At 64.3% G+C, this 115,343-nt stretch carries 95 protein-coding genes and 1 riboswitch (2 of these 96 running past the window's edge); of the genes, 40 read left to right on the top strand and 55 right to left on the bottom strand.

Annotated elements, in window-relative coordinates; genetic code table 11:
- From O3303_RS06235 to O3303_RS06215, 5 genes are all read left to right on the top strand, one after another.
- Positions 1 to 122 carry the 3' portion of a M15 family metallopeptidase gene (locus O3303_RS06235; RefSeq protein ID WP_269561202.1) on the top strand. Its footprint begins 388 nt before the window's first position, so the window shows 122 of its 510 coding nt (coding positions 389-510); its start codon lies beyond the left edge, outside the window; the stop codon is at positions 120 to 122.
- Positions 123 to 176: 54 nt separating this feature from the next.
- Positions 177 to 620 carry a terminase small subunit-like protein gene (locus O3303_RS06230; RefSeq protein WP_269561201.1) on the top strand — a complete coding sequence of 148 codons (444 nt, stop codon included), beginning with the start codon at positions 177 to 179 and terminating at the stop codon, positions 618 to 620.
- Positions 621 to 710: 90 nt separating this feature from the next.
- Positions 711 to 2,093: a hypothetical protein gene (locus tag O3303_RS06225; RefSeq protein WP_269561200.1), complete on the top strand. Its 1,383-nt coding sequence runs from the start codon at positions 711 to 713 to the stop codon at positions 2,091 to 2,093.
- Positions 2,094 to 2,136: 43 nt separating this feature from the next.
- Positions 2,137 to 3,390, top strand: a complete 1,254-nt coding sequence (locus tag O3303_RS06220) for a phage portal protein (protein WP_269561199.1) — start codon at positions 2,137 to 2,139, stop codon at positions 3,388 to 3,390.
- 8 nt (positions 3,391 to 3,398) lie between these two features.
- Complete coding sequence (locus O3303_RS06215) at positions 3,399 to 4,139, top strand: phage minor head protein (RefSeq protein WP_269561198.1); 741 nt, start codon at positions 3,399 to 3,401, stop codon at positions 4,137 to 4,139.
- Between the two features lie 471 nt (positions 4,140 to 4,610).
- On the opposite strand, the gene O3303_RS06210 is transcribed toward O3303_RS06215, so the two are convergent.
- Together O3303_RS06210 and O3303_RS06205 are read right to left on the bottom strand one after the other, a co-directional pair.
- Positions 4,611 to 5,411 carry a DNA-processing protein DprA gene (locus O3303_RS06210; protein WP_269561197.1) on the bottom strand — a complete coding sequence of 267 codons (801 nt, stop codon included), beginning with the start codon at positions 5,409 to 5,411 and terminating at the stop codon, positions 4,611 to 4,613.
- 172 nt (positions 5,412 to 5,583) lie between these two features.
- Positions 5,584 to 5,955: a MerR family transcriptional regulator gene (locus O3303_RS06205; protein ID WP_269561196.1), complete on the bottom strand. Its 372-nt coding sequence runs from the start codon at positions 5,953 to 5,955 to the stop codon at positions 5,584 to 5,586.
- 240 nt (positions 5,956 to 6,195) lie between these two features.
- Between O3303_RS06205 and alaS the strand changes: the two genes are divergently transcribed.
- The 3 genes from alaS (at position 6,196) to O3303_RS21940 (ending at position 9,821) form a co-directional block, all read left to right on the top strand.
- Positions 6,196 to 8,880, top strand: coding sequence for an alanine--tRNA ligase (gene alaS, locus O3303_RS06200; protein ID WP_269561195.1), 2,685 nt, complete (start codon positions 6,196 to 6,198; stop codon positions 8,878 to 8,880).
- A 156-nt stretch (positions 8,881 to 9,036) separates the two neighbouring features.
- On the top strand, positions 9,037 to 9,402 hold the full coding sequence (locus tag O3303_RS06195; RefSeq protein ID WP_269561194.1) for a hypothetical protein: 366 nt from the start codon (positions 9,037 to 9,039) through the stop codon (positions 9,400 to 9,402).
- A gap of 194 nt (positions 9,403 to 9,596) precedes the next feature.
- On the top strand, positions 9,597 to 9,821 hold the full coding sequence (locus tag O3303_RS21940; protein WP_350356616.1) for an energy transducer TonB: 225 nt from the start codon (positions 9,597 to 9,599) through the stop codon (positions 9,819 to 9,821).
- Between the two features lie 71 nt (positions 9,822 to 9,892).
- Here the strand turns inward: O3303_RS21940 and O3303_RS21935 are convergent, their stop codons facing one another.
- From O3303_RS21935 to O3303_RS06145, 11 genes are all read right to left on the bottom strand, one after another.
- Positions 9,893 to 10,198 carry a GNAT family N-acetyltransferase gene (locus O3303_RS21935; RefSeq protein ID WP_350356611.1) on the bottom strand — a complete coding sequence of 102 codons (306 nt, stop codon included), beginning with the start codon at positions 10,196 to 10,198 and terminating at the stop codon, positions 9,893 to 9,895.
- Positions 10,150 to 10,377 carry a GNAT family N-acetyltransferase gene (locus O3303_RS21930; protein ID WP_350356610.1) on the bottom strand — a complete coding sequence of 76 codons (228 nt, stop codon included), beginning with the start codon at positions 10,375 to 10,377 and terminating at the stop codon, positions 10,150 to 10,152. The genes O3303_RS21935 and O3303_RS21930 overlap by 49 nt, the downstream gene beginning before the upstream one ends.
- A gap of 188 nt (positions 10,378 to 10,565) precedes the next feature.
- Positions 10,566 to 10,907: a rhodanese-like domain-containing protein gene (locus tag O3303_RS06185; RefSeq protein WP_269561193.1), complete on the bottom strand. Its 342-nt coding sequence runs from the start codon at positions 10,905 to 10,907 to the stop codon at positions 10,566 to 10,568.
- A 566-nt stretch (positions 10,908 to 11,473) separates the two neighbouring features.
- A complete protein-coding gene (locus O3303_RS06180) occupies positions 11,474 to 12,784 on the bottom strand; it encodes a DUF3570 domain-containing protein (RefSeq protein WP_269561192.1) in 1,311 nt (436 codons plus the stop codon).
- Positions 12,785 to 12,837: 53 nt separating this feature from the next.
- Positions 12,838 to 13,083 (bottom strand): DUF4266 domain-containing protein, encoded by a 246-nt coding sequence (locus tag O3303_RS06175; RefSeq protein WP_269561191.1) that lies wholly within the window; start codon positions 13,081 to 13,083, stop codon positions 12,838 to 12,840.
- Positions 13,080 to 14,141, bottom strand: a complete 1,062-nt coding sequence (locus tag O3303_RS06170) for an FAD:protein FMN transferase (protein ID WP_269561883.1) — start codon at positions 14,139 to 14,141, stop codon at positions 13,080 to 13,082. Before O3303_RS06170 ends, O3303_RS06175 begins: the two co-directional genes overlap by 4 nt.
- Positions 14,142 to 14,200: 59 nt before the next feature.
- A complete protein-coding gene (locus tag O3303_RS06165; protein WP_052381666.1) occupies positions 14,201 to 14,662 on the bottom strand; it encodes a thioredoxin family protein in 462 nt (153 codons plus the stop codon).
- Between the two features lie 111 nt (positions 14,663 to 14,773).
- Positions 14,774 to 15,205 (bottom strand): QcrA and Rieske domain-containing protein, encoded by a 432-nt coding sequence (locus O3303_RS06160; protein WP_269561190.1) that lies wholly within the window; start codon positions 15,203 to 15,205, stop codon positions 14,774 to 14,776.
- A gap of 295 nt (positions 15,206 to 15,500) precedes the next feature.
- Positions 15,501 to 16,706 (bottom strand): efflux RND transporter periplasmic adaptor subunit, encoded by a 1,206-nt coding sequence (locus tag O3303_RS06155; RefSeq protein ID WP_269561189.1) that lies wholly within the window; start codon positions 16,704 to 16,706, stop codon positions 15,501 to 15,503.
- Positions 16,707 to 16,768: 62 nt separating this feature from the next.
- Positions 16,769 to 21,220: a CusA/CzcA family heavy metal efflux RND transporter gene (locus O3303_RS06150; RefSeq protein WP_269561188.1), complete on the bottom strand. Its 4,452-nt coding sequence runs from the start codon at positions 21,218 to 21,220 to the stop codon at positions 16,769 to 16,771.
- Positions 21,221 to 21,446: 226 nt separating this feature from the next.
- Positions 21,447 to 21,845, bottom strand: coding sequence for a hypothetical protein (locus tag O3303_RS06145; RefSeq protein ID WP_269561187.1), 399 nt, complete (start codon positions 21,843 to 21,845; stop codon positions 21,447 to 21,449).
- Positions 21,846 to 22,052: 207 nt separating this feature from the next.
- On the opposite strand from O3303_RS06145, the gene O3303_RS06140 reads away from it, so the two are divergent.
- From O3303_RS06140 to O3303_RS06110, 7 genes are all read left to right on the top strand, one after another.
- Positions 22,053 to 22,727, top strand: coding sequence for a response regulator transcription factor (locus O3303_RS06140; RefSeq protein WP_269561186.1), 675 nt, complete (start codon positions 22,053 to 22,055; stop codon positions 22,725 to 22,727).
- Positions 22,728 to 22,892: 165 nt separating this feature from the next.
- Complete coding sequence (locus O3303_RS06135; protein ID WP_269561185.1) at positions 22,893 to 24,275, top strand: sensor histidine kinase; 1,383 nt, start codon at positions 22,893 to 22,895, stop codon at positions 24,273 to 24,275.
- A 128-nt stretch (positions 24,276 to 24,403) separates the two neighbouring features.
- Entirely contained in the window at positions 24,404 to 25,159 is a 756-nt protein-coding gene (locus O3303_RS06130; RefSeq protein WP_269561184.1) for an energy transducer TonB, read from the top strand.
- Between the two features lie 33 nt (positions 25,160 to 25,192).
- Positions 25,193 to 26,158, top strand: coding sequence for an LIC11966 family surface protein (locus O3303_RS06125; protein ID WP_269561183.1), 966 nt, complete (start codon positions 25,193 to 25,195; stop codon positions 26,156 to 26,158).
- Positions 26,159 to 26,332: 174 nt separating this feature from the next.
- Complete coding sequence (gene gatB / locus O3303_RS06120; RefSeq protein WP_269561182.1) at positions 26,333 to 27,790, top strand: Asp-tRNA(Asn)/Glu-tRNA(Gln) amidotransferase subunit GatB; 1,458 nt, start codon at positions 26,333 to 26,335, stop codon at positions 27,788 to 27,790.
- Between the two features lie 95 nt (positions 27,791 to 27,885).
- Positions 27,886 to 29,013, top strand: a complete 1,128-nt coding sequence (locus tag O3303_RS06115) for a TlpA disulfide reductase family protein (RefSeq protein WP_269561181.1) — start codon at positions 27,886 to 27,888, stop codon at positions 29,011 to 29,013.
- Between the two features lie 227 nt (positions 29,014 to 29,240).
- Positions 29,241 to 30,383 carry a TlpA disulfide reductase family protein gene (locus tag O3303_RS06110; RefSeq protein WP_269561180.1) on the top strand — a complete coding sequence of 381 codons (1,143 nt, stop codon included), beginning with the start codon at positions 29,241 to 29,243 and terminating at the stop codon, positions 30,381 to 30,383.
- A 164-nt stretch (positions 30,384 to 30,547) separates the two neighbouring features.
- On the opposite strand, the gene O3303_RS06105 is transcribed toward O3303_RS06110, so the two are convergent.
- A complete protein-coding gene (locus O3303_RS06105; RefSeq protein ID WP_269561179.1) occupies positions 30,548 to 32,092 on the bottom strand; it encodes a tetratricopeptide repeat protein in 1,545 nt (514 codons plus the stop codon).
- A gap of 166 nt (positions 32,093 to 32,258) precedes the next feature.
- Between O3303_RS06105 and O3303_RS06100 the strand changes: the two genes are divergently transcribed.
- From O3303_RS06100 to leuB, 4 genes are all read left to right on the top strand, one after another.
- Positions 32,259 to 33,425 carry a 2-isopropylmalate synthase gene (locus O3303_RS06100; RefSeq protein ID WP_269561178.1) on the top strand — a complete coding sequence of 389 codons (1,167 nt, stop codon included), beginning with the start codon at positions 32,259 to 32,261 and terminating at the stop codon, positions 33,423 to 33,425.
- A gap of 154 nt (positions 33,426 to 33,579) precedes the next feature.
- Positions 33,580 to 34,974: a 3-isopropylmalate dehydratase large subunit gene (gene leuC / locus O3303_RS06095; protein WP_269561177.1), complete on the top strand. Its 1,395-nt coding sequence runs from the start codon at positions 33,580 to 33,582 to the stop codon at positions 34,972 to 34,974.
- 130 nt (positions 34,975 to 35,104) lie between these two features.
- Positions 35,105 to 35,701, top strand: a complete 597-nt coding sequence (gene leuD / locus O3303_RS06090) for a 3-isopropylmalate dehydratase small subunit (protein ID WP_269561176.1) — start codon at positions 35,105 to 35,107, stop codon at positions 35,699 to 35,701.
- A 12-nt stretch (positions 35,702 to 35,713) separates the two neighbouring features.
- Positions 35,714 to 36,832, top strand: coding sequence for a 3-isopropylmalate dehydrogenase (gene leuB, locus O3303_RS06085; RefSeq protein ID WP_269561175.1), 1,119 nt, complete (start codon positions 35,714 to 35,716; stop codon positions 36,830 to 36,832).
- A gap of 139 nt (positions 36,833 to 36,971) precedes the next feature.
- Here the strand turns inward: leuB and O3303_RS06080 are convergent, their stop codons facing one another.
- The 6 genes from O3303_RS06080 to O3303_RS06055 form a co-directional block, all read right to left on the bottom strand.
- The gene (locus O3303_RS06080) at positions 36,972 to 38,441 is read right to left on the bottom strand and encodes a glutamate synthase subunit beta (RefSeq protein ID WP_269561174.1); all 1,470 of its coding nucleotides are present in this window, start codon (positions 38,439 to 38,441) and stop codon (positions 36,972 to 36,974) included.
- Positions 38,442 to 38,670: 229 nt separating this feature from the next.
- Positions 38,671 to 43,191: a glutamate synthase large subunit gene (gltB, locus tag O3303_RS06075; RefSeq protein WP_269561173.1), complete on the bottom strand. Its 4,521-nt coding sequence runs from the start codon at positions 43,189 to 43,191 to the stop codon at positions 38,671 to 38,673.
- 250 nt (positions 43,192 to 43,441) lie between these two features.
- Positions 43,442 to 44,290: a hypothetical protein gene (locus O3303_RS06070; protein WP_269561172.1), complete on the bottom strand. Its 849-nt coding sequence runs from the start codon at positions 44,288 to 44,290 to the stop codon at positions 43,442 to 43,444.
- Positions 44,291 to 44,359: 69 nt separating this feature from the next.
- On the bottom strand, positions 44,360 to 44,878 hold the full coding sequence (locus tag O3303_RS06065) for an acyl-CoA thioesterase (RefSeq protein ID WP_269561882.1): 519 nt from the start codon (positions 44,876 to 44,878) through the stop codon (positions 44,360 to 44,362).
- A 148-nt stretch (positions 44,879 to 45,026) separates the two neighbouring features.
- Positions 45,027 to 47,243, bottom strand: coding sequence for a M43 family zinc metalloprotease (locus tag O3303_RS06060; protein ID WP_269561171.1), 2,217 nt, complete (start codon positions 47,241 to 47,243; stop codon positions 45,027 to 45,029).
- 261 nt (positions 47,244 to 47,504) lie between these two features.
- A complete protein-coding gene (locus O3303_RS06055) occupies positions 47,505 to 48,158 on the bottom strand; it encodes a protein-L-isoaspartate(D-aspartate) O-methyltransferase (RefSeq protein WP_269561170.1) in 654 nt (217 codons plus the stop codon).
- A gap of 219 nt (positions 48,159 to 48,377) precedes the next feature.
- Between O3303_RS06055 and O3303_RS06050 the strand changes: the two genes are divergently transcribed.
- The 5 genes from O3303_RS06050 to O3303_RS06030 all read left to right on the top strand — a co-directional run bounded on the left by O3303_RS06050 (position 48,378) and on the right by O3303_RS06030 (position 52,584).
- On the top strand, positions 48,378 to 49,799 hold the full coding sequence (locus tag O3303_RS06050; protein ID WP_269561169.1) for a sugar transferase: 1,422 nt from the start codon (positions 48,378 to 48,380) through the stop codon (positions 49,797 to 49,799).
- Between the two features lie 146 nt (positions 49,800 to 49,945).
- Positions 49,946 to 50,332, top strand: a complete 387-nt coding sequence (locus O3303_RS06045; RefSeq protein WP_269561168.1) for a GxxExxY protein — start codon at positions 49,946 to 49,948, stop codon at positions 50,330 to 50,332.
- A gap of 126 nt (positions 50,333 to 50,458) precedes the next feature.
- Positions 50,459 to 51,049 (top strand): riboflavin synthase, encoded by a 591-nt coding sequence (locus O3303_RS06040; protein WP_269561167.1) that lies wholly within the window; start codon positions 50,459 to 50,461, stop codon positions 51,047 to 51,049.
- Between the two features lie 69 nt (positions 51,050 to 51,118).
- On the top strand, positions 51,119 to 51,766 hold the full coding sequence (locus tag O3303_RS06035) for a VOC family protein (RefSeq protein ID WP_269561166.1): 648 nt from the start codon (positions 51,119 to 51,121) through the stop codon (positions 51,764 to 51,766).
- Positions 51,767 to 51,891: 125 nt separating this feature from the next.
- Complete coding sequence (locus O3303_RS06030) at positions 51,892 to 52,584, top strand: phosphodiester glycosidase family protein (protein WP_269561165.1); 693 nt, start codon at positions 51,892 to 51,894, stop codon at positions 52,582 to 52,584.
- Between the two features lie 25 nt (positions 52,585 to 52,609).
- On the opposite strand, the gene O3303_RS06025 is transcribed toward O3303_RS06030, so the two are convergent.
- Together O3303_RS06025 and hemF are read right to left on the bottom strand one after the other, a co-directional pair.
- Entirely contained in the window at positions 52,610 to 53,233 is a 624-nt protein-coding gene (locus tag O3303_RS06025) for a phosphatase PAP2 family protein (RefSeq protein WP_269561164.1), read from the bottom strand.
- Positions 53,230 to 54,195, bottom strand: a complete 966-nt coding sequence (gene hemF / locus O3303_RS06020) for an oxygen-dependent coproporphyrinogen oxidase (protein WP_269561881.1) — start codon at positions 54,193 to 54,195, stop codon at positions 53,230 to 53,232. Before hemF ends, O3303_RS06025 begins: the two co-directional genes overlap by 4 nt.
- A 270-nt stretch (positions 54,196 to 54,465) precedes the next feature.
- Between hemF and O3303_RS06015 the strand changes: the two genes are divergently transcribed.
- Positions 54,466 to 55,506 carry an MBL fold metallo-hydrolase gene (locus O3303_RS06015; RefSeq protein ID WP_269561163.1) on the top strand — a complete coding sequence of 347 codons (1,041 nt, stop codon included), beginning with the start codon at positions 54,466 to 54,468 and terminating at the stop codon, positions 55,504 to 55,506.
- Between the two features lie 39 nt (positions 55,507 to 55,545).
- On the opposite strand, the gene O3303_RS06010 is transcribed toward O3303_RS06015, so the two are convergent.
- Positions 55,546 to 56,067, bottom strand: coding sequence for a GNAT family N-acetyltransferase (locus tag O3303_RS06010; RefSeq protein ID WP_269561162.1), 522 nt, complete (start codon positions 56,065 to 56,067; stop codon positions 55,546 to 55,548).
- A gap of 96 nt (positions 56,068 to 56,163) precedes the next feature.
- Here O3303_RS06010 and O3303_RS06005 point away from each other — a divergent pair, with 96 nt between their 5' ends.
- A complete protein-coding gene (locus O3303_RS06005; RefSeq protein WP_269561161.1) occupies positions 56,164 to 58,341 on the top strand; it encodes an alpha-ketoacid dehydrogenase subunit alpha/beta in 2,178 nt (725 codons plus the stop codon).
- Between the two features lie 78 nt (positions 58,342 to 58,419).
- On the opposite strand, the gene tamL is transcribed toward O3303_RS06005, so the two are convergent.
- Positions 58,420 to 60,945 (bottom strand): translocation and assembly module lipoprotein TamL, encoded by a 2,526-nt coding sequence (gene tamL, locus O3303_RS06000; protein ID WP_269561160.1) that lies wholly within the window; start codon positions 60,943 to 60,945, stop codon positions 58,420 to 58,422.
- A gap of 50 nt (positions 60,946 to 60,995) precedes the next feature.
- On the opposite strand from tamL, the gene O3303_RS05995 reads away from it, so the two are divergent.
- Positions 60,996 to 61,727 (top strand): RNA methyltransferase, encoded by a 732-nt coding sequence (locus O3303_RS05995; protein WP_269561159.1) that lies wholly within the window; start codon positions 60,996 to 60,998, stop codon positions 61,725 to 61,727.
- A 198-nt stretch (positions 61,728 to 61,925) separates the two neighbouring features.
- Here the strand turns inward: O3303_RS05995 and O3303_RS05990 are convergent, their stop codons facing one another.
- The 9 genes from O3303_RS05990 to O3303_RS05950 all read right to left on the bottom strand — a co-directional run bounded on the left by O3303_RS05990 (position 61,926) and on the right by O3303_RS05950 (position 70,424).
- A complete protein-coding gene (locus O3303_RS05990) occupies positions 61,926 to 63,362 on the bottom strand; it encodes a Gfo/Idh/MocA family protein (RefSeq protein WP_269561158.1) in 1,437 nt (478 codons plus the stop codon).
- Between the two features lie 213 nt (positions 63,363 to 63,575).
- A complete protein-coding gene (locus O3303_RS05985; protein ID WP_269561157.1) occupies positions 63,576 to 64,721 on the bottom strand; it encodes a porin family protein in 1,146 nt (381 codons plus the stop codon).
- Between the two features lie 17 nt (positions 64,722 to 64,738).
- Entirely contained in the window at positions 64,739 to 65,572 is an 834-nt protein-coding gene (locus O3303_RS05980) for a hypothetical protein (RefSeq protein WP_269561156.1), read from the bottom strand.
- Positions 65,553 to 66,137 (bottom strand): RNA polymerase sigma factor, encoded by a 585-nt coding sequence (locus tag O3303_RS05975; RefSeq protein WP_269561155.1) that lies wholly within the window; start codon positions 66,135 to 66,137, stop codon positions 65,553 to 65,555. Before O3303_RS05975 ends, O3303_RS05980 begins: the two co-directional genes overlap by 20 nt.
- Before the next feature lie 345 nt (positions 66,138 to 66,482).
- Entirely contained in the window at positions 66,483 to 67,247 is a 765-nt protein-coding gene (gene map, locus O3303_RS05970) for a type I methionyl aminopeptidase (protein WP_269561154.1), read from the bottom strand.
- Positions 67,248 to 67,328: 81 nt separating this feature from the next.
- Positions 67,329 to 67,688: a CoA-binding protein gene (locus O3303_RS05965; protein WP_269561153.1), complete on the bottom strand. Its 360-nt coding sequence runs from the start codon at positions 67,686 to 67,688 to the stop codon at positions 67,329 to 67,331.
- A 113-nt stretch (positions 67,689 to 67,801) separates the two neighbouring features.
- The gene (locus O3303_RS05960; RefSeq protein WP_269561152.1) at positions 67,802 to 69,382 is read right to left on the bottom strand and encodes an NAD(P)/FAD-dependent oxidoreductase; all 1,581 of its coding nucleotides are present in this window, start codon (positions 69,380 to 69,382) and stop codon (positions 67,802 to 67,804) included.
- 164 nt (positions 69,383 to 69,546) lie between these two features.
- Positions 69,547 to 69,867, bottom strand: a complete 321-nt coding sequence (locus tag O3303_RS05955) for a hypothetical protein (RefSeq protein WP_269561151.1) — start codon at positions 69,865 to 69,867, stop codon at positions 69,547 to 69,549.
- A gap of 161 nt (positions 69,868 to 70,028) precedes the next feature.
- The gene (locus O3303_RS05950; RefSeq protein ID WP_269561150.1) at positions 70,029 to 70,424 is read right to left on the bottom strand and encodes an acyl-CoA thioesterase; all 396 of its coding nucleotides are present in this window, start codon (positions 70,422 to 70,424) and stop codon (positions 70,029 to 70,031) included.
- A 183-nt stretch (positions 70,425 to 70,607) separates the two neighbouring features.
- Positions 70,608 to 70,801, bottom strand: a riboswitch (cobalamin riboswitch).
- A 152-nt stretch (positions 70,802 to 70,953) separates the two neighbouring features.
- Here O3303_RS05950 and O3303_RS05945 point away from each other — a divergent pair.
- Positions 70,954 to 72,597, top strand: a complete 1,644-nt coding sequence (locus O3303_RS05945) for an MFS transporter (RefSeq protein ID WP_269561149.1) — start codon at positions 70,954 to 70,956, stop codon at positions 72,595 to 72,597.
- The gene (locus tag O3303_RS05940) at positions 72,509 to 72,889 is read left to right on the top strand and encodes a DUF2911 domain-containing protein (protein ID WP_269561880.1); all 381 of its coding nucleotides are present in this window, start codon (positions 72,509 to 72,511) and stop codon (positions 72,887 to 72,889) included. The genes O3303_RS05945 and O3303_RS05940 overlap by 89 nt, the downstream gene beginning before the upstream one ends.
- A 98-nt stretch (positions 72,890 to 72,987) precedes the next feature.
- Here the strand turns inward: O3303_RS05940 and O3303_RS05935 are convergent, their stop codons facing one another.
- Complete coding sequence (locus tag O3303_RS05935; protein WP_269561148.1) at positions 72,988 to 73,731, bottom strand: energy transducer TonB; 744 nt, start codon at positions 73,729 to 73,731, stop codon at positions 72,988 to 72,990.
- 333 nt (positions 73,732 to 74,064) lie between these two features.
- On the bottom strand, positions 74,065 to 75,045 hold the full coding sequence (locus O3303_RS05930; RefSeq protein WP_269561147.1) for a tryptophan 2,3-dioxygenase family protein: 981 nt from the start codon (positions 75,043 to 75,045) through the stop codon (positions 74,065 to 74,067).
- Between the two features lie 303 nt (positions 75,046 to 75,348).
- On the opposite strand from O3303_RS05930, the gene sdaAB reads away from it, so the two are divergent.
- The 6 genes from sdaAB to O3303_RS05900 all read left to right on the top strand — a co-directional run bounded on the left by sdaAB (position 75,349) and on the right by O3303_RS05900 (position 81,295).
- Entirely contained in the window at positions 75,349 to 76,029 is a 681-nt protein-coding gene (gene sdaAB / locus O3303_RS05925; protein WP_269561146.1) for an L-serine ammonia-lyase, iron-sulfur-dependent subunit beta, read from the top strand.
- 102 nt (positions 76,030 to 76,131) lie between these two features.
- Positions 76,132 to 77,673: a TolC family protein gene (locus O3303_RS05920; protein WP_269561145.1), complete on the top strand. Its 1,542-nt coding sequence runs from the start codon at positions 76,132 to 76,134 to the stop codon at positions 77,671 to 77,673.
- 45 nt (positions 77,674 to 77,718) lie between these two features.
- Positions 77,719 to 79,146 carry an efflux RND transporter periplasmic adaptor subunit gene (locus O3303_RS05915; RefSeq protein ID WP_269561144.1) on the top strand — a complete coding sequence of 476 codons (1,428 nt, stop codon included), beginning with the start codon at positions 77,719 to 77,721 and terminating at the stop codon, positions 79,144 to 79,146.
- A 234-nt stretch (positions 79,147 to 79,380) separates the two neighbouring features.
- Positions 79,381 to 80,370: an NAD(P)H-dependent glycerol-3-phosphate dehydrogenase gene (locus O3303_RS05910; protein ID WP_269561143.1), complete on the top strand. Its 990-nt coding sequence runs from the start codon at positions 79,381 to 79,383 to the stop codon at positions 80,368 to 80,370.
- A 55-nt stretch (positions 80,371 to 80,425) separates the two neighbouring features.
- A complete protein-coding gene (locus O3303_RS05905) occupies positions 80,426 to 80,854 on the top strand; it encodes a DUF4259 domain-containing protein (protein WP_269561142.1) in 429 nt (142 codons plus the stop codon).
- A 6-nt stretch (positions 80,855 to 80,860) separates the two neighbouring features.
- Positions 80,861 to 81,295, top strand: coding sequence for an EamA family transporter (locus O3303_RS05900; protein WP_269561141.1), 435 nt, complete (start codon positions 80,861 to 80,863; stop codon positions 81,293 to 81,295).
- 90 nt (positions 81,296 to 81,385) lie between these two features.
- Here the strand turns inward: O3303_RS05900 and O3303_RS05895 are convergent, their stop codons facing one another.
- From O3303_RS05895 to pdxH, 4 genes are all read right to left on the bottom strand, one after another.
- Positions 81,386 to 83,137 carry a hypothetical protein gene (locus O3303_RS05895; protein WP_269561140.1) on the bottom strand — a complete coding sequence of 584 codons (1,752 nt, stop codon included), beginning with the start codon at positions 83,135 to 83,137 and terminating at the stop codon, positions 81,386 to 81,388.
- Between the two features lie 41 nt (positions 83,138 to 83,178).
- A complete protein-coding gene (locus tag O3303_RS05890; RefSeq protein ID WP_269561139.1) occupies positions 83,179 to 83,763 on the bottom strand; it encodes a Maf family nucleotide pyrophosphatase in 585 nt (194 codons plus the stop codon).
- Positions 83,764 to 85,089 carry a DUF1015 domain-containing protein gene (locus tag O3303_RS05885; RefSeq protein ID WP_269561138.1) on the bottom strand — a complete coding sequence of 442 codons (1,326 nt, stop codon included), beginning with the start codon at positions 85,087 to 85,089 and terminating at the stop codon, positions 83,764 to 83,766.
- Positions 85,090 to 85,216: 127 nt separating this feature from the next.
- Positions 85,217 to 85,867, bottom strand: a complete 651-nt coding sequence (gene pdxH / locus O3303_RS05880) for a pyridoxamine 5'-phosphate oxidase (protein ID WP_269561137.1) — start codon at positions 85,865 to 85,867, stop codon at positions 85,217 to 85,219.
- A 206-nt stretch (positions 85,868 to 86,073) separates the two neighbouring features.
- On the opposite strand from pdxH, the gene O3303_RS05875 reads away from it, so the two are divergent.
- Together O3303_RS05875 and O3303_RS05870 are read left to right on the top strand one after the other, a co-directional pair.
- Positions 86,074 to 86,643 (top strand): YqgE/AlgH family protein, encoded by a 570-nt coding sequence (locus tag O3303_RS05875; RefSeq protein WP_269561136.1) that lies wholly within the window; start codon positions 86,074 to 86,076, stop codon positions 86,641 to 86,643.
- A gap of 68 nt (positions 86,644 to 86,711) precedes the next feature.
- Positions 86,712 to 89,114 (top strand): DUF349 domain-containing protein, encoded by a 2,403-nt coding sequence (locus O3303_RS05870; protein ID WP_269561135.1) that lies wholly within the window; start codon positions 86,712 to 86,714, stop codon positions 89,112 to 89,114.
- 355 nt (positions 89,115 to 89,469) lie between these two features.
- Here the strand turns inward: O3303_RS05870 and O3303_RS05865 are convergent, their stop codons facing one another.
- The 4 genes from O3303_RS05865 to O3303_RS21925 form a co-directional block, all read right to left on the bottom strand.
- A complete protein-coding gene (locus tag O3303_RS05865; RefSeq protein ID WP_269561134.1) occupies positions 89,470 to 89,727 on the bottom strand; it encodes a hypothetical protein in 258 nt (85 codons plus the stop codon).
- Between the two features lie 399 nt (positions 89,728 to 90,126).
- The gene (locus tag O3303_RS05860) at positions 90,127 to 92,385 is read right to left on the bottom strand and encodes a xanthine dehydrogenase family protein molybdopterin-binding subunit (protein ID WP_269561133.1); all 2,259 of its coding nucleotides are present in this window, start codon (positions 92,383 to 92,385) and stop codon (positions 90,127 to 90,129) included.
- A gap of 15 nt (positions 92,386 to 92,400) precedes the next feature.
- On the bottom strand, positions 92,401 to 93,453 hold the full coding sequence (locus O3303_RS05855; RefSeq protein ID WP_269561132.1) for an FAD binding domain-containing protein: 1,053 nt from the start codon (positions 93,451 to 93,453) through the stop codon (positions 92,401 to 92,403).
- Between the two features lie 9 nt (positions 93,454 to 93,462).
- Entirely contained in the window at positions 93,463 to 94,485 is a 1,023-nt protein-coding gene (locus tag O3303_RS21925; protein ID WP_350356609.1) for a 2Fe-2S iron-sulfur cluster-binding protein, read from the bottom strand.
- 167 nt (positions 94,486 to 94,652) lie between these two features.
- Here O3303_RS21925 and O3303_RS05845 point away from each other — a divergent pair, with 167 nt between their 5' ends.
- Together O3303_RS05845 and O3303_RS05840 are read left to right on the top strand one after the other, a co-directional pair.
- Positions 94,653 to 95,531 carry a DNA/RNA non-specific endonuclease gene (locus tag O3303_RS05845; protein WP_269561131.1) on the top strand — a complete coding sequence of 293 codons (879 nt, stop codon included), beginning with the start codon at positions 94,653 to 94,655 and terminating at the stop codon, positions 95,529 to 95,531.
- A 42-nt stretch (positions 95,532 to 95,573) separates the two neighbouring features.
- Entirely contained in the window at positions 95,574 to 96,083 is a 510-nt protein-coding gene (locus O3303_RS05840) for a hypothetical protein (protein WP_269561130.1), read from the top strand.
- A 103-nt stretch (positions 96,084 to 96,186) separates the two neighbouring features.
- On the opposite strand, the gene O3303_RS05835 is transcribed toward O3303_RS05840, so the two are convergent.
- Positions 96,187 to 100,029: a cadherin-like domain-containing protein gene (locus tag O3303_RS05835; RefSeq protein WP_269561129.1), complete on the bottom strand. Its 3,843-nt coding sequence runs from the start codon at positions 100,027 to 100,029 to the stop codon at positions 96,187 to 96,189.
- Positions 100,030 to 100,590: 561 nt separating this feature from the next.
- On the opposite strand from O3303_RS05835, the gene O3303_RS05830 reads away from it, so the two are divergent.
- Complete coding sequence (locus O3303_RS05830; RefSeq protein WP_269561878.1) at positions 100,591 to 103,152, top strand: PAS domain-containing hybrid sensor histidine kinase/response regulator; 2,562 nt, start codon at positions 100,591 to 100,593, stop codon at positions 103,150 to 103,152.
- A 92-nt stretch (positions 103,153 to 103,244) separates the two neighbouring features.
- On the opposite strand, the gene O3303_RS05825 is transcribed toward O3303_RS05830, so the two are convergent.
- The 11 genes from O3303_RS05825 to O3303_RS05775 form a co-directional block, all read right to left on the bottom strand.
- The gene (locus tag O3303_RS05825) at positions 103,245 to 104,234 is read right to left on the bottom strand and encodes a hypothetical protein (RefSeq protein WP_269561128.1); all 990 of its coding nucleotides are present in this window, start codon (positions 104,232 to 104,234) and stop codon (positions 103,245 to 103,247) included.
- 48 nt (positions 104,235 to 104,282) lie between these two features.
- Positions 104,283 to 105,023 (bottom strand): DUF4184 family protein, encoded by a 741-nt coding sequence (locus O3303_RS05820; RefSeq protein ID WP_269561127.1) that lies wholly within the window; start codon positions 105,021 to 105,023, stop codon positions 104,283 to 104,285.
- 21 nt (positions 105,024 to 105,044) lie between these two features.
- Entirely contained in the window at positions 105,045 to 105,944 is a 900-nt protein-coding gene (locus tag O3303_RS05815) for a beta-1,6-N-acetylglucosaminyltransferase (protein ID WP_269561126.1), read from the bottom strand.
- Between the two features lie 36 nt (positions 105,945 to 105,980).
- Complete coding sequence (locus O3303_RS05810; RefSeq protein ID WP_269561125.1) at positions 105,981 to 107,333, bottom strand: lipopolysaccharide biosynthesis protein; 1,353 nt, start codon at positions 107,331 to 107,333, stop codon at positions 105,981 to 105,983.
- A gap of 54 nt (positions 107,334 to 107,387) precedes the next feature.
- Positions 107,388 to 108,551, bottom strand: coding sequence for a glycosyltransferase family 2 protein (locus O3303_RS05805; protein ID WP_269561124.1), 1,164 nt, complete (start codon positions 108,549 to 108,551; stop codon positions 107,388 to 107,390).
- A gap of 132 nt (positions 108,552 to 108,683) precedes the next feature.
- Entirely contained in the window at positions 108,684 to 109,352 is a 669-nt protein-coding gene (locus tag O3303_RS05800; protein WP_269561123.1) for an acyltransferase, read from the bottom strand.
- A 157-nt stretch (positions 109,353 to 109,509) separates the two neighbouring features.
- Positions 109,510 to 110,787: a glycosyltransferase gene (locus O3303_RS05795; RefSeq protein WP_269561122.1), complete on the bottom strand. Its 1,278-nt coding sequence runs from the start codon at positions 110,785 to 110,787 to the stop codon at positions 109,510 to 109,512.
- Positions 110,784 to 111,488: an acyltransferase gene (locus tag O3303_RS05790; protein WP_269561121.1), complete on the bottom strand. Its 705-nt coding sequence runs from the start codon at positions 111,486 to 111,488 to the stop codon at positions 110,784 to 110,786. Before O3303_RS05790 ends, O3303_RS05795 begins: the two co-directional genes overlap by 4 nt.
- A gap of 41 nt (positions 111,489 to 111,529) precedes the next feature.
- Positions 111,530 to 112,468 (bottom strand): glycosyltransferase family 2 protein, encoded by a 939-nt coding sequence (locus O3303_RS05785; RefSeq protein WP_269561120.1) that lies wholly within the window; start codon positions 112,466 to 112,468, stop codon positions 111,530 to 111,532.
- Positions 112,469 to 112,516: 48 nt separating this feature from the next.
- The gene (locus tag O3303_RS05780) at positions 112,517 to 114,004 is read right to left on the bottom strand and encodes an O-antigen ligase family protein (RefSeq protein ID WP_269561119.1); all 1,488 of its coding nucleotides are present in this window, start codon (positions 114,002 to 114,004) and stop codon (positions 112,517 to 112,519) included.
- A 47-nt stretch (positions 114,005 to 114,051) separates the two neighbouring features.
- Positions 114,052 to 115,343: the 3' portion of a Wzz/FepE/Etk N-terminal domain-containing protein gene (locus O3303_RS05775; protein WP_269561118.1), read on the bottom strand. 862 nt of this gene lie beyond the right edge of the window; the window shows 1,292 of its 2,154 coding nt (coding positions 863-2,154); the start codon falls outside the window, past its right edge; the stop codon is at positions 114,052 to 114,054.

The raw sequence follows: 115,343 nt of genomic DNA, 5'->3' as shown, positions 1-115,343 counted from the left end.
GCGACTTCAAAAGCATCGTTGACAAACCCCACGTCGAGAAGACCTTTGGCTATAGTGTCAAACAGCTGTACGAGCTGCACAAAGCCGGTAAGGTAGATGCCAAAGGATATGTGCTGATTTAGAAAAAGGGCTTTGGTTGATTCCAGAGCCCTTTTTCATTGCGTGATATATAGCGTATGCGCAATAGAGCAAGGAAAGAGCCGGTATACACGGCAATGGTCGCTGAGGAAATCTGCGATCTGGTAGCGGACGGCGTTTCGATCAAGAAGATCGGAGCGATGGAGGGAATGCCCTCGCGGGTTTCAATCGCCCGCTGGATGAACAAGTACCCTGATTTCCGAGAGAAATTTCTGATCGCTTATGAGATTCAGATGCTGTTGGTATTCGATGAAATGCTGGATCTAGTGGACGAGGCAGAGGTCGATGAAATGCCCAAGGTGAAGGAGCAGATTTCGTATCGCAAATGGCTGTTGAAGGTGAGCCAACCGAAGAAATTCGGTGACAAGCCAGAGCAGGAGGAGGTGAAACCAGTGGAGGAAAGCAAGCAGAATTGGGATTTGCTCTCCCTTGAGGAAAGGCAACAGATGCTCACACTCACCTACAAGGCGATGGGAGGATAGATATGAGTGAAGAGTATAAGTCTCAAGGCATTATTGGGTTCTCTATGCAGGGACTCGTTTTATGAATTCTATAAAGCGCTGTGGCCGGAGATGGAGAAATCCGCAGCTCTGGTCGATGAGCCGCATATCAAGTATGTCTGCGACTGGATGCAGGCCATCCTAGAGAGGGTAGAGCAGGACGAGCCGCAGCCGTTGGCATTAGGAAACATCCCACCGGGCAGCGGCAAGTCCACGATGGCAACGGCGCTCTGCGCGTGGGCTTTCGTGCGCAACAAGGGCTTCAAGATCCTCTACTGTTCCCACAACTCTGATCTGGCGAAGAAGAACTCGATGATCGTCAGAGACATCCTGAAAAGCGACACGTTTCGTGAGCTGTACCCGGATGCGTTTAGGTTCAGGCGTGATGCGGACGGGGTCATGTCCTTCAAGGCGGAGAACGGTTCGCTGTTCAAGATTGCCTCGACTCAGAAGTCGCCTATCGGTAATCACTTCAACCTTATTGTAGTCGATGATCCGGTTGACCCGGCGGATGCGCTGAGCAAAGCCAAGAGTACAACAGCGGCCAACTTCGTCAACCAAGCCCTGCCATCGAGAGGGCTAGGCAATTTCGCCACGCTCATGATCATGCAGCGCCTTTCGGATATCGATCCGGCAGGAACATGGCTTGAATTACACGGCGAGGATAAGCTGAATTGGCTCTGTTTGCCCGCCGAGAAGAGTGCGCGTATCCGTCCTGTTGAAGCGGAAAGGATCTACTCGGCGGATGGGCTGTTAGCGCCGATAAGGCTCAATCAGGACAAGCTCCTGAAGATGCGCCGGTCACTGGTTAACTCGTATTCCGGGCAGTATGAACAGCATCCAACACCTGTCGAGGGCGGACTGCTGAAACGCGCATGGTTCTCGGTCATCACGCAGCAAGAGTTCAACACGCTCACGGCAGGTCAGCACGTCGTTTTCAATTTCGACATCGACACCGCCTACACCGCAGATGCTAAGAATGACCCTTCGGCGCTGTTGTGCTCTGCTTTCGTCGAGGATGTACTCTACATCAAGGACGTGCGAGAAGAGTGGTTGGAGGCGCCACAACTCATGAAGCTCATCGAAGCTTTCGTCGCGGAGAACCTGGAAGGCGTTGCGACTCGTGCTGAGTCAATGGCCTATGTGGAGCCGAAAGCAAGCGGAAAAACGATTGTGCAGATGATGCGCAAGGAAACCACGATCAAGATATGCGAAGCAGTTGCTCCGACAAGAGAGAAGGTTGTGCGAGTCAACGGCATCTCGTCCTTCTGTGCTAATCGGCAGGTGGTGCTGATTTCGGATGTCCTGCAGCGCAATAAGTGGAATCAGAAATTCCTGGAACAGATCACCACCGTTCCCTATGCGTCACACTGGGATATGACCGACGTGCTGGTGCAGGCAGTCGAAAGAGCGCTGACTCCGGTGGTCAAGAAAAAGGGCTTCAGGTTGTACTAATTTTCAATAGGGCCTTCAGAATGTACAGCGTTACATAAGAAGTATGCCAATCCTATCATCAATAAAGAACTTCTTCTATGCACCGGAAGCCCCTGCAGTAGCCACTGAAACCAAAGTAATCACGGGTGTCGATGCGATTGGCCGCGTTACGCCATTCTATAGCAGCTCATTCGGTGGAGACAGTTTTACCGCACGAACCGATGTCAATGCCGTCTTCTACACGATTCTGAACGCTATTCAAACGGCTGCTAAGAAGGTACAGTGGAGCGTGTACAAGCTTGAAAAGGACGAGAACGCAGCGAAGATCCCGCAGCACCCTTTAGCAGAGGTCATCTATCGCCCGAACCCTAATCAGAGCTGGACCCAATTCGTGGAAACCTTCATCGGTCGATACCTCACGCGAGGCAATGTCTTCATCTATGCGTTGCGTGCTGAGAGTGGGCTTAACAAGGGGCATATCCAACGACTCTACATCATGCCCGATACTGTCGAGATCGTCGCTGAGAACGGTTGGCTAGGCGGTATCATTTCCTATAGGGTTCCTAATGGTAGCGGCTACACTGAATTTGCTCCTGAAGACGTGCTCCATGTGAAGAAGTTCTCGTCCTGTGATGGGCTTTACGGGCTTTCACCGATCAGCGCAATGGCCTTGCCACTGAAAGGCATTGAGCAATCGTTGAAACAGAAGATTCGCATCCTGGGGCAGGGTGGACCTGCTACCGTCTATTGGACTGAATCCTCAGACAATGAGAATGTTGAGCCGTTAACGCTCGAACAGGAAATGCAGCTTAACAGCAGGATAGTCGGCGGAAAAAGCAGCTATGTTACTCAGAAGCTCGATTCTACCACCATAGGGCTGTCGCCGGCTGATCTGGAGATACTGGAGAACATCGCCGCGGATGGTGGAATGGTGGCGGATGCGCTTGCCTATCCTTCATTGCTGCTTTCAGGGTCTAAATCCAACACCTACAGCAACTACTCAGAAGCCCAGCGTGCCCTTTATGAAAACTGCGTAATCCCACTGCTGAACGAGCTACGAGATGGTCTGAACCAGAAATGGGGAAGCGCCTACAAGGACAAAGCATACATTGACTTTACGACTGAAAAGGTCGCCGTGCTACAGCCGAACACAGCAGAGTTGATCAAATCAGCGCAGTCGGCGGACTTCCTCACTGTCAATGAAAAGAGAAAGCTTTCGGGTTTCGAAAGGCTGGAATTGAATGGGGATGTGTTCCTGCTTAGTGCTGCCGTGCAGGTGAATGAGAAGCTGGAAGCGGATGAACCAATAGGCGGATAGATGCTTGTATGGCAATAGTTACCCCATTCATACAGGAAAGACTGGCACGCCTTGACGCTTCTCAAGCGAAATGGGAGGTGCGTATTTTCAAAGCGTTGCTAAAGGACTTCGAACTCGTTGCTGCGACCTACTCCTTAACCGGCGATGCTGAGTTAGCAGCGGCTGTACTACCGCAAAAGCATCTTATAGAAGCGTTGGATGCGTTGTATCAGAACATCATCCTGCAGGAAGCTGATTACGAATACGAGTACCTCATAGCGCGTGAGGCGAAGGCAATCAAACCTCTGGCATCTTGGCTTTCCTCTGCTCGAAGCTTTATCATGACCAGGGGAGCAGCGTCGATTAGAGCCATCACTGAGAGCACACGCAAAGAAATCAGAAGAGTGTTAAGCACGGCATTGGGTGAAGGATCCTCGATAGCTGCCGTTACGCGTACCCTACGAACTCAGATTACTGACTTTTCTAGACTCAGGGCGACGACTATTGCACGAACTGAGTTGATAGGCGCTGCTAACTATGGCTCGCTTACTGGCGCTATCAGCACTGGTCTGAACCTGCAAAAGGAATGGTTATCGACTACTGACTCCCGCACCAGGGTTTCACACGTGCTTGCCAGTGGTCAGCAAGTCCCAATAAATGAAATGTTTATAGTAGGAGGGGAGCGTTGCGAGTTTCCTGGTGATCCTATTCTATCGGCTGGTGAACGGATTAGATGTCGCTGCACAGTGGTGTATGTGAGGACGGGTTAGAAGACCCAATGACATTTTGAAAGGCTTGATAAAGATGGTGTATCAGTACCGATCAATACTATCAAAAAACTTGTTGGCAACAATAGTAATGAGGGCAAAACCAGTGAAACCAATCACACAAGCCACTATTTTCCCAATAATTGACTCTGCTTGATTGTATATGCCTTTGGCGAATTTCAAGGTAAACAGCACTCCGAAGAGCCATCCAAATCCGAATATAAGTCTGAGTAATTCCATTAGTTCGCTATGGTTTCGTCTGATAAAGTTAAATGAATCAACCAATGAGCCGGTAAGCAATATTGATTAGTGCAGTAACACAAAGGTGGCATAGTCTACTTGTGATGGATCATTCAATACTGTCTTATGATGATACACTTGCGCTGTTGATTCAAGCCCTACTTTATAGGCAATACTATCTTATGATGATACACTTGCTAATTGGTCACTATCACTCTGAAGATATGGAGACATCTAGACCGATGAAGAGCCTAATGTAACTTTGGAACCCCTCCTGCTGCCCTTGGGACGCTGTATCAAACTTGTAGCAATTTCGTGAGTCTTCGCAAGGTAACGAATTGACTTGGTGAGCTTTGTGGTAGGGGTGTAAGTAATCGAAGGAAAATTGTACTTGTCGGGTTGGGTGCCGAAGGGGAATTCGGTGAGCAGCCCGCCCTGGGTGAGCATCTTCTCGGCGGTTTTGCGGTGCACGGCCGGGTAGAGCACGTCCAGGCCGGTGGCCATCACGCCCACGGTATCCAGGCCTTCCTGCAGTGCGGCGCGGTGAGCCGCAATGTCGATGCCGTAGGCCAGGCCGCTGACGATGAGTGGCTTGTGCGAGGCCACGCCTTTGATGAGCCGCTCGGTTTGCTCGCGGCCGTAGTCGGTGGCCTGGCGGGTGCCCACGATGGCCAGGGTTTTGGGCTGGTTGAGGTCGGCGGTGCCCTGATAGTAGAGCAGGGCGGGGGCGTCGGGAATCTGCTTGAGGCGGGCCGGAAACTGCTTGCTGGTATAGAACAGCAGCTGCACGCCGTCCTTCTCCGCCCGGCGCAGACTGGCCTCGGCCTGCCGCAACGCGTTGCCGCGCTCCGCCCCGGTCAGTATGGCGGCCGTGGCTGGCCCCACGCCCGGAATCTTCAGCAGCTTGCCCGGCGGCAGGTGCAGCACGTTCCGGGCCGAGCCCCCGTAGCTCATCAGCTGCCGTGTCAACTGCGGCCCGATGTTGGGGAAAAGCGTCAGGGCGACTTCGTGGAGCAGGGTATCCGTCTCGTTCATATAATGCAATGGAACTCACGTTCGCCTCACCCCCTAGCCCCCTCTCCGGTAGAGAGGGGTAACTAGCTTGTAGTTGCTAGAACCGGTTCGCTGGATTAGGCGACTAAAGATTAAAATACTACAACTAGAGCCCCTCTCCCTTTGGAGAGGGGTTGGGGTGAGGCGACTATAGCTAGGAAGCTGCTCCGCTGGAAGCCTTCCCAATAGCGTCCAACTCCTTCTTCATCGTCACCATGAACTTGCGGACTTTCTCCAGGCTCTGGATGACGTCGATTTTTTCCTTGAGCTGGGGGCCTTTCTGTTTGAGCATGTCGCGGGCGCCGGGGATGGTGTAGCCGCGCTCCTTTACCAGGTGGTAAATCGTGCGGAAAATGTCCACGTCCTGGGGCGTGTAGAGGCGGTTGCCCTTCTTGCTTTTGCGCGGCCGCAGCTCCTCAAACTCCGTCTCCCAGAACCGGATCAGCGAGGGGGCCACGTTGAACTGGGCCGCCACCTCGCCGATGGTGAAGTACTGCTTCTCGATTTCGCGGTCTTTGTAGGGCATTATTTCAGAAGGGAGAAGATTAGAGCTGAGACGTGAGAAGGAACTCGGGAAGGCAGAAAAGCGGGCGGAACGAGCTATACGGCCGCTTCGCTCTCACTTCTCATTTCTCACTTCTGTAAGATGGGCTACCTTTGCCGGCAGCGCAATTCCTGTTACTTGCGAAAAGTAGCCAAAATACCGGCTGCGGCCAATTTCTACGAACCCAACCACTCGCCAAGCTGGAGCTTAGCGTTACAGTCCATGTCACTTCCTACCGCCTCCCACGTCCGCCAGCAGTTCCTGGACTTCTTCGCCTCCAAAGGCCACCACATCGTGCCCTCGGCCCCCATTGTGGTGAAAGACGACCCCACGCTGCTGTTCATCAACTCGGGCATGGCCCCGTTCAAGGACTATTTCCTGGGCAACAAGCCCGCGCCCTTCAAGCGCATTGCCGACACCCAGAAGTGCCTGCGCGTGAGCGGCAAGCACAACGACTTGGAAGAGGTGGGCTACGACACCTACCACCACACCATGTTCGAGATGCTCGGCAACTGGTCGTTTGGGGATTACTTCAAGAAAGACGCCATTGCCTGGGCCTGGGAGCTGCTCACCGACGTGTTCAAGCTGGAAAAGGACCGCCTCTACGTGACCTATTTCGAGGGCGACAAGGCCGACGGCACCGCCGCCGATACTGAAACCCAGGACCTCTGGCGCCAGTACACCACCGACGACCGGATTCTGCCCGGCAACAAGAAGGACAACTTCTGGGAGATGGGCGATACGGGCCCCTGCGGCCCCTGCACCGAAATTCACATCGATTTGCGCTCCGAAGAGGAGCGGGCCGCCACCCCCGGCCGCGAGCTGGTGAATGCCGACCACCCGCAGGTGGTGGAAATCTGGAACAACGTGTTCATGGAGTTCCAGCGCCTGGCCGATAAGAGCCTCATCAAGCTGCCCGAGCAGAGCGTGGATACCGGCATGGGCTTCGAGCGCCTGATGATGGCCGTGTCGGGCGTGAAGTCCAACTACGACACCGACGTATTCCAACCGCTTATCAAGTTCATTGCCAATGAGGTAGGCCTGGAGTACCACGGCACCGCCCCGGCCACCGTGAACGACCAGCCGGCCACCGAAAACGAGAAAACCGACATTGCCATCCGCGTCATTGCCGACCACATTCGCACCATCAGCTTCGCTATTTCTGATGGGCAGCTGCCGAGCAACGTGAAGGCCGGCTACGTGATTCGGCGGATTCTGCGTCGGGCCGTGCGCTACGCGTTTTCGTCGCTGGGCCAGAAGCAGCCCTTCCTCTACAAGATTGTGCCCGTGCTGGCCGACCAGATGGCCGGTATCTTCCCCGAGCTGAAGCAGCAGCAGCAGTTTGTGCAGCGCGTGGTGGAAGAAGAGGAAATTGCCTTCCTCAAAACCCTCGAAAACGGTCTGCGCCGCCTGGAAACCCTGGAAGAAGGCTTCCGCCAGAACGGCAGCCGCATCGACGGTAAAACCGCCTTCGAGCTGTCCGATACCTTCGGCTTTCCGCTCGACCTCACCGCCCTCATTGCCCGCGAAAAGGGCCTGAGCGTGGACGAGGAAGGCTTCAAGAAGGAGCTGGAGCAGCAGAAAAGCCGCAGCCGCAACGCTCAGGAAACCGAGCAGAGCGACTGGACCGTGGTGCGCGAATCAGAAGAGCAGCCCGCCTTCGTGGGCTACGACCAGGAGCAGGCCCCGGCCCGCATCCTGCGCTACCGCCGCACCGACCGCAAAGGCAAAACCGAGTACCAGGTGGTGCTCGACCAGACGCCGTTCTACGCCGAATCGGGCGGGCAGATTGGCGACACCGGCTACCTGGAGTCGCCGCTGAGCAAGGTGCGCGTGCTCGATACAAAAAAGGAAAACGACCTCATCGTGCACACCGTGCTGGAGCTGCCCCAGGACCTCGACGCCGAGTTCACGGCCCGCTACGACCACGCCCGCCGCGCCCAAATTCAGCGCAACCACACCGCCACCCACCTGCTGCAGGCTGCCTTGCGCGAGGTGGTGGGCAGCCACGTAGCCCAGAAAGGCTCCCTCGTGAACGAGAAGCTGCTGCGCTTCGACTTCTCCCACTTCACTAAAGTCACCGACGACCAGTTGCGCCAGGTGGAAACGTTGGTCAACGCCCGCATCCGGCAGCAGATTCCGCTGGATGAGCGCCGCAACGTACCCATCCACGACGCCAAAGCCCTCGGGGCCACGGCTTTGTTCGGCGAGAAGTACGGCGAGTTCGTGCGCGTCATCACCTTCGACCGGGACTTCTCGGTGGAGCTGTGCGGCGGCTGCCACGTGCGCACCACCGGCGACATCGGCTTCTTCAAAATCACGAGTGAAAGCGCCGTGGGCGCGGGCGTACGCCGCATCGAGGCCGTGACGGCCGAGGCCGCCGAAACCTTCGTGAACCAGCAGCTGGATTTGCTGGCCCAGGTGCGCGAGGCCCTCGGCAATCCCCAGCACCTGCTGCCCGGCATCGAGAAGCAGACCGAGGAAATTGCTACCCTGCGCAAGCAGATCGAGCAGTTTGCCCAGCAGAGCATCAACCAGCAGAAAGACCAGTTGGTGGGGCAGGTGAAAGCGCTGCACGGCGTGAACTTCCTGGCCGCCCAGGTGCAGGCCACCTCGGCCGACGGCCTCAAAACCCTGGCCTTCAACCTGCGCCAGGCCGTGCCCAACCTCGTAGCCGTGCTCGGCGCCGAAATCGACGGCAAGCCCCAGTTGGCCGTGATGCTCGACGACGAGCTGGTGAAGGGCGGCAAGCTCAACGCCACCACGCTGGTGCGCGAGTTGGCCAAGGAAATCCAGGGCGGCGGCGGCGGCCAGCCGTTCTTCGCCACGGCCGGCGGCAAGAACGTGGCCGGTTTGACGGCGGCTATTGCCAAGGCCGAAGGCCTGATTGGCGGGTTGCTGGCTTAAGAGTTGTATAAACAGTGCTTGGTAGGTAGCGGGGCTCATTCCTGCCCTTCAGTACTCGATATGGTGATTCATCGGGTACTGAAGGGCAGGAATGAGCCCCGTTTCTTGCGGTTCTTTAGAAAAGAAAATCACTATAAAATTGATTATCAGAAAATAATGAAAACTCTCTTCTCTATAGCTTTTTCGATGGTGCTGGTTTGGGCTAAGCCGATTTCAGCCCAGCAAGTAGTTCCACCACTCAAACGAGAGTTTCTCGACTCAAACTTTGTAGCTGTTGCTTCCGTTGCTGATGCCCGTTACCGCCGCGAAACAGAATACAAAGACAGTGTGGGTGGGGAACTACGGGACTATTTTTTGAGTGGCAGGCTGCAAAGCAGTTTAACCTATGAGCATTTCAAAAAAATATTGCTCATGGTACTTTTCAGAGCTGGTACGAAAGCGGCCAACCAGAATGGCACCAGGAATTTGCGCACGGGCAGCAAATCGGCGAAGCACTTCACTATTACCGCACCGGTCAGGTGAAACGCCGGGAATCGTATGTGGCGGGTAAGCGGATTGCAGGAAAATGCTACAATGTCCAAGGTCAGGAAGTACCTTACTTTGAGTACCAGGTGCTACCGACTTTTCCGGGCGGTGTTGATGCCTTGATACAATTACTTGGACGGTCAACTATCTACCCTAGAGAGGCAATCAAGCGTAATCTGCAGGGCAAGGTAATGGTGCAATTTGTTGTGGATACGGTTGGCATAGTGCGGAATCCCAGTATCATGCAAAGCGTTGATCTGTTGTTGGATGCAGAGGCAGTGCGCGTGGTACTGTCCTTGCCGAGATTCACCCCGGGGCGGCTCGATGGACGTGTGGTACCCGTATCCTACACAGTACCCATCACCTTTGTGCTCAAAGAACCGCTGCTCATGAGGCGGCGGAGGGTGGATGAGTGAAGGGTTGAGTGGTGCAGTAATCTTGCTGCTTTTTTTCTTCAGTAGCAGTAGGTGAGTTTGGGTGGTCCCGTTCAGGAAAGGCCCACTAGGCTACTGCGGCGCTCCAGCAGCAGCGTGTCGCGCCAGTGGCCGTGCAGCTGCCCGATTCGCTCGCGCCGGCCTACCACCCGAAACCCGGTGGCTTCGTGCAGGCGCACGCTTGCCGTGTTTTCGGGGAAGATGCCGGCCTGCAGCGTCCACATGCCGTGGGCTTCGGCCTCGGCCACCAGCGCGGCCAGCAGCAGCCGGCCCACGCCCTGGCCGCGGGCCTCGGCGGCCACGTACACGCTCACCTCACCCACGCCCCCGTACACGCACCGCCCCGAAACCGGCGACAAAGCCGCCCATGGCCGGTGTCGCTCAGGGCCACCAGGCGGCTGTGGGGCAGGTGGCCCCGGTCCCAGTCGTCCCAGGTGGGGGCTTCGGTGGCGAACGTGGCCTGGCCGGTGGCAATACCGGCGTCGTAGATGGCCCGAGCTTCGGGCCAGTGAGCAGCAGTGAAGGGTTGGAGCAGCATGGTCTGAAAATACAGAATATCCCGCTGCCATCTCCCGTTGCAGGCTTACCGCCGAATCTGTCTTTGGCAAGCGCGCCGACACAATAAAAAGCCCACGGGCGGCCAATGACTGGCCGCCCGTGGGCTTTTTACAGAAAGATGTAGCCGGGAAGCTGCCCGCGTAGGCAAGGAGCGCCCCCGGGCCGCAACTAGCGCACCAGCGGACTGGCCCAGTCGAGAATACCGCCGGCCAGGTTGTGTACCTGGCCGAAGCCGGCCTCGCTGAGCTGGGACGCGGCCTTGGCCGAGCGGGCTCCGCTACGGCAGTACACGTAGGTGGGGCGGTTCGGATTGAGTGTGGTGATGCGCCGGGCAAAATCGAGGCTGGTCACGTCGATGTTGAGCGCGCCGGGCAGGTGGCCGGCGCCAAACTCATCGGAGCGGCGCACATCCACGAGCACCGTGCCGGACTGGCGGATACCGGCCGCGAACTGGTCGGCGGGCAGGTCCCGGTAAGCAGCAGTCTTCGTTGACTTTAAAATGTCAGACATGATAAACGGAAAAAGGATGAGGAAAGAATTCGGAGAAAGCAACGGCCACTCTGGCCGCGCACGCCAATTCCGGCAATGCAGAATAGGTATACGGGCCCGGGCGGATAAATGAAATCGGATGCCTGCAAAAGCCGGCTGGGAAACCTGGGCAGGTCCTTGGAAAACGGCCTGCAAGGGGTGTGCTGGTATTGTGCGGGTGACAGACCCAAACCAATATTAGCCGAAAGCGCAGAGCTGTTGTTGAGCAGCTTGCCATCAGTAGGCTGCCGCAACGCTGCAAGGCAAATCCGGCGGATAGGCCGGCGGAGCGTGAAGGAAATTAGAGTAAATATATGAACATATTTTCATGTATTTAAGTTGCTGGCATTCCTGTTTCTTAACTTAATACCTGCTTTCGCAACGGCCAAACGCTGTTGAAACGCACGCTTGCGGCTAAGTTGCTAGTAGTTAGTTGCCACGGGCTTTCGTGCTGACATTCGGCAACACGCAAAGACCGGCAAAAAAACGCCCGACCCGGGTTCCGGGTCGGGCGCATCGGCGGCGGAGGGCGTGGGCCGGCGGGCCGGCTACGGCAGCGTAAACGAGAGGTCGGCGCTGATGAGGTTGGCGGTCAGGCCGGTGCTCTGGCGGTAGTAGGCGTAGCGGATGTCGAGGGCCTTGAACTTGGCCACCCGGCCCTTGAAAGGCGTCTTGAAGCGGCTGATGCCGTACACCGGCGAGTAGCGCAGCCCCAGCCCGAACTTGTTGGCCGAGAAATCGGCCAAGTCGTAGTCGGAGGTGTAATACTCGTTGGTGACGGAGTGCGCCAGGTAGGGCGCGAAGTAGTCGGCGGCGGTTTGGGTGTGGTAGCGGTAGAAGGGGTAGAGCACGAAGAAAGGCGTCACCTTCACCGGCGCTTCCAGCTCAAACGTGTGGGCCGTGATGCCGAAGTTGTCGTTGTAGAAGCGGTAGTAGCCGCGCAGCTGCACCAGGTCGGTGGCGTAGTAGTTCAGGCGCAAACCCACCGGGTATTTCAGGCGCTGGCGGGGCAGCAGCTCGGTTTTGGCGGTACCATAGCCGCTGCCGGTTTCGCGGAAGTACACCCGATGGAAAGGTGTGCTCAGCAGTCCGCGCTGGGCCACCAGCTCGGTGCTCACGGCCACCTGCAGGCGCTGGCTCAGCACCTGCGAGTACACGATGTTGAGGTTGTAGCTCTGGCGCGTGGTGCCGCCGGTTGGGTCCGGCGTGTTGCGCAGCTCCACGGGCCGGATAACCGTCACCTGATCCAAAAACACCTGGCCGGCCACGCTCAGCTCGCGGTTGCCGTCGGCGGAGGCGCGGGCCCAGGAGCCCGATACGTTAAAGGACAGGTAGTCGTACTCAGCCGAGAAGCCGGCCCCGACGCCCACAATCGTACGCTTATCGGCCAGCTGGCGCGCCAAACCCAGGTCCAGGTGAATGCGCGTATCGCTGGAAGAAGGCGACGAATTCACCTGGTCGATCCGGTCGGTGGAGGCCGAGGAGTAGTAGTCCATGCCCAGGTTGGCCGAGAGGCGCGTCACCGAGTCCAGCGGCACGTTCAGGATGATGGTGGGCGTGAGGTCGGTGAGCTGCTGGGTGCCGATGCCGCCTTCCACGGCGCCGCGGTTGCCATCCTGCGAATAGTAGCTGGTGAGGATGTTGACCTCAGTTTCGCCGTGGTTGCTGGGGTTGGGCGGGCTGGGAGCCGTGGTATTGGGCGTGCCGTAGCCGTCAATGCGGTTGGGCGTAGGCGTGGCCTGGGCCCAGGCCAGCGCGGGCAGCAGCGCCAGCAGCAGGGCCGCGGCGCCGCGTAACACAAAGGGAGAAGAAGTGTGGGGCATGTAGAGGGGCTTAATCAGGGAGGAAGGAGCAGGCATGCGGGAGCCGCTGCGCGGCGTGGGGCCCGGCTCAGGGCCGGTGGCCCGTCGGATCAGTTGCAGCCGCAGCCGCCGCCCACTTTGCCGCCGTTGGCCCCGCCGGCGCCTTCGCGGTAGCTCTGGAAGTTGGTTTCGTACACCTCAATGCGCTTATTGCTCAGCTTCATGTCCTCGTCGTTGAGGTACACTTTCTGGTAAGCAGCTACCGAAACGCAGCTGCTCAGGCCGCTGCCGCCGGCCAGCAGCAGGCCGCCCAGCGTCAGCCGGGCAAGGTTGGGAAGAGTCATGGAATTGGTCATGGCGTTGGAGTAGCGGCTTTGGTGGGCTGCGTGGAGTAGTAGTTGAGGGCCATGCCCTTGGATGCCAGGGTGCGGCCGTCGTTGGTGATGAGCGTGCAGTCCACCCCTTTGAGCTTGTTGATGAAGGCCAGGCCGGCTTCGGGGCCTTTCACGAACACTACTTCGTCGAGGCCGTCGGCCAGCTCCACATCGGGGCAGATGATGGTGACTGAGCGCAGGCCGGTGGCCGGATAGCCGGTTTTGGGGTCGATGATGTGGCCGTAGTACTGGCCTTTCACCGTGAAATACTGCTCGTAGTTGCCGGCCGTCACCACGGCCACGTCGGTCACCGTCAGCCACGACGACACCGATTGCGGGTAGGCCGGGTCGCCGATGGCAATGCGCCACAGCGAGCCGTCGGCCTGCCGCCCCCAGCACGACACGTCGCCGGAGCCGTTGATAAGGCCGCCCCGAATGCCCATCTGCCGCATCAGGGCCTGGGCGCGGCGCACCCCGTAGCCCTGCAGGATGCCGGCTAGGTTCAGGCGCATGCCCTTGTCCTGCAGCATCACGGAGTGCGTGGCCGGGTCGAGCAGCACCTTGCGGTAGTCGATGCGGCGCACGGAGGCCTGCACCACGGCGGGCGCCGGCAAAGCGGCGTGCTCCTGCTTATCAAACTTATAGATCTTCTCGCCGCCGGCGAAGGTGATATCAAACGCGCCGTCGCTGAGGGCGGAGAGCTTGAGCGTGCGCTGAATCAGGTCGTACACTTCCTGGTCGACCACCACCGGCCGCAGCCCCGCCGCGCGGTTGATCTGGGTGATCTGCGAGGTGGAATCCCAGTAGGAGCACAGCCGGTCGATGCGCTGCCCCTCCCGGATGCCGGCCCGCACCGCCCGCCACGCCAGCGAGTCGTCGTCGGAGACGGCCGTGAACGTGAAGTGCGAGCCCATCAGGCGGGCCGAGCGGGTGAAGTTGCGCGCCTTGGCCGGCGTGCTTGTGGCCGGCACCTTCCCCGCCGCCGACGTTTGCGCGTGAGTTGGGCAGGCGCCGGCCAGCAGGCTGCCGAGGGCCAACACCAACGGCGCTTTCCGCGGAAGGAAAGCGCCGGACCATGTGAGAAGAGTGCGCACCGGAATTATTTTTTAGCCAGCAGTTGCGAGAGGTAGGCGTCGTAGGCAGTGGCGCCGCCGGGGCGGTAGCCGGTTTTGGCCAGCACCTTGCCCTCGGGCGAGAGCAGCACCACCAGCGGAAATGCGCCTTCCTTGTTGAGTTGAGCCGCGGCCTGCTCGTTGATTTTGGTCTGGGTGGCGGGCAGCTTGTTTTTCTTGCTGCGCGGGAAATCGAAGCGGGCCAGCACGAATTTGTCTTTGGCAAACTGCTCGAACTCCGGCTTATCGAACACTTCCTGCTTAAGCATGATGCAGGGCTTGCACCAGTCGGAGCCCGAAAAAACGGCCAGCACGGGCTTGTTGGTGGCTTTGGCCTGCTGCATGGCGGCCGTCAGATCGGTGTTCCAGGAAGCGGGAGCCGTCTGGGCCTGGGCCCGGGCACCAACGGTGATCAGCAGAGCGGAGAGGCAAAGGGCAGGGAAGCGCATGGGCGGAAACAGGTCAGGTGAAGAATTAAAATCAAATTAAAACATAAACCGTGCTACCCGTACGATCCCCGCCCCGGATTGGTGCAATCTTAAGTTGATTTTAAGGCAGCGCTAGCCCGTGATGCGCAGGGACGTGCCGGTCTGCACCACGGTGTACTGCTTGAGGCCCTGCGATACCGGCCCGCTCACCACGGCGCCCCCCACCGTAAACACGGCGTTGTGGTTGGGGCAGATGAAGCGGCTCTGGCTTTGGTTGAAGTACACGCTGGTGCCTTGGTGGGGGCAGGGCGCCTGGAAGGCAACGTAGGCGCCGGCCGTGGTCTTGGCCACTATCACGTCGCGGTTGGGGCCGTAGATGTAACCTTTGGCGTCGTCGTTGAGGTCGGCGCTGCTGCTGGCCGCCAGGTCCACGGTGAAGTCGACGTTGGTGGCCGGAGTGGGGGCCGGGTCGCTGCTTTTGCTGCCGCAGCCGCCCAGGCACGCCGAAGCCACCAGGGCCGTGGCGCCCATGCCAAAAAGCTGCAGGAATTCTTTGCGGTCCATTGCTGAAGGAGTTGCCATGAGGAGCCTAAGGCTGGGAATGAAAAGCTAAAACAAAAACGAGGAAAGCCGCCTGCGCGGATTGCCTCGGTAGCTAGGCGTCTGCCGCACCGGCCGGCCGGCGTCGGCTGCCAGCCGGTACGGCGGTCCGGGCAAGCCGCGGAAGCGCAGCCGGCTGGCAATCAGGGAGTGCGGATGGAAGCTGCAGGAAATGGAATCAGGCGAATAACGAGGTTGTGGGTGAAATTCAGGTGAGTCAGACCTTAATATTCACTTAAAAAACGAGGTTTGGTGTCCGCTATTCGTCGCCTTGGCCCTTGCCCTGCTCGGCGGCCAGAAAGTAGGCGCCGTGTTGCACCACCCGCAGCGTGTCGCGCAGGGTCTGCAGCGGCGTCACCGCCACGTCGCCGTGGGCCGTGGTGCCGGGCTTGAGCCTGAAGCGCCGGAAGGTGGCGGTGCTGTCGGTGGCGGCGGTCTGCACATAGGCGTAGCTCACCTCCCCGGCCTGAATGATGGCATCTTCGGGCAGGGTGCGCACGCGCTGGCCGGCCGTCTGGATGCGGGCGGCCACGTACTGGCCCGGCAGCAGGTTGTCGGCGTCGTTGCCTTCGAGATGGGCGTGCACGGCCACGGTGCGGGCGTTGTCGTCGAAGGCCTTGCCCACCAGGAAAATGCGCGCCCGCAGCACCGGGCCGGTAGCCCCGCGGGCCGGCACCGTAAACAGAATGGGCTGGCCCAGCTGCACGCGGGCAATGTCGCGCTCAAACACCTTCAGCTGCAGGTGCAGGTCGGAGCGGTCCACCACCTCCACCAGCACGTCCTGGGGGTTCACGAACTGGCCGGGGTTGATGCCCACGGTTTTCACGTAGCCGCCCAGCGGCGTGGTGAGCGTGACGGTGGGCTGAATCTGGCCGGAGGCAGCCAGGCGGCTGGCCGAGATGTTGAGCTGGGCCAGCTGGGCGGCCAGGCTGCGTTGGCTGGCCTGCTCGGTGGCGTAGTCGGCCTGGGCCTGCTGCAGCTTGCGCTTGGCCCCCACGTCTTCCACATCCAGAATGCGCTGGCGCTCCAGGTCCTGGCTCAGAAAGCGGGAGCGGGCCCGGCTCTGCAGGTAGTCCTGCTGCAGCTTGATATAGTCGGGGTGGCGCAGCACGGCCACTACCGCGCCTTTTTTCACGAACTGGCCGGGCAGCACCTTCACCTGCTGCACATAGCCGCCCAGCACCGCCGAAATAGATACCATGTTCTGCGGCGGCACGTCGATGATGCCGTTGGCCATCACCTCGGAGGCCATGTTCTGGCGCGTAAACCCGCCCAGCGTGATGCCCGCGGCCCGGGCCTGAGCGGCGGAAATCGTGACCAGGTCGGGGTTGGCGGGAGCGGCCGGCGGGGCGGGCGGCGCAGCGGCATCGGCTTCGGTGGAAGCGCCGCCGTTGCAGGCGGCCAGCAGGCCCGCCAGCGTTGGCATCAGCAAAAAGAGCGTCAGGGAAGAAGAAACGGATTTCATAAAGCAAAAGCGCCTGGGCGCGGGGTAAACAGGTGAAGATACTGGGGAAGGAGAGAGGCGCATCAGTCGGCGCCGCTGAGGCCCTGCAGGGCAATGACGTACTCGTTGTACTGCTGCACCTGGTCGAGGTAGGCCTGCTGGATCTGCCAGGCCGGCTCGGTGTTCACCACGTAGGTCACGTAGTCGATGTCGCCGGCCCGGAAGCTCTTCTCAGCGGTGCTCAGGATGAGTTTCGCCTGAGGCAAAGCATATTGCTCGTAGTAGCTGACGGAGGCGCGGGCGCGTGCAAGCTGCTGCCGGATCTGGCCCAGCTGGCCGGACAGCTGGGTGGTGGCGTAGGTGAGCTGGTTGGCGGCCACCTGCTCGCCGAGGCGGGCCGCCGCAATGCGGCCCTTCTGCGCGCCGCCCAGCAGCGGCACCGAAATGCCGCCTTGCACCACCTGGAAGCCGCGCTCCTTGTTGATGGTCTGGTTGAAATAGCCCACCCGCACGTCGGGCAGGCGGCGCAGCTGCTCCACGCGGGTCTGCAGCTGGCTCTGGGCCACTTCCTGCTGCAGCAAGCCCAGGGTGGGGTTGGAGTCGGCAGAAAGGGTGGCCGTATCGGCGGGGCTGAGCTGGGCCACGAGGCTGGCGCTGGTGTCGATGGCGGCGGGCAAGCCGCTTCCCAGCAATAGCGCCAACTGCTGTTGGCGCACGGCCAACTCGGTGGCCGTGGTGGCCAGCCGGTTCTGCAGCTCCCGCGAGCGGGCCTCAGCCGATACCTGCTCCAAACGGTTGGTTTCGCCCACCTGGTAGCGGATGCGGGCGGCGCGGGCGGCCCGGCGGTAGAGGCTGTCCTGGCGGCGCAGCAGGGCAGCGCGGCGGTACGTCAGCAGCAACTGCGAGTAGCTGCTGCGGATGTTCTGGCTTAGCTCGCGGCGCTGCACCCGGCCGCGCTGCTCGGCCGTGAGGGCCTGGCTTTCCAGCAAACGGCGCTGGGCGGCATACACGTTGGGCAGGGCGGTTTGCTGAATGACGTTGAAGCTCTGGTCAATCAGGCCACCCGAAATCTGGCCCCGTTGGTAGTCGAGCACGGTGCGCGGAATGTCGTAGCCGGTGCGGGTGAGGGCCCGCTGCTGCTGCACCTGCAGCGCCGAAGACTGCACCGACAGGTTCTGGCTGAGGCCGGTTTGCAGCGCCTGCTGCAGGGTAAGCGGGCCGGTAGGGGCGAGCGGCGCGGGGTTGGTTTGGGCGAAGCCGCCGAAGGGCAGCAGGAGGAACAACGCTAGGCCTAGCGCCAGGGCCTCACCCCCCGGCCCCCTCTCCCGTGGAGAGGGGGAGCCACGGCGGCGCGGTTCTGAATCGTCCGGCTCCCCCTCTCCACGGGAGAGGGGGCTGGGGGGTGAGGTGCTAGTTGGCTCGGCAGCCGGCGCCTCCTCGTCGTCATTCGTAAAGAAGGTGTAGAGTACCGGCAGCACCAGCAGCGTGAGCAGCGTGGCCGTAATCAGCCCACCGATGACGACGGTAGCCAGCGGCTTCTGCACCTCGGCGCCGGCCGAGGTGCTCAGGGCCATCGGCAGGAAGCCCAGCGAGGCTACTGAAGCCGTGAGCAGCACCGGCCGGAACCGCTCGGCGGTGGCCCGCATGACCCGCTCGCGCACGTTGCGCACGCCTTCCAGGGCCAGCTCGTTGAGGCTGGCCACCAGCACGATGCCGTTGAGCACGGCCACCCCAAACAGCGCAATAAAGCCCACGCCGGCCGAAATGCTGAACGGCATCCCGCGCAGCCACAGCGCCAGAATGCCGCCGATAGTGGCCAGCGGAATACCCGTAAAAATCAGGGCCGCCTGCTTCACCGACTGAAACGACAGATAAAGCAGCAGGAAAATCAAAGCCAGCGAAATGGGCACCACCACACTCAGGCGGGCCTTGGCCTGCTGCAGGTTCTCGAAGGCGCCGCCGTATTTGATGGTGTAGCCGGCGGGCAGCTTCAGGCCCTTGTCCAGCCGGCCCTGAATTTCCTCCACCAGGCTCTGCACGTCGCGGCCGCGCACGTTCACCCCGATGTTGATGCGGCGGCGGGCGTCGTCGCGCGAAATCTGAGCCGGGGCGCTGCGGTAGGCCACGGTGGCCACTTCCTCCAGCGGGATTTTCTGGCCCGTTGGCGTATCCACGTAGAGGTTGCGCAGGTCCTGCAGGCCCTGGCGGCTGGCGCTGTCGAGGCGCACCACCAGGTCGTAGCGCCGCTCGCCTTCGTACACTTGGCCGGCCACGTCGCCGGCAAACGAGGTGCGCAGCAGCGCGTTCAGGTCGGCGATGCGCAGGCCGTACTGAGCCATTTTCTGGCGGTCATAAGTCACGCGCAGTTGCGGCAGGGCCGCAATCTGCTCCACTTTCAGGTCGCCGACGCCGGCCAGCGGGCGGATGAGGGCGGCGGCCTGGTTGGCCTTCTCGAAGAGTAGCGCTAAGTCGTCACCATAGATTTTGATGCTGATATCTGACTTGGCCCCCGAAATCAGCTCGTTGAAGCGCATCTGAATGGGCTGCTGAAACTCCATGCTCACGCCCGGCACGCCGGCCAGGGCCTGCTGCATCTTGTCGGCCAGCTCCTCGCGGGAGTGCGCCGAGGTCCAGTCTTTCTGGTCTTTGAGAATCACCATCTGGTCGGAGTCTTCAAACGACATGGGGTCGGTGGGGATTTCGGAAGTGCCGATTTTGCCTACCACCTGCACCACCTCAGGGAAGTTCTTCAGCAGAATCTGCTGCACCTGGGTGGTGGCGGCAATGCTCTGGCTCAGCGACGAGCCGGGGGCCAGCGTGACGTTTACGGCGAAGTCGCCTTCATCGAGCTGTGGAATAAACTCGCCGCCCATGCGCGAAAACAGCCAGCCGGCCAGCACCAGCAGGGCCACGGCCGCTACCACCACCGCCCCGCGCAGCCGCAGGGCGCCCTCAATCAGGGGCTTGTAGCCGCGGTACAGAAACTTCATGATGCGGTCGGCGAGGGTGCCTTCCTCCTTGATGTCTTTGCGCAGGGCCCACGCCGACACGGCCGGCACGTAGGTGAGGCACAGCAGCATGGCGCCCATAATGGCGAAGCTCACGGTCAGGGCCATGGGCCGGAACATCTTGCCCTCGATGCCGCTCAAAGCCAGAATGGGGAAGTACACGATGAGGATGATGAGCTGCCCGAACAAGGCCGAGCGCATGAGGCGGGTGGCGGCCGTTTCGGCCACCTGGTCCATGGTTTCGTGCTCGGTCTGGGCCCGGAAGTGCACGATGTGGAAGATCATGGCTTCCACGATAATCACGGCCCCATCAACGATCAGCCCGAAGTCCAGCGCGCCTAAACTCATTAGGTTGGCCGACACGCCGAACGTGCGCATCATGCCCAGCGCAAACAGCATGCACAGCGGAATCATGGAGGCTACCACCAGCCCGGCGCGCCAGTTGCCGAGCAGCACCAGCAGTACCATCAGCACAATCACGGCGCCTTCGAGCAGGTTGCGGCTCACGGTTTCGATGGCCTTGTCGATGAGCTTGGTGCGGTCCAGGAAGGGCAGGATTTCCAGGCCGGCCGGCAGGGTTTTCTCGATTTCGGCCACCCGCTCCTTCACGCCCTTGATGGTTTGCTCGGAGCTGGCACCTTTCAGCATCAGCACAATGCCGCCCACGGTTTCGCCCTGGCCGTTGCGGGTCATGGCGCCGTAGCGCACCGAGTGCCCGAAGCGCACATCGGCCACGTCGCGCACCAGCAGTGGCGCGTTCTGGCTGGCCTGCTTGATGACGATGGCGCCGATGTCCTGCAGCGAGTTCACGCGGCCTTCGCCCCGGATAAAGTAGGCGTTGGGGCCGCGCTCCAGGTAGCTGCCGCCGGTGTTGGCGTTGTTGTCCTGCAGGGCCGTGAACAGCTCGGGCATGGTTACGCCGGCCGCGTTGAGGCGGTCGGGGCTGACGCTCACCTCGTACTGGCGCACCATGCCGCCGAAGCTGCTCACGTCCACCACGCCGGGCACGCCGGCCAGCTGGCGCTTCACCAGCCAGTCCTGCACGTCGCGCAGGGCGCTGAGCGAGTAGCGGCTTTCGTAGCCCTTCTTCACCCGGATGCTGTACTGGAAAATCTCGCCCAGGCCGGTGGTAATCGGGGCCATCTGGGGGCGGGCGTTGTCGCCAAGGTCGGGTTGGGCGGAGGTCAGCTTCTCGGCCACCAGCTGCCGGGTCTGGAGCGTGGGCACCTCGTCGTCGAACACCACGGTAATCACCGACAGCCCGAAGCGGGAAATCGAGCGGATTTCCGTGACGCCGGGAATAGTGCGCAGCTGCAGCTCCAGCGGCACCGTGAGCAGCTGCTCCACTTCCTGCGCCGCCAGTGCGGAGCTCTGGGTGATGACCTGCACCTGGTTGTTGGTCACGTCGGGAATGGCGTCGAGGGGCAGGTGCAGGGCCGAGTAGCCGCCCCAGCCCACCAGGGCCACCACCATCAGCACCACCATCAGCTTGTTGCGGATACTGGCGGCTATGATTTTAGAAAGCATCAGAAGTCGGGTAGAAGAAAAAAAGGAAGCTGGCTGGGGCGCTGGCAGCAGGCCGGCACAGCCCTGCAGGCGCGGCCGAAAGCAGCGCCTGCTTTGCCGCCCGGCTCAATGGCCAGGCGCGTTCAGGGGTAGCCTGCTCTACGGGCAGACTCCCGAAGAAACGCAGCAGGCAGGAAATAAAACGTGGGTAGGGAGGCGCCACCAAAGTAGTGCCGGGCACACTGCGCTAGGCGCAGGGCGGCTGCCAGCGGCCCGAGGCGTGGCCGCTGGGGCAGCAGGGGTGGGCGGCCGGCTGGTAGGCCGGTGCGGGCCAGCTGGCAAAAGCCACGGGCAGCACCAGCGCCGTGGGCAGCGCGCACACCATCGGCACGGCGGCGTGGTGGCAGTCGTGCAGGGGTAGGCCGTGGTGCTCGGTGGGGGTGCGGCCGGAGTGCGCCTGGCGGCCCGCGCTGCCGTAGTGCAGCGCCAGAAACTCGCCGAAGCTGAGGGTGCCGGCCTGGGCCTGATGCTGGCGGTAGTGCTCCAGCAGGTGGGGCAGCCGGCCCAGCTCGGCCAGGTCGTGGCGGGGCAGCAGGCTGCTGGCCAGCATAAGCACACTCAGGAACAGGGAAACGAGGATTTTCATGCCGGAGACTGGCGCTGACGAAGCCAGCGTTGGTGCTGCAAAGAACGGCACCCGGCCTTAACGGAGCCTTAAGCGCAGCTTAAGAGTTTCTTAAAATGCCGGTTTGCGGCCTGCGGCCGGCATCTTGCCGCCGGGTTTGTGGTTAGGTTCGCAGACTGTTTCACGCCTCCCGGCTGCGGCCGCCCGCCTTTTCGTTTCCCTGTCTCTATGCATATTCTGGTAATCGAAGACGAGCCCGGCATTGCCCGCTTCCTGAAGCAGGGCCTGGAAGAAGAGGGCTTTGCCGTGGACGTGGCCGACAACGGCACCGCCGGCCTGACCCAGGCCCTCACCGGCCACTACGACCTGCTGCTGGTGGATTGGATGCTGCCCGGCCTCACCGGGCTGGAGCTGTGCCGGCAGCTGCGAGCCACCGGCGACACCACGCCCCTGATTTTCCTCACTGCCAAAGACACCGTGCCCGACACCGTGGCGGGCCTGCAGGCCGGCGCCAACGACTACATCAAGAAGCCGTTTCATTTCGAGGAGCTGCTGGAGCGCATCCGGGTGCAGCTGCGCCCGGCACCGGCCGCTACCGGCGAAGCGGAGCGTTTCACGGTCGGCCCCATTGTGCTGGATGTGGGCACGCATCAGGTCTACAAAGACCAGCAGGAAATTGCCCTCACCCAGAAGGAGTTTGCGCTGCTGGAGTACCTGCTCCGCCACAAAGGCAAGGTCTGCCGCCGCCAGAGCATCATCGAAAACGTCTGGGATATTCACTTCGAGTACAACACCGGCGTCATCGACGTGTACATGAATGCGCTCCGTAAAAAGCTGGGTTTCAGCAAAGACGATGACTACCTGCAAACCATCCGCGGCATCGGCTACGTCGCCCGGGATTAGGTTTTTAGTTTTTGGTGATGAGGTGCCAAGGAAGAACGTCATTCCGAGTGCAGCGAAGCATCTCGCCTGCTGACACAGGATTACCATTGCAACATCAGCACGCGAGATTCCTCGCTGCGCTCGGAATGACGTTCTTACTTTACCTGTCACCTCATCACCCAAAAAATGCCCTTCACCTTCAAAAACCGGATTGCGCTGCACTACATACTAGCTACGGCGCTGCTGGTGGCGGTGGTGTATGGCGTGGTGTATGGCGTGGTGAAAAACCAGGTGTATGCGGAGCTGGATGGCAGCCTGCGCTTCGAGGTGGCCAAGCACATGCGGGAGCTGGTGGTGGATGGCGGCCGGATGCGGTTTGCCCGCAAGCAGGAGTGGCAGGAGCGGGAGCACCGCGAAGTGCAGGTGAATCCGGTGTTTATTCAGGTGGCCGACCTGCAGGGCCGCGCCACGGACCGCTCGCCCAACCTCAACAGCGCCCGCCTGGAGTTCGACCCGGCCGCTGACGGCCACAGCCCGCTGAACGCGCAGCTGCGCGGGGCGGCCATCCGGCAGCTGCAGGAGCCGGTGCTGCGCAGCGGCCGGCCGGTGGGCTACCTGCTGGCGGCCGTTTCCTCGGAGTCGGCGCGGCACGTGCTGCGGAGCCTGGAAACGGTGCTGCTGGGCTCATTTCCGGTGGTGCTGCTGGTGCTGTTTGGCATTGCGCGGCTGCTGGCGGGGCGCAGTATTTCGCCCATTGCGGCCATCACGGCCACCACCAACCGCATCACTCAGAGCAACCTGGCCGAGCGCATTGCCCTGCCGCCCCGCCCCGACGAGCTGCACACGCTGGCCTCGGCCATCAACCGGCTGCTGGAACGCATGGAAAAAGCCGTGGTCCGCGAAAAACAGTTCACGGCCGACGCTTCGCACGAGCTGCGCACACCGCTGGCCGTGCTCAAGGGCACGCTGGAAGTGCTGGTGCGCAAGCCCCGCAGCGCCGCCGAGTACGTCGAGAATATCACGCTCAGCATTCAGGAAATCAACCGTCTCACGCACCTCGTGGACCAGCTGCTGCTGCTGGCCCGCTTCGACAGCGCCCCCCAGGCTGAGCACCGCCAAGAGCTGCCCGTGCTCAGTAGCGTGCACGATGTGCTGCACCGCCGCCGCGCCGCCCTGGAGGCCCGCCGCATCCGGGTCGACGTGCAGGACGCCGACACGCCGCCCATCCACTCCGACCCCTACTTGGTGGATTTGATTCTGGACAACCTGCTGGACAACGCCGTGAAATACTCGCCGGCCGGCTCCACCATCACGGTGGCGCTGGCCGAGGCCGGCGCCCGCCAGCGCTGCACCATCTCCGACCAGGGCATCGGCATCCGGCCCGAAGACCTGGGCCGCATCTTCGACCCGCTGTACCGCTCCGACGCCTTGGCGCACAAGGAAATTGGGGGCACCGGGCTGGGCCTGTCCATCGTGGCCCGGGCCTGCGCGCTGCTGGCCATTGAGCTGGCCGTGGCCAGTGAGTTGGGGCGCGGCACTACGTTCACGCTGCTGTTTCCGGCAGAATAAGTGGGGAAGCTCCGGCCGGTTTACCGGAATTTGTGATTTAGCGGCAAGACTGTAATTTTGGCTGAGCAGATTGCCAAGCCAGTCGGCTGCGGGCGCTGCTGTGTCTATTATTATCCAGTATTCCCCGCGTGAAACGAATCCTATTTGCCCTGTGGCTGACGGGCAGCAGCGCTGCCTATGCCCAGCAGGCCCCGGCCGGAGCCCAAAGTCTTAACGCTTACTTCAGCGCCCAGCCCGGCAACCATAGCAGCGCGGGCTTTGGCAGCGGCTACCAGCTGCGCACCGATACGGTGGCCGGCCCGAACGGTGCCGGCATCATCCGGCGCTACTACGCCAGCGGGCAGCAGCAGGAAGAGCTGCCCTGCCAGAATCTCAGTAAGCAGGAGCTGCACGGCACCCATACCCGCTGGTTTGAAAACGGCCAAGTGCAGGCCGTGGACCATTTCGTAAACGACCAGCGTCACGGCCAGCTCCTGACCTACTATCCCAACGGGACACTGCGCCGCCGGGAAGACTATGCGCACGGCCAGTCCGTGAAAGCCGAGTGCTTCGGGCCCGATGGTCAGCCGGTGGCCTTTTTCAATTACATCCAGTTCCCGGAATATGCTGGCGGCCTATCTGTGCTGCTGCAAACCATCGGCAGCCGCACCCGCTACCCCAAGGAAGCGATACGCCACGATGAGCACGGGAAGGTGCTGGTCGATTTTGTGATTGATCGGAACGGCACCGTGCAGCAGGCCCGGGTGCGCCAGCATGTAAGCCCGCTGCTTGACGCTGAAGCCCTGCGCGTAGTGAACAGCCTCCGCAGCTGGACACCCGGCCGCCTCGACGGAGAGCCGGTAGACGTGTTTTTCACGCTGCCGGTGACGTTTGCCCTTCGCTGATTTCTTCCGTTTTCTCACCCTCACTATTACGCTATGCGCATTTCTACCCTTGCTGCGGCCATCCTGTTGGCGGCCGTTTCCACCACCGCTTCCGGGCAGGCCTTCACCGACCCCGGCGCCTACAACAACGCCATTGTGGCCGAACAGCTGATCATGCAGAAGAAAAACCTGCGCTACATCAGCAAGGCTGCCCACAGCGAAAACGAGCGTAAGATTGAGGCCCGCCGCCAGGATGTGGTAGCCCAGAACAAAGCCTCGCTGGCTAAAATCTCGCACATGCCCGGCTACGAGGGCAACACCGAGTTCCGCGACCGGGCCAAAGCCGCATTTCAGCAGATGCTGGACGTATATGCCGCCGATTATAAGCAGGTGAACTCGCTGGCCGCCAACCGCACGCAGAGCCTGGAGGCCATGCAGCGCTACTTCGACGCCGTGGAGGCCGCCGAGCAGAAGCTGGAAGTGGCCGGCGACAGTGTAGAAGCCGCGCAGAAGCGCTTTGCGGGGCGCTACAAAATGACCATGAGCGAAGACGCCGAAGCCCGCAAGATGAGCGCCGTCATCCGGCAGGTGTCGGAGGTGAACACCTACCAGCACAAGGTATTTCTGGCGTTCTTCCGGGTGGAAAAGGCCAACGCCAAGCTCACCGATGGCCTCAATGCCCAGAACGCCGCCGACTTCGAGGCCGCCCGCGTGCTGCTGGCCGCCGAAACCGACAAGGCCCTGGCCGAGCTCAACGCCGTGCCCGCCTTCCGCGGCAAAGACACTCAGTACCGCGACGCCACCCGCGACTACGCCAAGTTCTACCTGATCTGGAGCGCCAACCAGTTCAAAAAGATGACCGAGCTCATCGAGAACAAAGACAAGCTCACCAAAGTGGACGTGGATACCTTCAACGGCTACATTAAGGCCTATAACGCTCAGAACAGCAAGCTGATGGACGCCTACAATCGCGCCGCCAACAACTTCCAGGCCGCCTACATCCCAGTCTTCAACGACTAGCCTTATTATCTTCATCCTGAGCGAAGCGAAGGACCTTAGCACGTGGGAGCGGGTCGTTGTCACGGCAGCGGCGCCTACGTGCTAAGGTCCTTCGCTTTGCTCAGGATGACAGTTTTTCTTGGGCAGATAGTTTTAACTTGCGGCCCCGGCGGCCAACCCGCCCAATTCCCTCTTATGGACGACAGCATCAAATCCAAATACCAGCCCGTCATTGGCCTCGAAGTACACGCCCAGCTGCTCACGCGCAGCAAAATGTACTCCTCCGACGAAAACGAGTACGGCGCTTTGCCCAATAACAACCTGAGCGTCATCACGCTGGGCCACCCCGGCACGTTGCCCAAGGTGAACTACTCGGCCGTGGAGTTTGCCATGAAAATGGGTCTGGCTACCAACTGCCACATCCGCCGCGACAACCTGTTTGCGCGCAAAAACTACTTCTACCCCGACCTGCCGAAGGGCTACCAAATCACCCAGGACAAAACCCCGATCTGCCACGATGGCCACGTCGATATCCGGCTGGCGGATGGCTCGGTGAAGAAAATCGGGGTGACGCGCATCCACATGGAGGAGGACGCGGGCAAGAGCATGCACCTGGCCGGCGAGGTGGAAACCCTCGTGGACTTGAACCGGGCCGGCGTGCCGCTCATCGAAATCGTGAGTGAGCCCGACATCCGGAACGCCGAGGAAGCCTACGCCTACCTGGCCGAAATCAAGAAGCTGGTGGAGTACCTGGGCATCTGCGACGGCAACATGGAGGAAGGCTCTTTGCGCTGCGACGCCAATATTTCGGTGATGCGCAAGGATGCCACCCAGTTCGGCGTGAAGGTGGAGGTGAAAAACATGAACTCCTTCCGCAACGTGCAGCGGGCCATCGAGTACGAAATTGAGCGTCAGATTGCGCTGGTGGAAGCCGGCGAAATCATCGACAGCGAAACCCGCGGTTTCGACGCGCAGACCGGTACCACCAACGGCCAGCGCAGCAAGGAAACCATGAACGACTACCGGTACTTCCCGGAGCCCGACCTGCCGCCGGTCATCATTTCCGACGAGTGGCTGCACCGCGTGCAGAGCGAGCTGCCGGCCCTGCCGTCGCAGCTCTACGCCCGTTTCACCGGCGAGCTGGGCCTCTCCGACTACGATGCTACGGTGCTCACGGCTGAGAAAGAAGTGGCCCTGTTCTTTGACGAGCTGACCCGCCTCACGTCCAACGCCAAAGCCGCCGCCAACTGGGTGACGGGCCCCGTGAAAGCCTACCTCAACGAGCGCGCCCTCACGCTGGACCAGTTCCCGCTCACCACCCAGCACCTGGCCGACATCATCCAGCTCATCGACGACAACAAAGTGGGCCAGTCGGTGGCCAGCAAGCAGCTGTTCCCGTTCCTGCTTGACAACCCCACGCACACCGCCGCCGCCGCCGCCGAGGCGCAGGGCCTGCTCCAGCAGTCGGATTCCGGCGCGCTGGAAGCTATGATTCAGCAGGTGCTTGACGCCAACCCGGCCAAGGTGGCTGAGTACCGCGCCGGCAAAAAGAGCCTGACGGGCATGTTTATGGGCGAGCTGATGAAGCTCACCGGCGGTAAAGCCGACCCCAAAATGGCCAACCAGCTGTTGCGCCAGAAACTCGACGCGTAAACCTGGCGAAAGCAACGACGCATGCAACGCACCCCCTGTTAATTGAGCTCAATTAACAGGGGGTGTTTTTTTACCTGATCTTATTTTTATCTCTGATGCAGTATTTCATTCGAATAGTGGCGCTGGCCTCCCTGGTGGCAGCGTCTACTGAAGCCGTTGCACAGCAGCCCCGCCGCCCGGCTCCCAATTATCAGGTGCGTGGCCAGCTCACCAACGCCCCGGCTGGTACGCGGGTGCTTCTCATCGACGACCAAACCGGGCAAGCCATGCCGATAGACTCGGCCCGAACGGATGCGAAAGGCCGTTTCCAGCTGCGAGGCACGGTAGCGGGCCCGGGGGTATATAGCCTGCGGGTAGCCGGCCAGCGCCGGACCACCGACGTAGCCCTGGCGCCCGGCAGCCAGTTGCAGCTGCGTGCCGACGCCACCCAGCTCCGGGGCACCAGCGATATTACAGGCACCCCGGAAGCGGCCGAACTGGCTCGCATGCACCAGGAGCAGTTCCGCCTGATGGCTCACATCGACACATTGGTGCAACGCCGTGCCGTCACCACCGATACAGCCGCCCTCCGCCGCATTGGGCAGGAGTGGGATGCTACGTTTGGGGCGTTCAGGGCGGCCGCCCAGCGCGTGGCCGGGCAGGCGTCGTACGTGGCACCCTACGTGGCGGCCACCTTCCTGAGTGGCACTGATGCCCCGGCCGAAGTAGCGTTCCTGGATTCGGCCACCACCCGCTACGTGCGGCAGTGGCCGGCGTCGCCCCACACGCAGCAACTGCAGCGCTACCAAAGCATGCGCCAAACCACGGCCGTTGGTCGATTGGCGCCTGAAATTCTGCTGCCAACGCCAGCAGGCGCGCCGTTGGCCCTCAGCAGTCTGCGCGGCAAGTACGTGCTGATTGACTTCTGGGCCAGCTGGTGCGGCCCCTGCCGGCAGGAAAACCCCGCGTTGGTACGCACCTATCAGCAGTTTCGGGGTAAAGGCTTTGAGATATATGGCGTGTCGGTCGACAGTAAAAAAGAAGCCTGGCTGGCTGCCATGCAGAAAGATGGCCTGCCGTGGCCGCAGGTGCGCGACGAGCCCTCCGACACCAGCGTGGCCAGCACAGCGTATAACATCTACAAGTTTCCTTCGTCGTTTTTGCTTGACCCGCAGGGCCGCATTATTGCCAAAGACCTGCGCGGCGAAGACCTGACCAAAAAGCTGGCAGAACTGATGCCTTGAAAGCGAAAAAGCCGCAACGGTATTGACATCATCAGCGCGCAGGCAGCAGCTCAGCAGGAGTGAAGCGTATTTCGAGTGGGAAATGCGAACCGGGGCCGGCGCAGTCTTGTTGTGGGCCTCAACCGGCCGCGCTTTTCCCAAATCCGGTTGAAAGTGGCAACTTGCAGCGGCAACGGTCGTCCTTTGCCCACCTAACTGCCGGCACTCGGCCGGTTTTTCTTCTGAATATGCTGAAAATGAAGAGTCTGCTGATTGTTGGCGCTGTGCTGGGCATGGCCAATGCCTGCACCAAGAACACGCCGCCCACCGCCGGCACCACCGATGGCACCGGCTACCAGCTCAGCGGCCAGCTTACCAACGCCCCGGCCGGCACCAAGCTCTACCTGGCTGAGCTGGGCGAAACCCAGTTCATCTCGCGCGACACGGCTACCCTCGACGAAAAGGGCAATTTCCGCTTCACGGGCACCGTGCCCGAGCCCGGCCTCTACCAGGTGAAAACCACCGACCAGAGCCAGGTGCTGCTGGCCCTGAGCAACAGCAGCCGCGTGGAGCTGTCCGGCGACGCCCAGAAGCTGGCCGAAACTTACACCGTAAAGGGCTCCAAAGATTCAGAGTTGCTGCAGCAGCTCAACCGCACCATGCAGCAGTCGAAGGGCCAGATGAGCCAGCTGGAAGCGCGCTACAACCTGAACGCCGCCGCCAACCGCACCGACTCCATGCAGGCCATCGAGAAGATGTTCTACGACGCGCAGGCCCGCAGCACTAAGAGCATTAAGGCGCTGGTGCAGCAGAACCCCAAGTCGGTGGTGTCGGCCTTCGTGGTGGCCAACCTGATTAATGCAGAGGAGCAGTTCGGTTTCGTGGATTCCATGACCACGCAGTTCAAAACTACGCTGCCCGACTCGCGCTACACCAAGGCGCTGGTAGCCAAGGTTGAGCCCATGCGCAGCACGGCCGTAGGCGCCGCCGCTCCCGAAATCAGCCTGCTGGCCCCCGATGGCAAGCCGCTGCCGCTGAGCAGCCTGCGCGGCAAATATGTGCTGATTGACTTCTGGGCCAGCTGGTGCGGCCCCTGCCGTCGCGAAAACCCCAACGTGGTGCGCGCCTACAACAAGTACAAGGGCAAAGGCTTTGAAATCTATGGCGTGAGCTTCGACCAGGACCGCGGCAAGTGGCTGAAGGCCATCGAAGCCGATGGCCTCATCTGGAAGCACGTCTCGGACCTGAAAGGCTGGGAGTCGGCCGCCGGCCAGACCTACAGCGTCAAGTCCATTCCGGCCTCGGTGCTGCTCGACCCGCAGGGTCGCATCATCGGTAAAAACCTGCGCGGCGAAGCTCTGGAAGCCAAGCTGGCCTCTGTACTGAAGTAGCAGCGACGTATTAAAAGCAGCAAAGCCGGCTCCTGATGGAGCCGGCTTTTTTTGTGCAGCGTTTGAACGGTGTAGAGACGCGACACTTCGCGTTTCGTCGTTGCTGAGGTTGTTTGGCCTGAGTCGTTCAACGAGGAGACGCGAAGTGTCGCGTCTTTACTAGACTACTTCATCAGCCGGAACTTGCGCTGCATGATTTCCTGCACCGGCACGCCCTCAATCTTGCTGTCCAGCCACGAAATGATGTCGAGGTACAGAAACGGGCGGCTTTCGTAGGGGCGGGCGGCAATGGCCGTGAGCTGGTGGCGGAGCTGCGCGAAGGCCTCCCGCACCTGCTGCGGCGCGATGCTGCCCACGGTGCGCAGAAACCGGAAAATCTCCACCTGCATGGGCTGCTGGTCGTTCATCTTGCCCAGGAAATGGTACACCGACCGGATCTGGTAGTCGAGGCTGGCGTCGTCGCCGGCTTCGTAGTGGGCAATCAGGCTCAGAATGCGGGCAAAGCACTGCAGGTCTTCGCGCAGGCTCTGGTCTTTGTGCTGGATGATCAGGCTCAGGTACTCGATGGCCTTCTCGTAGCGGCCGCTACCGAAATACAGGCTGGCGATTTTGTAGTAGAACACTAGCGTGCGGTGCATGTCCAGCTGGGGCTTGTAGCGCTCCAACTGCTCCAGCAGCTCCGGCACCATGTCGAGCCCGGCCGTGAAGCGCCCTTCGAGGAAGTAGGCGTTGATGCGGTTGGTGTAGAGGTACTGAAACAGCAGAATTTCGGTGTTGGGGCTGCTGCGTCGGGTCTGGCTGGCGGCAAACTCCTCCAGCGTGCGCAATACCTGAATGAACTTGCTGTAGTACAGTAGGTTGTAAAGCGAGGCCAGCAGGTTGTGTAGGCCCTTGATGTAAAGCATGGCCTGCAGGTCCTTCATGTGGGGGGCCTGCTCAAACAAATCCACCCACTTCTGGGCATAGCGGTAGCCGGCCCGGAAGTCCTGGTCGAGGGTGTGGTACCAGACGTGGGCCTGGTAGAAGTAGAGCTTCTCGAAAAAGTTGCCCTGCTGGTCTTCGTGCGGGGGCAGGTGCGTGCGGAAAAAGGCCGTTATCTGCTCGTGGTCAGTGCGGTTGCGGGCGTGGCCGGCCTTCAGGTAGAGGCCGTAGAGGCGCAGAGAGGCGTTACTCAGGGCGTGCATTTTGGTTAGGTGCGCTACCGTGTCGGTGGCCTCGGCCGTAAGGGTTTCGGCCCGGCCTTCCAGGCTGCGCGTGATGTACTGGCTTTCGATGAGCTTCTCGAAATCCAGGGCCAGCAGCACAATGTGCGGCATCTCGGCCTGCCGGGCGGCCTGTTTCACCTTGTCGAGCATGCGGAGGGCCTGCTGGTAGAAGCCCTTGTTGTAGAGCACCCGGGCGTAGTCGAGCTGCTCGTGGAGCTGAATGTCGGGGTTCTGGCCGGCGTGGTACACGCGCAGGCTGGAGAGTACCTGCCGGTAAAGGTTGGCCTTGAGGTTGGCCAGCTGCACGCGCCGTAGGCTGGGCACCTGCGCCAGCACCAGCGTGTCGTCGTAGGTGTCCAGGGCGTCGAGGGCGTCGAACAGCAGCAGAAACTTCAGGTCGTCGGTGGCGCCGGCCCGGCTGGTGGACAGCCGGAAATGGCGCTTCTCCGACCTCGTCAGGCTCTTGATCAGCTGAAATACCGGCTCCTGGCTTTTGTTAGGCATTGTACAAGCGGCGTTGATAATATGCTGATGGATAGAAGGTTATTGTGGGCTGGCGGGTGGTTGGAAATAATGAAATGCGTGAAAAAAGAGTTTTGAGGCGGCAGGGCAGCGCCCTACTTGCGGGTAGATTCCTATTTCCAGTCCGGTTTCACGAGGCTACTTCCGCATGGCAACCCAGCAAATTCACATCTTCGATACCACGCTCCGCGACGGCGAACAGGTGCCGGGGTGCAAGCTAAACAAGGACGAGAAGCTTCTCATTGCCCGGCAGCTGGAGCAGCTCGGCGTCGACGTCATCGAGGCCGGCTTCCCGGTATCCAGCCCCGGCGACTTTGCCGCCGTGCAGGCCATTGCCGCCCAGACCCGCGAGGCCACCGTCTGCGGCCTCTCCCGCGCCGTGGAAAACGACATCCGCATAGCCGCCGAGGCCCTGCGGCCGGCCCGCTATCCGCGCATCCACACCGGCATCGGCACCTCCGACGTGCACATTCAGCACAAGCTCTGCACCACCCGCGCCGACGTGCTGGCCCGCGCCGTGGCTGCCGTGCAGCTCGCCAAGAGCTTCGTGGAAGACGTGGAGTTCTACGCCGAGGACGCCGGCCGCACCGACAACGAGTTCCTGGCCCGCGTGTGCGAGGCCGCCATCCGGGCCGGCGCCACCGTGCTCAACATCCCCGACACCACCGGCTACTGCCTGCCCGAGGAATACGGCGCTAAAATCAGGTACCTGCACGAAAACGTGCGCGGCATCCATACCGTGCGCCTCTCCACGCACTGCCACAACGACCTGGGTTTGGCCACCGCCAACTCCGTAGCGGGCGTGATGAACGGCGCCCGCCAGATTGAGTGCACCATAAACGGGGTGGGGGAGCGGGCCGGCAACACGGCCCTGGAGGAAGTGGTGATGATTCTGCGCCAGCACCCTTACCTCGGCCTCGAAACCCGCATCAACACCCGCCTGCTGGCCGAAACCTCGGCCATGGTCTCGCACCTGATGACCATGCCCGTGCAGCCCAACAAGGCCATTGTGGGCGCCAACGCCTTTTCGCACAGCAGCGGCATCCACCAGGACGGCATCATCAAGCACCGCGAAACCTACGAAATCATCGACCCGCGCGAGGTGGGCGTGGCCGATTCGTCCATCGTGCTGACGGCCCGCTCCGGCCGCGCCGCCCTGGCCTACCGCCTCCAGAAACTGGGCTACGATTTCGAGAAAACCGCCCTAAACCATGCTTATGCCTGCTTTCTGACCCTGGCTGACCGCAAGCGCGAAGTGGTAGACCAGGATTTGCACGAGCTGGTGGAACAGGAAAAACTGATAATCATCGGCTAGTAAAACGTCACGCAACCCGAACGTCATGCAACCCGAACGTCATGCTGAGCTTGCCGAAGCATCTCTACCGCTTCGTCTGATTCCCTCTGCAACGAGGCGGTAGAGATACTTCGACTACGCTCCGCTACGCTCAGCATGACAAATACCCCATAACATGGCCAAGTCCTTATTCGATAAAATCTGGGAGGCGCACGTGGTGAAAGCCGCGCCCGGCGGCCTGGACGTCGTGTACGTTGACCGCCACCTCATTCACGAGGTGACCAGCCCGCAGGCCTTCGACGAGCTGCAGGCCCGCGGCCTGCCGCTGTTCCGTCCGGCGCGCATCCTGGCCACCGCCGACCACAACGTGCCCACCCGCAACCAGCACCTGCCCATTGAGGAGCCGCTGAGCCGCTCGCAGGTGGACACGCTGACCGCGAACTGCACCAAATACGGTGTGGAGCTCTACGGCCTGGGCCACGCCCGCCAGGGCATCGTGCACGTTATCGGGCCGGAGCTGGGGCTCACGCTGCCCGGCACCACCATCGTGTGCGGCGACAGCCACACCTCAACCCACGGCGCGTTTGGGGCGGTGGCCTTTGGCATCGGTACCAGCCAGGTGGCCCAGGTGATGGCCACTCAGTGCCTGCTGCTGAGCCGGCCACAACGCATGCGCATCACCGTGGACGGCGAGCTGCGGCCCGGCGTCACAGCCAAAGACCTGATTCTGTATGTGATTTCACAGCTTGGCACCGGCGGGGCCACCGGCTACTTCGTGGAGTACGCCGGCAGCGCCGTGCGCGCTCTGAGCATGGAAGGCCGCATGACGGTCTGCAACATGAGCATCGAAATGGGCGCCCGCGGCGGCCTGATTGCACCCGACGAAACGACGTTTGCCTACGTGCAGGGCCGGCCATACGCCCCAAAGGAAGCTGCCTGGGACCAGGCCGTGGCCTACTGGCAAACCCTGTATTCCGACGACGACGCGGTATTTGAGGCCGAGCACCATTTTGCGGCGGCCGATATTCCGCCGATGATAACCTACGGCACCAACCCTGGGATGGGCATCGCCCTGACCGGCCGTATCCCCGGCGAGGTGCCGGCCGGCGAGGCCGAAAGCTTCGACAAGGCGCTGCAGTACATGGGCTTTCAGCGCGGCGAATCGCTGCTGGGCAAGCAAATCAACTACGTATTCATCGGCAGCTGCACCAACTCGCGCATCGAGGATCTGCGGGCGGTGGCGGCCTACGTGCGGGGCAAGCAGAAGGCCGGGCACGTCGAGGCCATCATCGTGCCCGGCTCCAGGCAAGTGAAGCAGCAGGCCATTGCCGAGGGCCTGGATAAGGTGCTTGCCGCCGCCGGCTTCGAGCTGCGCGAGCCCGGCTGCAGCGCCTGCCTGGCCATGAACGAGGACAAAATCCCGGCCGGCACTTACTGCGTGGCCACCTCCAACCGCAACTTCGAAGGCCGCCAGGGCCCCGGCTCTCGCACGCTGCTGGCGAGTCCGCTGGTGGCGGCAATTACGGCGGTGCAGGGTAAGATTGTGGACATCACGCAGTATTTGAATTGAGTTAAATCTGTCATCCTGAGCTTGCGAAGGATCTTATCACGGCTGAGTTACTTGAATTACCGCACATCGTTCTGACCTGATAAGATCCTTCGCAAGCTCAGGATGACAGTCGATTTCGTCGCTACCCCCAATGGAAAAATTCCAGACCCTGCATTCCGCCGCCGTGCCGCTGCCGCTCGAGAACATCGATACGGACCAGATTATTCCGGCCCGCTTTCTGAAGGCGACTACGCGCGAAGGCTTCGGCGAGAACCTTTTCTGCGACTGGCGGCGCAATACAGACGGCTCGCCCAAGCCCGATTTCGTTCTCAACGACCCGAAATACAGCGGCCGGATACTGCTGGCCGGCAAGAACTTCGGCTGCGGCTCCAGCCGGGAGCACGCCGCCTGGGCTCTCTACGATGCCGGGTTTCGGGTGGTGATTTCCAGCTACTTCGCCGACATCTTCCGCGGCAACGCGCTGAACACCGGCCTGTTGCCGCTGCAGATGACTGATGCGGAGCTGGCCCGCCTGTTTGCGCTGGTGGCGCAGGATGCTGATATGCAATTCGTAGTGAACCTGCCCGAGCAGACCCTGCATGTGCCCGCCACCAACGACAGCGTGCACTTCGACCTCGACGCCTATAAAAAAGAGTGCCTGATCAACGGCTACGACGACATCGACTATCTGGTAAGCCAGAAGCCGGCCATCGAAGCTTACGAACAAACCCGAATCTGGAACTGCTAAGCAACTACGACCATGGTAAGTAAAAAAATAGCGGTGCTGCCCGGCGATGGCATCGGCCCGGAAGTGTGCCGGCAGGCGGTGAAGGTGCTGGAGGCCGTGGCCGAGCGCTTCGACCACCACTTTGCCCTCAGCTCGCACTTGATGGGTGCCTGCGCCATTGAGGCCACCGGAACTCCGTTGCCCAATGAAACCCTCGCCGCCTGCCGCGCCGCCGATGCCGTGCTGCTCGGTGCCATCGGCGACCCGAAATACGACCACGACCCCAGCGCCAAAGTGCGCCCCGAACAGGGCCTGCTGCGGTTGCGCAAGGAGCTAGGGTTGTTTGCCAATATCCGCCCCGTGGTGGCCTATGACGTGCTGCTGGCCCATTCGCCCTTGAAAAAGGAGCGGATTCAGGGCACCGACATGGTCATCTTCCGCGAGCTGACCGGCGGCATCTACTTCGGTGAGAAGGGCCGCACCCCCGACGGTGAAGGCGCCTACGACCACTGCGTCTACAACCGCGCCGAAATCCGGCGTATCGCGCACCTGGCGTTTCAGGCCGCCGCCGGTCGTCGCCGCCACCTCACGCTGGTAGACAAGGCCAACGTGCTGGAAACCTCCCGCCTCTGGCGCGAGGAAGTGCGCGAAATGGCCGCCCAGTACCCCGAAGTGACGGTGGATTACTTGTTCGTGGACAATGCCGCCATGCAGATCATCCTCAACCCCACGCAGTTCGACGTGATTCTGACCGAGAATATGTTCGGCGACATCATCTCCGACGAGGCCTCCGTCATTGCCGGGTCCATGGGCCTGCTGCCCTCGGCCTCCATCGGCGAGCGGGTGGCGCTGTTCGAGCCCATTCATGGTTCCTACCCGCAGGCGGCCGGCAAGGGCATTGCCAACCCGATTGCCACGATTCTGTCGGTGGCTATGCTGCTGGAGCACCTGGACCTAATCGAAGAAGCGGCGCTGGTGCGGGAAGCCGTGGACGAAGCCCTGCATAACGGCATCCTGACGTCCGAGCTAAGCCCGGTAGCCGCGTATTCGACGGAGGAAGTCGGCAACTACATTGCCTTCTGGATTGCCGACTCCAAAGAGAAGCACTGGAACAAGAGCAACGTGGAAATTGGCGTCAGCACCATCATCTGATGGCATAGCCTGTTGCTGTTGATTGGAAAACTGCCTGATAGCAGGCGTATGTAATTGGTTGAGGGAAAGCAAAGGCTTGGGGAAGCCGGAAGCCGGAATGCGGTAGGTATGTTCGACGGAGGCCAGCACGCCGGTACGCTCAGTCGAACATGCTTACCGCATTCTTGCTTGGCAGGGCCGTTTTCCCCATCAGGAACACGTCGACTTCCCGCGCGGCCTCGCGGCCTTCCGAGATGGCCCAGACCACCAGCGACTGCCCGCGGCGCATGTCGCCGGCCACGAATACGTTGGGGCGCGAAGTGCGGTAGGCGCGCTCGTCGGCGCGCACGTTGCCGTAGTCGTCCAGGGCCAGTTCCAGCTCCGTCACGAGGCCCGACACGCGGGGGCCGCTGAAGCCCAGGGCCAGCATCACCCGCTGGCAGGGGATTTCGCGGTCCGAATCGGGCACTTCCTCGAAGCGGATGCGGCGGCCCATGACGTCGGTTTCCCAGGTCACGTCGCTCACGCGCAGGGCGCGGAGCTGGCCATGCTCATCAGCCAGGAAGGCTTTGGTATTGATGCCCCAGTAGCGCTGGCAGCCTTCCTCGTGCGAGGTGCTGCTGCGGAAAATGTGGGGCTCCTGCGGCCAGGGCGTGTGGGCTGGGCGCTCGGGGCCGGGCTGGTGCATCATGGCAAACTGCGTGACCGAGCGCGCCCGCTGGCGGTTGGCCGTGCCCACGCAGTCGGAGCCGGTGTCGCCGCTGCCAATCACCACCACGTCCTGGCCTTCCACCCAGATTTCATCGTCTTCGATGCCCAGCTCGCTCACCCGGCGGTTGTGCTGGGTAAGGTAGTCCATGGCGAAGTAGATGCCCGGCAGCTCGCGGCCGGGCAGGGGCAGGTCGCGCGGCACGCTGGCCCCGCCGGCCAGCACCACGGCATCGAAGCCGGCGGTGAGCTCGGCCCCCGAGATGTCGCGCCCGATTTCGACGCCGCAGCGGAACGTGATGCCGTCGTCCTCCAGCAGCTTGATGCGGCGGTCGATGACCCACTTATCGAGCTTGAAATCGGGGATGCCGTAGCGAAGCAGGCCGCCGGGACGGTCGTCGCGCTCGAACACCGTGACGGTGTGGCCGGCCCGCGCCAGCTGCGCCGCCGCCGCCAGCCCGGCCGGACCGGAGCCCACCACGGCCACCGTGCGGCCCGATTTCAGCACCGGCGCCGTCGGCTGCACGTAGCCCTTGGCGAAGGCAATTTCAATAATGTGCTTCTCGATTTCCTCAATGGCTACCGGGCTGCTGTGGATGCTCAGCACGCAGGCTGCCTCGCAGGGCGCGGGGCAGATGCGGCCGGTGAACTCGGGGAAATTGTTGGTGGCGCTCAGAATCTGGTAGGCCTCCTCCCACTTTTCCTCGCGCACGGCGTCGTTGAATTCGGGGATGATATTGCCCAGCGGGCAGCCCGAGTGGCAGAAGGGGATGCCACAGTCCATGCAGCGGGCCGCCTGCTGGGTGAGTTGGTCTTCGGCGTAAGTGCCCACGAACTCGCGGTTGTGGGCCACGCGCTCCTGCGGGGCAGCCTTGGGCGGTAGCTCGCGGGCGTATTGTTTGAAACCGGTGGGGTTGGCCATGTTCTCGAACTGTGTAGAGACGCATATTTGCGTCTCAATCGTTGCTGATGGTTGGGCGATGTATAGGCGCAATATTTTGCGTCTCGTCGTTGCTGATGTTGTTTAGTCAGGGTAGTTACAGGTGGTTTGGCGTGGCTCCGGTCGTTCAACGACGAGACGCAAAATATTGCGTCTCTACCTCGTTCAGGCGGCGCGGACGACGAGACGCAAGTATGCGTCTCTACATCGTTCACCCCACCGTCGCGTACCGCGCTTTCGCCAGTACCTTCTTGTATTCGCTTGGAAACACCTTCACGAACTTGCCGGCTTCCTCCGCCCAGTTGCCCAGCAGGAAGGCCGCAACCTGACTGCCGGTTAGTTCCACATGTTGCCGCAGTAGCGCCTGAATCTGGTCTTCGTCCTCCGTGTCGAGCGGGTCGAGCTCTACCATTTCGGGGTTGCAATTGGCCGGGAAGGTGCCGTTGGGGTCGTAAATCCAGGCGATGCCGCCGCTCATGCCGGCGGCGAAGTTGCGGCCCGTTTGGCCCAGGATGAGGGCGCGGCCGCCGGTCATGTACTCGCAGCCGTGGTCGCCCACGCCTTCGACTACGGCGGTGGCGCCGGAGTTGCGCACCGCGAACCGCTCGCCGGCCTGCCCGCGCACGAACAGCGCGCCCGAGGTGGCCCCGTACAGCGCCACGTTGCCGATGATGATGTTCTGCTCGGGCACGAAGTGAGCGGCGGGGGAGGGGAAAATGGCCAGCCGCGCCCCGCTCAAGCCCTTGCCCACGTAGTCGTTGGCCTCGCCCTCGAGCGCGAACGAGAGGCCCGCTACGCTGAACGCGCCGAAGCTTTGCCCCGCCGAGCCGCGGAAGCGGTAGTTAATCGTGTTGGCGGGCAGGCCGGCGGCATGGTAGCGCTTGGCAATCTCATTCGAGAGCAGCGTGCCGATGGTGCGGTCGGTGTTCTGCACCTCGAACTCGCCGAATACCGGCGTCTGCTGCTCCAGGGCCGGGCGGGCGTGCTCCAGCAGCTGCCAGTCGAGGATGTGGGCCAGGCCGTGGTCCTGCGCTTCGCTCTGATATAGGGTACCGCCGGAGATATTGGCGGCGGGGTGTAGCATGCCGCTCAGGTCGAGGTGGCGGGCTTTCCAGTGGGTGATGCCTTCGCGCACTTTCAGGAATTCGGGGCGGCCCACCATCTCGTTGATGGTGCGGAAACCCAGCTCGGCCATGATTTCGCGCAGCTCCTCGGCCAGGAAGCGGAACAGGTTCACGATGTGCTCGGGCTGGCCGGTGAAGAGCTTGCGCAGCTCTGGGTCCTGGGTGGCCACGCCCACGGGGCAGGTGTTGAGGTGGCATTTGCGCATCATCACACAGCCGCCGGCTACCAGCGCGGCGGTGGCTACGCCCCATTCTTCGGCCCCGAGCAGGGCGGCGACGGCCAGGTCGCGGCCGGTTTTCAGCTGGCCGTCGGCTTGCAGCACCACGCGGCTGCGCAGTTGGTTCTGCACCAGGGTCTGGTGGGCTTCGGCCAGGCCCAACTCCCAGGGCAGGCCGGCGTGCTTGATGGAGCTGATGGGCGAGGCCCCCGTGCCGCCGTCGTAGCCGGCGATGAGAATCACGTCGGCGTGGGCCTTGGCCACGCCGGCGGCGATGGTACCCACGCCCGCCTTGCTCACCAGCTTCACATTGATGCGGGCGGCGCGGTTGGCGTTTTTTAGGTCGAAGATGAGCTGGGCCAGGTCTTCGATGGAGTAGATGTCGTGGTGGGGCGGGGGCGAAATCAGGCCCACGCCGGGGGTGGCGTGGCGCACCTTGGCAATCCACTCGTCCACCTTGTGGCCGGGGAGCTGGCCGCCCTCGCCGGGCTTGGCGCCCTGGGCCATCTTGATTTGCAGCTCGTCGGCGTTGGTGAGGTAGTGCGCGGTCACGCCGAAGCGGGCCGAGGCCACCTGCTTGATAGCCGAGCGCATGGAGTCGCCGTTGGCCATTTTTTCGTAGCGCATGGGGTCCTCGCCGCCCTCGCCGGTGTTGCTCTTGCCGCCGATGCGGTTCATGGCAATGGCCAGGGTGCTGTGCGCCTCGTGCGAAATCGAGCCGAACGACATGGCCCCGGTGGCAAACCGCTTCAGGATGCCCTCGGCCGGCTCCACTTCGTCAATCGAAATGGCCTCGCGGTGGTGGGCAAAATCCAGCAGCCCGCGCAGCGTGAACATGCGTTCCGGCTGCTCGTTCACCAGCCTGGCGTAGCGCTGGTAGGTGGCGTAGTTGTTCGTGCGCGTCGCCAGCTGCAGCAGGTGCACGGTTTCGGGGTTGAACATGTGGGCCTCGCCGCGCCGCCGCCAGTGGTAGAGGCCGCCGTCGGGCAGTAGCACCTGCTCTTCGGGCGTGCTGGTTTTGAAGCCCTGGAAATGCTTGTAGAGCGTTTCGCGGGCAATTTCATCCAGCCCCAGCCCGCCGATGCGGGTGACTGCGCCGCAGAAATAAGCATCCACCACGGCCTGGTTCAGCCCCAGAATCTCGAACACCTGCGCGCCGTGGTAGCTCTGCAAAGTCGAAATTCCCATCTTCGAGAAAATCTTCAGCAGTCCGTCGCACACGGCTTTAATATAGTTATAGGTGAGCTGCGACTGGTCGAGGGAGGTATTCAAATGGCCCGCCTCGCGCATGGTGCGCACCGTGGAGAGGGCCAGGTAGGGGTTGATGGCCGTGGCCCCGAACGAGAGCAGGCAGGCGAAATGGTGCACTTCCCACACGTCGCCGGCTTCCACCACCAAGCCCACCGAACCCCGGAAACCGAGCTTGATGAGGTGGTGATGCACGGCCGAAACGGCCAGCAGCGAAGGTATCGGCGCATGCTCCGAGTCCACGGCGCGGTCCGACAAAATCAGCACCTCGAAGCCGTCGTTCACCGCGTCCTCGGCGTAGCGGCAGAGGCGGGCAAGGCCGCGCTCCAGGGCGCCGGGCAGCCCGTCGGCCTTAAAATATGTTTGTAACGTCTTGGCATTAAACATGCCGGTGTCGATGCTGCGGAGCTTTTCCAGTTCGTGGTTGCTCAGGATGGGCTGGCGCAGGGCCACGCAGTGGCAGTGGTGCTTGTCCTCGTCGAGGATGTTGCCGTTGTTGCCCAGGAAGGTGGCCAGGCTCATCACCAGACGCTCGCGGATGGGGTCGATGGGCGGGTTGGTGACCTGCGCGAAAAACTGTTTGAAGTAGCTGCTCAGGTGCTGGGGCTGGTCGGAAAGCACGGCCAGCGGCACATCCACGCCCATCGAGCCGATGGGTTCCTTGGCCTCCAGCGCCATCGGCGTGATGAGCACGTCGATGTCCTCGCGGGTGTAGCCGAACACTTGGTGGTACTTGAAAACCGCGTCGGCGGCCAAATCCGTGAACATCTGGCGCGGCTCGGGCAGCTCGTCGAGCTGAATCTGGTACTCGTTCAGCCACGCGCCGTAGGGCTGGCGGCCGGCGGCCTGGGTTTTCAGCTCTTCATCGGTGATGATGCGGCCGGCCACGGTGTCGACCAGCAGCATCTTGCCGGGCTGCAGGCGGCCCTTCTGCACCACGGTGGCGGGGTCGATGGGGAGTACGCCGGCCTCGGAGGCGACGAGCACGCGGCCGTCGGTGGTTTCGAGGTAGCGCAGGGGGCGCAGGCCGTTGCGGTCGAGCATGGCCCCAATCTGCTGGCCATCGGTGAAGATGAGGGCCGCCGGGCCGTCCCAGGGCTCCATAAACGTGGCGTGGAACTCATAGAAGGCCTTTTTGAGCGGGTCCATCTGGGTGTTGCCGTCCCAGGCTTCGGGCACCAGCATCATCATCACGTGCGGCAGCGGGCGGCCCGAATGCAGCAGAATTTCCACCACGTTATCGAGGCAGGCTGAATCCGACTGCCCGGCATCGACCACCGGCAGCAGCATGTCCATCTCCTCCGAAGAGAAGTAGGGCGACACGTAGTTGCGCAGGCCCGCGTAAAACCAGTTCAGGTTGCCGCGCAACGTGTTGATTTCGCCATTATGCGCCAGAAAGCGGAAGGGCTGGGCCAGCTTCCAGCTCGGAAAGGTGTTGGTCGAAAACCGCGAGTGCACCAGCCCGAAGGCTGACACCACCCGCTCGTCGCTGAGGTCGGGGAAGTAGCCGCGCACCTGGTAGGTGGTCAGTTGGCCTTTATAAACAATGGTCTTGCAGGAAAGCGAGGCGAAGTAGAACACGTCCATGGCGGCCGGCACCGTCTCGCGCACCGTCTTGAAAATCAGTCGCCGCAGTACGTACAGCTTGCGCTCGAAATCCTCGGCGGTGACAATGCCCGCCGGGCGGCCGAAAAACACCTGCTCCATCACCGGCTCGGCGGCCAGCGCCGTGGGGCCGATGCCGGCCGGGTTCACCGGCACCGGCCGGTAGCCCAGCAGCGGGAAGCCCAGCCGCGCCGCCGCGCCGTTTATCACCTCGTGGCAGGCCGCGCGCAAGGCCGCATCCTTCGGCAGAAAGGCCGTGCCCACGCCATAGCTGCCCGGCTCGGGCAGGCGGATGCTGAGGGCGGTGCACTCCTCCAGCAGAAACCAGTGGGGAATCTGGATGAGCAGGCCGGCCCCGTCGCCGGAGTCGGTATCGCAACCGCAGGCGCCGCGGTGCTCCATGTTTTCAAGCATGGTCAGCGCGTCGGCGACGGTCTGGTGGGTTTTGCGGCCGTTGAGGTAGGTGATGAAGCCAGTCCCGCAGGCATCGTGCTCGAATTCGGGGCGGTACAGGCCCTGGGCGGTGTCGGGATTCATAAGCAGCTAGCCAGAATGCGTGGGCGCAGGCCACCTGAAGCAGCTGCGAAACAGTAAGTTAGGCCACGCCACCGGCGCATTCAACTAAAGCCCCGCCTTTTTTCCTGAGCTAACGCGCATTAGCTTATTTTCAACCCGCGTATTTGTGATTGTTAATATATTGTAAATCAGTTTTTTGCGACAAAAAAAGCCTCCTTGCCACATGTGAGCGGCAAAGAGGCTTTGTAGGTGAAACGAAAGTAGCTGGCGACTACCCCAGAAACATGCGCTGCATGGAGTGCCACAGCTGCTTTTTGCGGCCAGCATCGTACTCCAGCATCTTGATTTCGCTGGCGCCGAGGAAGGCCGTGTCGCCGTAGAGCAGCACGGGCTCGTAGGGCTGGGTGGTGTACACGGCCACGTCGAGCAGGTTTCGGCCGAAGGCCAGGAACTGCCGGGCGGCCAGGTGCTGGCGTAAACTGCACAGCGCCACCGGAAACTTCTCGTGCTCCACGTTCACCAGCACCACGTCTTCCATCACCAGCCGGATGGCCTTGAGGATGTTGTTGAGGAACACGTTGCGGGGCAGCTTCCGGAACTCGTCGGGTGACACCCGCACCAGAATCAGCAGGCCGTTGGGGTTGCTGCCCAGCGTGGAAAACGGAATGTGCGCCACCGGCGACTGGGTGGGCGTGGGCTGCACCCGGCCCGGCTGCGAAGGCGGCGCCACCGGCGCGGCCGGCAGCTCGGCCAGCGTGAACGAGTTGAACAGCGGCCCCGCATCAACCGGCACCTTAACGGGCGGCGCCACGGGCACCGGGGCCGGCGCTGGTGGCGCTGGAGTGGGAGGCAACGCCGTCACCGGTGCCGGGGGCGTGGCGGCTGCGGCCGGAGCTGCCTGAACGGCAGGCTGCGCCGCCGCTGACGCCGCTGGAATGGCCGCCGGAATGGCGGCAACGGGCGCCGCCGCTGCCGGCACTGCCGCCGCCTGCGGTAGCGCAGGTGCTGCCGGCGCGGCTGCCGGCTCCGCTGGCGCGGCGGGCTGCGATTCGGGCACTACGTACAGCGACACGTCGGTGTAGAAGTTCTGGAAGAAGGCGAGGGAAGCGGCAGTATCCATAGTTGGAAGATAGAGGAAAGCGGCCGGGAAACGGCGCAGGTGGCTGGGCTGATGGGCCGCGCCGCCCGGCTACTCCATGGCGAACAGCGCCTTCAGCTCGGTGGCTTCTTCGGGCTTCATGCGGCCGGCCAGCACCAGGCGCAGCTGGCGGCGGCGCAGGGCGCCCTCGTAGAGGGCAATTTCCTCGGGCGTTTCGGGCAGGGCCTCGGGCACGTCAATCGGGCGGCCCGACTGGTCGACGGCCACGAATGTGAAGAATGCCTCGTTGCTTTTGATGCGGGTGCCGCTCGGAATGTCCTCGGCCCACACATCAATGTGCACTTCCATGCTGGAGGCGAAAGAGCGGGTCACCTGGGCCTGCAGCGTCACGACGTTGCCCAGCCGGATGCCTTCCCGGAACGACACGTTGTCGACGGAGGCTGTCACGACGATGCGGTTGGAGTGCTTCTGCGCGGCAATGGCGGCGGCAATGTCCATCAGGTGCATCATCCGGCCGCCCATCAGGTTGTTGAGCGTGTTGGTGTCGTTGGGCAGCACCAGCTCGGTCATAATCACGAACGAGTCTTTGACGGGCTTCTGTTTGCGCATCATGCGGAAAAAGTGAATCAGGAATGAAGCCCCAAAGATAGGCACAGACCCGGCGCGGCCGGCAGGGTCAGGCCAGTAGCTTGTTTCAGCCACAAAAAAGCCCCCGGCACCAACTGGCACCGGGGGCTTTGAAGGGTAGTGGAACCGGCTAGTTCACCAGCACCTTGGTGGTGAAGGTCTGGTCGCCGAGGGTGAGGTGCACCAGGTACACGCCGGCCGTCAGGGGCTGGCCGGCCGCGCCCTGCAGGCGGATGCTCTGGGCGCCCGTGCCGTAGGTTTTGGCGGCTACCTGCGCCACTTCGCGGCCCAGCATGTCGGTGAGGCGTACGGCGGCGCGGGTGGCGGTGGTCAGGGTGAAATGCACGGCGGTTTCAGCGGTCAGCGGGTTCGGGAACACGCTGATGCCGCGGCGGGCCAGTTCGGCCTCCTGGTTGGCCAGCGGGGCCTGCGGGTCGAGCAGGCGCACGTTGTCGAGGCAGATGCGGTTGCCCACGCCGCTCACCGACTCGAAGCGCACCAGGAACTTGGTTGCGCCCTGGTAAGCCGCCGGCAGCGGAATGGTGGTCGTCTGCCAGTCGGCGCGGGCCGTGGGCACGAAGTTGGTGATGATGGCGCCGTTCTTGGTGTCCAGGGCCGCGGCGTTGTAGGTCAGCGGCGCCGACCACGACGCGCCGCAGTCGGTGCTGAACGAGATGCGCAGCACGTCGTTGGCGGTGGCCGACCGCAGGGCGTAGGCGCGCTCGAAGCTCAGGGTGGGGGTGCTGCCGATGCTGCTCAGGTTGATGTTGGGCGAGATGAGCGTGCTCACCGTACCGGCCGCTAACGACGGGTTAGGCGCCAGCAGGTATGCTACGCCGGTGGCCGCCGTGCCGTTGGCGCGCTGCCAGCTGAACGGATTGGCGCCGGGCACCGACGAGGTGATGGTCCAGTTGCGGATGGGGGCGCCGGCGTAGTTGTTGGGGAAGTCGGCGTTTTCAAACGACTCAATCAGCGGGGCCTGCTCGCCGGAGTTGGCGCCCAGCACCTGCACTACCCGCTCCAGCTTCAGCGTATCGCGCCCGTCCGGGGTGATGATGATGAGCGTGGCGTCGTAGGTGCCGGCCGTGGGGTAGGTGACTACGGGGTTGCGGGCCGTGCTGGTGGCCGGCGTGCCGCCCGTGAAGCGCCAGTCGAACTGGGTGGTGGCGGCCACGTAGTTGTAGTTGTAGGAGTAGTCGGCGAAGAGGACGCTGCCGCCTTCACACACGCTGTTCGTGGAAGGGCGGAAGGCCGCTACCGGCGCGCAGACCGGCGCCTGGTAGCCGTCGTTGGTGCCGGTCTGCACCAGGTTCTGGGCCGATACCAGCGTGGAGCGGCAGAAGCGGGTGAGCGAGGCGCGCATCACCGTTTTCTGGCCCAGCGTAAACATCTTGGCGCAGGTGGCATAGTCCATGTAGTTCTGCACGTTGGACAGAATGCCGGTGGGGTTGTTGTTGGGCGTGGTGCTGCCAGTGCCGTCGGCATTGCAGGGGCGGTAGGTGGTGGAAGGGCAGCCGGAAGAAACGCCCGCCGTGTTGGGCGTGTCGGCAATGCCGTCGTCGAGGCCGCAGTTGGAGGCGGTGCCGGGCGTGTTGGAAGGGCCCCAGGTGTGCGGCAGGCCAAAGTAGTGCCCCACCTCGTGGGTCATGGAGCGGGCCGCGAAGTTGGAGCCGCCCGAGCGGCCGATGCTGCCAAACTGGGCGTTGCGAATCACGATGCCGTCGAGGGCGGTGCCGGCGCAGGGCAGGTAGGCGTAGCCGCCGGCGCCGTTGGCCACGTCCACCACCCAGATATTAAGGTAGCGGTTGGGGTCCCAGCGAATCAGGTTTTTTACGTTGTTGTCGCCGATGCTGGTCTGGGTGGAGTAGGTGCGCGTGATGCCGGTGGTGCAGTTGCCGTCGGGGTCTTTCTTGGCCAGCCGGAACCGGAAGCCCACGTTGGCATACAGCGGCTGAAACTCCGGAATCACGTCGGCCGTGTCGCGGTTGGTTTTGCTGAAATCCTCATTCATAATGCGGATAGCATCATTCACCTGCGCCTCGGTGATGTTGTTGCCGGTGCCCGTATGGATAACGTGGATAACCACCGGCACGGTCACGTCGGGGGCGGCCAGCAGGCGGGCCTGCTCGGCGGCGGGCATCATGGCCACGCTCCGGATAAAGGCACGGTATTCGCGCTCGGCGGCGGGGTTGCGGGCCCATTCCAGCTGCTGCAGGCTGTCGGAGGCGCACCGGAAGCCGTAGTGCTGCTCGGGGTAGCGGGTGCCGCGCTGCTGGGCCGTGGCGCCCAGCTGGCCAAGCAGCCCGGTCAGCAGCAGCAATAGTTTGAGTAATGATTTGTTGGGCATTGAGCAGGAAAAAAGGTGGAAGAAATAACGGCGGCAATGGCCCGTGCCAAGCCAGTGAAAGCAGGGTAAGTGCGTGCGCAACAGCTGGTTTCGGGCTGCGGCGCAGGGATGGTCCGACAAGTTACAACACGGCCGCAAAAGATGCCGGCAAAACCGTTCTGCAGGTTCTGCCGCCGCCGCCCGCACCCCGCAAAAAAAGCCACCCTTCTCTCCGGCAAGGAAAGAAAGGCGGCCCTGATTTCTGGCGGCGCAAAGCGGCGGCTAGCTGGCCCAGCCGGCCTGGCCCAGCAGCGGCACAAACCGGAATTCCTCGAACTCCTCGCGCGTGAATTCCTCCTCGCTCACCCGCGTTACGCGCACCATGCGCTGCACCTGCGCGTCGCCCACCGGAATCACCAGGCAGCCGCCCACGCGCAGCTGCCGCAGCAGCGGGCGGGGCAGCGTGGGCGCGCCGGCCGTCACCAGAATCCGGTCGAAGGGCGCGTGCTGGGGCAAACCCACCGAGCCGTCGCCGCAAAACAAATGGGCCTGCCGGTGCAGGTGGGCCAGGCGGCGGCCGGTACGCTCAAACAGCACCGGCTGATACTCAATGCTGAATACGTGGGGCGTGAGTTCCAGCAGCACGCAGCACTGGTAGCCCGAGCCGGTGCCGATTTCCAGCACCCGGTGCTCGGGGGAGGGGTCGAGCAGGGCCGTCTGGTAGGCCACGGTGTAGGGCTGCGAAATGGTCTGGCCCTCGCCGATGGGAAACGCCTTGTCCTGGTAGGCATGCGCCTCGAAGCCGGCCTCGAAGAAGGCGTGGCGCGGCACGGCCAGCACGGCGGCCAGCACCCGTTCGTGGCGGATGCCTTTGCGGCGCAGCTCTTCTACGAGGGTGCGGCGCTGGCCGCGGTGTCGGTAGGTGTCGGCGTGCATACTCGGGGAAAGGGCGGGCCTGTGGCGGGCGGAGCAGGCCGGGGCTGCCAGGCCGCCTGCCACAGAGGCTTGTATGGATTCTGGTTTATTGCTCTACCTTTGCGAGGCTCCAAAATGGGCCGTGCAGGCCCTTTAGGGCATTAAATCCGGTGCGAAGCTACCCATTCGCGCCCATAGTATCACCCGCCGGCCCCGGCTGCCGGCCCGATTGCACTGCCCTTGATTCGCACCTTCCAACTACTGAAGCTGATAGCCGCCGACTTTCTGGCGGCCTTGCTGGCCTGGGTGTGCTTCTTTCTGCTACGCAAATACCTACTGCAGGAAATCACCGCCGGCTACCGCTTCACGGAGGGCGCGCTGTTCTTTCTCTCCGGCTCGGCCCTGATGATTGCCGCCTTCTGGACGGTGCTCTACGCCCTGATTGGCGAATACCGCGACATTTTCCGCAAGTCCAGGCTGGCCGAGATTATACGGCTGGCGCGGGTGTCGGTGCTGGGGGCACTGGTGATTTTCTTCGTGCTGCTGCTCGACGACGAGGGCGTGCAGAACTACCGCTCTTACTACAAAACCATCACTGCCTACTTCCTGCTGCACTTCACCCTCACGGCCATTCTGCGCACCTGGGCCGTGAGCAGCGTGCAGCACCTGGTGCGCAACGGCACCATCTTCTTCAATACGCTGCTGGTGGGCTCTAACGCCCTGGCCCTCGACACGCTGCATGAGTTACGCCGCACCGGACGCCACCTGGGCCTGAAAGTGGTGGGCTTCACGCCCGTGCAGGAAGGCGCCATCGAGGAGGCCCTGGCCGCCGAGCTGCCCGCCCGCGGCTCCTACCGCCGCCTGCCCGCCCTGATCCGGGCCCTCGGAATCGAGCAGATCGTCATTGCCATCGAGCCCAGTGAGCACCGCGTCATCGAGGAAATTCTGACGCTGCTGGAAGGCACGCCGGCCCGCGTGAGCATCCTGCCCGACCTCTATCAGATGCTGCTGGGCTCGGTGAAGGTGAGCCACGTGTTTGGCACGCCGCTCATCGAAATCAAGCAGGACCTGCTGCCGGTGTGGCAGAAGGTGCTCAAGCGGATGATTGACGTGGTGGCCTCAAGCGTGTTTCTGCTGCTGGCCTGGCCTGGCTACCTGTTCACGGCCATCATGGTGAAGCTCTCGTCGCCGGGGCCGGTGTTCTACTCGCAGGAGCGCATCGGACGGCTGGGCCAGCCGTTCCGCATCTACAAGTTCCGCTCGATGTACGTGGATGCCGAGAAGCAGGGCCCCTCGCTCAGCTCCGACCACGACCCGCGCATTACGCCCTGGGGCCGCTTTATGCGCAAGGTGCGGGTAGATGAGCTGCCGCAGTTCTGGAACGTCATCAAGGGCGACATGAGCATTGTGGGCCCGCGGCCCGAGCGGCAGTTCTTCATCGACCAGATTGTAAAGATTGCGCCCCACTACCGCCACCTGCACCGCGTGCGGCCCGGCCTCACCAGCCTCGGCCAGGTGAAGTATGGCTACGCCGAAACCGTGGCCCAGATGGTCGAGCGCCTCAAGTTCGACATCCTCTACATCGAAAACATGAGCCTGGCCATGGACTTCCGGGTGCTGCTCTACACGCTCAAGATCATCATGGAGGGGCGGGGTAAGTAGATCACAGATGGTGCAGATGAAGCCGCGGATAGCGCAGATTCGTTCTGGTGAGAGATTAAAAGATTTGTTCTGTAGCGCAGATAGTGTGGATGCAGGAGCGGATGGCGCTGATTCGTTGTTTTTCTTGATATGCTGGCTGGATTGATATGGAGGGATACAAGTATAAGGAGCTGACTGGGAGTGTTATCGGAGCGGCCATGCGGGTGCATACGCAGTTGGGAGTGGGGTTTCCGGAGGTGGTGTATCAGCGTTGCCTCGCCATTGAGCTGCGGGAAAGCGGACTGGCTTTCGAGCGTGAGCTGGAGCTGCCTTTGATTTACCGGGGTGAACATGTGGGGAGCCGGCGGGTTGACTTCCTGGTAGAAAATACGGTGCTGGTGGAGCTTAAAGCCCTGAGTGAAATCACGCCGCTGCACCACGCCCAGGTCCTGAATTATCTGCACGCCTATCGTCTCGAAGTGGCCCTGCTCCTGAATTTTGGTGAAGTCCGGCTCAACTATAAACGCTTCGTCAATTCCCCCCGCCCCACCTAAGTAGCACCAGAACAAACCCAGCTGTTCTGATACACACACATCATCCCCCACCAAAACGGATCTTTTTCATCCCTCACCAGAACGAATCTGCGTTATCCGCGGCTTCATCTGCACCATCTGCGATTCATGTTCACTGGCATCATCGAAACCCTCGGCACCATCACGGATGTACGCCGCGAAAACTCCAACATCCACTTCACCGTGCAGTCGGGCTTTGCCCAGGAACTGAAGATTGACCAGAGCGTGGCTCACGACGGCGTGTGCCTGACCGTGGTAGCCGTGGACGGCATGGCCGGCACCCACGTGGTAACGGCCATCGACGAGACGCTGCAGAAAACCAATCTGAGTGCCTGGGCACCCGGCCGCCGCGTGAACCTGGAGCGCTGCCTCTCGGCCAACGGCCGCTTCGACGGCCACATCGTGCAGGGCCACGTGGACCTCACGGCCGAGTGCGAGTCGGTGGAGGATCAGAACGGCAGCTGGCTGTACCGGTTCCGCCACGAGCCCGGCGCCGGCCGCGTAACCGTGGAAAAAGGCTCTATCTGCATCAACGGCACCAGCCTCACCTGCTTCAACAGCACCGACGACGGCTTTTCCGTGGCCATCATCCCCTACACCTACGAGCACACTACCTTCCAGGACCTGCGCCCCGGCCACCGCGTAAACCTGGAGTTCGACATCGTGGGCAAGTACGTGGCCAAGCTGCTGGGCAAGTAGGCGCACAAACTCCGGGCAGGTTACGCTGGTTGAGGGGAAGCAGGCAGTATGGCTAACGCTGCCACAACCATGGAAATCGACCATCTATTCATCTTTTCCGACTCGCCGCAGGAAGCAGCGGAGCAAATGCTGGCCCTGGGCCTGACCGAGGGAAGCAGCCGCGTACATCCGGGCCAGGGCACCACAAACCGGAAGTTCTACTTCGAAAATTTCTTTCTGGAGATTCTGTGGGTGCACGATGAAGCTGAAATCAGCGGCCCGCTGCTGCAGCCTACCCGGCTGTGGGAGCGGGCCCGGTACGCCACTACGGGCGCCTCGCCCTACGGCCTGTGTCTGGTGAATACGCCCGATACCGACCCGGTTTTCGCGGCGGCGCTGGCGTATCAACCGCTGTACTTTCCGGCGGGCCTGCCCATAGAGGTGCTGCCCCACGCCCACAACCCCAGCCTACCCTGGACGTTCCGGCTGCCGTTCAAAGGCCCCAAAGCTGCCACCACCGAGCCCACGCAGCACCGCGCCGGCCTGCGTCGCCTGACCCACGTCAGCTTCGGCCTGCGCCAGTACGCCGACGATGAAGCCTTGCTGCAGCAGTTGGCCGGCCAGCCGCAGCTCAGCTTCCGGCCGGCAGCTGAAAACCGCCTCACGCTGACGTTCGACGAGCACCAGCAAGGCCAGACTGTGCATATTGGTGCCCTGAACCTAGCTATTGCGTACTAGGCCCAGCGGCGTGAACGAACCGGCCAGCACGTTTGCTCAAAGTCGCGCCGTTTTTCTCTGGCACCAGGTCAATGCGTAAATCTAGGCTATTCCAACTTTTGCTATTCGGCGGCTTGCTGTCAGGCGTGTGGGCGCTGTTGCGGTGGGCTGATCCGCCACAGCCACCTGCCGCGCGCTTTCTTAGCTACCAAATTGACCTCCGCCAACAGAATCTCCAACTCTATTGGCTGGACGAGCACCGCCGGCCACTGCGCAGCCTGGGCCGGCTCCGCCACTGGCTGGCCGGGCGCGGCGACACGCTGCAGTTTGCCATGAACGGCGGCATGTTTCGGCCCGGCAACGCGCCGCTGGGGCTCTACATCGAAAACCAGCGGCTGATAACGCCCCTGGACACGCTGGCCGGGGCCGGCAATTTCTACTTGAAACCCAACGGCGTCTTCTACACCACGCTCGATAACCAGGCCGGCGTGTGCCGCACAGCCGATTTCGAGCGGCTTCGGCTCCAGCGCAGTGTGCGCTACGCCACCCAGTCTGGGCCGATGCTGGTGGTGGATGGGCGGCTGCACCCGGCGTTCCGGCCCGGCTCCGCGAACCGCCAGATCCGCAACGGTGTGGGCGTGCTGCCCGACGGGCGGGTGCTGTGCGTCCTGTCGCGGGAGCCGGTGAACTTCTACGAATTCGCGCAGTATTTCCGGCGGCAGGGCTGCCGGAATGCGTTGTATCTGGATGGCTTTGTATCCCGCGCCTACCTGCCGGCGCAGAACTGGCGGCAGACCGATGGCGACCTGGGCGTGCTCATCGGCGTGACGAAGCGCTAAAACGAGCCATTGCCGATACGGAACTCTACCGGCTGATAGGCGCTTTTTCGGATGTGGCCAGGGCAAGCCCAGTGGCCTTGCCGGACCCGAACCACCGCACATCCAGGCGTTTAAAAAGGGTGGCACTGCCCCAGGCCAGCAGGCTGCCCAGTATCGCGCCGGCCAGCACATCCGACGGAAAGTGGGCGGCCAGGTATATGCGGCTGTAGCTCACTATCAGGGCCCAGCCCAGCAGCAGCCACTTGGCCACGCGGTAGCGCCGGGGCAGCACCAAGGCCATAAATACGGTGAGGGCAAAGGCATTGGCCGCGTGCGACGACATAAACCCAAACTGGCCGCCGCAGCCGTTTATCAGGTTCAAGGTGGCTGACAGCTCGGGGTCGTGGCAGGGGCGGAGGCGAGCGAAATAGGGCTTGAACAAGCGGCTGGAGATGCCATCGGCCAGGGCCACGCTGGCGCCCAGCAGGGGCAGCAGCAGCCAAGCCCGCCGCCCAAACAGGTAGGCCAGCATCACCAGCAGCACGAAATACGCCGGAAACCACACCAGACGCTCCGTGAAGAACACCATGAGAGCGTCGAGCGTGGGCGTGCGGTTGGTGTTGGCCGCCACCAGCAGCCAGCGGTCAAACGATTGTAGCGCTTCTATCAAACTGCAGGAGGAGTGGGGGCCAGCCAGTCGACTCCTTTGCGCAGCCAGTCTTGGGTGGCGGCTTCGGGGGAGCCCGGCTCGATGGGAAAATTATAGTGCCACTCGCACTGCGGCGGCAGACTCATGAGGATACTTTCGGTGCGGCCGCCGGTTTCCAGGCCGAAGCGCGTGCCCCGGTCGAAGGCCAGGTTGAACTCGGCGTAGCGGCCGCGGCGCACCAGCTGCCAGAGTTTCTCCCGCTCGGTGTAGGGGCGGTCGGCGTTCTGGCGCAGCAGTTCGCAGTAGGCTTCGCCAAATACCCGGCCCACGGCCTGAATGAAGGCAAACAGCGCGTCCCGGTCGCCGTCTTTGCCCACCGTGAGGCGGTCGAAGAAGATGCCGCCTACGCCGCGCGTTTCCTGGCGGTGGGGCAGGAAAAAGTAGTCGTCGGCCCAGGTTTTGAAGCGGGCGTAGTAGGTGGGGTCGTGGGGCAGGCAGGCCGCGGCAATCTGCTCGTGAAACCAGCGGGCCTGGGCTTCGTCCACGTAAATCGGGGTCAGGTCGAGGCCGCCGCCAAACCAGGCTTCGCCGTTGCCGGCCTCGAAGTAGCGCACGTTCATGTGGGCAATAGGCACCTGCGGGCTGCGCGGGTGCTGCACCACGCTCACGCCAGTGGCAAAATACTCGGGGTTGGGCATGAGCAGCACGCGGGCGGCCTGCTCGCTCATGGTGCCCTGCACGGCCGAGAAGTTTACGCCGCCTTTCTCGATGATGGTGCCGTGGGTGAGCACCCGGCTGCGCCCGCCACCGCCGCCGTGGTGCTCCCAGGCGTCTTCCTGAAAGCGGCCCGAACCGTCGGCCAGTTCAATTTGCTGGCACAGCCAGTCCTGAAACTGGCGCATCCAGTCGGCTACCGTCTCGCGGAAGGCGGCGGCGGCGCGAGGTGCGGGAAAAGAAGCAGAAGCAGCAGGAGCGGAAAGCATGGCAGACATAACAGCAGAGGCGTTGGTTCGGAGGCAAACTTCGGCCGGAAAAGCAAGCCAGAAACTGACAAAAGTCAGGAAGAAGGCTGTTTTTGTGCCGGCAAAGGTAGAAATTTCCTGGGCCCGCCACGTATGAGCCCACAGAAGCGCGCCCGTCGCAATGGTTGCAGCAGACCGCCGGCCGGCGGCTTTTTTAGGAAAATATCTGTGGTCGGTAAAGTAAACCGGCCGGCGTCACGTCCTGTTAGCCAGCCGCCGGTTTTTTGCGGCATGCACCTGATGAACATACTGGGTAAAAATCCCTCCCAAACCAGTCAAAGCCAATTTGTAGGGCTGGAAAACTACCAGAACGGCCAGTTCCGGAATCCGGACGGCGTGCAATTCAGCCCCGCTGATGCCCGGGTGGGCCAGATGCTGCGCGACTACCTGCGCCGGCCCGCCACCGTCACACCCTCACGCCCGATACCGTCAGTGACGACTGATTTACGGCAGCTGCCCGCGCAGGCGGCGCCTACGCTGGTGTGGTTCGGCCACTCGTCGTACCTGATCAAGGCGCAGGGCCTCACGGTGCTCGTGGATCCGGTGTTCAGCGGGGCGGCCTCGCCGGTGCCGTACTCGGTGAAGGCGTACGCCGGCGCCAATACCTACCAGGTCGCCGACCTGCCGCCCATCGACGTGCTGCTCATCACCCACGACCACTACGACCACCTCGACTACGCCACCGTGCGCCAGCTCCGCGACAAAGTGGCGCGGGTGGTGGTGCCGCTGGGCGTGGGCAGCCACTTCCGGCACTGGGGCTTCGAGGCGGCGCGCATCACCGAGCTGAACTGGCACGATACCACCACGCTGCCGGGCGGGGCGCAGCTCACGGCCACGCCGGCCCAGCACATGTCGGGGCGCGGGGTGCGGGCGCGGCGCACGCTGTGGGCGTCGTACGTGCTGCAGCTGCCCGGCCACCGGCTGTTTCTGGGCGGCGACAGTGGCTACGGTCCGCACTTTCAGGCCATCGGCGCGCAGTACGGGCCGTTTGATCTGGCGGTGCTGGAAAACGGGCAGTACAACGAGCTCTGGCATGCCGTGCACACGCTGCCCGCCGAAACGGCGCGGGCGGCGCAGGAGTTGGGCGCACGTCTGCTGCTGCCGGTGCACTGGGCCAAGTTTACGCTCGGCTACCACCCCTGGAACGAGCCGATCCGCCTGCTGTTGCCCGCCGCCGCGTCCTTGGGCGTGCCCGTTACGGTGCCGCGCATCGGGGAACCCTACACGCTGGGCGAGCCGGTGAAACAGGAGGCGTGGTGGGATTTCGACTGACGTACAGCTCCGACGCTTCCAGCGTGAAGCTTTATAAAGCTACACCGCCTTGCGCAGCAGCAGCAGCTCCAGCGGCTGCTTCGGGATGCTGGGGCTGGCGTGCAACGGAAACGGCAGCACCTCGCCGGTACGTTGGAAGTCCAGCCGCTCGTACCAGGCAATCAGCTCGGCGCGCACCGAAATGACCGAAATCAGCACGCCGTTGTGGCCGGCCTGCCGGGCCTGGGCTTCGGTGGCGGCCAGCAGCTGCCGCCCGATTCCTGCCGCCTGCCGCGTGGGGTCCACGGACAGCATGCCCACGTACAGGTCGGGGGCCTGGGGCTTGGTATAGACGCTGCCCACCAGCTCGCCAGCCTCGGTGCGGGCCAGCAGGAAGGTGGCGCCGGGCGCGGCCGCGAGCTGGCGCAGGTCGGCTTCGTCGGTGCGGGGGCCGTCGAGCAAGTGGGCTTCGGTGGTCCAGCCGCGCAGGCTGGCTTCGCCGCGGTAGGCGTTGTTGACGAGGCCGGCCAGGGCGGGCAGGTCGGCGGGAGTGGCGGCGGAAATGGTGAGCGGAACGAACATGGGCCCGAAGATACGGTTGGGTAGGGCAAGCGCTACGGCCGGCCGTGGCCATTCCGGCCCGAACCCGTAATTTCGCCCCGAACCCAATCCCCGCCCATGTCCCTGCACGCTGCCCCCACTCTGGAAGCTGACTTCACTGCCGCCCCGCCCGCGCCCGAAACGCTGCGCCGGGTATACCGCCTGATGCGCACCGCCGACGAGCTGGCCCGCCTCTACGAAGAAAACAAGGCCATTACGGCCAAATACGTGCACGCCACTGCCCGCGGCCACGAGGCCATCCAGCTGGCCGCCGCCTGCCAGCTCGGCCCCCAGGACTACGTGGCGCCTTATTACCGCGACGACGCCATGCTGCTGGGCATCGGCCTGCAGCCCTACGAGCTGATGCTGCAGCTCATGGCCAAGCGCGACGACCCGTTTTCGGGCGGCCGCACCTATTATAGCCACCCTTCGCTGCGGCGCGCCGGCTTCCCTACCATTCCGCACCAAAGCTCGGCCACCGGCATGCAGGCCATTCCGGCCACGGGCGTGGCCCACGGCATCAAGTATCTGGAAAGCCAGGGGCTGACGCCGCAAATGGTCGACTCGCGCGACCTGTTGGAAAGCGGCGCGGCCCTGCCTGGACTCTACAATTTGCTGCCGGAAACGGCCAAAACCAGCGCGCCGCTCGTGCTGTGCTCTATCGGTGATGGGGCCATGACGGAGGGCGAGGTGAGCGAGGCGCTGCAGATGGCTGTGCTGCACCAGCTGCCCATTATTTATTTGGTGCAGGATAACGAGTGGGGAATTTCGGCGACGGGGCGCGAGATGCGGGCCATGGATGCCTACGAGTTTGCGGCCGGCTTCAAAGGCCTGCACCGCCTGCAGTTCGACGGCGCCGATTTCCTTGCCAGCTACGCCGGTATGCAGCAGGCCGCCGACTACGTGCGCGAGCGGCGCGGGCCGGTGCTGGTGCACGCCCGCTGCCCGCTGCTGGGCCACCACACCAGCGGCGTGCGCCGCGAATGGTACCGTGGCGACGACCTCGCACAGCACTCCCTGCAGGACCCGCTGCCGCGCTTCCACCAGCAGCTATTGGAACTGGGCTTTACTGAAGACGAGCTGCAGCAGCTGGCCGCCGAGGCTCGCGCCACCGTGGAGGCCGACTACCAGCGCGCCCTGGCTGCCCCCAACCCCGACCCCGCCACCTTCGCCGACCACGAGTTTGCCCCACCGGCCGTCACCGAGGAAGCCGGCGAGCGGACCCCCGCCGGCGCCGACAAGGCCCTGATGGTGGACGCCGCCCTGCACGCCGTGGATGATATTCTGCGCGAGTTTCCAGAGGCCCTGTTCTACGGCCAGGACGTGGGCGGCGAGCTGGGCGGCGTATTCCGCGAGGCGGCCCTGCTGGCCAAGAAGTACGGCGACGCCCGCGTGTTCAACACGCCCATTCAGGAAGCCTACATCGTGGGCAGTACGGCCGGCATGAGCGCCGTGGGAGCCAAGGCCATCGTGGAGGTGCAGTTCGCCGACTACATCTGGCCGGCCCTGAACCAGCTGGTGGAAGAGCTCAGCAAATCGTGCTACCTCTCCAACGGCCAGTTTCCGGTGCAGAGCCTGATTCGGGTGCCCATCGGGGCTTATGGCGGCGGCGGGCCCTACCACTCGGGCTCCATCGAAAGCACGCTGCTCACCATCCGCGGCATCAAGGTAGTGTATCCGAGCAACGCCGCCGACATGAAGGGCCTGATGCGCGCCGCCTACCTCGACCCCAACCCCGTGGTGATGCTGGAGCACAAAGGCCTCTACTGGAGCAAAGTGCCCGGCACCGAAGACGCCAAAACCATTGAGCCCGCCGCCGGCTACGTGGTGCCGCTCGGCAAAGCTGCCATTGCCCAGCCGGCCGACGCCACGAAGCTGCAAAACGGCGAAACCTGCGTGGTGATTACCTATGGTATGGGCGTGCACTGGGCCAAAACCGCCAGCCGCCAGTTTGCCGGCCAGGTGGAAATCCTGGATCTGCGCACCCTCAACCCGCTCGACTACGAAGCCGTGGAAGCCGCCGTGCGCCGCCACGGCAAGGCCCTGGTCCTGACAGAGGAGCCGCTCATGAACTCCTTCGCCGAGAGCCTGGCCGGGCGCATCCAGCGCACCTGCTTCCGCCAGCTCGACGCGCCCGTCTTCACGCTCGGCGCCGCCAACCTGCCCGCCATTGCCCTCAATGTGGAGCTGGAGCGCCAGATGCTGCCCAACCCCGACAAGGTAGCCGCCGCCCTGGCCGAGCTGCTGGGGTACTAAGCTGCCGCCTGTTTACCACAAACAAACGCCCCGCCTGCAGATGCAGGCGGGGCGTTTGTTTTATGACGGTTCCTGTGCCTAAAACGGATACCCGATGCCCAGATTAAACGCCGTCTGGTCCTGGCTGCCGAACAGGCTGGCGTTGCGGATGGCCCACTTGTTGAGCGGCGCGGTGGGGTCGTAGACCTTGGTGGCCACGTCGAGGCGCAGAATCAGGAACGTGAAATCGAAGCGCAGGCCGAAGCCGGAGCTGACGGCGAATTCGCGGTAGAAGCGGGTGGGGCTGAACTGCGCGCCCGGCCGCTGGTCGTCGGACTGCAGGGCCCAGGTGTTGCCGAAGTCGGTGAATAGCGCACCGTTGATGAAGCTGAAGAGCGGAAACCGATACTCCACGCTGCCTTCCAGCAGCAGCTCGCCGGGCTGCTCCACGTTGTAGTTGCGCACGGAGTTGCCGTCTTTATCGCGCTTCACCGTGACACCATCAACTTCGAATAAATAGGAAGTATAGGAACCCGGCCCCAGGCGGCGCGGCTTCCAAGCCCGCACGCTGGTGGCTCCCCCCGCGAAAAAGTACTTATCGTAGGGCAACACGGTAGTGCCGGAGCGGAGCGGCTGCACCAGCCCGCCGTTCAGGCGGTACACAAAAAATGAGGTGGGCGTAAGCTTGTGGTAGCGCCGGTAGTCGGCATTGAGGCGGTAAAAATCAGTCACCAGGATGCCCTGCCGGTTGAGTGCATCCTGGTAGAGGGGCCGGGTGATACCGCCCACTTCCGCAAAAAGCCGCAGGTACTTTGCGTCCCGCGTCTGGTTGAAGTCGTTGGAGTTGTAGAGTGAGGTAAAACTGAGGCTGGGCACAAACTGCCGGGCAAACGTGAAGGCCGCCGCCTCCGGGTTAGGAAACTGCGCCACCAGCTGCTGAAAGAAGGTGTCATCTAGCCGCGACGTGTTTACCAGACTCAGGTCGATGGGCGTGAAAACGAACTGGTGGTAGGTGGAACGCTGCCAGATGTAGTCGTAGGTGGCTTCCAGATTGGTGCGCGTATAAAACGGCTGGCTCACAAAGTTGTAGCCCAGCGTGAAGCGGGTGCGCGGGTTGTAGCGGGTCAGAAACCGGTTGCCGTGCCAAGGCACCAGAAATTGCGGCAGCAGCAGGTTTATATTGGCCCCGAGCTGGGTAGTAAGCACCCCAGGCAGGTTTCGCTGGTTGTCGCCGGAAGTACTCACCTGCTGGAATTGGCCTTCAAAACCGGCCCGCAGGCCCAGCTCCAGCACTTCGGCCCCGCCAAACGGGTTGCGGGCCTTCAGGCGCAGGTTGCCGAAGGGCCCTGGCAAGCCGGCCACATAGGTGCCGCCCAATTCCACGGTTTCCTGGTAGCGCTTGGCCGGCGAGGCCGCAATAACGGCGTCGAGCTGTCGGCGGGTGCTGTCGGCGGCCGAGGTGGGGCGCACCCGCACGTAGTTCACGTTCGTGAACCGGAACACGTCGAGCTGGCTGATCTGGCGCTGCGTGGTCTGGGTGTTGGTCAGGTTGTAGTACTGGCCGGGGTGCACGGCCACCTTGCGGTTGAGCAGCTTGGGGCTGATGTTGTGCTGAAACGCCAGAAAATACGTGGAGTCCTGCCGGATGGTATCGCGCTTCTGGCCGAAGCGCACGGTGCCCGCATCCGTGATAAAGCGCACATGCCGGATGGTGTAGCGCGGGTGCGGCTGCCCCGAGGCCGGGCTGGCAATGAGCGTGCGCAGCCGCACGGTGGCGGGGGCAAAGCTGGTGTCAGCCTCCAGGGTGACGTACTGCTGGCGGAAATCGAAATAGCCGTCGTTCTTCAGCAGCGCTTCGAAGCGCGCGCGCTCCTGGCCGATGATTTCCTCGTCGTACTGGTCGCCGACGTGCAGCAGCGAGGCCGGCTGCGCCGCCAGCACGCGCCGGGCCACGGCCGTATCGGCAATGTCGTAGTCGAGCTGCGAGTAGTGGAACGGCGCGTTTTCGGTCACGTTGTAGGTCACGACCACGCGGCGGCGGTGCAGGCTGTCGGCGCCGCCCAGCAGGCGGCCCAGCGAAAACCGGCGGTCGGCCAGCGTATCCGAATACTGCACGCGGCTGCGGAAAAAGCCCTTCGACTTCAGGAACGTGGCAATCTGCTCGGCCGTCTGGCGGGTCAGAGCCGAGTCGTAAATCACGGGCGGCTCGCCCAGGCGCATGATGGCGTTGCCTTTGTCGAGGGCCAGCTGCAGGCGCCGGGTTTGCCGCTCGCGCTTGGTGAGCAGCTTGCCCACCAGTGCCGAGTCGGGCCGGGCCGCCACAATCCGCTCGTCGTAGCGGGCGCGGGTGGCATCGAGCTTGCGCTGCAGCTTGTCGGGAGTGTAGAAGGTGCGGCCTAGCTGATAGATTGCTAGTTTTGGAAGCGGAAAGCGGCTGTTGGGCTCCTGGCGGTACAGCGCCTGAATGCGCTCCGCGTCGGCCTGCTTCACACCTTGTAGCTCAATGTGGCTGAGCAGCTGCTGGTTGGGGGCCAGCAGGCGGAGCGGCGAGCAGCCAACCGCCAGCCAGCCTCCCAGCAGCAGCAGCCCGGCCGGCAGCGCCCGGCTCCGTAGTTTATCGTTCACCTGAGGTCCCGTGGGGCGTCTGTTCAGCAAAGGGTATGGTCTCGAAAGCAGTGGCAAAATACGTACACGCGCTGCACCTGAAAAAGTATCGGCTCCGGCACGGGGCCTTTCTGGTGGAAGGCGGCAAAAGCGTACTGGAGCTGCTAAGTTCCGGACTTCAAACGGAACGCGTGTTTACAACGGCCGAATTTGCCGGAAAATTACCTGCCGGCCTGCCGGCGGGCCTCGTGGAAGTGCTCAGCGAAGACGAACTGACCCGCCTCGGCACGCTGGCCAACAATAACACGGCCCTCGCCATTGCGCGCCTGCCCGCCGAGCTGCCGCTGGCCCTCACGGCCACCTCCGGGCTGCTACTGGCCCTCGACGAAGTGCGCGACCCCGGCAACCTGGGTACCCTCATCCGACTCGCCGACTGGTACGGCCTGCCCGGCGTGGTGCTCAGCGAAACCTGCGCCGATCCGTGGGCGCCCAAAACTGTGGCCGCCACCATGGGCTCTTTCACGCGGGTTCCCATCTGGCAGCGCGACCTGCCCACTTGGCTCGGCAGCCTACCCGCCGGCCAGCCGGTATTCGGCGCCGACCTGCACGGCGACAACGTGCACCGCCTCACGCTCCGGCCGCAGGGCGTGCTCGTGATGGGCAGCGAAAGCCACGGCCTCACGCCGGCCGTGGAGGCCTGCCTCACCCAGCGCCTGCACATCCCCGGCCGCGGCCAGGCCGAAAGCCTCAACGTGGCTATTTCCGGCGCTATTCTCTTGGATAACTTCTTTCGGCATGGCTGAGTGGAAAGAACGTCATGCTGAGCTTGCCGAAGCATCTCGCGTGCTGACGTTGCCAAAGTGAACCAGTCATGCTGAGCTTGCCGAAGCATCTCTACCGCTTCGTCTGATTACAACGAAGCGGTAGAGATGCTTCGGCGAGCTCAGCATGACGGTTAGCACACTGACGAGATGCTTCGGCTGCGCCTCTGCATGACGTTCTTACTGCCAGCCGGCGCGATACTCGCGCCGCACGAAGCGGTTGGCCTCGTCGAAGTTGGTGACGCGCAGCTGCTGAGCATCCCAGAGCAGCTCGATGCCGCGGCCGGGATATTCCATGCCGCCTGTGGCTTTGGGCCGCTGGATGTCGTAGCCGCGGATGGCGAGGTTGGCCATCAGCAGCGCCTCGGTCAGCGGGCCGGCCAGCTCGAAGGGCGAGCTGACGGACTTGTTGCCGTAGCCGGCCAGGCAGGCTTCCACCCACTGGGCGTAGTGGCCGTCGGCGCCGCCCGGCACGCGGGCCAGCTTCTGCCTGGTGTTCACCTGCTGGGTGCGGCTGGTGGGCAGCAGCCGCGGGTCGGCACCGTAGGTGCTGGCCATCATCTTGCCCTTGCTCCCGATGAAAAGCGTGCCGTTGCCGCCGTCGCCGAACAGCTCGTTGGCGCCCAGCTCGTCGGGGCGCTCGGGCTGAATGCCGCCGTCCATCCAGTGCACGGTTACGTCGTGCTTGGTTTTGTTGGTGCGTGGGAACGTGAGCGTGACGTGGCTGGAGGGCGGACAGCTCTCGGGGAAGTAGCCGCGCTTGAACTCGCCCACGTACACGCTGCCCACGCTGGCCTGCACGGCGCTGGCGTAGCCCAGGTTCAGCACCCGGAAGGGCGCTTCCATCAGGTGGCAGCCCATGTCGCCGAGGGCGCCGGTGCCGTATTCCCACCAGCCGCGCCAGTTGAAGGGCACCAGGTTATCGACGTAGGGACGGGCCGGCGCCGTACCCAGCCACAGGTCCCAGTCGAGGCCGGCGGGCACGGGGGCGGGCGTGGTGGGCCAGGCAATGCCCTGGGGCCACACGGGCCGGTCGGTCCAGCAGTACACCTCGTGCACTTCGCCCAGCAGGCCGGCGTCGTACCATTCCTGCATCTGCCGCACGCCGTCGCCGGAAGCACCCTGGTTGCCCATCTGCGTCACCACTTTGTAGCGTCTGGCGGCGTCGGTGAGGGCGCGGGCCTCATGGATATCGTGGGTGAGGGGCTTCTGCACGTACACGTGCTTGCCCAGCTGCATGGCCGCCAGCGTCACGTTGGCGTGGTTGTGGTCGGGCGTGGCAATGGAAACGGCGTCGAAGTTCTTGCTTTCCTTTTCCAGCAGCTGCCGCCAGTCTTTGTAGTACTTGGCCTGCGGATATGCCTTAATTGCGCCGGCGGCACGCCGGTCGTCCACGTCGCAGAGGTAGGCGATGCGCACCTTGCCGGTTTTGGCGAACATGGCCAGGTCGCTGGCGCCTTTGCCGCCCACGCCCACGCCGGCCACCACCAGCTGGTCGCTGGGGGCGATGTAGCCCGGGCCGCCCAGCACGAAGCGCGGCACAATAAAGAAAGTAGCGGCCGCCGCGCTCTGCTCCAGAAACGTACGGCGCGACGGTAACTCGGGAAGCTCACTCATGGCAGGAACGGCTGAAGGTGGGAGGAAACTAAAACTAGCGTTTTTCTGCCAGGAAACGCCCGGTTACTACGCTTGAGCTTCGCCCTCCCGGCCAACCCGATTTTGTGGCTCAGCCGCCCCGCAGCGGCGGCTTGGATTCGTCATAACGAGAACTGGCGGGTTGCCCGACACCTCGTCAGACAACCCGCCAGTTCTCGTTATCTGTTCAACCACTTAGTCGAAATCGGTGAGCGAGATGCCGAAGCTGAGCGTTTGGGCCTGGAAGCTGGTGGGTTGGTCTTGGAACAGCTCGTTGAGGTTGTATTTGGCAAACAGCGTGATGCTGCGCAGGCCAATAGTGCCCTGCAGGCCATACTGCAGGTCTTCGAGGTTGTAGGAGCCGCGGTCCTTGTCTTTGCGGGTGCGGCCATCCTGCTCATATTTCAGCTTGGTGCGGGAGCCCAGGCGGTAGCCGACGAAGCCCCCGGCCCCGATACGGAACGTGCTCTTGTAATTGGCGTCGCGGAAGTTGAGTAGCGCCATCAGCGGTAGGTTGACCGAAGTGGTAGCCAGCTTGCTTTTCTCGATGTTGAGCTCCGGCTCCGGCACCACAAACGTGCTGCCATTGAGCGAGCGGAAGCGGTTGTTGCCCTCCAGCATATAGTTGTTGAAGGCCACTTCGGGGCCGGTGAGCAGGTAGAGCGGGCTGCGGGTGCCGCCCAGTCGTTGCAGGTAGTGCCAGTTCAGGCTAACGTAGCGCGAGCCACCGGGGCGCAGATTAGGAAACGACTGGTTCTGGGGCGCCGTGCGGTTGGTCAGGACGCTCAGGCCCAGGTCGATGCCAAAGTCGCTGTGGTTGGAGCGGTTGGCGTTTTTGGCCCGCTTGGCCAGCTTCAGCGAGTCGCTGTTACCGGAGTCGCCCAGGTGCACCGACACCCGGTCGCTGCCGTTGCCATCAGCGTTTTCCTCCACTTTCACCCCGAACAGGTTGCCCATGCTCACTTCCACTTTGTCGCCACGGCGGGGGGCGTTGTCTTCGCCGCGCATCGTGATGCGGATCTGCTCGGGCAGCTGCTTGCCGGGCTGGTCTTTGGCGGGATAGAATTCCATGGTCACCTGCTCCGACTTCGAGCCTTTGCCGGCCGTTTCGGCCTGCGCAATGTAGTTGTCGAGCAGGATCATCAGCGAGTCGAGCTTGTAGGCCCGCAGCTCGCGCAGTTGCTGCCGGTTTTTCACGAACAGCGTCATAATGGCCTGGTTAGGCAGTTTCACCACAATCGTATCATCGAGGTGGGCAGGCGAGAGGACCGGGCGGGCAAAGCAAGGCGCGGCCAGAACCAGCAGCAGCAAGGCGGCCAGCAGAGCGGAGAGGCGTTTCATGACGGAGGGAGGGAAAATTAGAGTTGAATCACTTTGGTAAGCGTGCGGCCGGCCACGTGGGCCTGTACCGTCACGGTTTCGGGCAGGCCGGCTTCCGCCAGACTCAGCCGCTCGCCGCGCACCGCATTGCGGGCCTGGCGGAGCAATACGCCGCCCAGGCTGCGCTGCCGCGGATTTGCCGGAGCTGCCGTGGCCACGGCAGGGGCCGCACTGCGGCGCACTTCCACTTCAATAGAGCCGGTAGGAGCCGGAGCCGGCGTGGCGGCCAGCGCCAGCGCCGTAGTGGGCAACTGTTGCGGTTGCGGAGCCGGAGCAACAGGCTCCAGCGGCCGCTCCGGTTGCGGACTGGGAACCTGAACTGCTACTGCTTCCTGGGCTGGCTGGCTGGCGGGGCGGCCGGCCGGTGCCATTGCCCGTGGGCGGGCGGCGGCCAGTTGCCGGGTGGTGGCCAGTTGAGGCTGCCGGGTGCCGGGGGCGAGGTCAGTGTTAGCTTCTGAGGTGGTAGATGCGGGCCCTGACGGAGCAGTTGCCTGGGGGGCGGCGGCCACCGCGTTTTTATTTTTCGGCGTAGCAGCTGGCTCAACCGTGGTACGCGCTGGGCGTTGTGCGGGGCGGCTCCCGGTGGCTACAGCACCGGCGCCGGCGGGCCGCAGGCCACTGCTCTGCAGCCACAGTACGCCACTCACCAGCAGCAGCACTACGCTGGCGGCGGCGGCCCACATCCAGAGAACGGGGCGTTTTTTGGCGGGCTGCAGCTCGTCTTCGAGCTGGTTCCAGAGGTAGGCCGGCGGGGTGGGCGCGTGCTCCGCGAGACGCTCGCGAAACAGCTTGTCAATATCTTCCGGTTGCATAGAGTTCTTTCGGTGAGGAGGTGGAGGCGGGGCTGGCTTGCTGGCTGGCCGCCGCGAGGCGACGCTGGAGCATGGCCCGCGCCTTGCTGAGCTGCGACTTGCTGGTGCCCTCCGAAATACCCAGCAGCTCGCCGATTTCGGGGTGGGTGTAGCCCTCTAGGGCGTACAGGTTGAAGACGGTGCGGTAGCCGGCCGGCAGCTCCGCGAGCAAACCCAGCAGGTCGGCGGCGTTGAGGTGGCTTTCGGCTTCGGCGGCCGTGGCCGGCACGTCGTAGGTGAGGTCGTCGATGGCCAGGTGCAGGGGCTCCTTGCGGCGCAGCTGGCCCAGGGCCTCGTTCACCATAATCCGCCTGATCCAGCCTTCAAAGCTGCCTTCGTGCCGGTACTGGTCGAGGGCCCGGAATACCTTGGCAAACCCGCCGAGCATGGCCTCTTCGGCATCTTCGCGGCGGCGCAGGTAGCGCAGGCACACCCCCAGCATCAGGCCCGCAAACTGCTCGTAGAGCAGCTTCTGGGCCCGGCCACTACCTTGGCGGCAGGCGGCAATGAGGTCGGCTTCAGTCACGGTTGGTTGGGTAGAGGTTAGGGCAATAGCGGGGTGTTTGGAAGGCTAGATGGCAAAGGTTGCACGAGCGTTGCCTGAGAAGATAGAAAATTTTGGAAATCGGGCCCGTAGGGCCCGGCCTGCTAGAAAAGGCAGGGTGAGATTCATACTGCTACAACCCAAAGCCCCGGTTTCGGAACTGAATCCAAGACCGGGGCTTGCGCTTATGAGGTAATAGTTATTGAGCAGAAGAGGCAGGTGCCGGCAGTGCTTCGGCGTATGCTCTAACTTGACTCGCTATGGTTCAGAGTAGGGCCACGTGGGGCTGCTTCAGGCCGAAACGGCCGGTTCCGCCCCCTGTTCCACTTACTCCCAAATGCCATTCGCTGCTGTGAGAATAAGGGGCTGGCCATCGGTAACAACAATGGTATGCTCGTGCTGGGCCACGAAACTGCCGTCTTTGGTGGCCAGGGTCCACCCGTCGCTGAGCTGATGGGCCAGGGTGGCGCGGGTGGAAATAAACGTCTCCACTGCTACCACCGAGTTCTTCCTGAATCGCTTCAGGTTGTGGCGGTCGTAGTAGCAGGGGATTTCCGTGGGCTCCTCATGCAGGCTGCGGCCAACGCCGTGCCCCACCAGATTCCGGATAACCCGGAAGCCGGCCTTGCGCGCTTCGCTCTCAATCAGCCCGCCGATATCGGCAATGCGGACGCCGCCCCGGATGCGGCCGAGGGCGGTGCGCAGGATCTGCCGGGAGGCATCAACCAGCGGCTGATGATGGTGTATATCGACCCCCAGCACGAAGGAGCCGCCGTTGTCAGCCCAGTAGCCGCCCAACTCCGCCGATACGTCGATGTTCACCAGGTCGCCGGGCTGCAGAATCCTGCGCCCCGACGGGATGCCGTGCGCCACCTCGTTGTTCACACTGATGCACGTCCAGCCCGGAAAGCCATAGGTCAGCCGCGGGGCCGATTTAGCCCCTAAAGCGGCCAGGATGCTTCCGCCATATTCGTCCAGCTCTTTGGTCGTCATGCCCGGCCGGGCATACTCCCGCATTTGTTTGAGGGTGGTGCCAACGGCTTCGCTGATGCGCTGAAGGCCGGTCAAGTCTTCCTGAGAGGTGATGGACATGGTGCGGAGATATATGATTCCCGGACGTACGATAGTGTTATCCGGCTGCATGGCGTACAGCAAAAACCTGGTGTTCCGGTCTTAATACTGCCCCACCGACAGCATGACCAAGGTGCAGGCTTCTTCGGTCTGGATGCCGCGGGCCTGGGCCAGGCGCTCCAGCTCGGGGTTTTCGGTCCCGGGGTTGAAGATGATGCGCTTGGGCTGCAGGTCCAGGATGTAGTCGTACCAGGCGGGCTGGTTCTGGGGGCCGACGTAGAGCGTCACGGTGTCCACGGCTTCGGCCTGCGGGCGGTCAGTCTGGATGTCGAGGCCGCCCACCTGGCCTTTGCGGATGCCCACCGGCACCACTTCGTGGCCGTGGCGCTGGAGCCGGTGCACAGCTTGATAGGAATAGCGGGCCGGATTGTCGGAGGCACCAAGAACGAGGGTCTTTTTCATATTGCTGAAGTTGTCAGTTATTAGTTGTCGGTTGTCAGATAGAGCCTGACAACGGGTATTTACGGAAAAAGGACGCAAGCAACTGACAACTGACAACCAACAACTGACAACTATCAGCTGACAGCCAACGAGGCCAGAGCCGCCTCGGCGCACCGCTCGCCGTCCATGGCCGCCGACACGATGCCGCCGGCGTAGCCCGCGCCTTCGCCGCACGGAAACAGGCCGCGCACCTCGGGGTGCTCCAGCGTGTCCCGGTCGCGGGGGATGCGGACGGGGGAGGAGGTGCGGCTTTCCACGCCCACAATCTGGGCGGCGTTGGTGGCGTAGCCCGGAATCTTGCGTCCGAAATCCTGGAAGCCCTGCCGCAGCCGCTCCGCCAGGCCCGCGCCCAGCACGTCGTCCATGGCCACGGGCACCAGGCCGGGCTGGTAGCTGGTTTCAAGCAGCTCCGCGGAAATTTTGCCCTTCAGGAAGTCGCCGAGGCGCTGGGCAGGGGCGCGCTGGGTGTTGCCGGCCACCTGGCAGGCGCGCTGCTCAATCTCCTGCTGCAAACGCAGGCCGGCCAGGGGCCCGTACTGGCGCACATCCATATCTTCCAGCTCCACGGCCGCCACAATGCCGGAATTGGCGAAGCGCGAGTCGCGGCGGCTGGGGCTCATGCCGTTCACCACCACCTCGCCGGGCGCCGTGGCGGCCGGCACAATAAAGCCGCCCGGGCACATGCAGAACGAAAACACGCCCCGCTGCTTGCCCTGCCACTGCGTCTGGTGCACCAGGGAGTAGGAGGCAGCCGGCAGCTCGCCCCGGTCGTTGAGGCGGTACTGGGCCTTATCAATCAGCTCCTGCTCGTGCTCGACGCGCACGCCCAGCGCAAAGGGCTTGGCCTCGATAAGTACGCCGCGCCGGTGCAGCAGCTCGTAGATGTCGCGGGCCGAGTGGCCGGTGGCCAGAATCACGGCGTCGGCCTCGATGGTTTCGCCGGTGGCCGTCACCACGCCGCGCAGGTGGTGGTTTTCCAGTACCAGATCATCTACCCGCGTATCAAATCGAACCTCGCCGCCGGCCTCCCGGATACTGTCGCGCAGGGCGGCCACCACCGAGGGCAGCTTGTTGGTACCGATGTGGGGGTGGGCATCCACCAGAATATCGGGGGTGGCGCCGTGCTGCACCAGGCAGCGCAGCACGCGGCCCACGTCGCCGCGCTTGGTGGCGCGGGTGTAGAGCTTGCCGTCGGAGTAGGTACCGGCGCCGCCTTCCCCAAAGCAGTAGTTGGAATCGGGGTTGACGAGGTGCTCCTTGTTGAGGGCGGCCAGGTCGCGGCGGCGGGTGCGCACGTCTTTGCCACGCTCCAATACAATGGGCTTAAGGCCCAGCTCAATGGCTCGCAGCGCCGCAAACAGGCCGGCCGGCCCGGCGCCCACAATCAGCACCGTGCGCCGGGCCTGCCGCACATCGGGGTAGCGGAACCAGGGGCCGAACAGGCTGGCGGGTGGCGGCATCTGGTAGATGTCGGCGCGCAGGCGTACCTGGGGGCTGCGGCCGCGCGCATCAATGGAGCGCTTACGCAGGTGCACAAAATCGGCCTGGCCGGGCTGCAGGCCGGCGGCGTGCAGCAGGGCCTCGTAGCGGGCAAATTCGTCGTAGGCTACGGCCGGCGGCAGCAGCACTTCAATCTCACGGAAGGGAGCAGACATGAAACAGGGGAAAGGTGGTTATCCTTTTATCCTTTAAGCGAAAGCCTATAATAAGGGCTGCAAAGGTACGCAGCCGCGCGGGCATGCCCTTCAGTAGCCCCTAAAACACGGCCGCCCCTCCGGTAGCTACCGAAGGGGCGGACGCAACGACGGCCAGGGCAGGATCAGGCGTTGTCCGGTCGGCCCTGGGAGTCGTTCTGCAGTGGTTTGCGGGGCCAGAACTTCTCCATGGACTGGTTGAAGGCCAGCAGCGTCTGGGCCCGCACTTCGCCGGAGCTATGGCGCAACAGCTGCCCCAGCATATGCCGGTACATTTCGGTGGTGGTTTCCAGCCCTTTGGCGCTTACCAAACCGTGGTGCAGCAGGTCAGAGTTGGCGGCTATCGAGTTCGACATCGACTCGGTGAGGTCCTCACGGGCCTGGTCGGCATCTTTAAATGATTGTTCCAATCGGGCGGTGATGTTATCATTCTGCTGCTGATCCATTGCCAAGAGAAGAAGTCGGGTTGTGGGTAGTCGCCTAAACCCCTGGCAAATGCCAAAAAGTTCAGACGAAGAAAATAGCAAAATAGGGGAAACGGTATTTTGCGGCCGGGGTTATGTATTGCGGGGACATTTGCAAGCTGCTGGCAACGATTGCCAAAATATTACACGGCGGCGGGCAGGATGCGCACCGGCCGCTTCTCGTGGTCGATGGCCACGAACGTAAACAGGCCCGAAACAGCCTTCACGCGCTCCTCGGAGTACATCTGCTCCACAAACAGCTCCACCCGCACCTTCAGGCTGGTGTTGCCCACGTGTTCAACGTTGCCAATCAGCTCCACGAGCGTGCCGCCGGGAATGGGATGGGTGAAATCGACCTTGTCGGACGAGACGGTGACCATTTTGAGGCGCGAAAAGCGGGTGGCCGTGATGAAGGCTACCTCGTCCATCATGTGCAGCGTGGTGCCCCCGAACAGGGTGTCATAGTGGTTGGTGGTGTTGGGAAACACGGCTTTGAAGATGCGCGTTTCGGCGGCGGCAATTTTGGCGGCAAGGTCCATGATGGCAGAAAAAGGGGGAAGAAGGAAGGAAACGAAGCCTGCCTGTCCGATTCCGAGAAACCCGCCCTGCGCTACGGTATGCTACCGGCCACCCACGCGCCGCCCCGGCACCGGCCAGCCGCAGCCGCCCGCCCGATGGCAGCGCACAAACACCCGATAAGATCCTTTTTCGCGAAGGCAGCCTCATCAATGCAGCGGAAGGCAGGTCTCCTGACTTGTCCCATTTTCACCGTCCTTCTCAGCCCGCCCGAAGCCGGCCAATGAACCTGATGTGGTGAAAACTGCGCGGGACTTACAGTAGCGCGTCTGTCCGGGATTCGCACCCGGTTCCCTATTAATCCAGGTATTACCCCGGAACCTTCCGCCGTCTGACTGGAAATCGACCAGAGAACAGCGGGGCGAAGGTAGGGGAAGGGGCGGAATGTAGCGTGGGCGCGGCCGCGCCGGCCGGGCTGCTTGCCATACCGCCGCCGCCGCAGAGCTACGGGCTGAAGCCCGTGCTACACGCGGCCACGTGCTACTTTGCGGCATGCAAACTTATCCCGTGCCGGGCGGCCGCAGCATGGCTTCCCGCATCCGCTCCATCTTCAGCGGCTCCGTCGGCAACCTCGTCGAGTGGTACGACTGGTACGTGTACTCGGCGTTTGCCCTGTACTTCGCGCCCTCGTTTTTCCCGCAGGGCAGCCAGACGGCGCAGCTGCTCAACACGGCCGCCATTTTTGCGGTGGGCTTTCTGATGCGGCCGCTGGGCGGCTGGCTGCTGGGGCTGTACGCCGACCGCGCCGGGCGCAAGGCGGCCCTTATGGCCTCGGTGCTGCTCATGTGCGGTGGCTCGCTGCTGATTGCCCTCACGCCCACCTACGCCCAGATTGGGGTGGCGGCGCCGGTGCTGCTGGTGCTGGCGCGGCTGCTGCAGGGTTTGAGCGTGGGCGGCGAGTACGGCACCTCGGCCACTTACCTGAGCGAAATGGCCGACCAGCGCAACCGGGGCTTCTTTTCCAGCTTTCAATACGTGACCCTGATTGCGGGGCAACTGCTGGCGCTGCTGGTGCAGCTGGGTTTGCAGCAGGTGCTGAGCGCCGCCGAACTGCAGGCCTGGGGCTGGCGCGTGCCGTTCGGGATTGGGGCCGCCGCGGCCGTGGTGGCGCTGTATCTGCGGCGCACCATGGAAGAAACCGACGCCTTCACCCACCAAACCGCCGCCGACAACGCCGCTGCCGTGCCGCAGCCCGGCAAGCTCCGGCTGCTGCTGCGCTACCCGCGCGAGGTGCTGACGGTGGTGGGCCTCACGCTGGGCGGCACCGTGGTGTTCTACACCTTCACCACCTACACCCAGAAGTTTCTGGTGAACACCACCGGCTTCACCAAGGGCCAGGCCACGCTGGTATCGTTTGGGGCGCTGGGCGTGGCTATGCTGCTGCAGCCGCTGCTCGGAGCGTTGTCGGACAGGGTGGGGCGGCGGCCGGTGCTGCTGTTTTTTGGGGTGGGCGCCACGCTGGGCACCGTGCCGCTGATGACGTGGCTAGGCGCGGCTCCCAGCCCCGGCGTGGCGTTCGGGCTACTGGTGCTGGCCCTGACTATCGTGAGCGGCTACACGTCCATCAACGCCGTGGTGAAGGCCGAGCTGTTCCCAACGGAAATCCGGGCGCTGGGCGCTGGGCGTGGGGCTGCCGTATGCTCTCACGGTGGCCATTTTCGGCGGTACAGCCGAGTACGTGGCACTGCTGGCCAAAAGCCAGGGCGTGGAAAGCTGGTTTTACTGGTACGTGACGGCCTGCGCCGCCATTTCGCTGGTGGTGTACCTGCGCATGCCCGACACCCGCGACACCTCACGCATGGATACGGCGGCCGGCTAACCTTTTCGGGTAGGGCCGGTTCTGAGGTGCCGCGCAACGTTGCGGCTCGGTTTGTTACTTTTCTTCCACACTCACCTTTTCCCGTTTCTCATGAAAAAGATTCTCACCCTGCTGTTCGTGTTCTGCGGCCTGCTGCTGGCCGGCCAGGCCATGGCGCAAGCCAAAAAGCCCGAAGACAAGAGCAAGCGCCCCAGCCCGCCGGCCACCGTCACTGGCCCCGGCTTCACCATCGACTACAGCCGCCCTTCGCTGAAAGGCCGCAAAGCCTTCGGGGGCCTGGAGCCCTACGGCAAAGTGTGGCGCACCGGTGCCAATGAGGCTACCACCTTCACGACCACCAAAGCCGTGAAAATCAACGGCCAGGCCCTGGCCGCCGGTACCTACGCCCTGTTCACCATCCCCGGCGAGAAGGAGTGGACCATCATCTTCAACAAAACCGCCAAGCAGTGGGGCGCCTACGAGTACAAGCAGGCCGACGACGCGCTGCGCGTGCAGGCCAAGCCCACCAAAACCGCCGCTCCCGTGGAGCAGTTCACCATCTCGGCCGACAAAGCCGGCGTGGTAACCCTGATGTGGGACAACACGCAGGCGGCCTTCACGGTGAAGTAACACCTTCATCGGGCTAGCTGCCGAACGCAAACCGGCCGCCGTTTCTGCTTTTCAGGGCAGAGGCGGCGGCCGGTTTATGTAGGTGGGGCTGGGCTAGGTTACCGAATCCGGAACTTGACGGGGACTTCCATTAAGGCGGCTATCGGCTGGCCGGCCAGCACGCCGGGCAACCAGCCAGCTGGCAGCTGCTGCACGGCGCGTAGCGCTTCCTCGTCGCAGCCGTAGCCAACGCCGGATTTCACGCGGTGTCCGCTGGCGCGGCCCTGCTCATCTACCAGAAACTCAATCACCACGTCGCCGCCGGCGCGGTTGCGCAGGGCCAGCGCCGGATAGCGCACGGAGGTGCCAACGGCCTGGTTCATGGCCTGCTGCCCACCGATGTAGAGTGGCGGCCGGTCCAGGGAAACCTGCCGGGAGCCAGCGCCCTCCACAACGGTGTATTGCTTCTGCTGGTCGGCGGGCCGGATGCGGGTAAATTCCAGGGTCCGGGTGGAGTGGTTGTAGCGCTGTTCCAGGGTGTCGCCGGCGGCGTAGTAGCTCCAGGTGCCCGTTTTCTGGTCGTTGCGGTAGGCGCCGGTGCCCTGCCGCTGGCCGTTCCAGCCGTATTCAATCCAGGTGCTGTCGCGCTGGCCCTGCTTGTAGAAGCCCTGCTGAATAGGCTGGGCGCGCAAGCTGTTGCTTTGCTGCAGGTAGGGTCCGTGCTTCACATTTTTGTTGTCCTGCAGCACGTAGTAGGTTTCCTGGCTCCAAGGATTAGACTGTTTGACTACCACTTTAGTGGTTTTCTGAGCGGTGGCAGCCAGCGGCAGCAGTGCGGCCGCCAGCAATAAGGTGTTGCGCATGGGTACAGATAGGTTGGGGATGAGTAGTAAGGTAAAATGCAGTCAGCCTAATTTCTTTTTTGCCTTGGGCCTCTTTCCGCCGGGTGTCGGACTGAGGTCAGCTGCCGGCTTACGCGGGCGAGTATTCGGCTGTCTGACCTTTCTTGCTATCCACAAGAGGACAAGGCCCACAACGAATAGCAGCCAGACTGGCTGCGGCTTTCCATATTTGCCTGGCGCCTCCGTGATGCCGCGCCAGTAGCCAACTGCGCCACTGAGTAGCAGAAAACCAGCCACTGCGGCTATAATGAGGCCAGTGTTATCGGCCAGCCATTTCCGGGTACGGTACATATATTACGACTGCCCGGCTTCGCCCAGCACGCTTTCCACCCAGCCTTTGCCCCAGTCTTCGAGCTCCTGCGCGGTCCAGAGCTGGGGGTAGAAGATGCGGCGCTGGAACTTGGGAGGCAGGTACTTCTTCCAGTTGGTGCCGCCGGTGGCCGCCACGGCCGTGGGGTGCCGCTCCAGGTAGCGCACCGCCGACTTGAAGTGCATCAGCGGCCAGTTCACGTTCACGTTGATGTCGAGCTGCTTGAGCTGGCGCAGCAGGCGCGGGTGCTGCTGGTCCTCGGGGGGCAGGCGCTGCACCACGCTCCACACGTTGCGGTGCTGGTAGTGGGCGGCGTGGGCCGTGAGCTGCTGGGTGTACTTCTGCTCGAACTGAATGAGGGTAAGCGCTTTTGCGCCAGTGTCTTCTACGGTGGCGCCGGCCTTCCAGTAGATGCAGCCCATCAGCTCGTCGTGGGCGGCGGCCTCGCCCAGCAGGCGGCGCTTTTCCTTGTCGAGCAGGTTGCTCAGGTCGGTGCTGGCAATTTCAATCATGCGGTACTGCACGCTCTGAAAGCCCGAAGCCGGCATCAGCGACATGCGGAACTGCAGAAACTGCTGCTTGTCCATGCCGTCCACCATCACGTCGAACGAGTCGATCAGGTTCTCGAAGTAGCGGTTGATGCGGCCCAGGCGCAGCACCAGCTCCTGCAGCGTAGGCGTCTGCAGCTCCCCCAGCTGCTCGTACTCGCAGAGGCAGAGCTTGAAGTACAGCTCCGTAATCTGGTGGTACATGATGAAGATCCGCTCATCGGGAATAAGCGTGAGCGGGCGCTGCAAACTCAGCAGCGTGTCCAGGCTGATGTAGTCCCAGTAGTTGACGTAGTCGGCGTGGTAGAGGCCTTCGAGGTAGGCGGCCAGGTCCTGGTTGTCGGCGGCGTACTTCTGCTGCAGCAGCCGCAGCTGCTCGTAAACGGCGGGCGAAAACTCGTCCTCGGGGGTGGGCATGGGCGGGTGGGTGTGGGAGGAAACAGGGTGGGAATCCGGCCACAAGGAACGAAAAAGCCGCCGAAACTGCCAGCCGCAGGCAACCCCGGCGCCAGCGCCGGCATCCTTACGCGGGTGGTGGTGCCCGGTCATCCCTGATCTGGCGTCCGCCTGCGCAGGACCTTGTGCAATGAGAACGAGTCGCTGACAAGAAAGGTATTCTTAGCGCACAAGGTCTTTCGCAGGGGCAGGATGACAGGGCCCCATAAATCCACAAACTCACTACTTCACAAATCCGCCAATACTTCTACCTTTACCCCGTATATGGCCGAGAAAAGCAGCATCTTCGACATGATTGGGCCGGTGATGATCGGGCCCAGCTCGTCGCACACCGCCGGCGTGGTGCGTATTGCCCGCGCCGCCATCCGCATTCTGGGCGGTACGCCCACGCATGCCGTCATTACCTTCTATAACTCGTTTGCCCGCACCTACGAGGGCCACGGCTCCGACCGCGCCATCGTGGCCGGCCTGCTGGGCATGGCCACCGACGACGTGCGCATCCGCGAGGCCTTCGACCACGCCAAGGAGGCCGGCTTGCAGTACTCGTTCCAGGGCGTCGGCAATGCCTCGACCATGCATCCCAACACCATCCGGCTGCAGCTGCGCGACGAGCGCACGGGCCACGCCGTGGAAGTTATCGGGCAGAGCCGGGGCGGCGGCGTCATCCGGATTGTGGAGGTGGATGGCTTTCCCTCCGACTTTTCGGGCAGCCTGCACACGCTCATCCTCGACGCCGACGACGCCAAGGGCTCCATTGCCTTCATTGCCTCGGTCATTGCCCACGACGACTGCAACATTGCCACCATGCTCGTGTCGCGGAAAGGCAAAAACGACGTGGCCCGGCAGTTCATTGAAATCGACTCGGGCATCAAGGAAATTACGCTCGAATACCTGCGCCAGCTCAGCTGGGTGCGCCGCGTTACCTACATTCCCACCATCGATTAGAGTTGGTAAAGCCAATCGGTCATTAATTCGCGTTTCTGCATATTTGGCCTGAAATACTGGCGCAGGTCTGTCGTTCTGCTTTTCGTTTCCTCTGCCTACTATATGAAAATACCTGCTACTCTGCCCCGTGCGCTGGCTCTGGCTGGCTCCACGGCCCTGCTGCTGGTTGCGGTCCGCCCCGCTGCGGCTCAGACTACGCCGCCCGCCCAGCCGCCGGGCACGGCGCTGGCCCAAGCGCCGGCAGTGGCCGGCACACCCTTCACGCTGCAGCAGGCCGTGGACTACGCGGTGAAAAACAACCTGAACGTGCGCCAGAGCCAGCTCAATGCCGAGCTCAGCGACGTGACGCAGCGCGCCGGTCGCGGGGCGCTGCTGCCCACGGCCAACCTGAGCGGCAGCCAGACCTGGAACTACGGTACCGGCCTCGACCCGCTCACCAACGACTTCGTGAGTCAGACCATCCGGTCCAATAACTTCTCGGCCTTTTCCCAGATTACCCTGTTTTCCGGGTTCCAGCTGCGCAACACTGTGAAGCGCAATGCGCTGGATTACCAAGCCGCCTTGGTGGATATCGAGCAGGCCCGTAACGACTTGTCGCTGAACGTGGCCTCAGTGTACCTGCAGTACGTGCTGGCTGAGGAGCTGATCCGGGCCAACCAGACCCGCGTGAACAGCAGCCAGCAGCAGATTTCGCGCACCGAAAAACTGCTCAAGGCCGGTGCCGTGGCCGAAAGCCAGTTGCTCGACAGCCGGGCTCAGCTGGCCTCCGACGAGCTGAACGTAGTGACGGCCCAGAACCAGCGCGACCTGGCGCGCCTGCAGCTCATTCAGCTACTCAACCTGGATGCGGCCGGTGCGGCCGCCTTCCGGATTGACATGCCCCAGGTGCCCGACCCCGACGAAAATGCCGCTTACGACGCTGATCCGGCCACTATCTTCGAGACGGCGCAGGGCGTGATGCCCGAAATCCGGGCTGCCGACCTGCGCGTGCGCTCCAGCCAGCTGGGCATCGATGTGGCCCGCGGGGCCTACCTGCCGCGCCTAACTTTTGGGGCCGGTGTATTCACCGGTTTCTCCTCGTCGCGGCTGGCGCGTGTGTTCAACGGCGACTCCACGTCGGTTATTCCGATTCCGGTGGTGCAGTACGTGAATGGCCAGCCGGTGCCCACCACGTTTGCGGTGCTGCAGCCGGCGCAGGCCATTCCGGAGTTTCTGCCAACTAAGTTCGCCGACCAGATCAAGGACAACATCGGTCGGCAGCTGCAGTTCAACCTCAACATTCCAATTCTCAACGGTTTCCAGGCCCGCACCAACGTGCAGCGGGCCCAGGTAGCCACCCGCCAGGCTGAGCTGCGCGCCGAGCAGACCCGCCTCACGCTGCGCCAGAACATCCAGCAGGCCGCCGCCGATGCGTTGGCTGCCCAGCGGAAGTTCGCCTCGGCCAAGCGCCAGACCGAAGCCCTGACCACAGCCTACCGCAACGCCGAAATCCGCTTCAACAACGGCCTGCTCAACGGTACCGAGTTCAACATCGCCAAAAACAACCTCGCCGCCGCCGAATCAACCATGATTCAGGCCAAGTACGAGTACACGTTCCGCCGTAAGGTGCTGGACTTCTACCAAGGCCGCCCGCTGGCGCTCTAGCCGGTTGCCACGTTCCCAAGTCCGACAAGAATCCAAGACATAACTATGAAAAACAACCGCTTACTCTACATTCTGCTGGCCGTCGTGCTGTTGGGAATCGGGGGCTACGCCATCGGTAAAAAACAGGGCTGGGTCGGCAAGCCGGCCGGTACCGAAGTAACGGCGGCCAAGGCCGGTACCGTCAATATCGTGGAGCAGGTAAGCGCCTCGGGCAAGGTGCAGCCGGAAACGGAAGTGAAAATTTCGCCCGACGTATCGGGCGAAATCACGGAGTTGTATGTGCAGGAAGGCGACTCAGTGAAGAAAGGCCAGCTGCTGCTGCGCATCCGCCCCGACAACTACCAGGCCCTGGTTAACCAGCAGTCGGCGGTGGTGAATGCCCAGCGCGCCAACGTGGGCCAGACCCAGGCGCGCCTGCAGCAGCTGATTGCCAATGCCAAGCAAACCGAGCTGACCTACCGCCGCAATGCCTCGCTGTTCAAGCAGAAGGTGATTTCGCAGGCCGAGTACGAAGGAGCCAAAGCTGCCTACGACGCCTCCCAGGAGGAGCTCAACAGCGCCCGGGCCGGCATCCGCTCGGCGCAGAGCAGCGTGCAGAGCGCCCAGGCCGGCCTCGATGACGCCCGCCGTAACCTCAACAAAACCACCATCTACGCCCCCGTGAGCGGCACCATCAGCAAGCTCAACGTGGAGAAAGGCGAGCGGGTAGTGGGTACGTCGCAGATGTCGGGCACCGAAATCATGCGCATCGCCAACCTCAACTCCATGGAGGTGCGAGTGAACGTGAATGAAAACGATATCATCAACGTGCACCTCGGCGACTCAGTGGTGGTGGAAGTGGACTCCTATGCCAGCAAGGACGAGAAGTTCCGCGGCCTCGTGACCAGCATTGCTAATACCGCCAAAGATGCCCTCACGGCCGAAGCCGTGACGGAGTTTGAGGTGCGCATCCGTCTGCTGCCCGACTCGTACCGCCATCTGCTGCGCACCGTCAACGGCCGCACCGTGGTACCGTTCCGCCCCGGCATGACGGCTTCCGTCGACATCATCACCGACCGCAAAACCGGCGTGCTGAGCGTGCCGCTGGCCGCCGTCACAACCCGCTCCGACAGCGCCATGACGGCCGCCACCGGCGCGGCTGGCAGCGCCGGCCCCCGCGTGCGGGTGGGCGGCGTAGGCGGGCGCGGCAATAGCGCCGCTACCGAAGCCGCCAGCGCCAAGAAAGTCACCGACGTGCAGGAAGTGGTATTCATCATCCGCGACGGCCAGGCCATGATTACGCCCGTGAAAACCGGCATCAGCGACTTCCAGAACATCGAAATCCTGAGCGGCCTGAAGCCCGGCGACGAAGTGGTCAGCGGACCGTTCCGGGCCGTGGCCAAAACCCTGAAGCCCGGCGAGCGGGTGGTAGTGAAGGACGCTCAAAGCCTTGACAAGGAAGCCCTGAAAGAAGGCCCCGCTGACGCCAAATAGCCTCGCAGCCGCATTTTGGGATGGTTCGGGCCCGGTGGCCGCTATTTGTTCTCCGCTGTCCGCCAACCTCCTATAGCAGCCAAGCCCCTGTCGTTCGCGCGGCAGGGGCTTGTTTGTAATGGAAACTTCGCACTTTTGAGGACAGGCTATCCAGGGCGCGGGCGGCTGCGCTGGCCGAAAACAGCCCCGGCTCCTTGTCACCTGTCACCTCATCACCTCTCACCTGTTACCTAGTTGGAAAAAATAGCCATGCTCGGCGGCGGCTCCTGGGCCACTGCTCTCACCAAGATTCTGGCCGAAAACGGGTCCCGGGTGGGCTGGTGGCTGCGCTCCAAAGACGACGTGCAGCACCTGCGCACCACGCGCCACAACCCGCGCTACCTCTCGTCGGTGGCCCACGACCTCACGCGCGTGTTTCCGTCCACGAACCTGCAGGAAGTGGTGGAAGAGGCCGACTGGCTGGTGCTGGGCGTGCCGGCCGCCTTCGTGCAGGGCGTGCTCGATAAGCTGGACCGCGACGCGCTGAAGAACAAGCGGGTGATTTCGGCCATCAAGGGCATGATTCCGGGCAAGAATGTGCTGGTAACCGACTATGTGGCCGACCGGTTCCGGCTGCCGCCCTCGCGCCTGGGCGTGGTGGCGGGGCCCTGCCACGCCGAGGAAGTGGCGCTGGAAAAGCAGAGCTACCTCACCATCGGCTCGCCCGACTCCACGCTGGCCGAGGACTTCTGCCGCCTGTTGCGCAACCGCTACGTGAAGGCCAACCCCGCCCAGGACCTCGACGGCATCGAATACTTTGCCGTCATGAAAAACATCATTGCCCTGACCAGCGGCATTGCCCACGGCCTCGGCTACGGCGACAACTTCCAGGCGGTGCTGGTGAGCAATGCGGTGCAGGAAATGCGCCGCTTCGTGCACGCCCTCAACCCCACGCCCCGCGACCTATCGGGCTCGGCCTACCTCGGCGACCTGCTGGTGACGGCCTACTCGCAGTTTTCGCGCAACCGTACCTTCGGCAACATGGTGGGCCGCGGCTACTCGGTGAAGTCGGCGCAGATGGAGATGAACATGGTGGCCGAGGGCTACTACGCCGTGAAGAGCATCTACGAGATAAATAAGCGCCTGCAAGTGCCCATGCCCATCACGTCGGCCGCATACCACATTCTCTACGAGAAGATTTCGCCGGCCGTGGAAATCGAATTGCTGAAAGAGAAGTTCCGGTAAACCGTCAGCGCGTTTGCTAATCAACTGACACATCATCATCCAACGCCACTCATTCATGAGCACCTGGGACTACCACAACTTCGACAATGACGCCGCCGCCGACCTCGGCGAGAGTTTCCGCGAAACGCCCAACGAGGCCGCACTCTACGAGGCGCTGGCCACGGCGGCCGAGGAGGAAGGCAACCTGGAAATTGATGCCGCTAGTGAGGCACTGGCCGCGGCCGAAATCGTGGCCGCCATCCTGGGCAAGCCCGCCGCCGACTTCCCGCCCGGCCTGCTGCCCGCCGTCGCCCACCTCGACGCCGCCGACAGTGAAGACCTGCGCGAGCTGGCCGAAGACGCCGTAGCGGCCGTGCTGAAGAGCTCGGAGCTGCAGGAGCGGTGGGCGGAGTCGGAGGACTATGCCAGCTGGCAGCAGCTGCAGCAGGACCTGCTGGCCCGCCTCCACGACGAGGACGGCGAAGCCGACGACGACGAAGCGTAGCGGCTGATGAACTGGCTGTTGCTGGCGGCCTGCGCCGCCGTGTGCATGGCGCTCTACAACCTGCTGATCAAGGCCTCGGCCGGGCAGGTGCACGAAATGGTGGGCGCCGTGGTGCTGCAGGTGGTGGCCGCATTGGTGGGGGCAAGCCTGCTGCTAGTGCTGTACCTGCGCGGTGCGCTGCCGCCGGTGCTGGCCACCAGCCGCGGCCTCACGCTGGCGGCGCTGGCCGGCGTGGGCATCGGGCTGGCCGAGATTCTGACGTTTGCGGTGTATAGCCGCGGCGCGCCGGCCTCGGTGGGTACCCCACTGATTGTGGGCGGCTCGGTGCTGCTGACGGCCCTGCTGGGCGTGCTGGTGCTGCGCGAAACGCTGGGCTGGCCCCAGGCGCTGGGCCTGCTGCTCATCGTAGGCGGCATTGCGCTGCTGGCCCGCGGGCACTAGCCGGGTTCTGTTTGAGAAGGGAAATGCTGAGCAGGCCGCCCGACGCCGGATGATAGTTTGCACTTGTCCGGCGTCGGGCGGCCTGCGGCATTACGGCTGCGTGGCCCGGCTATAAATTACCACGTACCTGTCCTGATACGCCGGGGTGTAGAAGGGCGGCTGGGTCCAGGCGGGTGGGTTCTTGGCGTCGCGCTCCAGCACCACGAAATCGTAGGTCTGGCGTGGGTCGGCGCGCGTGGCGAGGGCCGGCGGGCGACTTTCCAGCAGGGCGTAGTGGTGCATGAACAGCTCGTGCTGCGGCGAGGCCAGAAACACCTGCCGTGCCCCGTGACGGGTAAGCCAGCGGTACGACGCCTCCATCAGCTGCTCCTGGCGATGCTCCGCCCGCCACGGCGTCAGCTGCCGCCGGAATTGGTACACCTCGTAGCCGCCAATCAGCAGCAGAAACAGCGCCAGCTGCGCGCGGGCCGGCACCCGCAGCCAGCCGAGTAGCACCGGGGCCGCCAACCCCGCCAGGATGCTGCCGAAGCAGGCCATGAATAGCAGTACCCGGGCCGGGGTGAGCACCTGCTGCAGCGCCATCAGCAGCAGCGGCACGGCCAGCAGCAGGCCGGCCAGGGCCAGCACGGCCCGCTGGCGCGGAAGCTGCCACCAGAGCAGCGGCCACACCGCCACTAGGCCCGCGCCGCCCAGCAAACCCAGGCGGCCATTGCCGGCCAGCATGTCGGCCAGCACGCGCAGGTGGCCAGCGAAGCGGGGCCAGAACACCGCCGCGCTCAACGGCTCTACGTAACGGTTGCCCAGCAGCCGCGGCAGCCCCGATACGGCAATTACCGGCGCGTAGAGCAGCCCGGTGGCGGCCACAATCAGGGTGCCGGCCAGCACCAGCCGGCCCACCGCCGGCCACTGCCGCTGCCCACCGAAGCGCAGCAACAAACCCAGCCCCAGCGCCGCCAGCGGGTACACAAATGTCGGGATGGTGTATAAGCCCAGAATGCTGCCGCCCACAAATACCACCCAGGCTAGTCGCTGCCGCAATGGCTGCCGCCACAGCGTCAGGGCCGCGAAAAACACCGCTAGCAGCAGCACTAGCTGCAGAAAATAGCCTCGGCCCGCCACCGCGTAGTACAGCCCCAATGGCGTAAAGCTGAACAGGCCGGTGCCCAGCGTGGCGCCCCGGAAACCCAGCTGGCGCGTCAGCAGCAGGTAGCAGCCGGCCGAGCCCACCGTAGCGAGCAGCAGCGTGGGCAGGCGCATCACCACGTGCAGGTCAGTGCTCAAACAGCTCAGCGGCCAGCACATAAAGTTGAACAGCAGGTGGTTGTTGGGAATGGGGTAGAAGCTGCTGATAGCCACCGGTCCCTCGTGAATGAAGTAATCAAACGAGGCCGCCTCATCGGTGCTGATGGGGTAGTAGACCAAGTACCACAGCCGCACGAGCAGCAGCGCCAGCAGTAGCCCCCCGAACACGAGCTGCTGCCCCCGCCCCAGCTGCTGCCAGGTGCTGCGCATGCTGCTGCCGAAGCGCCCGAACTCCTGCCTCAGGTGCTGCCCTTCCCGGCGCAGCAGCCCAGGCCGCTGCCGGCTCAGCAGCCACAGGCCGCTACCACTGAGCAAAGCCGCGGCCAGCAGCCCGCCGCGCAGGGCCAGGTAGCGGGCCGGGGTCAGGGTCAGGCGCAGGTGCCGGTAACTGCCCTCGTGGTACGTGACGTGGCCCAGGGCCTGCACCCTGGCGTAGGCGGCCGGCCCAAAAATCAGCAGTAGCCACACGCTGCCGGCCAACAGGCACAGCAGCCCAAACGCCAGCAGGGCGCGGACCGGAACAGGAGCAAAAACGCGCATACGGGCAGCAGGGAAATCAGCCAAAAAAGAAAGCGGCCCGCTTAATCAGCCAGCAGGCTGGCGCCGGTCAGGCGCGACAGTTCTTCCCACACGCGGTGCACCGGCAGGCCCATCACGTTGAAGTAGGAGCCCTCCAGCCGGGTCACGGCTACCATCCCAATCCAGTCCTGTGCCCCGTAGGCGCCGGCCTTATCCAGTGGTTGATGCTGGCTAACGTAATGTTCTATTTCCGAGAGGGATAATTCGCGGAAAGTTACCCGAGTCTGGTCGGAGAAAACCACCTGCCGGCCGTCGCCGCCGAGCAGACAGACGCCGGTGAAGACGTCGTGGGTGCGGCCCTGCAGGCGTTGTAGCATCCGGATGGCTTCGGCCTCGTCGGCGGGTTTGTTGAGCACGTCCTCGTCGAGGCACACGATGGTGTCGGCGGTGAGCACCACCTCGTCGGGGGCCAAGCCAGCGCGGTAGGCGGCGGCTTTGTGGGCGGCTAGGTACTCGGCTACTTCGGCGCGGCGTAGGTGCGGTGGAAACGACTCATCTACTTCCTGCAGGCGCACGGTGTAGGCCAGGCCCAGGTCGGAGAGCAGCTGCCGGCGGCGCGGCGAATTGGAGGCCAGAACGAGCTTCATTTAGAGAGGAACAGAAAACTCCCGCATAAACGGGTGCTGGGTTTCGTCGGCGCGGATGCTGCTGAACAGGAAACCGCCGATGGTTTTGGGATAAAAAAACGTGGACTTGGGCGGCATCACGGCGCCCGAGTGGCAGACCCGCTCCACTTCGTCCATGGTTACTTCGCTGGTGATGAAGGCGGCGCGGGCCTCGCCGTGCTCCACCCGCTGCAGGCACTCGGGGAAATTGCGCACGTAGGCCACGCCCGGCCACTGCCGCTGCGCATTGGGCCCGATAATACCGAGCACCTTTTCCAGCACGAAAAAGTGCAGCACCGTCAAATCCAGCGCTTTTACCTCGGGCGTGGTGTCCCAGTCGAGCTGGGCGTGCACCTCGGGCCGCAGCCGGAGCTTGTAGGCCTGGCCCTCACCCAGATACAGCCCAAAGGCCCAGGGCTTGCCGGCAATCAGCTCGGGCAGGTCGTAAGGGTCTTCCTTGGGCATCACCAGAAAATACGTTTCCAGCCGCGCCAGCAGCTCCTCGTTGCGGAGGCCATCGGGCAGCTCCAGCAGCAGCCGGTGCGTGGGCAGAATGCGCAGGTCGTCGGCGGCCGAGTTGGTGAGGTACATCAGGTGGAAGTTCCAGCCTTCCTGGCCGGTGGCGGCCGGCTCGGCAGCCTGGCTCGCCTGCCGGTAGGCCAGCGAGCCTTCGTAGCGGTGGTGGCCGTCGGCCAGAATCACCTGCCGCGCCGCCAGCACCTGCTGAAACCGCTTGATAACCGCCGCATCCTGAATCACGGCCAGCACGTCGCGGGCACCCTGGTAGTCTTCCTCGGTCTGGTAGAGCGGCGTCAGGATGGCCTCGTCGAGGTAGCGCTCCAGCTCGAAGTCGTCGTCGCGGTAGAGGCCGTGAGTGGCGCTGGTCTGGAACTCGGTGCGGGCCAGCAGTTCGGCCCGGTCGTTGACGGCCGCCGGCAGCGTGTTTTCGTGGCGCAGCACCACGTCCTCGGCCCAGTCGTAGGCCCGGATGTGGCACATGAAGCCCTTGCGGCAGTACTCGCGGGTGCTGCCTGGCAGCCGGAAATACTGGTAGTAGGCGTAGATGCCCGGCAACTCATCCTGGCGCAGCACGCCGGCCTGCTGCCACTCGCTCAGCCGGAGTTGGGCCGCGCCGGCCGCATCCTCGCCGCGCGGCACCGACAAATGGATGCTGTTGAGCGGGTTGCGGTAGAGCGCCTCCCGCTGCCGCGCCGACACTACATCAAACAGCGGCGAAACATAGTCATCGATGTTCTGGCTCAGCGTTGCATTGTAGCGCCAGCCACGTAGGGGTTGAATTTCAGCCAAAGGAAAGGGGGAATTAAGAATTAGGAATTAAGAATTGTCCGACAGTGGAGTCTTCGGCTTAAATTGGCGAATGCCCGTTTCAGGAATCCGCCAATTCATAATTCTTAATTTTTAATTGCGCGCAGCGCTAGGGTGCCAGGCGGCTCAGGCGCCAGGCGTCGCCTTCCAGCTCGTACACTATCCGGTCGTGGAGGCGGCTGGGGCGGCCCTGCCAGAACTCCACGCGGTGCGGCCGCAGAATGTAGCCGCCCCAGTTCTCGGGGCGCGGCAGCGGGTCCTGATCGGCAAACTGGTCCAGCAAAGCGGCCTCGCGCTGCTCCAGTTGCTCCCGATTCTCAATCGTCTGGCTCTGCGGCGAGGCCCAGGCCCCGATCTGGCTGGCCCGGGGGCGGCTCTGGAAGTATTCGTCGGAGAGGCTGGCGGGGGCTTTTTCTACGCGGCCTTCCACGCGCACCTGCCGCTCCAGGCCCGGCCAGAAAAACGTGAGGGCCGCCAGCGGGCGCGCCGCCAGCTCCTGGCCCTTGCGCGACTCGTAGTTGGTATAAAACAGGAAGCTGGCCTCGTCGGGCAGGCCTTTCAGCAGCACTACCCGCGCCGAGGGCTGGCCGGTTTCGCTCACGGTGGCCAAGGTCATGGCCGTGGGCTCGTCGAGCTGGGCGGCTAGGGCCTCGTCCAGCCAGCGCCGGAACTGCGGCACGGCCAGCGGCAGAACGTCGGTTTCCGAAAGAGTGCGCTGAGCGTAGGTTTTGCGCAAATCGGCCAGTTGCGGATCGAGCATGGCGAGTAGGGAAGGAGGAAGGAAAAAAAGGATGCGGGCCGCTATTTCCGGCCCAAATCGGCCGCAAGGTAGCATAATGCGAACTTGGCGGAACCTGAGTTGGGGCAGCTGACGTACTGCAGGTAGTTTAGCAGGGCCCCCACCGGCGCCGGCCGGTGGGTCGGCAACGGGTTGGGCGTTGCTTTTGTTTGCCAAGCCCTGTTGCCATGCCCCGCCTCCGCCCCGGTAATCTTCTGATTTCCCAGCCCTTTCTGGGTGACCCCAACTTCGAGCGGACCGTGGTGCTGCTCTGCCGCCACGACGACGAGGACGGCACCTTCGGGCTAGTGCTCAACCGCCCGACGGCTCTGCGCCTGGGCGACGTGCTGGAGCTGCCCGAACCAGCCGACGCCGGCCCGCTGGCCCAGGCGCCACTGCTGATGGGCGGCCCCGTGCAGCCCGATACGCTGCATTTCCTGCACCAGTGCCCCACTATTCCCGGGGCGCTGGATCTGGGCCATGCGGTATACTGGGGCGGCGATTTTAGCGTTTTGCTGGAACGCCTGCTCAACGGCGAGCTAACGCCCGAAACCGTACGCTTCTACGCCGGTTACTCCGGCTGGACTACCGGGCAGCTGGCGGCCGAAGTCAACGAAAATGTTTGGATTGTGCACCCGAATGATGCCGGGAAAGTCTTTACTTTGGACCATGATGCCTTCTGGCAGGCCATTCTGCGCGAGAAAGGTGGCCGCTACCGCGCCCTGTCCAACTACCCGCTGGACCCCCGCCTCAACTGACCTGATTTCTTCCTCCGTCGCCCGTGCCGTCGTTTTTCGACTGCCGGCCGGGCCTTTTCCCCTGAACTATGCTACCCGAAAACGATAACGCCGCCCCCGCCGGCTCTGCTGCCGACTCCGAGTCGCCGATGAGCATTCTGGAGCGCCGGCTGGCTGAAATCCGCTCCCAGCAGCCCGACGCTACCGATACTGCGGGCAACGCCCCGGTGGCTGCCACGCCCGCCCCGGCGCCGGCCGCCGATGACGATATAACCGAACGTCCCGCCACCGAAACACACCCCCAGCCCGGCCAGCCCGAGGAAGCCGGCACCGCCGAAACGCCCGCTGTGGTACCAGCGACGCCGGTTTCGGTAGCGCCCCCCGCGCATAGCCCCGCCATTTCCGACACCCAGGCCCGCGCCGAAAGCCACTATGGCACCAGCACCCCCGGGGTGGTAAGTGCCCAGGCCCAGGAGGCCGGCGCTGTCGATTCTGCGCCGGACCACGTGGCGGCTGCCGAGCCGGTGCCCGCCGTAACGCCCGAGCCCGAAGCCCTGACCGAGGCGCCCGCCGAACCCGTGTCGCCCGAGCCCGAAGCGCTGACCGGTGCCAGCGAGTCGGTGGCTGAGTCGCCGGACGCCGAGCTGCCCGTGGCGGATATTCACGCGGCGGCCGAGCTGGAAACGGCCCCCGAAGCCCTGGCCACCCTGCCAACCTCGTCGGAGACGCCGCCCCTGGAAACGGGTGCTGCGCACGAGGAGGAAGAGGAGTTCGTGCCCGAAACGCCGGCCCCCGATTTCACCACCCTCGACCTGCCGGCCCAGACGACGCACCTGCTGGCCTTGCTGCGCCGCCCCGATGCCCGCCAGAACCGCAAGCAGATTACCGACCTCTACCGGCAGTACGACACGGCCGTGCAGGCCGACCGCACCACCGCCCGCCAGCGCTTCACCGAAGCCGGCAACGAAGGCGACGACTTTGCCTACTCCGGCCCCGACGGCTACCAGGAGTTGAGCAAAGGCATGCAGGAGTTCCGTGAGAGCCGCGTGCGCGACGCCAAAGCCGAAGACGAGCAGCGCGCCCGCAACCTGCTGCACAAGCAGCATCTGCTCTCGCAGCTGCGCCTGCTGGTAGAATCGGCCGAAACCAAGGACAGCTCGGCCCGCATCAAGGCGCTGCAGAACGACTGGAAGGCGACCGGCCCGGTGCCGCAGAAAGACACGCAGGAGCTGTGGAACTCCTACCACGCGCTGCTCGACATCTTTTATAACAACCGCGGCCTGTTCTTCGAGATGAAGGAGCTGGACCGCCGCCGCAACCTGGAGGCCAAAGAGGCCCTGATTGTGCGGGCCGAGGCGTTGGCCGGGCAGTCGAGCATCAACAAAGCCCTGACCGACCTGCGCCAGCTGCACGAAGAGTGGAAGCACATCGGGCCGGTGCCCAACGAGCAGCGCGAGCCGCTGTGGCAGCGCTTCCTGCAGGCGTCGGAGCTGGTGCACAACCGCAAAAAGGAGTTTCTGGACACGCGTTCAACCCAGGAAAACGCCAACATGACCCGCAAAGCGGCGCTGCTGGAGCAGCTGCGCCCATTCGGCGACTTCCAGACGGAGCGCGTAAACGAGTGGCGGGCCAAAACCGACGAACTTCAGAAGCTCAAGGAAGAGTGGGATGCTGCCGGCCTCGTGCCCCGCGACAAGGCCGAGAACATGAACAAGCAGTTCTGGGGTGCCTATAAAGGCTTTTTCCAGCGCAAAAATCAGTATTTCAAAGCCCTCGACGAAGAGAAGAACGGCAACCTCAAGCGCAAGCTGGAGCTGATTGAGCAGGCCGAAGCTGCGCTGGCCAACCCCGACTGGGAGCAGGGCCGCGAGGTGGTCATCCGGCTGCAGAAAGACTGGAAAACCATCGGCCGCGTGCCCGAGAAGCAGTCGGACAAGGTCTGGAACCGGTTCCGCACCGCCTGCGACTCGTTCTTCGACCGCAAAAACCAGGAGCAGAAGCAGCGCCACGAGCGGGTGCAGCAGCTCAGCCAGGAGCAGGCCACCTACCTCGACCAGCTGGCCGCCAGCACCGCCGGCCTCAGCGCCGACCAGCCAGGCACGCTCGACGGCTTCCGGCAGCACGTGCAGGAGTGGCAGGCCTTCGGGGCCGACAGCCGCGCCGACGAGCGGTTCCAGAGCGTGATGGGCAAGTACCTTGATACGGTGCCGGGCCTGGCCTACGACGAGCGAACGGATCTGCTGTTCAACCTGCAGATAGAGCGCCTCAAATCCAGCCCCGACGCTCAGCAGCAGCTCTATAAAAAGGAGCAGGCGTTGCGCCGCGAAATCAACGAGCTGGAAAATGATATTTCCACGCTGAAAACGAACCTGGAGTTTTTCGCCCGTTCCAAAAACGCCACCCAACTGCGCGAAGAATACCAGGGCCGCATCGACGAGGCACAAGGCCGCATTGAGGGCCTGAAAAAGCAATTGCGCGTCGTGCGTAGCTAGACTTTGCTTCACGACTGCCATAAAAAAAGGAGGGCTCCGGTAATTTACCGGAGCCCTCCTTTTCTGCGCTAATCAGGCGTTTAAGATCAGGCTGACTACTGTAAATGCCTCCTGATATTGCGGGTCTGAAGATCTGCTTATAGAACCCAGCGGGCTGGCTGATATAGTGCAGCGCGAGCCGGAATCTCAGGGGTTGATTGGGGAGCAGAGAGGGGGCGCTTATGGTTTCGGTTGCTGTGTTTTATTTTTTGCGAGCGAGGTACCGCAGAATTGCTGGTAGTAAGGCCGCGGAAATGGAAAATAAAAAAGCCCCGCGTTAGCGAGGCTTTTTTATTTTCTGTCAGGAGCAGTAAGACTACTCGCCGGCAGGCACGGCATTTTTTGGCTTGCGGCCCCGCTTAGCGCCACCTGGTGTTACGGTACGGGCCTTACGCTCTTTCACGGCTGGCTGGTAGTCGTCGGCCAGAATAGCATCCATATCTTCCACTGCCTGGTTGAGCGTGCGAATTGCAGCCGAAACGCTGCGGAGTGCTTTGCGCAGGTCTTTCTTTACGATGTCGCTGTTTTTAGCGTTCTTAATTACTTCTTCAAGCTGGCTGATGTCCAAGGCCATGGTGTACGTATTTTAGAGGTGAAAAGCGTGTAGGAAAACTGAAGAGTACAAACCTACCAGAATAATTCTCATTACGCTAAATTCATAGAGTAGGCTACGAATTTTATTAATTAATCAGCGCAATAAAAAAATAAGCTTACACAAGAAAAAACAGGGGCAAGGCGAATTAAGGGATTGATAATCTGTAAATGTCGCGCACGTGAGTGGCTCATTATAAGTGCATTGATAGTATGAAACTCCGTACTGTGTCCTGGTAGATTAAGGCTACCCGATAATGCCAATCAGCTTATAAGCTAAACAGGTGCCTATACATTGTATAGGCACCTGTTTAGCTTATAAGCTGATTGGAAAGTTAAAGGCCCACTAATTTCCGATGAGCCCGGCATGATCATCCGTTGTTTAGGCGCTGAAAAATTTGTCGGGGGTGAGTGGCAAGGAGCGCAGGCGGCGGCCGGTAGCGTGGAATACGGCGTTGGTGATGGCCGCCGGGGTGCCCACGCAGCCAATTTCGCCAATGCCACGGGCTCCCAGCTCACTGATGAAGGGGTCGGGGATATTGAGCCATTCCACCTGAATGTCGGGCGTGTCGGCCATGCTGGGCATGTGGTAGTCGGCGAAGTTGCGCACCACGGCGCGGCCATTGCGCGGGTCGTAGGAGGTTTCCTCCATCAAGGTAGCGCCCAGGCCCATCGTCATGCCCCCGATAATCTGGGAATGGGCCGTTTTGGGGTTCATCAGCCGGCCGACGTCGTACACGCCGCAGAGCCGGGCCACCCGAACCGTGCCGCTGGCCTCATCTACCCGCACCTGGGCAAACACCGCTCCGAAGGAATAGAACGAGTATTGCTCCCGCTCGGCGCCGGGCTGGGCCTCGTCGGTGCCAACGATGGAAGGCAGGCCGGCGCGTTTCAGAATAGCGGCGTAGGTTTCGCCGGTAGCGGGCGTGGCCTTGAGCTGCAGCCGGCCGGCGCGGGCTTCCACGGCCTCCGGGGCTGCCCCGTACAGCGGCGACTTCGCGTCGCGGGCGGCCAGCTGCTGCAGGGCGCGCACGGCGGCCCGGGCGGCCTGCAGCACGGCCGGGCCCACGGTGGCCGTAGTGACGGAGCCACCCGCGGTAGGCGTGGTGGGCAAAGCGGAGTCGCCCAGCTCGAACCGCACCTGCTCCACGGGCAGCCCCAGCCCGTCGGCCCCAATCTGGCGGAAAATGGTGTAGGCGCCGTTGCCCAGCTCGTGGGTGGCACTCTGCACCAGGGCGCGGCCATCAGCGAAAATGGTGGCTTTGGCGGCGGCCTTGCGCCGGCCGGCCGGGTACATAGTAGTAGCCATGCCGTAGCCGATCAGCTCGCGGCCTTCGCGCATGGAGCGGGGCTTAGGGTTGCGGGCGTCCCAACCGATGAGGGCCTTGCCGCGGGCGTAGCACTCGCGCAGGTTTTTGCTCGACCAGGGTTTGCCGGTTTCGGGGTTTTTCTCGGCGTAGTTGCGCAGGCGCAGCTCCACGGGGTCCAAGTTCAGCTCGGTGGCCAGCTCGTCGAGGGCGCACTCCAGGGCCCAGCCGCCCACGGTTTCGCCGGGGCCGCGCATGGGGCACGGCGAGGGCAGGTTCAGGTGGGCCAGCTGGTGCGAGAAACCCAGGTTGGGCACGGCGTACATCATCCGCGACACGCGCGCGCACGGCTCCGTAAACCCGCTCGACAGCGAGGAATGGGTGTGCGTGTCGTGCTGCAGGGCCGTGAGCTTGCCGTCGCGGGTGGCGCCCAGGGCCAGGGTCTGGCGGGTGGCGGCGCGCTGGCCGGCCACCGTAAACATCTCCTGCCGGCGCCATTCCAGCTTCACGGGGCGCTTCACCACGCGGGCGGCCATGGCTGCCAGCAGCACAGGCGCAAACAGCCAGCCCTTGGCCCCAAACGCCCCGCCCACGAACGGGCAAATGACGCGCACCCGCTCCTTGGGCAGCCCCAGCGACAGCGCCGCTACGGCCTGGGTGTTGTCGAGGCCGCGGGTGGTGTCGTAGAGGGTTAGGAAGTCGGTGCCGCCGCGCTGTTCCCAGTGGGCAATGGTGGCTACCTGCTCGATGGGGCTGTGGTGGGTGATGCCGGATTCGTATACCTGCTGCACCTGCACGGGCGCCGCCGCCAGCGCCGCTTTAGGGTCGCCGATGGTGACCTGTAGCTTTTCTTCCTTGCTGCCCAGAAAGGACTCCGGCTTGCTTTGTCGGGCCGCGGTATGCTGGTCGAGCTGCGGCGGGCGCTCCTCGTAGGTCACGCGCACGAGCGAGGCGGCGTGGCGGGCCTGCTCGTGGGTGTCGGCCACCACCAGGGCGATGGGCTGGCCGGCATATTCCACGGTGGCATCCTGCAGGGGCTGGCGCGTTTCCGTGATGCCACCCTCGCCCCGAAACAGCGTTTCGCCCACTTTCTCGGGCAGGGGCTGCAGGCGTGGGGCGTTGTCGTGGGTGAGCACGGCCCGCACGCCCGGCGCGCGCAGGGCTGCTGCCGTATCCAGCGTGCGGATGGTGCCGTGGGCAATCGTGCTGACGACCACCGCGCCGTATACCAGGCCCGGCACGTCCCATTCGGCGGTGTAGCGGGCGCCGCCCATCACCTTCAGCCGGCCATCTACCCGGTCGAGGGGCTGGCCGGTGGCTTCCGATACTGTCATAGCAATCCTGAAAAATTAGCGGGGAGAAGAAACAAGGCCGGCCACGCCGCCCACGCTGGCCGCGAAGGCTGTGCCGGCCGGGCCCGCCAGCGGCTGCAGGCCGCTGGTTTCCAGCAGCGCCCGCAGTAGCAGGCTGCGGCCCATCGGTACTTTATAGCCGTTGTGCTCCAGCGGTTTGGCATCGGCGAAGGCGCGTTCGGCAGCGGCCAGAAAAAGCTTTTCGGTGGGCTTGCGGCCGGCCAGCAGGGCTTCGGCGGCCGGTACCCGCCAGGGCTTATGTGCCACGCCGCCCAGCGCAATCCGGGCCCGCCGGATGCGGGTCCCATCCATTTCCAGCGCCACGGCGCACGACACCAGCGCGTAGGCGTAGGAGGCCCGCTCGCGCACCTTGAGGTAATGCGAGCGGCCGGTGAAGGCGGGCAGGTCGATGGCGGTAATCAGTTCGCCGTGCTCCAGCACCGTATCCCGGTGCGGGGTGTCTCCGGGCAGGCGGTGCAGGTCGGGGAAGGCGATGGTGCGGCTGCCGCCGGGGCCGGTGGTCTGCACCTGTGCGTCGAGGGCGGCCAAGGCCACGGCCAGGTCGCTGGGCTGAGTGGCCACGCAGCTGGACGAGGCCCCGAAGATGGCGTGCACCCGGTTGAGGCCCCCGAGGGCGGCGCAGCCGCTGCCGGGCGTGCGCTTGTTGCAGGGCTGGCCTGAGTCGCGGAAATAGGGGCAGCGGGTGCGCTGCAGCGGATTGCCGGCCATGGTGGCCATGTTACGGATCTGGGTGGAGGCGCCCGCCAGAAGGGCCTCGCTCACGGCGGTGTAGCGCTGCCGGATTTCGGGGTGGAGGGCGGCCGCGCTGTTGCTCACGCTGGCTCCAAGGCGTAGCCCGCCGTTAAGCGGCGCAATGGTGCCGGGCGGCAGTCCCGCCAGGTCTACCAGCCGGCTGGGCTGATGCACGCCTTCTTTCAGCAGATCTACTTCGGAAGTGCCACCGGCAATGAACGTGGCGGCCGGGTCCTGGGCCACCAGGGCAACGGCTTCGGCAGCGCTGCCGGCCCGCTGGTATTGAAAAGGGTTCATAGGCGGGAATTAAGCGCGCTGGGCGTCTTCGATGGCGGCAATGATGTTGGGGTAAGCGGCGCAGCGGCACAGGTTGCCGCTCATGGCTTCCCGGATTTCCACGGCCGAGCGTGGCTGCTTGTCCTGGAGCAGAGCGGTGGCCGCCATGATCTGGCCCGGCGTGCAGTAACCGCACTGGAAGGCGTCGTGCTTCACGAAGGCGGCCTGCATGGGGTGCAGGGTTTCGCCGGTGGCCAGGCCCTCGATGGTGGTGATTTCCTGGCCCTGGCTCATCACGGCCAGCCGCAGGCAGGACAGGGCGCTCTGGCCGTCGAGGTGCACGGTGCAGGCGCCGCACTGGCCATGGTCGCAGCCTTTCTTGGTGCCCGTGAGGTGCAGGTTTTCGCGCAGCGCATCCAGCAGCGCCACGCGCGGCTCCAGCTGCAGGCGGTGCGTCCGGCCGTTGATGCGCAGGGTTACGGGCACGGTGTCGGCGGCCGCCGCCGGAGCCGGCGGGGCAGTAGCGGCCGGGGCTGCTTCGGCGGCGGCCGCGTCGGTGCCAGGCAGCAGCAGCAGGGCCACGGTGGCCAGCAGCGCCGTCACGAACGTGCGCCGCGACACGCCGCCGGCAGCCGGTTGGCCGGCGGCCGTCTCCGCCGGGTTTTTCAGGGTCTCCAGCGCCGCCAGCACTTGGCCGGGGCGGATGTCGGTGGTGGCATCTACCACCGCACTCCAGCGCACCACGCCCTGCTCATCTAGCAGAAACAGCGCCCGCCGGCCGGCCACGCCAAACTGCCCGGCCAGCGTGCCGCGCCAGTCCAGCGAGTGCCAGCCCTCACCGGCCGTATCGACGAAGGCTACTTCGGCGCCGAAATCGTGGAGCAGTTGGGCAAACAGGGCACTCTGGTGGGCGTGCCCGGGGTTCCATTCGTCGGGGGCAAAGGCCAGCACCACGGGCCGGCCGCGCAGCGCCGAGAGGGCAGTGCCGTCGGGCAGCAGGGCGGCCGGGGCGGGGGCACCGGGTTGTAAGGGGCAGGCGGTGGAGGGCTTCATCCGGCAGAGCTAGTGATGGTAAGTAGCAGGGAATACGCAGTTGGGCGGGTAGTGTTGGCGGGCCGGAGCGTTTCGGCGGCAAGCCAAGGGGGCAGGCAAGTCCGATTTTCAATTGGCTACCTTTGTGCTTCCGCTCTCTGCTACACACCATTGCCTTATTTCTTCTGATGTTGTACCGTTCCTTCCGTTTGCCCGTTTTCGGGCTGATGGGGCTGCTCACCGTGGCCTCCTGCTCCAGTACCAAAGACCCAGTACCCACCCCGCCGGTAGTCGTCACGCCGGCCCAGCCGCTGCCCGAGCACCTGACGCTCGGCAACCCTAGCGGCGCCACCGACGACCCAACCCAGCCCACCAACTTCCTGCTCAGCAAGCCGCAGTACGCGCTTAGCTACCACCGGGAGCGGGGTATTCCGAACTGGGTGAGCTGGCACCTCGACCAGAGCTGGCGCGGTTCTGCCGCCCGCCAGGACGATTTCCGGCCCGATGCCACCCTGCCGGCCGGCTGGTACCAGGTGCAGGCCACCAGCTACTCGGGCTCCGGCTTCGACCGCGGCCACAACTGCCCCAGCGCCGACCGCACCAACACCGTACCCGACAACTCGGCTACGTTTTTCATGACCAACATGATTCCGCAGGCGCCGCGCAACAATCAGCAGACCTGGGCCAATCTGGAAGACTACACCCGCTCGTTGCTGAGCTCCGGCAATGAGCTGTACGTTATTATGGGGCAGTACGGCACGGGCGGCATTGGTTCGGCGGGGGCTAAAACCACCCTCGACCAAGGCCGCGTGACGGTGCCGGCCCGCATCTGGAAAGTCGTGGTGGTGCTGCCCGTTGGCGAGTCTGACGCCAGCCGCGTGACGACCGCCACCCGCGTAATCGCCATTAATACCCCCAATGATAACAGCCTGAGCACCAGCTGGGGCCAGTACCGTACCAGCGTCGATGCCATTGAGGAGGCGACTGGCCTCGACCTGCTTTCTGCTGTGCCTTCGGCGGTGCAGCAGGTGCTGGAAGCCGGCACCGATAACGGGCCGGTCCAGTAACATGCCATTCCAGGGCCGAGGTTGCCTGTTTGTGCTAAGCTGATGGATAGTATTTCCTTCAACCCGGCCATGCTGGCCGCCGTGCTGGCCGGCCACAAAACCGTCACCCGCCGCCGGCTTTCCCCGCTGCTGCCGGTTCAGCAGGAGCCCGGGCGCTACTGCTTCCGGCGCCTGACGGGGTCGGGTGCCTGGTTTGAGGACCGGCAGGAGCCGGGGCAGATGCTGCCCCCGGTGCCATGTCCCTTCGGGCCGGCCGGCGCAGTGCTGCGCGTGCAGGAAGCCCCGGATTGCCTGCTGCGGGTAGTGGGCATTCGGGTGGAGCAGGTTGGGAGCATAACCGAGGCCCAGGCCCGGCTGGAGGGCGTCAGAGCCCGGCGCCAGCGGGGGCGCGTGCAATGGGGCGGCGTAGCGCCCGATGCCCAGGCTGTGGATGGGCTTCAGTGGCACGACAGTGCGGTAGGCGCGTTTCAGGAGCTGTTTGAGTCCATCTACCCGGCGGCCTGGGCCCGCAACGAATGGGTATGGGTGCTGGAATTTGAGCGGTTGTCCTGATGCAGCGGCGGGGCTTTTGGTTGTAGCAGCAAGGCGCCTGTTTGCTTCCGCAGTTCGGAAGCAGACAGGCGCCCTGCAGACCACGCACGCAAACGGCCGCCGCTTACTGTCGGATCAGCTTCTGGCACCAGCGGTAGCCGGGCGCGCTGATCTGCAGCAGGTAGATGCCGGGGGGCAGCGGGCGGGTGTTCAGTTGCACGCGCTGGTTGGTGGCCGGCTCGTACTGCTGTAGGCGCTGCCCCAGCAGGTTGAACAGAGCCACGGAATACGTGGCGGCGGGCAGGGTCGTCAAATCCAGCGTGGTGCCGGCCGATGTAGGATTGGGGAAAACAGTTGGCTGAGCCTGTGTTGTCGGCCGGAACTGCACCACCCGCACCGGAGTGAGGGTCGCGCTGCTGTCTAGGTCCAGCAACCGCAGGCGGTAGTAGAGCAGGCCGTTGGCCGCGGCCGCGGCAGGCAAATCGGTGAAGGCGTAGGTGCGCGGGCTTGTGCTGTGCCCGGCGGCCGCGCGGCGGCCCACGCGGGCAAACCGGCGGCCATCGGGGCTGCGCTCCACCTCAAAGCGGGCACTGTTCACTTCCTGAGCCGTGGCCCACGTCAGCTCCACGGCCGCGCCGTTTGCCGCCGCGTCAAAGCGGATGAGCGACACCGGCAGCGGCACCAGCTGGCACTCGGCGGGCAGCGGTACCTCGGCCGGTACCAGGTTGGTGCGCCACTGAAACGGCAACTGGGTGCCGGGTGTAGCGCCGAAGGCACCGGGGCCGTTGGTGGAGCCGGTCAGGCCATTGCTGCCCGGCAGTGCCTGCGAGGCCGCGTTGAGGGGCCCGGAGGCAAACACCACGCCGGCCGAGCCGCCGCCGCCCGGTCCGTGCGGCGCCGTCACGGTCAGGTTGTCGTCGCCGCCCCGGCCGCCGTTGGCCACCACTGTCAGGCCCGCCAGGCTGCTGCTGCTGAGCACTACCACGCTTCCGCTGCCGCCGCCGCCGCCACCGCCGTCGTTGTCGACCGGCAGCGTAACCGAGGTACCGCTGACATCAATGGTGCCCGGCCCGGTCACCTGGCCCGCGCTCAGCAGCACAATACCGCCCCCGGCACCCCCGCTGGAGTTGAAGCCGTTGTTGACGGTGATGGCCTGGCCGAGGCCGCCGGTGCCGTTGTTGGAGGAGCCGGCCCCGCCGCCGCCGCCCAGCACCACCCGGCCGGGGTGGGCGGCCAGAAACGGCGCCCCACCGCTGCCGCCGGTGGCATTGCCCAGAAACCAGGCATTGCCGCCCTGCCCGCCAAAGCCGCCGTTCGAGCCGCCGCCGCCGCCTGTATTGTTCTGGTTGGTGAGCACGCTGCCGTCGGTGCCGCCGCCGCCGGCGTTGCCGGGCGCACCGCGGCCCATGGAGCCGCCCGGATACCCTTCGGCCCCGGTATTGAGCAGCACGCCCCCCTGGTTAACCAGGCGCGGACTGCCGGCCAGCCCTTCGCCTTTGGAGGCGTGCACGGCATTGCCCCAGCCCATGGCCCAGTCGGTGGTGCTGGTGCTGGCGGGGCCGGGGCCGCCCTGGAGGTAGCTGCCGCCGCCCCGGAAGCCGCAGCCCCGGGCATCGAGCCGGTAGCCGGCCAGATCGAGCGCGCCTTCGGCCTGCAACGCCAGCACCCCGCCGGTGCGGCCGTTCCAGGGCGCGGGGCGCAGGTCGGCCCCCAGCGTGAGGTGGCGGAAGCGCGGCACCCGCAGCACCTGGTAGCGGCGGGCGCCGGTGCTGTTCGTGGCCTCGGCGTTGGTGTAGGTGTTGGTGAGGGCCGAGGCCAGCACCAGCGTGCCGCCCCCGGTCGGGGTCACGTTGGACAGGGTCACGTAGCGGTATTCGTAGAGGCCGGCGCTGAAGTTGGTTAGCAGGTTGCCGTTGGCCGGGATGTCGTCGTGGGCTGCCCCGTCGCCGTAGGCGGCGGTGTTGGCATAGTCCAGGTCGGCCCCCTGCATCTGCATCACCAGCACCAGGTCGCCGGCCTGAATGGGCGCGGCTTCCACCGGGCTCAGGGCCGGGCCTACGGACACGTTGGTGCCGGTGGTGGTGCCCAGGCCGGGGTAATACGCGTTCAGCAGCTGGCCGCCGGTGGTGGTGGCGTCCAGCGTGGCCGGGCCCGCGCAGTAGGTGCTGGCCACCGGCCCGCTGAAGGTGGTGCGGAGCGCGGCCAGCGGGCTGCTGCCGTCGTTGTTGGCCGGGGCCGGGTCGCCGTCGGCCGTGCCGGAAGTGGCCCAGACCTGGCCGGCCAGGGTGGTGCTAGCCGGGGGCACATCAAAGCTCACCTGGCAGCTTAAGCCGGCCCGGGCCGCCAGTGCCGGGACGGGCGGCAAAGTCACGCGGCCGGAGCCGGCATCGTAACTGCCGCCGCCCGATACCGTTACGCCGCTCAGGTTGGCCGGCAGCTGGGCGCCCAGGCTGACGTCGGTAGCCACCGAAGGCCCGTAGTTCACGGCCATCAGCTGGTAGCTCACGCTTCCGGAGGCCGAGGCGGTGGCCGGACCCGTGCCCACCGCTACCACGTCGGCCACCTGAGTGGGAGCGGTGCTGGCGGCAGCGTTAGCCTGGCTGCCGTTGTTGTTCTCGATAACGAGGTCGGCGGCCGAAGCCGTGCTGAAGCCCAGGGCCGCGACGCTGGCGCGGGCCGGCATCAGAAAGCGCACGGTGTGCACGCGGGTGCCAGCCGCGGGCAGGTCGGCGGCCGGAAACGCCACTGCCCCGGTGCTGGCGAGGTACACGGCGTTGTGTGAGGCCGTCACCTGGCTCAGGTAGGCCGGCAGCCGCACCCGGCCCTGCACCCCCGTGGCCGCCACGCTGCCCTGGTTGTTGAGCGTGAGCGTGTACTCGGCGAAGCCCCCGGCCGGCGTGGTTGCCGGGCCGCGCAGCGTGGCCTGTACGTCGGCGCTGACGGTGGTAATGCTCACGGTCAGGTTGGCGGAGTTGGAGAGTGCGCCCTGAGTATCGCGCACCCGGTAGCCGATGGTGGCCCCGGTGGAGCCAATCGCCGGCACGAAGGTGACCACGCCGGTGGCGGCATCCACCGAAAACTGCCCGCCACTGGTAAGGCCGTTGCCGGGGCTGAGCACCACGCTGCCCGGGACCAGCGTGCCGTAGCCGTTGTCGTCGCTGTCGTTCAGCAGCACGGCCACCTGCACGGGGGTGCCGGCCAGGGTGGCGGCCACGTCGCGCACGGCAACCGGGGTGGCGTTGCTCACGGTCACGGTCAGCAGGGCCGGGGCCGAGGCCAGGCCCTGCTCGTCGCGAATGGTGTAGCTGGTGCTGCTGGTGCCGCTAAAGCCGCCCGCCGGCGTGAACGTGACCGTGCCGTTGCCATCGGCGTGGAAGCTGCCGCCGCCATTGGTGCCTGCCTCGGAAGTCAGGACCACGGTAGCGGGGCGCAGGGTGGTGGGGCCGTCGGCATCGCTGTCGTTGCTGGCCACGGCCAGCATAACGGGCGTGTTGGTGGCCGTGGTAGCGGCGTCGGGCTGGGCCTGGGGCGGCGCGTTCGTGAGGGTCAGGTGAAGGGTAGCGGGCGCCGAGGTTTCCCCGGCCTGGTCCTGCACGGTGTAACGGATGGAAGCCACCGTGCTGGCCCCGTTGAAGGCGGGCACGCGGGCACTCAGCAGTCCGGTAGGCGCCACCGAAAACGTGCCCCCGGTGCCGGCCACATCGGTGGTGCCGCTGGTGACAGGGCCCAGTAGCACCACGGAGGCGGGATTCAGGGCCGCGTTGCCGGCCTGGTCGTTGCCGAGAATATCCAGGTCGGTAGCTGCCGTGTAGGAGCGGGTCAGGTGGTCGTCGAGGGCGACGGGCGCCGTGGTGGCTGGTCGTGCGGCCGGCCGGCTGGCGGCCGGGGGCAGCGAAAACAGTAGCATTCCCCCCGTCGCCAAACCAGTCAGGGCAGCGCTCAGGCGGAGTAGTACGAATAGAGGCATAGGGCTGGCAAGATGAAGAAGATGCCCGGACGCGCTGGCCGGGCCGGCTGCCAGGCAGGACAATATCCTGCCAAGGCCAGGCAGCCTACAGTGGAAGGCAATGCAATGCCTTGTTTAGCAGGTGATGGAGTGGTTTTATTGGCTTTTGACCTGAGAAACAAGGTGGCGCAGCTGCCCGGCTGGGTCCAGCTCCTGGATTCGGGTTACAGTATCTGGAGCTGCCGGCTGCCGCCGCCACCCGTCGGCGGGCCCGCGCCAGAAAAAAAATGCCGCGCCTGCCAGGGGACGAGGGCCGTAACAAAGCAGAATACCCGCTGCGCAGAGGTCTGGGCGGGTACGTGCCAGGCTGCCGTCGCCGCCGCCGCTCAGGGTCGGCAGCCTGGCACAGGAAGTGCAACCGGCCCACCAACGGCACGCCCCAACCCCGGTGCCGCATCTCCTGATCATGTTTTTATGCTGTTAGAATCTGCTGTCGCCGCTTCGGTTGAAGAGGCCCCGCCCGAACCAAAGCCTATTTCTGCCCCCGCGGCCTGCTCCGCCACTAACCTGCTACAGCGAGTGATGGCCGGGCTGCCGGCCGGGGTGCTGCTGCTGGCTGCCGCCGGCACCGTGGAGCTGAGTACCGCCCGTTTCTGGCACCTGCTGGGCCTGCCCGACGAATCGGGGCGGTGGCAGGGCCAGCCCGGCCACCACCTGCGGGCCCGCCTGCAGCCGCTGCTAGTGCAGGAGTCGGCGGCGGCCCTGCTGCCCTGGCTGGTCGGCGCGGCCGCCCCGCCGCCACCCGCCTCCCGCCTGCACCTGCAAGACGGCACCGTGCTGGCCTGCCACGCGGCGCCGTCGCAGGGCGGCTGGCTGCTGAGCCTGCACGATGTGAGCCAGGAACACCACCGGCTGACCGAGCTGGAGGCCATTGCCGCTATTGCGGAGCACAGCCCCCAACCGATTGTGCACATTGGCCCCGGCCGCTGGCCCCTGTACGCCAATGCCGCCGCCCGGGCGCTGGGCACGAGCCTGCCCCGGGCCGAGCGGGCGCGCATTCAGCGCCAGCTCCGCCTGCGCGCCACCGCGCAGGTCGATGTCGGAAGCATGCCGCTGGAAGTGACCCTGGAGCAGCGGGTTTTCAACGTGGCTAAAGTAACGCGGCCGGAAGAAGGGGGCGTAAGCCTGTATTTCAGCGACATTACAGAGCGCGAGGCCGTGCGCCGGCAACTGGCCGAGCAGCAGCAGTTCACCGAGCAGGTGCTGGAGGCCATACCGTGCGCCGTGTTCGTGGTGGATGAAAGCCATCAGGTGATTTTCCAAAACCGGGCCATGCAGGAGCTGATTCAGTCCTCGCCCTTCGGGGAGGGCCAGCAGACCAAAACCCCAGAGCAGACGGCTTGCGAAGTGGCCGACTACCACGCCACCAACGACCTGGTGCGCAGCACCGGGCAGGATGTGGTGCGGGAAGAGCCCTTCACGCTGGCCGACGGCGTAACCCACTGTTACTACGCCGTGAAGCGCCCCCTGCGCCGCCCGGATGGCGAGGTGCACATCCTCAGCGTGAGCCTCGACATCACGGCCCTCAAGCAAGCCCAGCAAACCCTGCAGCGCAACGAGAAGCAGTACCGCGACCTGATGCACTACACCCAGGCCCTGATCTGCACCTACGACATGCAGGGCAACGTGCTGACCATCAACCCGGCCCTGGCCCAGCTGCTGGGCCGCCCGGCCGAAGACCTGCTGGGCCAGCCCGTGGCCCAGCATCTGCCCTTCAACGACCGCGCCGCCTTCGCCGACTGGATGACCCGCCTCAACAGCGGCGCCGCCACCAAGGGCGTGCTGCGGCTGCAGCTGCCCGGCAGTGAGGAAATGCGCCACCTGCTCTACCACAACGTGGCCGTGCTCGAGCCCGACCAGCCGCCCTACGTCATTTCCCACTCCCACGACATCACCGACCGCATTCAGGCGGAGCGGGAGATGGAAATGGCCCGCCTGGCCGCCGAAAAAGCGGTGCGGGCCCGCGAGAATTTCCTGGCCAACATGAGCCACGAAATCCGCACGCCCATGAACGGGGTGCTGGGCGTGGCCAACCTGCTGGCCCGCACCGCCCTCACGCCCCAGCAGCAGGAATACCTGGCCACCATCCGCACTTCCGGCCAGCACCTGCTGGCCGTGCTCAACGACGTGCTGGACATGGCCAAAATCACGAGCGGCAAGCTGGAACTCGACGAGTCGGCCTTCAACGTGTGCGAGTCGGTAGGGCAGGCGCTGCAGCCGCTGATGCTGCAGGGCCAGGAGAAGGGCATCGTGTTTGTCGCCCGGCCGCTGCGCGAGTCGTGTCCGCTGCCCTGGGTGTGCGGCGACGCCCACCGCATCAACCAGATCATGCTCAACCTGGTCAGCAACGCCATCAAGTTCACGCCCCGCGGCGGCACCATCACGGTGGAAGGCAACTTGGTGAACGAGACGGCAACGGAGCTGGAGCTGTGCTTCAGCGTCGCGGACACGGGTATCGGGATGCGGCCGGAGGTGCTCAGCCGCATCTTCGAGAGCTTCACCCAGGCCTACTCCGACACGGCCCGCCGCTTCGGCGGCACCGGCCTGGGCCTCAGCATCAGCCGGGCGCTGGTGGAGCGCATGGGCGGCCGGCTGCAGGTGGAAAGCCACGAAGGCCAGGGCAGCATCTTTGCCTTCACGCTCTGCCTGCCCAAAGCAGCCCCGGTGGCCGAGCCAGCCGAACCCGAGGATTTTGATACCGGCATTCTGCAGGGCGTGCGGGTGCTGCTGGTGGAAGATAACGATATCAACCGCTACGTGGCCCGCGGCACCATGCAGCAGTGGGGCGTACTCGTCACGGAGGCCGATAACGGGGCCGCGGCCCTGGAGCTGTTCGGGCAGCAGGAGTTCGACATCGTGCTCATGGATATTCAGATGCCGGGCATGAGCGGGCTGGAAGCCACCGCCCACATCCGCCAGCACCCGCATGTGCACCGCGCCGCCATTCCGGTATTGGCCCTCACGGCCAACGCCTTCCGCGCTGACCACGAGCAGTACCTGGCCGCCGGCCTCGATGCCTGTCTGGCTAAGCCCTTCGACGAAGCCGAGCTCTACGGCTACCTGCGCACGCTGCTGCGCCGCTAGCGGCCATCGCCTGCCGTCCTACAAGCCAGAGGGGCCGCCGAATCTTCGGCGGCCCCTCTGGGTTTTGGTGTATAGTGTGCCTTCTAGGGCTGCTACGGGGCCGGCTGGGCGCGCAGCACCTGCGTGAGGCGGCGCATAAACGCCAGGTCAAACGGGGCACGGGCCAGGGCTTTGAGGGCGTACTTGAGCGCCGGCACCAGGCGGCCCCGGCTGGCTGCGTACAGCGCGCCTTCGTGCAGCTTTTCCAGGGCCAGCTGGCGGTGCCAGCCGCTGGTGCGGGCCGCCACGGCGGCCAAGCGAATGGCCAGGGGCTGGCTGGCCAGGGCCGGGGTGATGAGCGGGGTGAGGCAGGCATCCATGTGGGTTTTCTGGCCGGGGCTCCAGTAGTGGCACACGTAGGCGTCGGCGCGGCGCAGGGGAAACCGCACGGGCAGGGCCAGCGAAAACGCCAGCTGCTCGCTGGTAAACCAGCCGGAGCCGGCGTAAAAGGCGTCGGTGAGGGCAAATACGTCGGGCAGCAGGGCGGCGGCGGCGGCGGGCAGCCCCAGCACCCCCGAGTTCCAGCCCTTCTGCGTGGCCGTAAAGTGCCGCAGCTGGCCGTTTACCAAAAAAATCTGGCGTTCCAGCAGCTCCACCAGCCGGCGCGGGGCGGCGGCATCCGGGCGGGCAGCGTACTGAATCACGGCCTCCGCAAAGGTGTATTCCGGCTGGTGCATGAAGGCCACGCCGGCGGCCAGCTCGCGCAGCAGCGAGGCCGGATTGTCCAGAAAGAAGGTATCGGAGTCGAGGTAGAGTACATCGGCCCCCGGCTGGCGCTGCATCAGCTCGGCCAGAATCCCGATTTTCACCCGGAACGCGTAGTTGTGGGGCCCGTACATGGCCCGGCGGCGCTCATCAGTCAGCAGCACGTAGTCCACCGGCAGGCCGGCCAGGTAGGGGCGGAAGAACTCCGGGTTGTCGGTGAACAGGACGGTAGCTACCCGGGCCGGCTCGTGGTAGTGGGCGTAGAAGCTCAGAATGGTGCCGATGGCCCGGCGGTACTCGGCGGCGCAGCCGTAGGAAAGCAGCGTGAGGTATGTCATAAGAAAAGAGGAGAAAGATAAAGCCGCCCCAGAGGCGCGGTCAGGCGTTCAGCGCGACCGGGCCAACGACCCGGGATAGTACACGGAGGCCGCCACTAGCCCCAGCAGCCCGGCGGAAAGGGCACTCACCACCGCATCCCAGGGGGCAAGCGCTGGCAGGGCCGGCAGCACCCGGGCCGCCCACAACCCGGTGGCCGTGCCGGCCGCCAGCCCCCAGTAGCGGCGGCGGGCCCCACGGGTGAGCGGGAGCGGCAACGGCAGGCGGGGCAGGCGCAAAATCAGGGCCAGCACCAGGGCCGTACCCAGGCCCGAACTTAGCAGCTCCAGCACCTTATACACCGGCACCGCGCCGGGCAGCCCCGGCACCGGCCCCAGCAGCTGCGGCAGGTAGCGCACCAGCAGGGGCCGCCGGTGGGTGAGGCCGTCCCAGAGCAGATGCGTGGCGGCCCCGAGGCCGATACTGAGCAGCACGGCGCCGTAGTGCCGCCGGAAATACGGGCGCCAGCGCAGGCGCCTGACGGCGGCCAGCCGCTGGTAGAGCGGGGCGGGCAGGTGCGCCAGCAGGGCATCACGCACGAGCAGGTGGAACGTAAACGCCAGCGCAACTCCCACCGGCAAACTGAAATACCCGATGCTGAGCCAGGTGTGGCTATGGCCGTTGTGCAGGCCCATGCGGGCAAACTTCTCGAAGTCCGGGGCGATACTGCCCACCAGCAGGCCGGTAGCCGAGAGGCCCCGGCGGCGCAGCAGTGGCAGCACGGCGGCCGTATGGGCCAGGGTGAAGGGCATAAGTAGGGCGTAGCGCGGGGCTTAATCAACCGGCAGGCCGGGGCGGGCCGCCGTCTGGAGGCGGTTCTGGTGCCGGGCATCCAGCTCATCCAGCACGGCCGTATCGGTGTCGAGGTCGAACTTGCGGCCCCAGAACCGGCCCGAGGCCAGCAGGGCCGGCAGGTCGGCGGTGGTCAGCAGCTTGGGGTGGGCCCCGCCCTGGCTCCAGTCGATGTAGCGCAGGCTGTTGTTGAGCAGGGTTTCGCGCAGGGGCGAGTTGTAGAGCACCGTGGCCACCAGAAACTCATCGGAGCCCCAGCTCAGCCGCCCGAACCGGTGCAGCTCCGGGTGCAGGGTAAAGAAGTTGACCAAATACTCGGCGGCGGTGCGGCTGAGCGTGTACCAGCAGCTCATGTTGCCGCCGTACACCACGTAGCCGCCCAGCGGAAACTGTCGGCGCGGCAGCACGGCGTTCAGGGCGCGCTGCACGGCGTAGCGGCCGGGCAGCGCGGGGGCGTCGGTGAGGTGGTAGCGCTCCAGGCGGGAGCGGTTGGCCTGCCACCAGGGCGAGCCCATGGGCTCGGCTTCCACAAACGAGCGGCCCGGGTGCGCGGCCAGGTAGGCGTGCAGCTCCTCGGCCGGGCGCAGCGGGTAGTCCTGGCCGCTGAGCAGGTTGATGAACTCGTAGCGGGCCGGGTGGGCCAGCAGCTCGCGCAGGCTGGCCAGCAGGGCCTCCGTGAAGCCAAACCCGCCCCAGTTGATGGCAAAGCGCCGCCGCACAAACTGCACCTGCGGCAGGGTTCCCAGAAAGGAAAACACCGACAGATCAGCCTTGGTATCCAGATGAATAAAGCAGTCGGCTTGGGGGTGATGCAGGCCCCTGAGCTGGCGCACCAGCTGGGCCGGGGCCCGGTGGGCCATGATCAAATGGGCAATACGCATAAGGCGAGTGGCTGAGAAGAAGGAAAAAGCAGATGTTCAGGCGCGGACGGAGACGGGCGCAGCCGGCCCGAAGCGGCGTAGCAGGGCCCGCACTTCGGCCAGCCCCACGCGCAGCGTGCCGGCTATGGTGATGGGTAAGGACCGTTTCAGCAGCAAATACCCGAACAGGAAGCCCGTGAGGATGGTAGGCAGGCTGGCCAGCGCCACGCCGTAGATGCTGTGGGTGAAGTGAATGCCCACCCAGTCGCCGGCCACGTTCACGGCCAGCATCAGCAGCACCTTGTACAGGTTCAGCCGCGGGTTGCCCAGTACGTCCAGGGCCACGCCGGTAAACCGGTCGATGGGGTAGAGCAGGGCCATCGACACGGCAATGCGCAGCACGTTGGCGGCCTCCGTGTTCACGTAGTGGCTGCCGCCCACCAGGTACACCGGCACCTCGGCCAGCAGCACCGTACCGATGACCACGGGCAGCAGCAGCCAGGTAAGCAGGCCGGCGTTCTGCTCAAACAGGTGGGCCAGCAGGGGCCGGTTTTGCTGATTGACGGCCGCCGCCAGCCGTGGCATAGCCGTGGCCATGAGGCTGCGCAGCGGAATCTCAATGATTTCCATGAAGCGCTGGGCCAGGTTGTAGACGGCCAGCGCGGCCGGCCCCAGCAGAAAGTTGATGAGCACCGTGTCGGAGCTGCGCAGCAGGTAGGCCCCGATGTAGCTGCCCACGCTGTACTTGCCAAAGTGACCCAGCTCACGCATGGTGGCAGCCGAGCGGTGGCGCAGCGCCGAGGGGAAGCTCCAGCCCAGCAGCAGCGTGAGTGCGCTGGTCAGGCCGGCCGCGCCCAGGTAGCAGTACACCACCCGCAGCAGCGTGAGCTGGTGCAGCAGCAGCAGCCCCGTAATGCCCACGATAAACGCGCCCTGCATCAGCAGCCGCAGCCGCAGCAGCCGGGCGAAGTGCTCCTCGGCCTGCTGCAGGCAGGTGGCCATAAAGGCCGGCAGCGTGAGCAGAAACAGCAGCGGAAACCACCGCAGAAACAGCCCCAGGCTGGGGCTGGCCGCCAGCGCCGGAACTGCCTGTGCCAGCAGCCCCAGGCTGCTCAGAGCCACCGTAATCAGCAAGCCCAGGGCCCAGGCCGAGCCCAGGACCTCGGCCCGGCGCGGGGCGTCGGCGCCGGCGTAGGCCCGGATGAAGCCCGTGGTCAGGCAGCCCTGCCGGAAGGCCTCGCCCAGCCCCAGCATCGACAGGAAAAACACCCAGGCGCCAATGGCCGCCGTGGGCAGGCCCCGGAACAGCAGCGACACCGATACCACCGTGAGGCCCGAGGCCGCCACGTTGCCGGCCAGCGACAAAAACTGGTTGTTGCGCAGGTTGGGCGCGAGTTGACGGAAGTGCATCAGGGGAGCTAAAAAGGGCGAAAAGCCGGTATGCGGAGCGGGGCTGGCCGGGCCTCAGGCGGCCACGGCCGCCCGCTGGGCCTTGTCCCAGGCGGCGGGCTGGGCGCGGCGCACAAAGCGCCAGAAACCCTGGAACACGGCCACGTTCATGAGCGTGAAGTACAGCGGCACCAGCAGCCGCCCCGCCGGGCGGCCCCGGCTGGCCAGCGACCAGCCCAGGCCGGCTGCCGCGTAGAAGGCCAGCTGCCCGGCCAGCGCCAGCGCGTACACCCCGCCCTGGGTGGCGGCCAGCGCCGCGCTCAGGGGCAGCAGCAACGCCAGCAGCAGCGGCGTCAGGCTCCAGCGCAGCACCCGGTGCGAGCCGTACAGAAACGTGACCACCGGCTGCCGCAGCGGGTTGAGCAAACCCGGCAGGCGCGTCATGGCCTGCCAGCCGCCGGCACAGATGCGCACCTTGCGCTTCATCTCCTCCTTGAGCGAAAACGACGGCGGCTCGGTGGCGTAGGCCCCCGGCTCATACACCACCCGGTAGCCCTCGCCCACAATGCGCATGGACTGCACGAAGTCGTCGAGGATGGTGTCGGCTTCGAGGGGCTTGAACAGGGCCGTGCGAAAGGACACCAGTTCGCCGGCGGCCCCCATCAGGCTGCTGATGGCCGAGTCGCAGCGCTTGAGCAGGGATTCGTAGCGCCAGTACAGGCCCTCGCCGGCGCCGGCGGTGCTGCCGTCGGCCTGCACGCGCTTCTCGCCCGACACGGCGCCCACCAGCGGGTCGGCGTAGTGGCGCACCAGGCGGCGCACGGCCTCGGGGTTGAGTAGGGTGTTGCAGTCGGTGAAGGCCACGAAAGGCGTGTCCACGAACAGAATGGCGCGGTTTTCAGCCATCGACTTGCCGGCCCGCTGGGGCTGGTGCAGGTGGCGCACCTGCGGATACCGGGCCAGTACCTGGGCCGAGTGGTCGGTGCTGCCATCGGTGATAACCAGGATGCGCAGGCGGTCGGCAGGGTAGTCCTGGGCCAGGCAGTCCTGGATTTTGGCATCGAGAATATCGGCCTCGTTATAGGCCGGCACTACCACCGTCACGGGCGGCGTGAAGTCGCGCTGCAGTTCGGGGCGTACCCCGGGGCGCAGGCGGGCCCACACCCACACCACCAGGCCGTAGCCCAGATAAGTGTACAGTACTACGGCCAGAAACAGCCAGAAAAGAGTTGTCAGCATGAGTTTTTTAGTTGTCAGTTGGTAGTTGTCGGTTGTCAGTTGGTAGTTGTCGGCAGTTGTCGGTTGTTAGTTGATTGGACATATAGTGACAGTGTTTCTGACAACTGACAACCAGCAACTGACAACCAAAACCTACACCCGTTCCCACTGGCCGGTGGCGGGGTTGAGCTGGCGCAGTACCCGGGCGGGGTTGCCGGCCACCACCGAGTAGGGCGGCACGTCTTTGGTGACCACGCTGCCGCCGGCCACCACCGCGTGCCGGCCGATGCGCACGCCGGCCGTCACCACGGCGTTGGCCCCGATCCAGACCTCGTCCTCCACCACAATCTCGGCCGCCGTGCAGGGCTGGTCGCGGATGGGGCGGCTGGGGTCCTGGTAGCCGTGGTTGAGGCCCGAGAGCACCACGTGCTGGGCCAGAATGACGTGGTGGCCGATGCGCACGGGCCCGATGAGCACGTCGCCGATGCCGATGAGCGTCCGGTCGCCGATGTGGATGCCGCCCATGCCGTTGGCCACCGTCACGTAGTCCTCCAGGATGGAGTCGCGGCCCAGCTCGAAGGCGTGGAAGGGCACCAGGTCGCGGCGGGCGCGGCGCACCAGCGAGCCGGGGGCATACTTGTGCACGAAGGGGTTGGCCAGCCACTTCACCCAGAAGCGGGGCCGGGAGCGGCGGGGCTGAAACAGCAGCCAGGCGGCCAGCTTTTTCAGCTGCGGGCTGCTTTTGATGCGGGCGGCCAGGCCGGAACTACGGGCGGCCGGGGCCGCTTCGGCGGCAGAATCGGGAGTAGAAGCGAGAGACATGGAACGGGAAGTGAAGCGCGGAACAGATCAGGGGCGGGGCGGCGGATGAAAGTCGGGCGGCGGGGGTGCGGCGGCGGCGCGCAGGCCGCTGCGGATACCCAGCAGCAAGCTCAGCAGCGCGGGCAAGGCAATGATTTCCCAGGGCATGGCAGTGTAATCAGGAGGGGAGCGGCGCAGCGGCCGGTTCGGGAGGTTGCGGGGCGTGGGCCGCGTGGGGCGTGGGCAGGAAGGTGCCCCGGGCCCGGCCCAGCCGGCTTAAAGCCCGCGTCATAGCCAGCAGCGCCAGCGGCAGGTGCAGCAGGGCCGTGGCCACCGGCCGCGAGTAGAAGCGGCGGGGCAACGCCAGCAGCAGGGCCAGCGCGGTGCCGGCCAGCAGCCCGGCCCACCACGCGGGCGGCGGCCCCCAGCCGGCGGGCAGCAGCAGGGCCAGCCCCAGCAGCAGCGTCAGCAGCCCCAGCAGCAGCACCCGCGGCAGCAAGGCCGACTGCACAATCTTATCCACGAACTCCAGGCGGCCCCGGCGCAGCTGGCTGAGCGCCTCGGGGCCGTATTTGCGCAGAAACTCCAGCTGCGCGGCCATCCAGCGGGTGCGCTGGGTGCCGAATACGCCGGCGTTGGCAATCTTCTCGTCGTAGACGTCGGCCTCGGGCAGGTAGCCGATGGGCACCCCGTCGCGCAGGATGCGGAAGTCGATTTCCTTGTCCTCGCCGGCCGTTTCGCCGATGTTGTGCAGCAACTGCTGCAGATAGGTGTAGTCGAAGGCCATGCCCGAGCCGATGAGCGAGGCCGACATGCCCAGGCGGGCGTGGCCCAGCCGGAAGATGTGGTTGTTGATGGCCTCGTTGCAGGCGTCGAGTACGGCGAAGGGCGAGTCCAGGTTCTTGGCCGTGCGGTGGCCCTGCACCACCTGGTAGCCAGCCGCAAAGGCCTCGTTCACGCGGGCCAGAAACCCGGGGGCCATGACGTTGTCCACATCGAGCACCACGGCCACGTCGTAGGCGGTAGCGGGCAGGGTGGCCAAAGCCGCCTGCAGCGCCTGGCCTTTGGTGCTGCGCGCAAACCGCACTTCCACCACCTGGGCACCTTGGGTGCGTAGCGCGGCCACGGTAGTGGGTTGCAGTCCGTCGGCCACCACGCACACAGTCAGAGCGCCGGCGTAGGCGTGGGCCAGGGCGGCGGGGGCCGTCTGCAGAATCACGGCGTCGGCCTGGTAAGCGGGCAGCAGCACGCACATGCGGCGGGGCGCGGCCGGCGCTGCCGGCGCGGGCGGCAGCACGCGGGCCCGGCGGTGCCCGGCTAAGGCAAAAAACAGCAGGTAGAGCACGTTGCCCAGCAGGTAGAGGCCCAGCAGTTGCAGCGCCCCGTTCAGCACGAGCTGCAGCAGCCAGCCGGCCGCCACCAGGACGTCGGTCAGCCCAAGGAGGAGGTCGTTCATCGGGAGGCAGCGTTAACGGGGGAAGTGAAGTGAGCCGGGCGGGGCAGCTCGCGGATAATGCGGGCCGGTACGCCGGCCACCAGCGTGTAGGGCGGCACGTCGCGGGTTACCACGGCCCCGGCTGCCACGGCCGCACCTTCGCCGATGGTCACGCCCTGCAGAATCAGGGCGTTCATGGCAATCCAGGCGTGGTCGTGGATGCAGACCGGGGCGCGCTGGCCGGCGGCATTGTGCTGGGCGGCGTCGTGGAAGTCATCGTCGAGAATCACCACATTGGGCCCCAGGCGGACGTGGTGGCCGATGGTGACCTGGCAGCTTACGGAAATGTGCACCCCGTTCAGGCGGGTGTCGTCGCCCACGCGCAGCACGGCCCCAGGCCCCACAAACAGCTTCACCCGGCTCACGTGCGACCAGACCCGCACGCGGTGGCCCAGCTCGATGCGGCCCTCGTTGCGCACCAGCGGCCGCCCCCGCACCGATACCAGCCGGCCCCGGTGTACGCCCGGCAGAAACAGGGCGGTGCTGAGCAGGCGCAGGCTGCCCTGCAGCCCATCCAGGGCCAGGGCCAGCAGCCGGCCGGCCGGGCCCCGGTGGGGGTAGCGCGCGGCCACCTGCTGCCAGCGCTGCCGCAGCACCCCCCGCAGGCTGGGCGCGGCGGCGGCAGAAATCGAAGCCGGGGAAAGGGTAGTTGTTGTTGTCATCGTAGAAAGCGAAAAGGCCGGGTGGGGAAACGAAACGCCGCTCAGGCGGCCAGGGTAGCGGGCCGGGCCGGGGCGGCCAGCCATTGGTTGTGGTGCACCTGGCGGGCCTGCAGGTGCCAGCGCAGGCCGCGCCAGAGGGCCCGCAGGTGCTTCCACTGCCGGGCCAGGGCAAAGCGCAGCGCGTGGCGGGGCACGGCCACCAGCAGGAAGTACAGGGCCCCCACCCAGAACTGCACCCCGCGCAGGTTGCGGCGCATGTACAGCAGGCGGTTGCGGTACTGGTAGTGCGTCTGCAGCACCGAGGCCCGCCCCACCGACACCGACTCCTTATGATACACCGTGGTGCTGCCCACGTAGTGGCACTCGTAGCCGGCGCGCTGCACCATCTGGCACCAGTCGTGCTCCTCGTAGTACAGAAAGTACTGCTCCGGCATCAGGCCCACCTGCCGGATGACGGCCATGGGCAGCAGCATGGCCGCGCCGTGGGCCAGGCCCGTGCGGTAGCTGCCATCGTGCTGGCCCTGGTCGGGCTGCTGGCTGCCGATGGTGCGCCCGCGGCCGGTCCAGGGGTTGATGCCCGCGCAGCCGGCGTACTGAATCAGGCGGTTGGCCGAGTGGTGGTAGATGATTTTGGGCGACACAATGCCGGCCCGTGGGTGCTGCCTGAACGCGGCCAGCAGCGGCTCCAGCAAACCCGGCTCCACCTCGGTGTCGTTGTTGAGGAATAGCACGTACTCGCCCCGCGCCACCCGGATGCCCAGGTTGTTGCCGCCGGCAAAGCCCAGGTTGCGGGCCGAGCGCAGCAGCCGCACTTCCGGAAACTGCGCGGCAATGGGGGCCGGGTCGCGGGTGGGCGAGGCGTTATCGACCACGATGATTTCCACCCGCGGATAGGTGAGCTGCCGCAGCGAGGCGAGCATCGCGCACGTCACCTCGGGCTGGTCGTAGTTGACGCTGATGATGGAAACAAGCGGGGTCATGGGAGGAGAGAAAAGCTGCCGGGGCCGGCAGTAGCGGAGAAAAACGGGCTAAGCTGTAAGCGCCAGGGGCGGGGCGGCCGGCGCGGATTCCGCCGCCGGCTCCGGCAGCGGCGTGTCGAGGCGCGGCCCCAGAAACACGAAGCCCCAGCCCAGGTACACAATCATGGCCGACGGCATCTGGTTGATGACTTCGTTGCCGTAGCTGGCCATCAGAATGCCGCAGTAGCCGGCCGTGAGGGCCAGCAGCTTCTGGCGCAGCAGCGGGTTGCGGGTGCGCCACACAATGCCGCAGCTCTTGCCCAGAATGTAGAGCATCATGCCAAACCAGATCAGGAAGCCCACGATGCCGTACTCGGCCCAGATCTTCACGAAGTAGCTGTCGGGCGCGATGGTGGAGAGGTACTTGTCGCCGTTGTACTTCTCGCCCCACATGCCAATCACGCCCACGCCGCCACCCAGCGGCCGTGAGGCCAGGTACTCGCGCAGCTTGGCCTGGTTGCGCAGGCGCACCAGCAGCGAGGGGTCGTTGGGGTCGAGGGAGGTGCGCATGCGCGCCACGCTGGGGTTGTTGTTGCCGATGGTGGTGTATTTGAGGATGCCGAACGCGCCGCCGGCCAGCAGCCCGCCCAGCACCAGCACCTTCAGCTGCTTGCTCAGCACCAGGTGCATGAAAATGCCCGCCACCAGCACGAACATGGCCCCGCGGGTACCCGAAATCAGCATGCCGTAGAGGGTGCTGGCCGAGACAAACCCAAAAATCAGGCGCTTCCACCAGCGGAACGGGCCGGTGGCCAGAGCCAGGCACACCACGGCAATGTGCGCCTGGGAGGCCCCGAACTGGGCCGCCTCGCTGTAGAAGGAAAACACCCGCAGCACCCCAAACAGCACGTGGGTTTTGGCCGCGCCCGTGTCTAGCCACAGCTGCTCGGCCGCGTCGGGCCCGATGATTTTCTGCTTGATGCCGTAGTAGGCCCCGGCCACCGAGAAGAAGATGACCAGCATCAGGAACAGGTTCAGGTCGCGGGGGCGGTAGAACAGCATGAACACCAGCGGCGTGCTCAGGGCCCAGTAGAAGGTGGTGCCGCGCATCTCGTAGTACCAGCCCAGGATGCTGGCCCCGGCCGGATTCCCGATTTCCAGGATGTTGATGAGAAACCAGATCAGCCCCAGCTTGCAAAGGTCGTTGTTGAGGCGGGGCCAGTGCACCACCTGGCGGTTGCGGTGATACGCCAGCGCCAGCCACAGCAGCAGCAGCAGCCCATCCATGCCCAGCCCAAAGGGGGCGCCCTTCAGGTGGCGGTTGATGGTCATCACCAGAAAGCAGTACACGATGAAGGCCACCACGCCCACCCTCGGCACCTGAAACAGCACCGTGAGGCAGAAAGCTGCCACCGGCAGCCCAATCAGTACCCCCGGAATCAGCATCCCCATCCGGGCCGTGAGCACGCCGGCCCCGGCCGCCAGCAGCACGGCCCCCGGCAGCAGCAGCTGCCGGGCCTGCGCCGGTGTAAGCCAGGACGTGGGGGAGAAATTCATGGGAGCGGAGGGGATGGAAAACGAGCGGTGAAAACGGAGAAAACAGACTAAGCGGTAGCGGCGCGGCGGCGCCAGAAGGCCAGGCGCAGGCGCGGCCGGCGGCGCACGGGCTCGTGCTGCACCAGCAGCTCCCGGCTCTCGTAGGCCTGCACGCCGCAGAGCACCGCTTCCACGGGGGCCATCGTGAGGCTGCGCAGATCCTGCAGCGCCTGGGCGTCCTTGGGCTCCCAGGTGCGGGTGTTTTTCAGGGCCAGCAGCAGCAGGTGCACCTCGGTCAGCGGGGCCACCGGGTAGGTGTCTTCCAGCAGCGCGGGCAGCTCCAGCAGCACCACGTGGGCGGCCTGGCCCTGGGTGAGGCGGGCCAGCGGCCAGCGCTGCACCACGGCCAGCGCGGGCGGGTAATAGGTGGCGTCGGGGCCGGCGTCGGTGCCCTCGGGGCAGACGGTGAGCACCTCCAGGCCCAGGGCCCGGCACTTGATGGCCAGGGCCTGCAGCAGCTGGGTTTTGCCTTCGTGGCGGCGCGTGCTCACCAGGCCCACTACAAAGGGCGTGGGGGCGCCCTGGGTGCCGGCGCGGCGCACCACTTGGCGGGCCAGGTGGTCGAGGGCCGTATCGGCGTAGCTGCCGGGGGCGGGGGGCGTGGCTGAGGGCGGGGGCAGCACGCCCAGCACTGGCAGCCCGGTCTGGGACGCGGCCACGCTGGGCTTGCGCAACGACTTGTCCAGCAGCCCCAGCCCCAGCAGGGTGGCGGCCACGAAGAAGAAGCCCCCGAACGAGCCGCCCGCCACCAGCATAAGGCGTTTGCCGCCCTTGGCGTGCAGGGGCAGGAAGGGCGGGGCCACCACCTTCAGGTCGGTGGTCAGCTCGTTGTTCTGCTGCGAGGCGCGGCTGTCGTTGAGGCTGGTCAGCAGCGCGAGGTAGGTCTTCTGGGTCAGCTCGATTTCGCGCTCAATGCGCTTGAGCGTGGCCCCGAGCGGCGCCATCTTGTGGTACTCTTCCATAAACTCCTGCTTGCGCTGCAGCATCACCTCCAGCTTGGCCTTGTTGTCGCTGCATTCCAGCATGTTGCGCAGCCACTCGTCAATCAGGCCCTTGCTGGGGATGCCCTCTACCGAGTTGAGCTGGCTGTAGTGGTCGTTGAGGGTGGTGCGCATGGCCTCGGTGAGCTCCCCGATGCGGGCCTGCAGCCGCGGCGCATCGGTGGGCGTGCCCGGCTCGCGCAGCCGGCCGTAGAGCTGCTGGTTGGCCAGGCCGGCCTGCAGCTGCTCCAGCTCGCGGCGCTGCTGCAGCAGCTCGCCGGTACTGAGTAGCGCCCGGTTGCGGCCGGCCAGCTTCAGCT

Origin of the sequence: Hymenobacter canadensis (assembly GCF_027359925.1) — a bacterium.
Taxonomy (GTDB): domain Bacteria; phylum Bacteroidota; class Bacteroidia; order Cytophagales; family Hymenobacteraceae; genus Hymenobacter; species Hymenobacter canadensis.
This window is presented reverse-complemented; position numbering and strand designations above follow the sequence as displayed.

Bases quoted from the DNA above. Each gene is read 5' to 3' on its own strand.
- O3303_RS05780 (WP_269561119.1), bottom strand. From the start codon at position 114,004: ATGAATTTCTCCCCCACGTCCTGGCTTACACCGGCGCAGGCCCGGCAG.
- O3303_RS06230 (WP_269561201.1), top strand. From the start codon at position 177: ATGCGCAATAGAGCAAGGAAAGAGCCGGTATACACGGCAATGGTCGCT.
- O3303_RS05965 (WP_269561153.1), bottom strand. From the start codon at position 67,688: ATGAAAAAGACCCTCGTTCTTGGTGCCTCCGACAATCCGGCCCGCTAT.
- hemF (WP_269561881.1), bottom strand. From the start codon at position 54,195: ATGCTTTCCGCTCCTGCTGCTTCTGCTTCTTTTCCCGCACCTCGCGCC.
- O3303_RS05860 (WP_269561133.1), bottom strand. From the start codon at position 92,385: ATGACAGTATCGGAAGCCACCGGCCAGCCCCTCGACCGGGTAGATGGC.
- O3303_RS05810 (WP_269561125.1), bottom strand. From the start codon at position 107,333: ATGCACTTCCGTCAACTCGCGCCCAACCTGCGCAACAACCAGTTTTTG.
- O3303_RS05870 (WP_269561135.1), top strand. From the start codon at position 86,712: ATGCTACCCGAAAACGATAACGCCGCCCCCGCCGGCTCTGCTGCCGAC.
- O3303_RS05950 (WP_269561150.1), bottom strand. From the start codon at position 70,424: ATGGACCTTGCCGCCAAAATTGCCGCCGCCGAAACGCGCATCTTCAAA.
- O3303_RS06005 (WP_269561161.1), top strand. From the start codon at position 56,164: ATGTCCCTGCACGCTGCCCCCACTCTGGAAGCTGACTTCACTGCCGCC.
- O3303_RS06080 (WP_269561174.1), bottom strand. From the start codon at position 38,441: ATGGCCAACCCCACCGGTTTCAAACAATACGCCCGCGAGCTACCGCCC.
- O3303_RS21925 (WP_350356609.1), bottom strand. From the start codon at position 94,485: ATGAAGCCCTCCACCGCCTGCCCCTTACAACCCGGTGCCCCCGCCCCG.
- O3303_RS06210 (WP_269561197.1), bottom strand. From the start codon at position 5,411: ATGAACGAGACGGATACCCTGCTCCACGAAGTCGCCCTGACGCTTTTC.
- O3303_RS05955 (WP_269561151.1), bottom strand. From the start codon at position 69,867: ATGGATCAGCAGCAGAATGATAACATCACCGCCCGATTGGAACAATCA.
- O3303_RS05935 (WP_269561148.1), bottom strand. From the start codon at position 73,731: ATGCGCAACACCTTATTGCTGGCGGCCGCACTGCTGCCGCTGGCTGCC.
- O3303_RS06215 (WP_269561198.1), top strand. From the start codon at position 3,399: ATGGCAATAGTTACCCCATTCATACAGGAAAGACTGGCACGCCTTGAC.
- O3303_RS05900 (WP_269561141.1), top strand. From the start codon at position 80,861: ATGAACTGGCTGTTGCTGGCGGCCTGCGCCGCCGTGTGCATGGCGCTC.
- O3303_RS06185 (WP_269561193.1), bottom strand. From the start codon at position 10,907: ATGTCTGACATTTTAAAGTCAACGAAGACTGCTGCTTACCGGGACCTG.
- O3303_RS06205 (WP_269561196.1), bottom strand. From the start codon at position 5,955: ATGCCCTACAAAGACCGCGAAATCGAGAAGCAGTACTTCACCATCGGC.
- O3303_RS05820 (WP_269561127.1), bottom strand. From the start codon at position 105,023: ATGCCCTTCACCCTGGCCCATACGGCCGCCGTGCTGCCACTGCTGCGC.
- sdaAB (WP_269561146.1), top strand. From the start codon at position 75,349: ATGGCCGAGAAAAGCAGCATCTTCGACATGATTGGGCCGGTGATGATC.
- O3303_RS06125 (WP_269561183.1), top strand. From the start codon at position 25,193: ATGCGCATTTCTACCCTTGCTGCGGCCATCCTGTTGGCGGCCGTTTCC.
- O3303_RS05835 (WP_269561129.1), bottom strand. From the start codon at position 100,029: ATGCCTCTATTCGTACTACTCCGCCTGAGCGCTGCCCTGACTGGTTTG.
- O3303_RS05905 (WP_269561142.1), top strand. From the start codon at position 80,426: ATGAGCACCTGGGACTACCACAACTTCGACAATGACGCCGCCGCCGAC.
- O3303_RS06065 (WP_269561882.1), bottom strand. From the start codon at position 44,878: ATGCGCAAACAGAAGCCCGTCAAAGACTCGTTCGTGATTATGACCGAG.
- O3303_RS06145 (WP_269561187.1), bottom strand. From the start codon at position 21,845: ATGAAAATCCTCGTTTCCCTGTTCCTGAGTGTGCTTATGCTGGCCAGC.
- O3303_RS05865 (WP_269561134.1), bottom strand. From the start codon at position 89,727: ATGGCCTTGGACATCAGCCAGCTTGAAGAAGTAATTAAGAACGCTAAA.
- O3303_RS06165 (WP_052381666.1), bottom strand. From the start codon at position 14,662: ATGCGCTTCCCTGCCCTTTGCCTCTCCGCTCTGCTGATCACCGTTGGT.
- O3303_RS06195 (WP_269561194.1), top strand. From the start codon at position 9,037: ATGAAAACTCTCTTCTCTATAGCTTTTTCGATGGTGCTGGTTTGGGCT.
- O3303_RS21930 (WP_350356610.1), bottom strand. From the start codon at position 10,377: ATGCTGCTCCAACCCTTCACTGCTGCTCACTGGCCCGAAGCTCGGGCC.
- O3303_RS06135 (WP_269561185.1), top strand. From the start codon at position 22,893: ATGCCCTTCACCTTCAAAAACCGGATTGCGCTGCACTACATACTAGCT.
- O3303_RS06010 (WP_269561162.1), bottom strand. From the start codon at position 56,067: ATGTTCGTTCCGCTCACCATTTCCGCCGCCACTCCCGCCGACCTGCCC.
- O3303_RS21940 (WP_350356616.1), top strand. From the start codon at position 9,597: ATGGTGCAATTTGTTGTGGATACGGTTGGCATAGTGCGGAATCCCAGT.
- O3303_RS06070 (WP_269561172.1), bottom strand. From the start codon at position 44,290: ATGGATACTGCCGCTTCCCTCGCCTTCTTCCAGAACTTCTACACCGAC.
- O3303_RS05805 (WP_269561124.1), bottom strand. From the start codon at position 108,551: ATGCTGACAACTCTTTTCTGGCTGTTTCTGGCCGTAGTACTGTACACT.
- O3303_RS05785 (WP_269561120.1), bottom strand. From the start codon at position 112,468: ATGACCCCGCTTGTTTCCATCATCAGCGTCAACTACGACCAGCCCGAG.
- O3303_RS05840 (WP_269561130.1), top strand. From the start codon at position 95,574: ATGGATAGTATTTCCTTCAACCCGGCCATGCTGGCCGCCGTGCTGGCC.
- O3303_RS05795 (WP_269561122.1), bottom strand. From the start codon at position 110,787: ATGAACGACCTCCTCCTTGGGCTGACCGACGTCCTGGTGGCGGCCGGC.
- map (WP_269561154.1), bottom strand. From the start codon at position 67,247: ATGTCCATCACCTCTCAGGAAGACTTGACCGGCCTTCAGCGCATCAGC.
- O3303_RS05790 (WP_269561121.1), bottom strand. From the start codon at position 111,488: ATGACAACAACAACTACCCTTTCCCCGGCTTCGATTTCTGCCGCCGCC.
- O3303_RS05855 (WP_269561132.1), bottom strand. From the start codon at position 93,453: ATGAACCCTTTTCAATACCAGCGGGCCGGCAGCGCTGCCGAAGCCGTT.
- O3303_RS05930 (WP_269561147.1), bottom strand. From the start codon at position 75,045: ATGCCCACCCCCGAGGACGAGTTTTCGCCCGCCGTTTACGAGCAGCTG.
- alaS (WP_269561195.1), top strand. From the start codon at position 6,196: ATGTCACTTCCTACCGCCTCCCACGTCCGCCAGCAGTTCCTGGACTTC.
- O3303_RS05990 (WP_269561158.1), bottom strand. From the start codon at position 63,362: ATGAGTGAGCTTCCCGAGTTACCGTCGCGCCGTACGTTTCTGGAGCAG.
- O3303_RS06105 (WP_269561179.1), bottom strand. From the start codon at position 32,092: ATGCCTAACAAAAGCCAGGAGCCGGTATTTCAGCTGATCAAGAGCCTG.
- O3303_RS05800 (WP_269561123.1), bottom strand. From the start codon at position 109,352: ATGTCTCTCGCTTCTACTCCCGATTCTGCCGCCGAAGCGGCCCCGGCC.
- O3303_RS05985 (WP_269561157.1), bottom strand. From the start codon at position 64,721: ATGAAACGCCTCTCCGCTCTGCTGGCCGCCTTGCTGCTGCTGGTTCTG.
- leuB (WP_269561175.1), top strand. From the start codon at position 35,714: ATGGTAAGTAAAAAAATAGCGGTGCTGCCCGGCGATGGCATCGGCCCG.
- O3303_RS05960 (WP_269561152.1), bottom strand. From the start codon at position 69,382: ATGTCTGCTCCCTTCCGTGAGATTGAAGTGCTGCTGCCGCCGGCCGTA.
- O3303_RS05845 (WP_269561131.1), top strand. From the start codon at position 94,653: ATGTTGTACCGTTCCTTCCGTTTGCCCGTTTTCGGGCTGATGGGGCTG.
- O3303_RS06040 (WP_269561167.1), top strand. From the start codon at position 50,459: ATGTTCACTGGCATCATCGAAACCCTCGGCACCATCACGGATGTACGC.
- O3303_RS06220 (WP_269561199.1), top strand. From the start codon at position 2,137: ATGCCAATCCTATCATCAATAAAGAACTTCTTCTATGCACCGGAAGCC.
- O3303_RS05945 (WP_269561149.1), top strand. From the start codon at position 70,954: ATGCAAACTTATCCCGTGCCGGGCGGCCGCAGCATGGCTTCCCGCATC.
- O3303_RS06110 (WP_269561180.1), top strand. From the start codon at position 29,241: ATGCTGAAAATGAAGAGTCTGCTGATTGTTGGCGCTGTGCTGGGCATG.
- gltB (WP_269561173.1), bottom strand. From the start codon at position 43,191: ATGAATCCCGACACCGCCCAGGGCCTGTACCGCCCCGAATTCGAGCAC.
- O3303_RS06045 (WP_269561168.1), top strand. From the start codon at position 49,946: ATGGAGGGATACAAGTATAAGGAGCTGACTGGGAGTGTTATCGGAGCG.
- O3303_RS06180 (WP_269561192.1), bottom strand. From the start codon at position 12,784: ATGCCTGCTCCTTCCTCCCTGATTAAGCCCCTCTACATGCCCCACACT.
- O3303_RS06035 (WP_269561166.1), top strand. From the start codon at position 51,119: ATGGAAATCGACCATCTATTCATCTTTTCCGACTCGCCGCAGGAAGCA.
- O3303_RS05825 (WP_269561128.1), bottom strand. From the start codon at position 104,234: ATGACATACCTCACGCTGCTTTCCTACGGCTGCGCCGCCGAGTACCGC.
- O3303_RS05875 (WP_269561136.1), top strand. From the start codon at position 86,074: ATGCCCCGCCTCCGCCCCGGTAATCTTCTGATTTCCCAGCCCTTTCTG.
- O3303_RS06015 (WP_269561163.1), top strand. From the start codon at position 54,466: ATGCACCTGATGAACATACTGGGTAAAAATCCCTCCCAAACCAGTCAA.
- O3303_RS06140 (WP_269561186.1), top strand. From the start codon at position 22,053: ATGCATATTCTGGTAATCGAAGACGAGCCCGGCATTGCCCGCTTCCTG.
- O3303_RS06160 (WP_269561190.1), bottom strand. From the start codon at position 15,205: ATGGACCGCAAAGAATTCCTGCAGCTTTTTGGCATGGGCGCCACGGCC.
- O3303_RS06060 (WP_269561171.1), bottom strand. From the start codon at position 47,243: ATGCCCAACAAATCATTACTCAAACTATTGCTGCTGCTGACCGGGCTG.
- O3303_RS05915 (WP_269561144.1), top strand. From the start codon at position 77,719: ATGAAAAACAACCGCTTACTCTACATTCTGCTGGCCGTCGTGCTGTTG.
- O3303_RS06150 (WP_269561188.1), bottom strand. From the start codon at position 21,220: ATGCTTTCTAAAATCATAGCCGCCAGTATCCGCAACAAGCTGATGGTG.
- gatB (WP_269561182.1), top strand. From the start codon at position 26,333: ATGGACGACAGCATCAAATCCAAATACCAGCCCGTCATTGGCCTCGAA.
- O3303_RS06115 (WP_269561181.1), top strand. From the start codon at position 27,886: ATGCAGTATTTCATTCGAATAGTGGCGCTGGCCTCCCTGGTGGCAGCG.
- O3303_RS06225 (WP_269561200.1), top strand. From the start codon at position 711: ATGGAGAAATCCGCAGCTCTGGTCGATGAGCCGCATATCAAGTATGTC.
- leuC (WP_269561177.1), top strand. From the start codon at position 33,580: ATGGCCAAGTCCTTATTCGATAAAATCTGGGAGGCGCACGTGGTGAAA.
- O3303_RS06175 (WP_269561191.1), bottom strand. From the start codon at position 13,083: ATGACCAATTCCATGACTCTTCCCAACCTTGCCCGGCTGACGCTGGGC.
- O3303_RS05980 (WP_269561156.1), bottom strand. From the start codon at position 65,572: ATGCAACCGGAAGATATTGACAAGCTGTTTCGCGAGCGTCTCGCGGAG.
- leuD (WP_269561176.1), top strand. From the start codon at position 35,105: ATGGAAAAATTCCAGACCCTGCATTCCGCCGCCGTGCCGCTGCCGCTC.
- O3303_RS05815 (WP_269561126.1), bottom strand. From the start codon at position 105,944: ATGCGTATTGCCCATTTGATCATGGCCCACCGGGCCCCGGCCCAGCTG.
- O3303_RS05895 (WP_269561140.1), bottom strand. From the start codon at position 83,137: ATGCGCGTTTTTGCTCCTGTTCCGGTCCGCGCCCTGCTGGCGTTTGGG.
- O3303_RS06155 (WP_269561189.1), bottom strand. From the start codon at position 16,706: ATGAAATCCGTTTCTTCTTCCCTGACGCTCTTTTTGCTGATGCCAACG.
- O3303_RS05830 (WP_269561878.1), top strand. From the start codon at position 100,591: ATGGCCGGGCTGCCGGCCGGGGTGCTGCTGCTGGCTGCCGCCGGCACC.
- O3303_RS06100 (WP_269561178.1), top strand. From the start codon at position 32,259: ATGGCAACCCAGCAAATTCACATCTTCGATACCACGCTCCGCGACGGC.
- pdxH (WP_269561137.1), bottom strand. From the start codon at position 85,867: ATGCTCGATCCGCAACTGGCCGATTTGCGCAAAACCTACGCTCAGCGC.
- O3303_RS05890 (WP_269561139.1), bottom strand. From the start codon at position 83,763: ATGAAGCTCGTTCTGGCCTCCAATTCGCCGCGCCGCCGGCAGCTGCTC.
- O3303_RS05920 (WP_269561145.1), top strand. From the start codon at position 76,132: ATGAAAATACCTGCTACTCTGCCCCGTGCGCTGGCTCTGGCTGGCTCC.
- O3303_RS06055 (WP_269561170.1), bottom strand. From the start codon at position 48,158: ATGCACGCCGACACCTACCGACACCGCGGCCAGCGCCGCACCCTCGTA.